At 67.5% G+C, this 111249-nt stretch carries 112 protein-coding genes (2 of these 112 only partly in view); 28 read left to right on the top strand and 84 right to left on the bottom strand.

What is annotated here, in order from left to right; all coding sequences use genetic code 11:
- The 7 genes from ACFVTM_RS15905 to ACFVTM_RS15875 all read right to left on the bottom strand — a co-directional run.
- Window positions 1-47 carry the 5' end (the start) of an SseB family protein gene (locus ACFVTM_RS15905; protein ID WP_390204528.1) on the bottom strand. It extends 910 nt beyond the left edge of the window, so the window shows 47 of its 957 coding nt (coding positions 1-47); its start codon is at window positions 45-47; the stop codon falls past the left edge of the window.
- A 13-nt stretch (window positions 48-60) separates the two neighbouring features.
- The gene (priA, locus tag ACFVTM_RS15900) at window positions 61-807 is read right to left on the bottom strand and encodes a bifunctional 1-(5-phosphoribosyl)-5-((5-phosphoribosylamino)methylideneamino)imidazole-4-carboxamide isomerase/phosphoribosylanthranilate isomerase PriA (RefSeq protein ID WP_390204527.1); all 747 of its coding nucleotides are present in this window, start codon (window positions 805-807) and stop codon (window positions 61-63) included.
- A 47-nt stretch (window positions 808-854) separates the two neighbouring features.
- Window positions 855-1013, bottom strand: a complete 159-nt coding sequence (locus tag ACFVTM_RS15895; RefSeq protein WP_208748425.1) for a hypothetical protein — start codon at window positions 1011-1013, stop codon at window positions 855-857.
- Window positions 1014-1763 (bottom strand): imidazole glycerol phosphate synthase subunit HisH, encoded by a 750-nt coding sequence (gene hisH, locus ACFVTM_RS15890; RefSeq protein ID WP_390204525.1) that lies wholly within the window; start codon window positions 1761-1763, stop codon window positions 1014-1016.
- Window positions 1760-2386 (bottom strand): imidazoleglycerol-phosphate dehydratase HisB, encoded by a 627-nt coding sequence (hisB, locus tag ACFVTM_RS15885; RefSeq protein WP_390204524.1) that lies wholly within the window; start codon window positions 2384-2386, stop codon window positions 1760-1762. Before hisB ends, hisH begins: the two co-directional genes overlap by 4 nt.
- Before the next feature lie 70 nt (window positions 2387-2456).
- The gene (locus tag ACFVTM_RS15880; protein ID WP_390204523.1) at window positions 2457-3575 is read right to left on the bottom strand and encodes a histidinol-phosphate transaminase; all 1119 of its coding nucleotides are present in this window, start codon (window positions 3573-3575) and stop codon (window positions 2457-2459) included.
- Window positions 3576-3668: 93 nt separating this feature from the next.
- Window positions 3669-4046 carry a LysM peptidoglycan-binding domain-containing protein gene (locus ACFVTM_RS15875; RefSeq protein WP_390204522.1) on the bottom strand — a complete coding sequence of 126 codons (378 nt, stop codon included), beginning with the start codon at window positions 4044-4046 and terminating at the stop codon, window positions 3669-3671.
- Between the two features lie 386 nt (window positions 4047-4432).
- On the opposite strand from ACFVTM_RS15875, the gene lexA reads away from it, so the two are divergent.
- Complete coding sequence (gene lexA / locus ACFVTM_RS15870; RefSeq protein ID WP_390204521.1) at window positions 4433-5182, top strand: transcriptional repressor LexA; 750 nt, start codon at window positions 4433-4435, stop codon at window positions 5180-5182.
- Window positions 5183-5289: 107 nt separating this feature from the next.
- Here the strand turns inward: lexA and ACFVTM_RS15865 are convergent, their stop codons facing one another.
- On the bottom strand, window positions 5290-7374 hold the full coding sequence (locus ACFVTM_RS15865) for an ATP-dependent DNA helicase (protein ID WP_390204606.1): 2085 nt from the start codon (window positions 7372-7374) through the stop codon (window positions 5290-5292).
- A gap of 136 nt (window positions 7375-7510) precedes the next feature.
- Entirely contained in the window at window positions 7511-9115 is a 1605-nt protein-coding gene (gene hflX, locus ACFVTM_RS15860) for a GTPase HflX (protein WP_390204520.1), read from the bottom strand.
- A 557-nt stretch (window positions 9116-9672) separates the two neighbouring features.
- Between hflX and ACFVTM_RS15855 the strand changes: the two genes are divergently transcribed.
- Window positions 9673-10287, top strand: coding sequence for a class I SAM-dependent methyltransferase (locus tag ACFVTM_RS15855; RefSeq protein WP_390204519.1), 615 nt, complete (start codon window positions 9673-9675; stop codon window positions 10285-10287).
- Here the strand turns inward: ACFVTM_RS15855 and dapF are convergent.
- The 6 genes from dapF to ACFVTM_RS15825 form a co-directional block, all read right to left on the bottom strand.
- Window positions 10268-11221 (bottom strand): diaminopimelate epimerase, encoded by a 954-nt coding sequence (gene dapF, locus ACFVTM_RS15850; RefSeq protein ID WP_390204518.1) that lies wholly within the window; start codon window positions 11219-11221, stop codon window positions 10268-10270. The two genes, ACFVTM_RS15855 and dapF, sit on opposite strands and share 20 nt — an antisense overlap.
- Window positions 11222-11406: 185 nt before the next feature.
- Entirely contained in the window at window positions 11407-12303 is an 897-nt protein-coding gene (gene miaA, locus ACFVTM_RS15845) for a tRNA (adenosine(37)-N6)-dimethylallyltransferase MiaA (protein ID WP_390204605.1), read from the bottom strand.
- Window positions 12304-12379: 76 nt separating this feature from the next.
- Window positions 12380-13978 carry a tRNA (N6-isopentenyl adenosine(37)-C2)-methylthiotransferase MiaB gene (gene miaB, locus ACFVTM_RS15840; protein WP_390204516.1) on the bottom strand — a complete coding sequence of 533 codons (1599 nt, stop codon included), beginning with the start codon at window positions 13976-13978 and terminating at the stop codon, window positions 12380-12382.
- A gap of 54 nt (window positions 13979-14032) precedes the next feature.
- On the bottom strand, window positions 14033-14518 hold the full coding sequence (locus ACFVTM_RS15835; protein WP_390204514.1) for a regulatory protein RecX: 486 nt from the start codon (window positions 14516-14518) through the stop codon (window positions 14033-14035).
- Between the two features lie 136 nt (window positions 14519-14654).
- Window positions 14655-15707, bottom strand: coding sequence for a recombinase RecA (gene recA, locus ACFVTM_RS15830; RefSeq protein ID WP_390204512.1), 1053 nt, complete (start codon window positions 15705-15707; stop codon window positions 14655-14657).
- A gap of 223 nt (window positions 15708-15930) precedes the next feature.
- On the bottom strand, window positions 15931-16167 hold the full coding sequence (locus ACFVTM_RS15825) for a DUF3046 domain-containing protein (RefSeq protein ID WP_390204511.1): 237 nt from the start codon (window positions 16165-16167) through the stop codon (window positions 15931-15933).
- Between the two features lie 41 nt (window positions 16168-16208).
- On the opposite strand from ACFVTM_RS15825, the gene ACFVTM_RS15820 reads away from it, so the two are divergent.
- Window positions 16209-16718, top strand: a complete 510-nt coding sequence (locus ACFVTM_RS15820; protein ID WP_390204509.1) for a MarR family winged helix-turn-helix transcriptional regulator — start codon at window positions 16209-16211, stop codon at window positions 16716-16718.
- A 92-nt stretch (window positions 16719-16810) separates the two neighbouring features.
- On the opposite strand, the gene ACFVTM_RS15815 is transcribed toward ACFVTM_RS15820, so the two are convergent.
- The 8 genes from ACFVTM_RS15815 to ACFVTM_RS15780 all read right to left on the bottom strand — a co-directional run bounded on the left by ACFVTM_RS15815 (window position 16811) and on the right by ACFVTM_RS15780 (window position 25781).
- Entirely contained in the window at window positions 16811-17263 is a 453-nt protein-coding gene (locus tag ACFVTM_RS15815; protein WP_066434909.1) for a helix-turn-helix domain-containing protein, read from the bottom strand.
- A 139-nt stretch (window positions 17264-17402) separates the two neighbouring features.
- Window positions 17403-17945: a CinA family protein gene (locus ACFVTM_RS15810; RefSeq protein ID WP_390204508.1), complete on the bottom strand. Its 543-nt coding sequence runs from the start codon at window positions 17943-17945 to the stop codon at window positions 17403-17405.
- Entirely contained in the window at window positions 17942-18514 is a 573-nt protein-coding gene (pgsA, locus tag ACFVTM_RS15805; protein ID WP_390204603.1) for a CDP-diacylglycerol--glycerol-3-phosphate 3-phosphatidyltransferase, read from the bottom strand. Before pgsA ends, ACFVTM_RS15810 begins: the two co-directional genes overlap by 4 nt.
- Window positions 18515-18605: 91 nt before the next feature.
- Entirely contained in the window at window positions 18606-21557 is a 2952-nt protein-coding gene (locus ACFVTM_RS15800) for a DNA translocase FtsK (protein WP_390204506.1), read from the bottom strand.
- Between the two features lie 270 nt (window positions 21558-21827).
- The gene (locus ACFVTM_RS15795; protein WP_390204504.1) at window positions 21828-23519 is read right to left on the bottom strand and encodes a ribonuclease J; all 1692 of its coding nucleotides are present in this window, start codon (window positions 23517-23519) and stop codon (window positions 21828-21830) included.
- 60 nt (window positions 23520-23579) lie between these two features.
- A complete protein-coding gene (gene dapA / locus ACFVTM_RS15790) occupies window positions 23580-24488 on the bottom strand; it encodes a 4-hydroxy-tetrahydrodipicolinate synthase (RefSeq protein WP_390204502.1) in 909 nt (302 codons plus the stop codon).
- 105 nt (window positions 24489-24593) lie between these two features.
- Entirely contained in the window at window positions 24594-25358 is a 765-nt protein-coding gene (locus ACFVTM_RS15785; protein ID WP_390204500.1) for a carbon-nitrogen hydrolase family protein, read from the bottom strand.
- Window positions 25359-25469: 111 nt separating this feature from the next.
- Window positions 25470-25781, bottom strand: a complete 312-nt coding sequence (locus ACFVTM_RS15780; protein ID WP_390204499.1) for a hypothetical protein — start codon at window positions 25779-25781, stop codon at window positions 25470-25472.
- A gap of 227 nt (window positions 25782-26008) precedes the next feature.
- On the opposite strand from ACFVTM_RS15780, the gene ACFVTM_RS15775 reads away from it, so the two are divergent.
- A complete protein-coding gene (locus ACFVTM_RS15775; RefSeq protein ID WP_390204498.1) occupies window positions 26009-27262 on the top strand; it encodes a heparan-alpha-glucosaminide N-acetyltransferase domain-containing protein in 1254 nt (417 codons plus the stop codon).
- A 12-nt stretch (window positions 27263-27274) separates the two neighbouring features.
- Here ACFVTM_RS15775 and ACFVTM_RS15770 read toward each other — a convergent pair whose 3' ends face one another.
- Window positions 27275-27757 (bottom strand): hypothetical protein, encoded by a 483-nt coding sequence (locus tag ACFVTM_RS15770; RefSeq protein ID WP_390204497.1) that lies wholly within the window; start codon window positions 27755-27757, stop codon window positions 27275-27277.
- Between the two features lie 5 nt (window positions 27758-27762).
- Window positions 27763-28521, bottom strand: coding sequence for a 4-hydroxy-tetrahydrodipicolinate reductase (gene dapB, locus ACFVTM_RS15765; protein ID WP_390204496.1), 759 nt, complete (start codon window positions 28519-28521; stop codon window positions 27763-27765).
- Window positions 28522-28877: 356 nt separating this feature from the next.
- Here dapB and ACFVTM_RS15760 point away from each other — a divergent pair, with 356 nt between their 5' ends.
- A complete protein-coding gene (locus tag ACFVTM_RS15760) occupies window positions 28878-29336 on the top strand; it encodes a Clp protease N-terminal domain-containing protein (protein ID WP_390204495.1) in 459 nt (152 codons plus the stop codon).
- 66 nt (window positions 29337-29402) lie between these two features.
- On the opposite strand, the gene ACFVTM_RS15755 is transcribed toward ACFVTM_RS15760, so the two are convergent.
- From ACFVTM_RS15755 to ACFVTM_RS15725, 7 genes are all read right to left on the bottom strand, one after another.
- Complete coding sequence (locus ACFVTM_RS15755) at window positions 29403-29927, bottom strand: molybdenum cofactor biosynthesis protein MoaE (RefSeq protein ID WP_390204494.1); 525 nt, start codon at window positions 29925-29927, stop codon at window positions 29403-29405.
- Window positions 29917-30429 carry a MogA/MoaB family molybdenum cofactor biosynthesis protein gene (locus ACFVTM_RS15750; RefSeq protein WP_390204492.1) on the bottom strand — a complete coding sequence of 171 codons (513 nt, stop codon included), beginning with the start codon at window positions 30427-30429 and terminating at the stop codon, window positions 29917-29919. The genes ACFVTM_RS15755 and ACFVTM_RS15750 overlap by 11 nt, the downstream gene beginning before the upstream one ends.
- A complete protein-coding gene (gene moaC, locus ACFVTM_RS15745) occupies window positions 30426-30947 on the bottom strand; it encodes a cyclic pyranopterin monophosphate synthase MoaC (RefSeq protein ID WP_390204490.1) in 522 nt (173 codons plus the stop codon). The genes ACFVTM_RS15750 and moaC overlap by 4 nt, the downstream gene beginning before the upstream one ends.
- Entirely contained in the window at window positions 30935-32158 is a 1224-nt protein-coding gene (glp, locus tag ACFVTM_RS15740; RefSeq protein ID WP_390204488.1) for a gephyrin-like molybdotransferase Glp, read from the bottom strand. Before glp ends, moaC begins: the two co-directional genes overlap by 13 nt.
- A gap of 26 nt (window positions 32159-32184) precedes the next feature.
- The gene (locus ACFVTM_RS15735; protein WP_390204601.1) at window positions 32185-33864 is read right to left on the bottom strand and encodes a molybdopterin-dependent oxidoreductase; all 1680 of its coding nucleotides are present in this window, start codon (window positions 33862-33864) and stop codon (window positions 32185-32187) included.
- A 155-nt stretch (window positions 33865-34019) separates the two neighbouring features.
- Complete coding sequence (locus ACFVTM_RS15730; protein WP_390204487.1) at window positions 34020-35381, bottom strand: sensor histidine kinase; 1362 nt, start codon at window positions 35379-35381, stop codon at window positions 34020-34022.
- Window positions 35368-36174 (bottom strand): response regulator transcription factor, encoded by an 807-nt coding sequence (locus ACFVTM_RS15725; protein ID WP_390204486.1) that lies wholly within the window; start codon window positions 36172-36174, stop codon window positions 35368-35370. Before ACFVTM_RS15725 ends, ACFVTM_RS15730 begins: the two co-directional genes overlap by 14 nt.
- A gap of 132 nt (window positions 36175-36306) precedes the next feature.
- On the opposite strand from ACFVTM_RS15725, the gene moaA reads away from it, so the two are divergent.
- The 3 genes from moaA to ACFVTM_RS15710 all read left to right on the top strand — a co-directional run bounded on the left by moaA (window position 36307) and on the right by ACFVTM_RS15710 (window position 38128).
- On the top strand, window positions 36307-37446 hold the full coding sequence (moaA, locus tag ACFVTM_RS15720; RefSeq protein WP_390204485.1) for a GTP 3',8-cyclase MoaA: 1140 nt from the start codon (window positions 36307-36309) through the stop codon (window positions 37444-37446).
- A 7-nt stretch (window positions 37447-37453) separates the two neighbouring features.
- Window positions 37454-37720 carry a MoaD/ThiS family protein gene (locus ACFVTM_RS15715; RefSeq protein WP_390204483.1) on the top strand — a complete coding sequence of 89 codons (267 nt, stop codon included), beginning with the start codon at window positions 37454-37456 and terminating at the stop codon, window positions 37718-37720.
- Between the two features lie 126 nt (window positions 37721-37846).
- Window positions 37847-38128 carry a hypothetical protein gene (locus tag ACFVTM_RS15710; protein WP_390204481.1) on the top strand — a complete coding sequence of 94 codons (282 nt, stop codon included), beginning with the start codon at window positions 37847-37849 and terminating at the stop codon, window positions 38126-38128.
- A gap of 27 nt (window positions 38129-38155) precedes the next feature.
- Here the strand turns inward: ACFVTM_RS15710 and ACFVTM_RS15705 are convergent, their stop codons facing one another.
- The 7 genes from ACFVTM_RS15705 to ACFVTM_RS15675 form a co-directional block, all read right to left on the bottom strand.
- The gene (locus ACFVTM_RS15705) at window positions 38156-38653 is read right to left on the bottom strand and encodes a DUF1579 domain-containing protein (RefSeq protein ID WP_390204479.1); all 498 of its coding nucleotides are present in this window, start codon (window positions 38651-38653) and stop codon (window positions 38156-38158) included.
- Between the two features lie 89 nt (window positions 38654-38742).
- Window positions 38743-40086 (bottom strand): M16 family metallopeptidase, encoded by a 1344-nt coding sequence (locus tag ACFVTM_RS15700; protein ID WP_390204478.1) that lies wholly within the window; start codon window positions 40084-40086, stop codon window positions 38743-38745.
- A 183-nt stretch (window positions 40087-40269) separates the two neighbouring features.
- Entirely contained in the window at window positions 40270-42528 is a 2259-nt protein-coding gene (locus ACFVTM_RS15695) for a polyribonucleotide nucleotidyltransferase (RefSeq protein ID WP_390204600.1), read from the bottom strand.
- A gap of 245 nt (window positions 42529-42773) precedes the next feature.
- On the bottom strand, window positions 42774-43043 hold the full coding sequence (gene rpsO / locus ACFVTM_RS15690) for a 30S ribosomal protein S15 (RefSeq protein WP_390204476.1): 270 nt from the start codon (window positions 43041-43043) through the stop codon (window positions 42774-42776).
- Window positions 43044-43235: 192 nt separating this feature from the next.
- A complete protein-coding gene (gene kynU / locus ACFVTM_RS15685) occupies window positions 43236-44495 on the bottom strand; it encodes a kynureninase (protein WP_390204598.1) in 1260 nt (419 codons plus the stop codon).
- Between the two features lie 44 nt (window positions 44496-44539).
- Complete coding sequence (gene kynA / locus ACFVTM_RS15680) at window positions 44540-45394, bottom strand: tryptophan 2,3-dioxygenase (protein WP_390204474.1); 855 nt, start codon at window positions 45392-45394, stop codon at window positions 44540-44542.
- A gap of 101 nt (window positions 45395-45495) precedes the next feature.
- The gene (locus tag ACFVTM_RS15675; RefSeq protein ID WP_390204473.1) at window positions 45496-46479 is read right to left on the bottom strand and encodes a bifunctional riboflavin kinase/FAD synthetase; all 984 of its coding nucleotides are present in this window, start codon (window positions 46477-46479) and stop codon (window positions 45496-45498) included.
- Window positions 46480-46713: 234 nt separating this feature from the next.
- On the opposite strand from ACFVTM_RS15675, the gene ACFVTM_RS15670 reads away from it, so the two are divergent.
- On the top strand, window positions 46714-47340 hold the full coding sequence (locus ACFVTM_RS15670) for a DUF937 domain-containing protein (protein WP_390204472.1): 627 nt from the start codon (window positions 46714-46716) through the stop codon (window positions 47338-47340).
- A 37-nt stretch (window positions 47341-47377) separates the two neighbouring features.
- On the opposite strand, the gene ACFVTM_RS15665 is transcribed toward ACFVTM_RS15670, so the two are convergent.
- From ACFVTM_RS15665 to ACFVTM_RS15655, 3 genes are all read right to left on the bottom strand, one after another.
- Window positions 47378-47761, bottom strand: coding sequence for a hypothetical protein (locus ACFVTM_RS15665; RefSeq protein ID WP_390204471.1), 384 nt, complete (start codon window positions 47759-47761; stop codon window positions 47378-47380).
- 295 nt (window positions 47762-48056) lie between these two features.
- Window positions 48057-48857, bottom strand: a complete 801-nt coding sequence (locus ACFVTM_RS15660) for a DUF222 domain-containing protein (RefSeq protein ID WP_390204470.1) — start codon at window positions 48855-48857, stop codon at window positions 48057-48059.
- Complete coding sequence (locus ACFVTM_RS15655; protein WP_390204468.1) at window positions 48784-49842, bottom strand: DUF222 domain-containing protein; 1059 nt, start codon at window positions 49840-49842, stop codon at window positions 48784-48786. The genes ACFVTM_RS15660 and ACFVTM_RS15655 overlap by 74 nt, the downstream gene beginning before the upstream one ends.
- Before the next feature lie 207 nt (window positions 49843-50049).
- Between ACFVTM_RS15655 and ACFVTM_RS15650 the strand changes: the two genes are divergently transcribed.
- Window positions 50050-50604, top strand: a complete 555-nt coding sequence (locus ACFVTM_RS15650) for an NUDIX domain-containing protein (RefSeq protein WP_390204467.1) — start codon at window positions 50050-50052, stop codon at window positions 50602-50604.
- 23 nt (window positions 50605-50627) lie between these two features.
- Here ACFVTM_RS15650 and ACFVTM_RS15645 read toward each other — a convergent pair whose 3' ends face one another.
- The 3 genes from ACFVTM_RS15645 to truB are packed head-to-tail and all read right to left on the bottom strand — an operon-like array spanning window position 50628 to window position 52487.
- Window positions 50628-51152, bottom strand: coding sequence for a hypothetical protein (locus ACFVTM_RS15645; protein WP_390204466.1), 525 nt, complete (start codon window positions 51150-51152; stop codon window positions 50628-50630).
- A 1-nt stretch (window position 51153) separates the two neighbouring features.
- Window positions 51154-51507 (bottom strand): hypothetical protein, encoded by a 354-nt coding sequence (locus tag ACFVTM_RS15640; protein ID WP_390204464.1) that lies wholly within the window; start codon window positions 51505-51507, stop codon window positions 51154-51156.
- Complete coding sequence (gene truB / locus ACFVTM_RS15635; protein WP_390204463.1) at window positions 51507-52487, bottom strand: tRNA pseudouridine(55) synthase TruB; 981 nt, start codon at window positions 52485-52487, stop codon at window positions 51507-51509. The genes ACFVTM_RS15640 and truB overlap by 1 nt, the downstream gene beginning before the upstream one ends.
- A 94-nt stretch (window positions 52488-52581) precedes the next feature.
- Here truB and ACFVTM_RS15630 point away from each other — a divergent pair, with 94 nt between their 5' ends.
- Complete coding sequence (locus ACFVTM_RS15630; protein WP_390204462.1) at window positions 52582-53796, top strand: pyridoxal phosphate-dependent aminotransferase; 1215 nt, start codon at window positions 52582-52584, stop codon at window positions 53794-53796.
- A gap of 91 nt (window positions 53797-53887) precedes the next feature.
- A complete protein-coding gene (locus ACFVTM_RS15625) occupies window positions 53888-54091 on the top strand; it encodes a hypothetical protein (RefSeq protein ID WP_390204461.1) in 204 nt (67 codons plus the stop codon).
- A gap of 5 nt (window positions 54092-54096) precedes the next feature.
- Here the strand turns inward: ACFVTM_RS15625 and trxA are convergent, their stop codons facing one another.
- The 6 genes from trxA to rimP all read right to left on the bottom strand — a co-directional run bounded on the left by trxA (window position 54097) and on the right by rimP (window position 60679).
- Window positions 54097-54534, bottom strand: coding sequence for a thioredoxin (gene trxA / locus ACFVTM_RS15620; RefSeq protein ID WP_390204460.1), 438 nt, complete (start codon window positions 54532-54534; stop codon window positions 54097-54099).
- Window positions 54535-54691: 157 nt separating this feature from the next.
- Window positions 54692-55201: a 30S ribosome-binding factor RbfA gene (gene rbfA / locus ACFVTM_RS15615; RefSeq protein WP_390204458.1), complete on the bottom strand. Its 510-nt coding sequence runs from the start codon at window positions 55199-55201 to the stop codon at window positions 54692-54694.
- Window positions 55202-55425: 224 nt separating this feature from the next.
- A complete protein-coding gene (gene infB / locus ACFVTM_RS15610) occupies window positions 55426-58329 on the bottom strand; it encodes a translation initiation factor IF-2 (RefSeq protein ID WP_390204457.1) in 2904 nt (967 codons plus the stop codon).
- A 152-nt stretch (window positions 58330-58481) separates the two neighbouring features.
- Window positions 58482-58880 (bottom strand): YlxR family protein, encoded by a 399-nt coding sequence (locus ACFVTM_RS15605; RefSeq protein WP_390204456.1) that lies wholly within the window; start codon window positions 58878-58880, stop codon window positions 58482-58484.
- 204 nt (window positions 58881-59084) lie between these two features.
- Window positions 59085-60065, bottom strand: a complete 981-nt coding sequence (gene nusA / locus ACFVTM_RS15600; RefSeq protein WP_390204455.1) for a transcription termination factor NusA — start codon at window positions 60063-60065, stop codon at window positions 59085-59087.
- Entirely contained in the window at window positions 60065-60679 is a 615-nt protein-coding gene (gene rimP, locus ACFVTM_RS15595; protein WP_390204453.1) for a ribosome maturation factor RimP, read from the bottom strand. The genes nusA and rimP overlap by 1 nt, the downstream gene beginning before the upstream one ends.
- A 106-nt stretch (window positions 60680-60785) precedes the next feature.
- Between rimP and ACFVTM_RS15590 the strand changes: the two genes are divergently transcribed.
- From ACFVTM_RS15590 to ACFVTM_RS15580, 3 genes are all read left to right on the top strand, one after another.
- On the top strand, window positions 60786-62009 hold the full coding sequence (locus tag ACFVTM_RS15590) for a DUF4439 domain-containing protein (RefSeq protein WP_390204451.1): 1224 nt from the start codon (window positions 60786-60788) through the stop codon (window positions 62007-62009).
- Window positions 62010-62101: 92 nt separating this feature from the next.
- Complete coding sequence (locus ACFVTM_RS15585; RefSeq protein ID WP_390204449.1) at window positions 62102-62830, top strand: VIT family protein; 729 nt, start codon at window positions 62102-62104, stop codon at window positions 62828-62830.
- A gap of 69 nt (window positions 62831-62899) precedes the next feature.
- A complete protein-coding gene (locus ACFVTM_RS15580) occupies window positions 62900-64120 on the top strand; it encodes an aminoglycoside phosphotransferase family protein (protein ID WP_390204448.1) in 1221 nt (406 codons plus the stop codon).
- On the opposite strand, the gene ACFVTM_RS15575 is transcribed toward ACFVTM_RS15580, so the two are convergent.
- From ACFVTM_RS15575 to dxr, 11 genes are all read right to left on the bottom strand, one after another.
- The gene (locus tag ACFVTM_RS15575) at window positions 64001-65410 is read right to left on the bottom strand and encodes a pyridoxal phosphate-dependent decarboxylase family protein (RefSeq protein WP_390204447.1); all 1410 of its coding nucleotides are present in this window, start codon (window positions 65408-65410) and stop codon (window positions 64001-64003) included. The two genes, ACFVTM_RS15580 and ACFVTM_RS15575, sit on opposite strands and share 120 nt — an antisense overlap.
- A gap of 56 nt (window positions 65411-65466) precedes the next feature.
- Window positions 65467-66267 carry a sulfite exporter TauE/SafE family protein gene (locus ACFVTM_RS15570; protein ID WP_390204445.1) on the bottom strand — a complete coding sequence of 267 codons (801 nt, stop codon included), beginning with the start codon at window positions 66265-66267 and terminating at the stop codon, window positions 65467-65469.
- A gap of 13 nt (window positions 66268-66280) precedes the next feature.
- The gene (locus tag ACFVTM_RS15565) at window positions 66281-68092 is read right to left on the bottom strand and encodes a proline--tRNA ligase (protein WP_390204444.1); all 1812 of its coding nucleotides are present in this window, start codon (window positions 68090-68092) and stop codon (window positions 66281-66283) included.
- A gap of 445 nt (window positions 68093-68537) precedes the next feature.
- Window positions 68538-69308 (bottom strand): hypothetical protein, encoded by a 771-nt coding sequence (locus ACFVTM_RS15560; RefSeq protein WP_390204442.1) that lies wholly within the window; start codon window positions 69306-69308, stop codon window positions 68538-68540.
- 40 nt (window positions 69309-69348) lie between these two features.
- Window positions 69349-70236 carry a GNAT family N-acetyltransferase gene (locus tag ACFVTM_RS15555; protein ID WP_390204596.1) on the bottom strand — a complete coding sequence of 296 codons (888 nt, stop codon included), beginning with the start codon at window positions 70234-70236 and terminating at the stop codon, window positions 69349-69351.
- Window positions 70199-71365, bottom strand: a complete 1167-nt coding sequence (gene ispG, locus ACFVTM_RS15550; RefSeq protein WP_390204440.1) for a flavodoxin-dependent (E)-4-hydroxy-3-methylbut-2-enyl-diphosphate synthase — start codon at window positions 71363-71365, stop codon at window positions 70199-70201. Before ispG ends, ACFVTM_RS15555 begins: the two co-directional genes overlap by 38 nt.
- Window positions 71366-71413: 48 nt before the next feature.
- The gene (locus ACFVTM_RS15545) at window positions 71414-71704 is read right to left on the bottom strand and encodes a YciI family protein (protein ID WP_390204438.1); all 291 of its coding nucleotides are present in this window, start codon (window positions 71702-71704) and stop codon (window positions 71414-71416) included.
- Between the two features lie 58 nt (window positions 71705-71762).
- Window positions 71763-72323, bottom strand: coding sequence for a hypothetical protein (locus ACFVTM_RS15540; protein ID WP_390204437.1), 561 nt, complete (start codon window positions 72321-72323; stop codon window positions 71763-71765).
- Complete coding sequence (locus tag ACFVTM_RS15535) at window positions 72320-73066, bottom strand: MarR family transcriptional regulator (protein WP_390204435.1); 747 nt, start codon at window positions 73064-73066, stop codon at window positions 72320-72322. Before ACFVTM_RS15535 ends, ACFVTM_RS15540 begins: the two co-directional genes overlap by 4 nt.
- Window positions 73067-73190: 124 nt before the next feature.
- Window positions 73191-74522, bottom strand: coding sequence for a M50 family metallopeptidase (locus tag ACFVTM_RS15530; protein ID WP_390204433.1), 1332 nt, complete (start codon window positions 74520-74522; stop codon window positions 73191-73193).
- An 18-nt stretch (window positions 74523-74540) separates the two neighbouring features.
- Entirely contained in the window at window positions 74541-75725 is a 1185-nt protein-coding gene (gene dxr / locus ACFVTM_RS15525; RefSeq protein WP_390204432.1) for a 1-deoxy-D-xylulose-5-phosphate reductoisomerase, read from the bottom strand.
- Between the two features lie 55 nt (window positions 75726-75780).
- Here dxr and ACFVTM_RS15520 point away from each other — a divergent pair, with 55 nt between their 5' ends.
- The gene (locus ACFVTM_RS15520; protein WP_390204595.1) at window positions 75781-77256 is read left to right on the top strand and encodes a lipase maturation factor family protein; all 1476 of its coding nucleotides are present in this window, start codon (window positions 75781-75783) and stop codon (window positions 77254-77256) included.
- A 75-nt stretch (window positions 77257-77331) separates the two neighbouring features.
- On the opposite strand, the gene ACFVTM_RS15515 is transcribed toward ACFVTM_RS15520, so the two are convergent.
- The 3 genes from ACFVTM_RS15515 to ACFVTM_RS15505 are packed head-to-tail and all read right to left on the bottom strand — an operon-like array spanning window position 77332 to window position 80427.
- Window positions 77332-78864, bottom strand: coding sequence for a tripartite tricarboxylate transporter permease (locus tag ACFVTM_RS15515; RefSeq protein WP_390204430.1), 1533 nt, complete (start codon window positions 78862-78864; stop codon window positions 77332-77334).
- On the bottom strand, window positions 78857-79378 hold the full coding sequence (locus ACFVTM_RS15510) for a tripartite tricarboxylate transporter TctB family protein (protein WP_390204428.1): 522 nt from the start codon (window positions 79376-79378) through the stop codon (window positions 78857-78859). Before ACFVTM_RS15510 ends, ACFVTM_RS15515 begins: the two co-directional genes overlap by 8 nt.
- 2 nt (window positions 79379-79380) lie before the next feature.
- Window positions 79381-80427: a Bug family tripartite tricarboxylate transporter substrate binding protein gene (locus ACFVTM_RS15505; protein WP_390204427.1), complete on the bottom strand. Its 1047-nt coding sequence runs from the start codon at window positions 80425-80427 to the stop codon at window positions 79381-79383.
- A gap of 173 nt (window positions 80428-80600) precedes the next feature.
- Between ACFVTM_RS15505 and ACFVTM_RS15500 the strand changes: the two genes are divergently transcribed.
- Both ACFVTM_RS15500 and ACFVTM_RS15495 read left to right on the top strand, forming a co-directional pair.
- Window positions 80601-82181: an ATP-binding protein gene (locus tag ACFVTM_RS15500; protein WP_390204426.1), complete on the top strand. Its 1581-nt coding sequence runs from the start codon at window positions 80601-80603 to the stop codon at window positions 82179-82181.
- A complete protein-coding gene (locus ACFVTM_RS15495) occupies window positions 82178-82888 on the top strand; it encodes a response regulator (protein WP_390204425.1) in 711 nt (236 codons plus the stop codon). Before ACFVTM_RS15500 ends, ACFVTM_RS15495 begins: the two co-directional genes overlap by 4 nt.
- 160 nt (window positions 82889-83048) lie before the next feature.
- On the opposite strand, the gene ACFVTM_RS15490 is transcribed toward ACFVTM_RS15495, so the two are convergent.
- The 7 genes from ACFVTM_RS15490 to ACFVTM_RS15460 all read right to left on the bottom strand — a co-directional run bounded on the left by ACFVTM_RS15490 (window position 83049) and on the right by ACFVTM_RS15460 (window position 91142).
- Window positions 83049-83891 carry an HpcH/HpaI aldolase/citrate lyase family protein gene (locus ACFVTM_RS15490; RefSeq protein WP_390204424.1) on the bottom strand — a complete coding sequence of 281 codons (843 nt, stop codon included), beginning with the start codon at window positions 83889-83891 and terminating at the stop codon, window positions 83049-83051.
- The gene (locus ACFVTM_RS15485; RefSeq protein WP_390204423.1) at window positions 83888-84448 is read right to left on the bottom strand and encodes a MaoC family dehydratase; all 561 of its coding nucleotides are present in this window, start codon (window positions 84446-84448) and stop codon (window positions 83888-83890) included. The genes ACFVTM_RS15490 and ACFVTM_RS15485 overlap by 4 nt, the downstream gene beginning before the upstream one ends.
- Window positions 84445-85206, bottom strand: a complete 762-nt coding sequence (locus tag ACFVTM_RS15480) for a CoA transferase subunit B (protein WP_390204422.1) — start codon at window positions 85204-85206, stop codon at window positions 84445-84447. Before ACFVTM_RS15480 ends, ACFVTM_RS15485 begins: the two co-directional genes overlap by 4 nt.
- Before the next feature lie 2 nt (window positions 85207-85208).
- Window positions 85209-86018 carry a CoA transferase subunit A gene (locus tag ACFVTM_RS15475; protein ID WP_390204420.1) on the bottom strand — a complete coding sequence of 270 codons (810 nt, stop codon included), beginning with the start codon at window positions 86016-86018 and terminating at the stop codon, window positions 85209-85211.
- A gap of 19 nt (window positions 86019-86037) precedes the next feature.
- Window positions 86038-87201, bottom strand: a complete 1164-nt coding sequence (locus ACFVTM_RS15470) for an acyl-CoA dehydrogenase family protein (RefSeq protein WP_390204418.1) — start codon at window positions 87199-87201, stop codon at window positions 86038-86040.
- 118 nt (window positions 87202-87319) lie between these two features.
- On the bottom strand, window positions 87320-89527 hold the full coding sequence (locus ACFVTM_RS15465) for a biotin carboxylase N-terminal domain-containing protein (protein ID WP_390204416.1): 2208 nt from the start codon (window positions 89525-89527) through the stop codon (window positions 87320-87322).
- A 7-nt stretch (window positions 89528-89534) separates the two neighbouring features.
- Window positions 89535-91142 carry a carboxyl transferase domain-containing protein gene (locus tag ACFVTM_RS15460; RefSeq protein ID WP_390204415.1) on the bottom strand — a complete coding sequence of 536 codons (1608 nt, stop codon included), beginning with the start codon at window positions 91140-91142 and terminating at the stop codon, window positions 89535-89537.
- A gap of 171 nt (window positions 91143-91313) precedes the next feature.
- On the opposite strand from ACFVTM_RS15460, the gene ACFVTM_RS15455 reads away from it, so the two are divergent.
- Window positions 91314-92039 carry a TetR/AcrR family transcriptional regulator gene (locus ACFVTM_RS15455; RefSeq protein WP_390204414.1) on the top strand — a complete coding sequence of 242 codons (726 nt, stop codon included), beginning with the start codon at window positions 91314-91316 and terminating at the stop codon, window positions 92037-92039.
- A gap of 113 nt (window positions 92040-92152) precedes the next feature.
- Here ACFVTM_RS15455 and ACFVTM_RS15450 read toward each other — a convergent pair whose 3' ends face one another.
- The 3 genes from ACFVTM_RS15450 to pdhA are packed head-to-tail and all read right to left on the bottom strand — an operon-like array spanning window position 92153 to window position 95759.
- A complete protein-coding gene (locus ACFVTM_RS15450; RefSeq protein WP_390204412.1) occupies window positions 92153-93574 on the bottom strand; it encodes a dihydrolipoamide acetyltransferase family protein in 1422 nt (473 codons plus the stop codon).
- Window positions 93571-94581, bottom strand: a complete 1011-nt coding sequence (locus tag ACFVTM_RS15445) for an alpha-ketoacid dehydrogenase subunit beta (RefSeq protein WP_390204411.1) — start codon at window positions 94579-94581, stop codon at window positions 93571-93573. Before ACFVTM_RS15445 ends, ACFVTM_RS15450 begins: the two co-directional genes overlap by 4 nt.
- Window positions 94581-95759: a pyruvate dehydrogenase (acetyl-transferring) E1 component subunit alpha gene (pdhA, locus tag ACFVTM_RS15440; protein ID WP_390204409.1), complete on the bottom strand. Its 1179-nt coding sequence runs from the start codon at window positions 95757-95759 to the stop codon at window positions 94581-94583. The genes ACFVTM_RS15445 and pdhA overlap by 1 nt, the downstream gene beginning before the upstream one ends.
- A 195-nt stretch (window positions 95760-95954) precedes the next feature.
- Here pdhA and ACFVTM_RS15435 point away from each other — a divergent pair, with 195 nt between their 5' ends.
- The 4 genes from ACFVTM_RS15435 to ACFVTM_RS15420 all read left to right on the top strand — a co-directional run bounded on the left by ACFVTM_RS15435 (window position 95955) and on the right by ACFVTM_RS15420 (window position 98606).
- A complete protein-coding gene (locus ACFVTM_RS15435) occupies window positions 95955-96428 on the top strand; it encodes an Lrp/AsnC family transcriptional regulator (RefSeq protein WP_390204407.1) in 474 nt (157 codons plus the stop codon).
- Window positions 96429-96661: 233 nt separating this feature from the next.
- Window positions 96662-97384, top strand: coding sequence for a hypothetical protein (locus tag ACFVTM_RS15430; protein ID WP_390204406.1), 723 nt, complete (start codon window positions 96662-96664; stop codon window positions 97382-97384).
- A gap of 133 nt (window positions 97385-97517) precedes the next feature.
- Complete coding sequence (locus ACFVTM_RS15425; RefSeq protein ID WP_390204404.1) at window positions 97518-97928, top strand: DUF4383 domain-containing protein; 411 nt, start codon at window positions 97518-97520, stop codon at window positions 97926-97928.
- A 39-nt stretch (window positions 97929-97967) separates the two neighbouring features.
- Complete coding sequence (locus ACFVTM_RS15420; RefSeq protein WP_390204403.1) at window positions 97968-98606, top strand: hypothetical protein; 639 nt, start codon at window positions 97968-97970, stop codon at window positions 98604-98606.
- A 70-nt stretch (window positions 98607-98676) separates the two neighbouring features.
- Here ACFVTM_RS15420 and ACFVTM_RS15415 read toward each other — a convergent pair whose 3' ends face one another.
- Window positions 98677-100293 carry a cation acetate symporter gene (locus ACFVTM_RS15415; protein WP_390204402.1) on the bottom strand — a complete coding sequence of 539 codons (1617 nt, stop codon included), beginning with the start codon at window positions 100291-100293 and terminating at the stop codon, window positions 98677-98679.
- On the bottom strand, window positions 100290-100670 hold the full coding sequence (locus ACFVTM_RS15410; RefSeq protein WP_390204400.1) for a DUF485 domain-containing protein: 381 nt from the start codon (window positions 100668-100670) through the stop codon (window positions 100290-100292). Before ACFVTM_RS15410 ends, ACFVTM_RS15415 begins: the two co-directional genes overlap by 4 nt.
- 225 nt (window positions 100671-100895) lie before the next feature.
- On the opposite strand from ACFVTM_RS15410, the gene ACFVTM_RS15405 reads away from it, so the two are divergent.
- Genes ACFVTM_RS15405 through ACFVTM_RS15390 form a run of 4 tightly spaced genes read left to right on the top strand, consistent with a single transcriptional unit; the run spans window position 100896 to window position 104773 of the window.
- Window positions 100896-102113 carry a sensor histidine kinase gene (locus ACFVTM_RS15405; RefSeq protein ID WP_390204398.1) on the top strand — a complete coding sequence of 406 codons (1218 nt, stop codon included), beginning with the start codon at window positions 100896-100898 and terminating at the stop codon, window positions 102111-102113.
- A gap of 35 nt (window positions 102114-102148) precedes the next feature.
- Window positions 102149-102868 carry a LytR/AlgR family response regulator transcription factor gene (locus ACFVTM_RS15400; RefSeq protein ID WP_390204397.1) on the top strand — a complete coding sequence of 240 codons (720 nt, stop codon included), beginning with the start codon at window positions 102149-102151 and terminating at the stop codon, window positions 102866-102868.
- The gene (locus tag ACFVTM_RS15395) at window positions 102865-103272 is read left to right on the top strand and encodes a hypothetical protein (protein ID WP_390204395.1); all 408 of its coding nucleotides are present in this window, start codon (window positions 102865-102867) and stop codon (window positions 103270-103272) included. Before ACFVTM_RS15400 ends, ACFVTM_RS15395 begins: the two co-directional genes overlap by 4 nt.
- 25 nt (window positions 103273-103297) lie before the next feature.
- Window positions 103298-104773, top strand: coding sequence for a cation acetate symporter (locus ACFVTM_RS15390; RefSeq protein ID WP_390204394.1), 1476 nt, complete (start codon window positions 103298-103300; stop codon window positions 104771-104773).
- Window positions 104774-104856: 83 nt separating this feature from the next.
- Here ACFVTM_RS15390 and ACFVTM_RS15385 read toward each other — a convergent pair whose 3' ends face one another.
- The 6 genes from ACFVTM_RS15385 to rpsB all read right to left on the bottom strand — a co-directional run bounded on the left by ACFVTM_RS15385 (window position 104857) and on the right by rpsB (window position 109872).
- Window positions 104857-105483 (bottom strand): DivIVA domain-containing protein, encoded by a 627-nt coding sequence (locus tag ACFVTM_RS15385; RefSeq protein ID WP_390204392.1) that lies wholly within the window; start codon window positions 105481-105483, stop codon window positions 104857-104859.
- Between the two features lie 32 nt (window positions 105484-105515).
- Window positions 105516-106436, bottom strand: coding sequence for a phosphatidate cytidylyltransferase (locus tag ACFVTM_RS15380; RefSeq protein WP_390204390.1), 921 nt, complete (start codon window positions 106434-106436; stop codon window positions 105516-105518).
- The gene (frr, locus tag ACFVTM_RS15375; protein WP_390204389.1) at window positions 106436-106993 is read right to left on the bottom strand and encodes a ribosome recycling factor; all 558 of its coding nucleotides are present in this window, start codon (window positions 106991-106993) and stop codon (window positions 106436-106438) included. The genes ACFVTM_RS15380 and frr overlap by 1 nt, the downstream gene beginning before the upstream one ends.
- A gap of 112 nt (window positions 106994-107105) precedes the next feature.
- Complete coding sequence (gene pyrH, locus ACFVTM_RS15370; protein WP_390204387.1) at window positions 107106-107843, bottom strand: UMP kinase; 738 nt, start codon at window positions 107841-107843, stop codon at window positions 107106-107108.
- Window positions 107844-108020: 177 nt separating this feature from the next.
- The gene (gene tsf, locus ACFVTM_RS15365) at window positions 108021-108857 is read right to left on the bottom strand and encodes a translation elongation factor Ts (protein ID WP_390204385.1); all 837 of its coding nucleotides are present in this window, start codon (window positions 108855-108857) and stop codon (window positions 108021-108023) included.
- Between the two features lie 133 nt (window positions 108858-108990).
- The gene (gene rpsB / locus ACFVTM_RS15360) at window positions 108991-109872 is read right to left on the bottom strand and encodes a 30S ribosomal protein S2 (protein ID WP_390204383.1); all 882 of its coding nucleotides are present in this window, start codon (window positions 109870-109872) and stop codon (window positions 108991-108993) included.
- A gap of 624 nt (window positions 109873-110496) precedes the next feature.
- Here rpsB and ACFVTM_RS15355 point away from each other — a divergent pair.
- Entirely contained in the window at window positions 110497-111057 is a 561-nt protein-coding gene (locus tag ACFVTM_RS15355; RefSeq protein ID WP_390204381.1) for a M23 family metallopeptidase, read from the top strand.
- A 105-nt stretch (window positions 111058-111162) separates the two neighbouring features.
- On the opposite strand, the gene ACFVTM_RS15350 is transcribed toward ACFVTM_RS15355, so the two are convergent.
- Window positions 111163-111249, bottom strand: the end of a protein-coding gene (locus tag ACFVTM_RS15350; RefSeq protein WP_390204380.1) for an acyl-CoA dehydrogenase family protein. The gene runs 1104 nt beyond the window's last position; the window shows 87 of its 1191 coding nt (coding positions 1105-1191); the start codon falls outside the window, past its right edge; it ends in the stop codon at window positions 111163-111165.

Here is a 111249-nt window from a genome sequence, read left to right as displayed (position 1 = left end):
CCGTCGTGGGGCCCGGATGGCTCCTGGGACTCGTGGGGGTGCGTCATGAGCGGTGACCGCCTAGCGGCGGCCGGCGACGTCGAGGGCCTCGGGCAGCGTGAAGTTGCCGTTGTAGAGGGCCTTGCCGACGATGGCGCCCTCCACGCCGAGCGGCACCAGCGAACGCAGGACTTTCAGGTCCTCGAGGCTGGAGATGCCGCCGGAGGCAACTACGGGCTTCCCCGTCTTCTCGACCATCTGGCGCAGGAGTTCGACGTTGGGGCCCTGGAGCGTGCCGTCCTTGGTCACATCGGTGACGACGTACCGGGCGCAGCCGGCTTCCTCGAGGCGGCCGAGCACCTCCCAGAGGTCCCCGCCTTCCTTGGTCCAGCCGCGGCCGGCGAGGGTGGTGCCGCGGACGTCCAGGCCGACGGCGATCTTGTCGCCGAAGCGTTCGATCACCCGTCCGGTCCACTCCGGGTTCTCCAGTGCCGCGGTGCCGAGGTTTACCCGGGCGACGCCGAGGTCGAGGGCTTTTTCGAGGGATTCGTCGTCGCGCAGGCCGCCGGAGAGCTCGACCTTGATATCGAGGCGCCCCACGACCTCCCGCAGGAGCTCGGCGTTGGAGCCGCGGCCGAACGCGGCGTCCAGGTCGACCAGATGCACCCATTCGGCCCCCTGCTGCTGCCAGTTGAGCGCGGCCTCCAGCGGGGTGCCGTAGCTCGTCTCGCTGCCGGCCTCGCCCTGGACCAGCCGGACGGCCTGGCCGTTGACGACGTCGACGGCGGGCAGGAGCTCAAGTACGGGCAGCGGGGTTTCGGTGGTCATTGGAGTCCTCAGCTTGGGGATGGATATGTGGGAGCGCGGCGGAATCGTCAGGACGCCGGCAGGGTCAGGAGGTAGGCGGCCAGGAGCGACATGCCGGCGAGGATGTAGAAGACGATCTGCACCCAGCGCGGACTTTTCTGCTGCCGGAAGGAGATCGCGCCGCCGACCAGGAGGCCGGCGAGGCCCATCAGCACCAGGGACCACATCTAGGCGGTCCGTTCCGGGGCGGCCGCCTGTGCCGGAGCTGCGGGGTGCAGGCCCTGGACCCAGTTGCGCAGCAGCCGGGCGCCGGCGTCGCCGGATTTCTCCGGGTGGAACTGGGTGGCGCAGAGCGGGCCGTTTTCCACGGCCGCGATGAACGGGGCTCCGTGGTCGGACCAGGTCACCAGCGGCGCCGCCATCCGGGGCTGTATGACGTCGAAGTCCCAGTGCTGGACGCCGTAGGAGTGCACAAAGTAGAAGCGCTCGGCCTCAACACCGGCGAACAGCTTGGACCCTTCGGGGACGGAGACGGTGTTCCAGCCCATGTGGGGCACGACGTCGGCAGGCAGCAGTTCCACCTTGCCGGGCCACTCCCCCATGCCCTCGGCTTCCGTGCCGTGTTCGACGCCGGCTTCAAACAGCACCTGGAGTCCGACGCAGATGGCCAGCACAGGCCGGCCTCCGGCGACACGGCGGCCGATCATGCGGATGGCGTCAACGGCCTTGAGTTCGCGCATGACGGTTTCGAAGGCGCCGACGCCGGGCACAATCAGGCCGTCGGCGTTGAGGACATCCTCAGGCTTGGAGCTGAGGATGACGTCGGCACCGGCCCGTTCCAGCGCACGGACGGCAGACCGGACATTTCCGGAGCCGTAGTCCAGCACCGTAACGGTGGGCTTGCCTCCCGGGGACACCAGCCTGGTCCCGGCGGCGGGGTCGATGATGGCCCCGTCACGCAGTTCCGGGCCGGTCACAAGGCGCCCTTGGTGGACGGAATGCCCTCGACGCGGGGATCCGGCTCCACGGCTGCGCGCAGAGCCCGGGCGAAGGCCTTGAACTGTGCCTCGACGATGTGGTGGGGGTCGCGTCCGGCGGTGACGTTCATGTGCAGGCAGATCCCGGCGTGAAGCGTGATTGCCTCGAAGACGTGGCGGGTCAGGGAGCCCGTGAAATGGCCGCCGATCAGGTGGTATTCCTGGCCTGCCGGCTCCCCGGCGTGGACCAGGTAGGGACGGCCTGAGACGTCGACGACGGCCTGCGCGAGGGCCTCGTCCAGGGGAACGGTAGCCTCGCCAAACCGGCGGATCCCGGCCTTGTTGCCCAGGGCGGTCTTCAGCACTTCGCCGAAGGTGATGGCTACGTCCTCGACGGTGTGGTGGACATCGATGTGGGTGTCACCGGTGGCCTTGACGGTCATGTCAATCAGCGAGTGCTTGCTGAGGGCCGTCAGCATGTGGTCGTAAAACGGGACCGACGTGCTGATGTCCGAGACGCCGGCGCCGTCCAGGTTGATCTCGACCAGGACCGAGGACTCACTGGTGGTCCGTTCCATGCGTGCGGTCCGGCCCTCGGCGGCGGTGGATCCTGGGTTGCTCATGTAGATATGTCCTTTGGAAGAAGGCAGGGTGTTGGGCGGTCTGGCGGGGCGCTCGGGCTCCCCACCAAGTCTAGGCCTGCGGCTTTGCGGAGCTCGTCAGGATGCGTTCAAGGGCTTCGAGGAAGGCTGTGGTTTCTGTCTCAGTACCCGCGGTCACGCGAAGGTGCCCCGGAATGCCGACGTCGCGGATGAGGACACCGGCATCGAGCAAGCCCTTCCAGACTTCGTGGGGGTTCTCCAAGCCGCCGAAGAAAACGTAGTTGGAATCCGAGGCGGCCGGCCTAAGGCCCAGCCGGGTCAGTTCGGACACGATCCGGTCCCGCTGGCGCTTGATGTCCTCGACATCCGCCATGAGCGCCACCCGGTGGCGCAGGGCGGCCAGGGCGGTGGCCTGGGTGATGGCGGAAAGGTGGTACGGCAGACGGACCAGGCGCAGGGCGTCCGCGACTTCCGGGGCCGCGGCCATGTAGCCCAGGCGTGCACCGGCCAGGGCGAAGGCCTTGCTCATGGTGCGCGAGACGATGAGCCGCTCCCGGCCGGGCAGCAGTGCGAGGGCGCTGGGCGTGCCGTCGTGGGCGAACTCGTGGTAGGCCTCGTCGACGATCACAATGGTCTGGCTCGCCTCGCCGGCGTCGTAGACGGCTTCGACGACATCAAGCCCCAGCCCGGTACCGGTGGGGTTGTTCGGGGAGCACAGGAAAACGATGTTGGGCTGGAGCTGGCGGACCTGCCGGGCTGCCGATTCCGCGCTGAGCCCGTAGTCTGCCGCGCGGGCACCGACCAGGTACTCCGTGTCGGTGCCAGAGGCCAGCAGCGGGTACATCGAGTATGTCGGAGGGAACCCGAGGGCAGTGCGGCCGGGGCCGCCGAATGCCTGGAGGATCTGCTGAAGCACCTCGTTGGAGCCGTTCGCGGCCCAGATGTTCTCCGCGTCCAGGCCGTGGCCAAGGTATTCGGCGAGGGCAACACGCAGTTCGGTGAACTCGCGGTCCGGATAGCGGTTCAGCCCGGCGGCGGCGGCACTCACGGCCTCGCTAATGGCCTCGCGGACATCGGCCGGGACACCATGGGTGTTCTCGTTGACGTTGAGCAGGATGGGGACGTCCAGCTGGGGCGCGCCGTAGGGACGCAGGCCGCGCAGATTGGTTCGGAGGGGCAGTCGGTTGAGGCGCTCAAGCTGGTCAGTCACGTGACCAGTTTAAGTGGTAGCGGGACGGGCGCTGAAACTGTGACGCCTGCCGCGGCACTTGGGCGCTTCGTGGACGGCGTTACCTGGACTGAGTTACTTGGACGGGACGAACAGCTGCTGGCCCGGCATCACACGCGCGGCGTCCAGGTTGTTCAGCTGCACGATGTCGGCCACGACGTCGCGGGGGTCGCGCTCCGGGGCGACCGAGCCCGCGATGGCCCAGAGCGACTCGCCCGGCTGCACTGTCACCGAAACGGTGGGCGTCAGCGAGAGCTGGTCCGCTGAATCCGCCGCTTTCGCGGGGGCGTTGAGGAATCCGCTGAGCGACAGGATGAGCGCCACCAGCAGGATCAGCGGGACGCCAAAGAAGACGAAGCGTCCGCGCCGGGTGAGCCGCAGCGGCGGCTGCTTCGGCCGGTGATTCGTGACGTCATGAACCAAAGTGCCGTGATACGCGCTTGAAGCTGACATGAACTGAGCCCTCCTGGACCATACGGTGCCGCCCGGCGTACTCCACGTACTCGCCGCCAACCGACCGAACTTTCGAACATAGAACCGAACACTGCCTTCGACGCCTGAACCTCGAAATCGAACACATATTCGAACCTTGCTTGTTCTGTTTTAGCACTTACTAACGAACGATGTCGAGACTCGCTAGAACAAATGTTTGAAAAAGCCTTGCAGCTGGCCTATTTTTGAGGGACAGGACAACCGCTTGTGACTCGAACATCGCTAGTTGAACATCGCCAGTTGATTCGAACATTGGTAGTTGATCAGCAGGGTCTGACATTTCAGGCCGGAAGTTCCCGGTGACAGCAGCCACAGTGGCCGGGCGGAACGGAAAGGCATTGGCGAACATGGCAGCACAAGCCACCGGCGGCAGGGCCTCCTCTCGGAGCCAACAACCCGTACGGGCCCCCAAAAGCCTCACCGTCCGGCAGAAGAAAATTCTGGAAACCATCCAGCGCTCCGTTACGGACAACGGTTACCCGCCCTCCATGCGTGAGATCGGCGACACCGTCGGCCTGGCCAGCCTGTCGAGCGTGACCCATCAGCTCTCCCAGCTCGAAAAGCTCGGCTACCTGCGGCGCGACCCCAAGCGCCCCCGGGCCATGGAAGTGCTCATGCCGCTGACCTTGGACGAGGGGACCACGGCGATTTCGGGGGTCGAGAAGTCCAGCGGCCTGCGGGCTGTCGGCGGCCTTTCAGTCACGGAACTCGCCAGCGCCACTGACACGGCAATGGTGCCGTTCGTCGGACGCATCGCCGCCGGCGGGCCGATCCTCGCGGACCAGGTGGTGGAGGACGTCATGCCGCTGCCCCGCCAACTCGTGGGCCATGGCGAACTGTTCATGCTCAAGGTGGCCGGCGACTCGATGATCGATGCCGCCATTTGCGACGGTGACTGGGTGGTTGTCCGCCGGCAGGGCGATGCCGTGAATGGCGACATCGTTGCCGCGCTGCTGGACGACGAAGCCACGGTCAAGACCTTCCGCCAGCGGGACGGCCACACCTGGCTGCTGCCGCAGAACACCCAGTACGAACCCATCCTGGGCGACCACGCGGTCATCATGGGCAAAGTCGTCTCGGTGCTCCGCTCCCTGTAGCGGCTGCGGCCGGGTCATCCCTGACCACGTACACCCGAAGCCAAGGTCCCCGCCGGTAATCCGGACGGGGACCTTGGCGTTTCCTGGTCCCCTGGCTGCTCAGCTGCCTATGTGGGGGCCTGTGCCGATTCTTTGGCCAGGCGCTTCAGGGCAGCCATGGCAATCGAGGAATCCGTGGTCGGCCAGAACGGGGGCAGCGCCGCGCGGAGGAATCCGCCGTAGCGCTCCGTGGACAGCCGTGAATCCAGTACCGCCACCACGCCCTTGTCCGACGTCGAGCGGATCAGCCGGCCTGCCCCCTGCGCGAGGCGGATCGCGGCATGCGTGGCCGAGACGGTCATGAAGCCGTTGCCGCCGGCCTGGGCGACGGCCCGGGAACGCGCCGTCATCAGCGGATCGTCAGGCCGCGGAAAGGGAATCCGGTCAATGACCACCAGCCGGCAGGACACGCCGGGAACATCGACGCCCTGCCAGAGGGACATCGTGCCGAACAGACACGTGTCCGGTTCGTCGGCAAACTGACGCACGAGCGCCGTCATTGTCGACTCCCCCTGGCACAGGATGCTCATGCCCAGCCGGGGCCGCATCGCCTCGGCGGCGTCCTCGGCCGCCCGCCGCGAGGAAAACAGGCACAGGGCACCGCCGCCGGACGCGCGGATCAGCTTCTCGAGTTCGTCCAGTGCCTCCGGAGAAGTTCCGCGGCCGGGTTTGGGCAGGTGCCGGGCGACATAGAGGATGCCCTGCTTCGGATAGTCGAAGGGGGATCCGACGTCGACGCCGGTCCAGCTGGGGGCGCCGTTGCCGACCAGGCCCAGGCCTCCGGCCGCAGGCTCGAAGGCTGCGCCGATGGCCAGCGTGGCCGAGGTCAGGATGACTGTGTGGCCTTCGAACAAACCCTCACGCAAGCGACCCGCGACGCTCAGCGGGGCAACGTTGATCAACGCCGGTGCGCTGTCGTCGGGCTGGGAGAAGCCCTGTGCCGGGTCGAAGCTGCTGTTGCGGGAGAACCACACGACTTCGCGGTTTTCGCGCGCGGCCAGGAGGCGTTCACAGAGTTCCAGGATGACCATCAGGCGGGAGCGGGCCAGCTGGCGCCCTCCGTCGGCCGTTGTGGAACTGTCCCCCTTCGAATCGGACAGCGCGGCGCGGCAGGCGTCACGCAGCTGGTCGATGCAGTCCAGCTGTTCGGTGTTCAGGCCGTTGGGCATCAAGCCGCTGGGGACGCCGTCGATGGCCAGCTCAAGGTGGGCGGCGGCATTGTTCAGCGCGTCCACGGTGATGCCCGTGTGCTTCCGGGCACCGGATGCTGCGGCGTGCACCATCGCCACGGAGAGCTGGCCAGAGACCGCGCCCGTGACGCGGTCCTGAAGTTCGTGCGCCTCGTCCACCACCACGACGTCGTACTCGGGCAGCACCGCCAGGCCTTCGAAGGCGCTCACGGCGAGCATGGCGTGGTTGGTGACCACGACGTCGGCGTCGGCGGCATTGTGCCGCGCCAGTTCGCTGAAGCATTCGGCCGCGAGCGGGCATTTCTGTGCCCCGAGGCACTCCATGGAGGTAACCGAGACCTGACGCCAGGCCCGGTCGGTGACGCCGGGCATGAGCTCGTCGCGGTCCCCCGTGGCCGTCTCTTCGGCCCATTCGCGCAGGCGGACGACTTCCTTGCCCAACTGGGAGGAGGGCCCGCCCAGTGCTGCCGCGAAGTGCGGGACGCTGGTGTCCTCGCCGAGGGAAAACAGCTGCCCCTCGGACGGTTCCTCAGACGGGAAGCCGCCCTCAAGCTTGTGCCGGCACACATAGTTGGACCGGCCCTTCACCAGGGCGACCTTGACGGGCCGCTGCAGGGCGGGCGTGATGTTCTTGAGCAGCCTGGGGAGGTCCCGCCCGACAATCTGCGTCTGCAGCGCCAGGGTGGCGGTGGAGACCAGCGTGGGCTTGTTGCTGGTCAGCGAATGGGCGATCAGCGGAATCAGGTAAGCCAGCGACTTGCCGGTGCCGGTACCGGCCTGGACCAGCAGGTGGTCGCCACTGTCAATCGCGCGCACCACCTGCCGGGCCATTTCATGCTGGCCATCGCGGCTCTGGCCGCCCATGCCGGACACGGCACGGTCGAGCAGTTTGATGACAAACTCCTCGCCGGCCGCGCCGTCAGTCGCATGGGCGTCGTCCACTGCGTCAGCAGCGTCGTCCATTGCCTCAGCAGCGTCGTCCATTGCCTCAGCGGCGTCGTCCGCTGCGTCAGCAGCGTCGGACACCGCCTCGCCGGCGGAACCGGCGTCGGCAGGTGCAGCGTCGGCAGGTTCAGCGTCAGCTTTAGTCACCGCAGCCTCAGTCATTGGTGATGAAGGGATCCAGTTCAGCGGCGAGTCCTTCGCGCACCATCACCACGGCACGGGTCCCGGTTTCTTCGTGGTCCAGGCTGAGGATCTCGGCGTCGGTCTCGTGGAGCTTGTTGAGCAGGTCCCCGCGGTTGTACGGGATCAGCAGTTCAAGCTTCACGCTGGGCCGCGGGATGCCGTCACTGATGGCCTTGAGCAGCTCGGGGATGCCTTCGCCGGTGCGGGCCGAGACCACCACGTGGCGCGGTTCGCGCTGCTTGAGCCGCTCCACCACGAACGGGTCCGCGGCGTCGGCCTTGTTCAGCACGATGATCTCCGGAACCTTCCGCGCGTCAACCTCGCTGAAGACGCTCCGGACAGCGGCGATCTGGCCCTCCGGGTCCGGGTGCGATACGTCCACGACGTGCAGGATCAGGTCCGAGTCGGCCACTTCTTCCAGGGTGGAGCGGAATGCCTCCACGAGCTGGGTGGGCAGGGAACGGACAAATCCCACGGTGTCCGCCAGGGTGTATCCGAGCCCGTCGGCGGTTTCGGCCTTGCGGACGGTGGGGTCCAGGGTGGCGAACAGGGCGTTTTCCACCAGCACTCCGGCGTCGGTCAGCCGGTTCAGCAGCGAGGACTTCCCGGCGTTGGTGTACCCGGCGATCGCCACTGACGGCACGGCATTACGACGGCGGTTGGCCCGCTTCGTTTCCCGGGCCGGCTTCATGGCGGCGATTTCACGCCGCAACTTGGCCATCCGGGTGCGGATCCGGCGGCGGTCCAGTTCGATCTTGGTTTCACCGGGACCACGCGAGCCCATGCCGGCACCGGCGCCACCCACCTGGCCACCGGCCTGGCGGGACATCGACTCGCCCCAGCCGCGCAGGCGCGGGAGCAGGTATTCCAGCTGGGCCAGTTCCACCTGCGCCTTGCCTTCACGGCTCTTCGCGTGCTGCGCGAAGATGTCCAGGATCAGCGCCGTGCGGTCAATGACCTTGACCTTGACGATGTCTTCCAGGCCACGCCGCTGGGACGGGGCCAATTCGGCGTCGACAACGACCGTGTCGGCGCCGGTGGACATCACGATGGCCTTCAGTTCCTGCGCTTTACCGGAGCCGAGGAAGGTTCCGGGATCGGGCTTGGCCCGCCGCTGGACGAGCCCGTCGAGGACCTCCGACCCGGCGGTCTCAGCGAGGGCCGCAAGTTCACGCAGGGAGTTCTCGGCGTCCGCGAGGGTACCTTCGGTCCAGAGGCCGGCGAGTACAACGCGCTCAAGGCGCAACTGCCGGTATTCGACCTCGGTGACATCCTCGAGTTCGGTGGACAGGCCCGCCTTTCGGCGCAGCGCGTGGCGTTCCTCGAGATCCTGCTGGTCGCCGTCGAAGCTGGTGTACGCCTCGTCCAGGCGGGAGATGGCCTGTGCTTTGCCGAGCGCCGACTTCAGGCCACTGACACTCGCACCGCCTGCTTCGCTGGCGGCGGCTCCGGAGCCACGGCCTGCACCAGGGGCGGGGGTGTCCTTGGAAAGGATCCGGTCGATAACAGCCTGAATCTCCTCAGGACTCATGTCCTGGGCTGCTGAATCGGGTCCGGTGTTGGGGTGGCTGGTCATGGTCTCCTTTAAGGGTTCGGCACTTTCAGAATAGTGCTGATTGTTGCTCTGTGGGGCGGTATTCGCGCTGGGCTGACGGCGAGGGGTCATACGGGCCTCCTGGAATGCCCGCGGCAATGGTGCCGGCGGGCAGGGCTGGCTCCGTGTGGAGCGGTGGCTGGGTTGGGAAATGGGCGGCACAAATGCGCCTGGCTTCGGGGAGCGGCTGTGGGGAACGGCTGCGGGAAATACAGTTTTGTGAACACAGCGAGGTAGTTGCCGTCCGCTGGGCGGCCCCGTAACGGGCCAAGGAGGTCAGCGGGCCACAGGAGCACAGTGTCAGCGAAACACGGCGTCTGGGACAGCGGCTGGATTCCAAGTGGTTCGGGCACCGGCGGTGAGAAAGCTCACCCTTGCGTTGGCGCACTCAGCGGAAGGCAATTACCTGCGTCGCTCCGGAGACGGGCTAAGGCCCGTGCCGGCTACTTGGAGATCAAGATCATGTTTTTAGCCTAGCAGACGCCGTCGCTCCCCTTCGGTTTCCCATTCGGGCGGGCCGCCAACTAATCTGGCCCATTATGGAGTCTGCACACTATTTCAGCGCCCAGCCGGCCGGGCCTTTCACCCGCAAGCCGCTCACCGTGGAGCTTGCCGGTGAAACGCGCCGGCTGCAGACCTCCTCAGGGATCTTCAGCCCGGACGGGATCGACAAGGGGACAGCAGTGCTGCTCGCCGACGCCCCGGCTCCGGCGCCGCAGGGCAATCTGCTGGATATCGGCTGTGGCTGGGGACCGATCGCCCTCACCATGGCCCTGCGCGCACCGCACGCGCACGTCTATGCAGTGGATGTAAACGAACGCTGCGTGACCCTGACCAACGAAAACGCCGCGCTGTTGGGGTTGAGCAACGTCACCGCCAGCACGCCGGACGCCGTGGACCCCGAGGTGCGCTTCGCCACCATCTGGTCCAACCCGCCGATCCGGATCGGCAAGGATGAGCTTCATGCCCTCCTGCGCCTGTGGATTCCCAGGCTGGCTCCGGGTGGATCGGCCTGGCTGGTGGTACAGAAGAACCTCGGCTCGGACTCTTTGCAGCGCTGGCTGGCGGCCGAGCTCGATCCCAGCTTCAGCGTGACCCGGGAGAGCACCTCCAAGTCGTTCCGGATCCTCCGGGTCAGGAAAGCGTCCCACTAGCGACGATCACGGCCGGGCCGCTGAGTTCGACGTGTTCGTGCCCTTCCGGGCCGACGAAGAACTTCACCCCGACGACGCCGCCGGGAACGTGGACGTTCCACGTGTCCGGTGCGCCCTGGCCGGCCCAGTGACGGATGGCGACGGCGGCGGCGCAGGCGCCGGTGCCGCATGACTGGGTCTCCCCCACTCCGCGCTCGTGGACCCGCATGGTGATGGTGCCGGTGCCCTCGTGGACCAGGGGTTCGGACGGCACCACGAATTCGACGTTGGTGCCGTGCGGCGGCGTCGGGTCCACCCGGGGGGCGGTGAACAGTTGTGTGGCCTCGAGTTCGGCGGTTTCGGCCAAGGCCACCACGGTGTGGGGGTTGCCCATGCTGACCGAAAGGGCGGGGCGTGCGACTTCGAGCCCGTCGGCGCTGACCAGCGAATCCATGGCCCGTGCGGTCGCCTCACCGGGGAAAATGAACTCCCAGGGACCCATGTCCACGGCGTAGCCAGCGGCTGTCCGGACGATCGTCTTCGCGCCGCCCCGGGTTCCGATGACGAGGGACTCGCCGGCGGGAAGGTCCACGAGGCCTTCGGCGATGAGGAAGTGCACAAAAACGCGGACGCCGTTGCCGCACATCTCAGAGAGCGAGCCGTCGCCGTTGCGGTAGTCCATGAACCACTCGGCGTCCGGGTGCGAGGTCAGCAATTCCTGTCCCTCGGCCAGGAGCCGCGAAGGGACGGCACGGATCAGGCCGTCGCCGCCGATGCCGCGGTGCCGGTCGCAGAGCGCCGCGACGTGCTCGGGGCCAAGCGACAGTGCCCCGTTGGGGTCAGCGATCAGGACAAAGTCGTTGCCCGTTCCGTGGCCTTTTGAAAACTTCAGTCCGCTCAGGGCTGCGGCATCGCCGGCAGTACGGTCAGCGGCCACGACTTGGGATTCGTCCATGCTCCAAGGTTACAGTTCCGCCCTCCCAGCCCCGGCACCCTGACCGGGACGCTACGCCGACGGCGGAACAGGCGCGGCGGCCCGACGTGCGGCCCAGCGTCGTTCAACATTCAACACTGCGCCGTTCAACACAGCGTTCTTCAGCACAGCGTTCTTCGACACAGCGTTCTTCGAAACAGCGTTCTTCAACACAGCGCGGCGGCGTCTGCCACCAGATCGGGATCCTGCCAGCCCAGCCAGGTCACGCGGGGATCGGCACGGAACCAGGTCAGCTGGCGGCGCGCGAACTGCCGGGTGGCGATGATGGTTTCGTCCGCGGCCTGCTCCACGCTGGAGGCACCGTCGAGCACCCGGAGGAACTGGGCATAGCCGAGGGCCCGGGGCGCGGTCCTGCCGTTGCGGAGCCCCGCGGCGTCCAGTCGCCGCACTTCTTCCAGGAGCCCCCGGTCCACCATGGCGTGGACCCGGTGCGCGAGCCGCTCCCGGAGCAGTTCCCGGTCCACGTCGAGTCCGATCTGGACGGCGGGCTGGAAATACTCCCGGGCGGGCATGAAGGAACTGAACGGTCGCCCGGTGAGTTCGAAGACTTCCAGGGCGCGGATGACCCGTCTGGCGTCGCCGAGCCGGCCGGCCGACACTGGGTCCACTGCTTCCAGGCGTTCCCGCAGCGGCCCGGGTCCCGTCGTGGCCAGTTCCGCCTCGAGCCGGTGGCGGATGTCCGGATCCGTGCCGGGGAATTCCAGGACGTCGAGGGCGGCCCGGACGTAGAGCCCGGAACCGCCGGCCAGGATGGCCCGTTTCCCCCGGCCGTGGATGTCCGCGATCAATTCGCGGGCCTGCTGCTGGAAGTCCGAGACGCTCGCTTCCTCGGTCACGTCCAGAATGTCCAGGAGGTGATGGGGCACGCCCCGGCGTTCGGCGTCGGTGATCTTGGCGGTGCCGATGTCCATGCCGCGGTAGAACTGCATGGAATCGGCGTTGATGACCTCCCCGTCGAGCTCGAGGGCGAGCGAGACGGCCAGGTCTGACTTGCCGGACCCCGTGGGCCCGACGACGGCGATCACCGGCGGCGCGGCCGGCACGTTGGCTTGGGCGGTGTCCTCCAGGACGGCGGCCGGGGCTGCGGCCCGTGCGGTTCCCTGCTGGCCCGGCACGGCGCTAACGGCCGCGGACCGGGAGGCTGGGCATGCCCAGCGACACGCCGGACCTGCCCGAGGAGCCGGTTTGGCCCGCCGGGCCGGCAGGGGCGCCGCAGGAGTCCGCCTGGGAACGGTCCCAGGCGTCACCGGCACGGGACCGGCGGAGGCTGTAGTCCGCTGCCGAGGCGGGGTCGGAGATGAGGTGGAACGCTGCCGCTTCCGTGATGGTGACGGTCACCAGATCGCCGGGCCGTGGCACTTCGGCGCCAGCGGGCACGGAAAAGTGCACCAGCCGCTGGTCCGGGGAACGGCCGGAGAGGCGGTGGGTTTCCTCGGCTTTGCGGCCCGACTGGGCTGTCACCATGACCTCGACGCGGCGGCCGAGCTGACGGGCGTTTTCCTCTGCCGCAATCCGGTCCTGCAGGGCCGTGAGGCGCTCAAAGCGTTCCTGGACCACGGCCTTGGGCAGCTGGTCGGGCAGGTCCGCGGCGGGGGTGCCGGGGCGCTTGGAGTACTGGAAGGTGAAGGCGGTGGCGAACCGGGACTTCTCCACGACGTCGAGCGTGGCCTGGAAGTCCTCCTCGGTCTCGCCGGGGAATCCGACGATGATGTCGGTGGAGATGGCGGCGTGGGGGATCTTCTCGCGGACCTTGTCCAGGATGCCGAGGAACTTGGTGGAGCGGTAGGACCGCTTCATGTCCTTGAGGACCTTGTCCGAGCCGGACTGCAGGGGCATGTGCAGCTGAGGCATGACGTTGTGCGTTTCCGCCATGGCGTCGATGACGTCGTCGGTGAAAGCCGCGGGATGGGGGCTGGTGAAGCGGACGCGCTCCAGACCCGGGATTTCCCCGCACGCGCGCAGGAGCTTCGAGAATGCCTGGCGGTCGCCGAATTCGACGCCATAGGAATTCACGTTCTGTCCCAGCAGGGTCACCTCGATGGCGCCGTCGTCCACGAGAGCCTGGATTTCGGCCAGGATCTCCCCCGGGCGGCGGTCCTTTTCCTTGCCGCGCAGGGCGGGGACGATGCAGAACGTGCACGTGTTGTTGCATCCAACCGAAATGGACACCCAGCCCGAATAGACGGAGTCCCGCTTGGTCGGGAGGGTCGAGGGGAAAACGTCCAGCGATTCGAGGATCTCCAGCTGGGCCTCGTTGTTGTGCCGCGCCCGGTCCAGCAACGCCGGCAGCGCACCGACGTTGTGGGTGCCGAACACGGCGTCCACCCACGGCGCCTTCTTGAGGATGGTCTCCCGGTCCTTCTGCGCGAGGCATCCGCCGACGGCGATCTGCATCCCGGGGTTGGCTGCCTTGACCGGGGCGAGGATGCCGAGGTTTCCGTAGAGCTTGTTATCGGCGTTCTCCCGGACCGCGCAGGTGTTGAAGACCACGACGTCGGCCAGTTCACCGGCGGACGGAACGTACCCTGCGGCCTCCAGCATTCCGGCCATCCGCTCGGAATCGTGCACGTTCATTTGGCAGCCGAACGTGCGCACCTGGTAGGTGCGGGGCTGTGCCGAACCGGAATGGTCCTCTGCGGCAGCTGCGTCGGCACTGGATGTCGCAGGCGCTGCTGGAGAAGGTGTATCGGCCGCCGGGGAGGGAATCGTAAAACTCACCTGTTAAGGGTAACGGGTCGGCACGGGCTTGCGCTGACTCCGGATCGGCGGCCTTTAGTCCCCGGCCCCGTCGCGGCTGGCGACGGAATCCAGAACCTCTCCCACAATCCGGAAGGCTAGCGCGGGCTGGTATCCCTTGCGGGCCAGCATGGAGGCGAGGCGGCGGGTGATCTTGTCGCGCTCCGCACGGTCCTCGCCGCCGGTGAATCCCCGCAGCTTGCGCTCCACGAGTTCACGGGCGGCTGCCTCTTCGTCGGCGTCGCTGAGTTGGTCCAGCGCCCCGGCAGCGGTCTCCGGGTCGATGCCCTTGTCCGCAAGTTCGCGCCGCAGTGCCCCCTTGGCGAGTTTGCGCGTTTGGGACCTGCTGCGGACCCACATGTCGGCAAACTCCGCGTCGTCGACCAGGCGCACTTCCTCGAAGCGGTCCAGTACGGCCTCTGCGACGTCCTCTGGAACGTTGCGCTCAGCCAGCTTGCGCGAGAGCTGCAGCCGGCTCTTGGGTGAATTCGTCAGCTGCCGCAGCACGATGGCGCGTGCCACCGCCGCGGGGTCTGCGTCCCGGTCCTGCTCGGCAGGCGTACCCGCGCCCGGCGCGCCATCTACGGGCTGGTCGCGGCCGCCAAAGCCAGGGGCAGAATTCCGTGATGGGAATCCTGCCCCTCTGCGTCGCCGGCCGTTAGAAGCCGTCAACGGCCTTCAGCTTCGGTGATTCTTCGCCCTCGGCCGGGGCCTTCACGCCGACGCCGAGCTTTTCCTTGATCAGGCGCTCGAGTTCGGCCGCCAGCTCCGGGTTGTCGCGCAGGAAGCGGCGCGAGTTCTCCATGCCCTGGCCCAGCTGATCACCGTCGTAGGTGAACCAGGAGCCCGACTTCTTGATCAGGCCGTGCTCGACACCCATGTCGATGATGCCGCCCTCACGGGAAATGCCCTGGCCGTAGATGATGTCGAATTCGGCGATCTTGAAGGGCGGGGCCATCTTGTTCTTGACGATCTTGGCCTTGGTCCGGTTGCCGACGGAGTCCGCGCCCTCCTTGAGGGTCTGGATGCGGCGGACGTCGATGCGGACCGAGGCGTAGAACTTCAGCGCCTTACCGCCGGTGGTGGTTTCGGGCGAGCCGAAGAACACGCCAATCTTCTCGCGCAGCTGGTTGATGAAGATGGCCGTGGTCTTGGTCTGGCTCAGGCGGCCGGTGATCTTACGCAGCGCCTGGCTCATGAGCCGGGCCTGCAGGCCAACGTGGCTGTCGCCCATGTCGCCTTCGATTTCCGCGCGCGGAACCAGGGCGGCCACGGAGTCGATGACGATGACGTCGAGGGAGCCGGAACCGATGAGCATGTCCATGATTTCCAGGGCCTGCTCGCCGGTGTCCGGCTGGGAGACGAGCAGGGCGTCGGTGTCGACGCCGAGCTTCGCGGCGTATTCGGGGTCCAGGGCGTGTTCGGCGTCAATGAACGCCGCAATGCCGCCGTTGCGCTGTGCGTTGGCGACGGCGTGAAGCGCCACCGTGGTCTTACCGGACGATTCCGGCCCGTAGATTTCGACGATGCGGCCGCGGGGCAGGCCGCCAATTCCCAGGGCGACGTCCAGCGCGATGGAGCCGGTCGGAATGACCTCGATGGGCGCACGGACTTCGTCGCCGAGGCGCATGACCGAGCCTTTGCCGAACTGCTTGTCAATCTGGGCAAGCGCTGCGTCGAGCGCCTTCTGGCGATCCGGGGCTGCGGCCATGGTTCACACCTCTAATACTTTCTCGCTGTGGAGTGGCCTTGAAGGCCCTTCGTCTGTCATCACTGACGCTACTGGCACCCTCCGACAAAGTTGTCGACGAGCCCACGTATGTGGAAAACGCGTGAGTGAAACGCTCTGAAAAAAGCATATCCCCATCCGAACAGATATTCGAACAAGTGTGCGGCGTGTCAGGCGTTAGCCATGCCGGCGGCGTGTCGGGGCGTCAGCGGGGTCCGGCGTTGTCGCGGGGTTTGACGTCCCGGCCGAGGCGGCGCTCCTGCGGGACGTCTTGGACGTCGCACATGGCAAGCCAGACCTGGCGGGGCGGGACGCCGGCGCTGAGCGCCTGGTCCGCTGTGCGTCCCCCGACGCCGGCCAGGACCAGCGAGCTGCTCAGGACGTGGGAGTAGCCCGCGCCGAACTCGTCGTCCATTAGCCGCCAAAAGTCACTGATTCGCACGAGTAAAGTCTCTCACGGCGCGGGACTCTAGAATGGTTGCCATGAGCAACCCAACTGAGGCCGCGGGAGATTCGCATCCCGGAAACGCCGGCACGGACGCCGCCCTGGACGCCGTCGAGAACCAGCTGAGCCTGCTCTGGCGCCGGGGCCGGTCGATTTCCCATCAGCTCTCGCGCCAGGTCCACCCGGACATGGAGCCGGCCGCCTACGGGCTGCTCAGCGTGATCCGCAAGCAGGGCCCCATCAGGCTGACCGACCTCGCATCGTGCATCGGCGTCGGCAAGCCTTCGGTGAGCCGGCAGATCGCCTTCCTCGAGGGTCTCGGCCTGGTATCGAAGGAGGCGGACCCGTTGGACGGGCGTGCGCAGGCCATCCGCCTGACGCCCGAAGGCGAGGAACGGATGCACCAGGTCCAGGACGCCAGGCGCGAGGTGTTTCGGGAACGCCTTGCAGAATGGCCTGCCGAGGACCTGCAGGCTCTCGCCATGTACATGGCGAAGCTCAATGCCACCTACGAACGCGATGGCTTCCCCCGGGACGAGCCCGCCTGACCTGCCCACCCCGGAACCACGCCGGGGACACGGCAAAGGACCCCCGGCCTGGGCCGGAGGTCCTTATTCTTACGTCTTAGGTGGGGTGGCGGCTAGCGTGCTCCGGAAAGGAGGCCCTTCGCCAGCTCGTCGTTGAGGTCGGAGTTGAGCTCTCGGTCGAGGTCGCGGCCATAGCGCTGCGCGAACTCCTGCGGAACGGTGTCCGGAACGGCGACACCTTCAGCGACCGCAACGCGGTCGCTGACTTCGCGGAGCATGCTCGAAAGCGGAACATCGAGGGCCGAGCAGATCGAGGACAGCAACTCCGAGGAGGCTTCCTTCTGGCCGCGTTCCACTTCACTCAGGTAGCCCAGGGAAACACGGGCACTGTGCGAGACTTCGCGGAGCGTACGGCCTTGGCGCTGGCGGACATCGCGCAGGACATCACCGATTTCGTGACGAAGTACAACCATCTTGCGCTCCTTCTGTTCGCTCTTTGCCTGATCGGCGAGGCCCACATCCTTCCAGCGGACAACGCCGTTTACGGATACGGGCTGCTTTACCATCTGTATCGCCTTGCTCCTCGTACTGTCGAGTCCGCCGGTGGGGGCGGACTCTGCTGATGATTTCATCCTAGGCGCCTCCCTTATTTGGAAGCGACACAATGTAACAACTATTCGGAATCAACTTTTGTTCCCGGCAACTTTACGCCGGGTAGCCTCCGGAAGATAGAGCTTCCAGCAGACGCTCCAGGGCCGCACCGCACGCGAGGGCCCGGATCTCGGCGCGGCTCCCCTCAAACGAATAGGGGTACGACGTCGATCCTCCCGCCGTGGCGACGCCGACAAAGACCGTGCCGACGGCTTTGCCGTCGTGCGGTTCGGGCCCGGCCACGCCCGTGGTGGACACACCGATGTCGGCCCGGCAGATGCGGCGCGCACCGTCGGCCATGGCCGCGGCAACTTGCCCGTCCACGGAGCCGACGGCGTCGAGCAGTTCGCCGGGGACGCCCAGGACATCGGATTTGACCGCGTTGGAGTAGGACACCACGCCGCCCTGCAGCATCCCGGAGGCGCCGGGGGTGTCGGCCAGCACGGCCGCGACCATGCCGGCGGTGAGGGATTCGGCGGTGGCGGCCGTCATTCCGCGGTCGATGGCGCCGGTGACGGCCTGCTCCGCCAGACGGTGCAGGTTGGGGTGCAGATTGGGGTGCAGGTTGGGGTTCACCTGGGCGTTCGGATGGTTCATGGTTTGTTCTCCCCGACCCGTTCTTTCGCTGCCCTGATGCCGGAGGCCCGCAGCTTGAGGGCCTCGATAACGTATTCGCCGCCTGTCCACAGTGTGATGGCCAGGGCCGCCATCATCACGACGAACGCCACCACGCCCAGCCACGGCGCCAGTGAGGCCAGCGGAAGGACATAGAGGAAGATGGCCACCGTCTGCACCACCGTTTTGAGCTTGCCGCCGCGCGAGGCCGGGATGACGCCGTAGCGGATCACGAAGAAGCGCAGCGCGGTGATGCCCCACTCCCGAACCAGGATCAGGATGGTGACCCACCACGGGAGTTCCCCGAGCAGAGAGAGCATGACCAGGGCGGAGCCGATCAGGAGCTTGTCCGCGATCGGATCGGCAATCTTGCCAAAGTCGGTGACGAGGCCGCGGGAGCGGGCGATGTCGCCGTCGAGCTTGTCCGTGTAGATAGCGACCGCGAAAACGAGGGCGGCAGCCCAGCGCCAGACGCCGTTCTGGGCCTGCAGTCCCGGCGCGTCCAGGATGAGGAACCAGACGAAGAATGGCACCAGCACTATCCGCAGCATCGTCAGGACGTTCGGCAGGTTCCAGATTCGCGAGGCGGACCCGGCGTTGGCTTCGGCGCTATTCACCTTTCTAGGCTACCGTCTTCCCAGGCTAGCGTCCGGTGAGTGACCAGGCGTCCTCCGAACCGTCCTCGTCGGAGCCGCCGTCGGCGCCGTCGTGATAGTCAATCGCCTGGGTGCGGTTCTCCAGGTCAGCCGCCACGAGGTCCTCCGCGTAACCGCCCTGAGCGATGTTCGCGTTGGCGTTATCGCTCAGGGCCGCCGTCTGGGAGTCCGCGGAGGCAGGCGCGTCGAGCCCCTTCATCGCGGCCAGCACGGCGGCGAGGTCGTCCGGCTTGACCAGCACGTCGCGCGCCTTGGATCCTTCGGAGGGGCCCACCACTCCCCTGGACTCGAGGAGGTCCATGAGGCGGCCGGCCTTGGCGAAGCCGACACGGAGCTTGCGCTGCAGCATCGAGGTGGAGCCGAACTGCGTGGTGACCACGAGCTCGGTGGCCTGCAGCAGCACCTCGAGGTCGTCCCCGATGTCGTCGTCGATCTGCTTCTTCTGCGCCTCGGGCGCGACGTCGTCACGGTAGACGGCCTTGAGCTGGCCCTTGACGTGCTCAACCACCTTGTGGATCTCGGACTCGGTGACCCAGGCGCCCTGGACGCGCATCGCCTTGGAGGCGCCCATCGGCAGGAACAGGGCATCGCCCTGGCCGATGAGTTTTTCGGCGCCCGGCTGGTCCAGGACCACGCGGGAGTCGGTGACGGAGGACGTGGCGAAGGCCATGCGGGAGGGCACGTTTGCCTTGATCAGGCCGGTCACAACGTCGACCGACGGGCGCTGGGTCGCGAGGACCAGGTGGATACCGGCCGCACGGGCCAGCTGGGTGATGCGGACAATCGAGTCTTCGACGTCGCGCGGGGCCACCATCATGAGGTCGGCAAGTTCGTCCACGATCACCAGCAGGTACGGGTAGGGCTTGATGACGCGCTTGGAGTCGACCGGCGGGTGGACCTTGCCGGCCCGGACGGCCTTGTTGAAGTCATCGATGTGCTTGAAGCCGTAATTGGCGAGGTCGTCGTAGCGGGCGTCCATCTCTCGGACCACCCACTGCAGGGCCTCGGCTGCCTTCTTGGGGTTGGTGATGATCGGCGTGATGAGGTGCGGGACCCCCTCGTAGGCCGTGAGTTCCACGCGCTTGGGGTCCACCATGACCATGCGGACCTCGTCCGGGGTGGCCCGCATCAGGATCGAGGTGATCATCGAGTTCACGAACGAGGACTTGCCCGCTCCGGTGGCACCGGCCACCAGCAAGTGCGGCATCTTGGCGAGGTTGGCCACGACGTAGCCGCCCTCGACGTCCTTGCCGACCCCCATGACCATGGGGTGGTCGGTGCGGCGGGCGTTCTGGCTGCGCAGCACGTCGCCCAGGGACACGGTCTCGCGGTCCGTGTTGGGGATCTCGATGCCGATGGCGGACTTGCCCGGGATGGGGCTCAGGATCCGCACGTCGGAACTGGCGACGGCGTAGGAGATGTTCTTGGACAAGGCGGTGACGCGTTCCACCTTGGTGCCCGGGGACAGCTCGATTTCATACCGGGTCACGGTGGGGCCGCGGCTGAAGCCGGTGACCTGCGCCTCCACGTTGAACTGGTTGAGGGTCTCGGTGAGCGAGGCGACAATCGCGTCGTTGGCCTCGGTGCGTTCCTTGGGGATGGACCCGGGGGTCAACACGTCCGACGCCGGCAGCGTGTAGGTGACGTCGCCGGCCAGGGAGAGCTGTTCGGTGCGCTGCGGAATCGGGGTGGGCAGGGGTGCCGGCGCGACCGGGTTCGCCGGAACAGCCGCGGCCGCCGCAGCGGCATTGACCGAACCGGCGGCCACTATCCCGGGGGTGACCAGCGGAATGGCTTCGGTGGCGCCCTCGCCAACGGACCCCGCTGCACCGGCGGCGGATGCTGCCGCGCCCAGGCCCTGGGCGGCCTTGATCTTTTCGACGGCGATCTCTGCCTGGGTGGGGCGTCGAACGCCGGGGGCGACATCGGGCTGGCCGGACGGCGCCTTGCCGCCCTTCGTACCCTTGGCGGGCGGCGCGTCGCCTGCTTCCTCATCCTCGATGAGCGCCCGCTCGAACGCTTCGTCACCGACGTAGCCTTCCAGGCCGGACTCGTCCTCCTGGTCCTTGCCGAAGAGGCGCTTGCGCCTCTTCTTGGGGGCGGCCGGGGCGTCGTTCTCGTACAGGTAGCTGCGGTCGTGGCGGTCGTCGGCGTCCTCATCCTGCAGGTCGATGCCCATCAGGTGTTCGTATGCGTCCCGCAGCCGGCCCGGGATGGCGCCGAAAGGTGTCGCGGTGACGATCAGCAGCGAGGTGAAGGCCAGCAGGCCGTACACCGCCACGGGGACGGCGGGGTGCAGGGCCGCCAGCGGGGCGGCGGCGAGGTAGCCGAGCATGCCGCCGGCCCTGCGGAGGCCGTCGAAGCCGTCGGCTACCGTCGGCTGGCCGCCGATGATGTGGGCCAGGCCGGTCCCGGCGAAGGTCATGATGAGGAAGCCGATGCCGATCCGGTTGTTGCCGCGACCGTCGTCGGGTTGGCGGAACAGGCGGAAGGCGCACACGAACAGCATCAGGGGCAGGAGCAGGGCCATCCAGCCAAACGTGCCGTTGACGATCGCGAAGATGAGGTCCGGGAGCCAGCCCTGGAACCCCCACCACGCGAAGGTGGCGACGAAGACGGCCAAGGCCAGGTTGAACAGGGCGGCGCCGTCGCGGCGGTCCTCCGGTGCGAGGTCGCTGACGTCGTGGCCGACCCGCCGGATGCCGGCGCCGATGACGTGGCCGATGCCCAGCCAGGCGCCGGCCAGCACGCGCACCGCCCAGGGCTGGCGCGGCTCAACGGCGGCCAACTGCCGGGTCCGCGCCGTTGCTGTGGTCCTGCCTGCGGTGGCCCGCGGCCGGGCGGATTTGGATGCGGCGGGACTGGACCCCCGGCCGGGAGAACTGCCTGATTTGCCGCTTGAGTTTCCTCTAGGCGCGGAAGAAGTACGAGTCGCCATACCCGCCACGGTACCGGATGCCAACCAGAAAACCCCGAATTTCCGGGGCGGTCGGGATCATGTTGCCGCCCGCCCCAACGGGAAACGGCCTCCCCCGCCTACCGCAGCCCTGAGGCTGCGGCTGGCCGGGAAGGCCGTTCGCCAGGCATGCGCCCGGGACGTGTGCGGGCTTACGCCCGGTGAACCAACTGAGGCTTACGCCCGGTGAACCAACTGAGGCTTACGCCTCAAGGACCACCTGAGGCTTACGCCCGGTGAACCACCTGAGGCTTACGCCTCAAGGACCACCGGGATGATCATGGGCTTGCGGCGCAGTTTGCGGTTGACCCACGTGCCCACGACGCGTCGGACGACCTGCTGGAGCTGGTGGGTTGTGTGGTCCGTGCGGTTCTGCACGGCTTCCTCGAGGGCCTCGTTGATCTTGGGGATGATCTCGTCAAAGACGGAATCATCTTCCGCCACGCCCCGGGCGTGGATCTCCGGTCCGGACACCACTTTGCCGGTGGCGCGGTGGATGACGGTGATGATCGAGATGAAGCCTTCGTCGCCGAGGGTCTGGCGGTCCTTGAGGTCAGCTTCCGTGACTTCGCCCACGCTGGAGCCGTCGACGTAGACGAACCCGACCTCGACCTGGCCGACGATGTCTGCCTGGTGGTCGCGCAGGTCGATCACGGTGCCGTTGTCCGCGAGCAGGATGCTTTCCTCGGGCACGCCGGATTCGAGGGCGATCTTGCCGTTGGCGATGAGGTGGCGGGTTTCGCCGTGCACGGGCATGGCGTTGAGCGGCTCAAGGATGTTGTAGCAGTAGAGCAGTTCGCCGGCGGCGGCGTGCCCGGAGACGTGCACCTTGGCGTTGCCCTTGTGGATGACGTCGGCGCCGAGCTTCAGCAGGCCGTTGATGATGCGGAAGACGGCGTTTTCGTTGCCCGGGATAAGGCTCGAGGCGAGGATGACGGTGTCGCCCTCGCCGACGACGACGCGGTGGTCGCCGTTGGCCATGCGGGACAGGGCCGCCATGGGCTCGCCCTGGGAACCGGTGGACATCAGGACCACGCGGTTGTCCGGCAGGTTGTCGATGTTCTTGATGTCGACCAGGATCCCGGCCGGCACCTCGAGGTAGCCCAGCTTCGCGGCGATGGCCATGTTCCGGACCATGGAGCGGCCGACGAAGGCGACCTTGCGGTTGTGGTTGGCGGCGGCGTCGAGGACCTGCTGGACGCGGTGCACGTGCGAGGAGAAGGAGGCGACGATGATGCGCTTGGAGGCCTGCCCGAACAGCCGGTCCAGGGTGGGGCCGATTTCCTTCTCGGCGGTGGTGAAGCCCGGGACGTCGGCGTTGGTCGAGTCCGACATAAACAGGTCCACCCCCTCTTCGCCCAGCTTGGCGAAGTGGCGGAGGTCGGTGATGCGGCCATCGAGCGGCAGCTGGTCCATCTTGAAGTCACCGGTGTGCAGAACGGTGCCGCCCGCGGTGCGCAGGAACACGGCGAGGGCGTCCGGGATGGAGTGGTTGACGGCGACGAATTCGCATTCGAAGGGGCCGTACTTCTCGACCTGGCCCTCGACGACGATCTTCGTGTTGGGCTTGATCCGGTGTTCCTGCAGCTTGGCCTCGATGAGGGCCAGGGTGAGCTGCGATCCGACAATGGGGATGTCGGCGCGCAGGCGCAGGAGGTAGGGGACGGCGCCGATGTGGTCTTCGTGACCGTGGGTCAGGACGACCGCGAGGATGTCCTGGAGACGGTTCTCGATGTAGGAGAAATCCGGCAGGATCAGGTCGACACCGGGCTGGGTCTCTTCGGGGAAGAGCACGCCGCAGTCAACGATGAGGAGTTTGCCGTCGATCTCGAAGACGGTCATGTTGCGACCGATTTCCCCAAGTCCGCCGAGCGGCACGATCCGCAGGGTGTTCTTCGGGAGGCGGGGCGGCGTGACAAGGCCGGGAAGGGCGGTTTGGGTCATAGTGCACTACTTTCCAGGCGGATGCCGGGCTGGTTCTTAACGATCAGGAGTGGCTCCGGATCAGGAAAAGACCATCCCCGCTTCCGCCAAATCCTCGCGGATGATTGCGATCTCGGCCTCGCCCGGCTCCACGAGGGGCAAACGGACAACCGAGTTGGGCAGGACTCCCTGCCACTTAAGAACCTGCTTGGCAGCGACAGCACCCTGAATGTGGGTCATCACTGCGCGGACCACGGGGTCCAGTTCGAAATGTATGGTGCGGGCGGTGGCAAAATCGCCTGCAAGTGCGGCATCGATCAGCGCGCGGAACTGCCGCGACGCGACGTGCGCGGAGACGCTGACCAGCCCGACGGCGCCGGCGGCCATCCACGGCAGGGTAAGGCCGTCATCGCCGGAGTAGACATCAAGATCGGTGTTTGCCAGGACGCGTGTGACGGCGGCGAAATCGGCCTTCGCGTCCTTCAGGGCGACGATCTTGGGGTGGTCGGCGAGCCGAATCATGGTCTCCGGCTCGATCGGCACACCGGCGCGGCCGGGGATGTCGTAGACCATGACGGGGAGGTCGGCGGCGTCTGTCACGGCCTCGACGTGCGCCTGGATGCCGGCCTGACTTGGCTTGTTGTAATACGGCGTGACGATCAGCTGGCCGTGGGCTCCCGCCTTGGCGGCGCGCTTGGCCATCTCGATCGAGTGCGAGGTGTGGTTGGTGCCGGTACCGGCAATCACTTTGGCGCGGTCGCCGACGGCCTCGACAATGACGCGGAAGAGCTTCTCTTTTTCGTCGTCTTCAAGCGTGGAGGTCTCGCCAGTGGTGCCGGAGATGACGAGGGCATCGTTGCCGTCGTCGACGAGCTTACTCGCCAGTTCCGCCGACTGCTTGTAGTCGACCTCACCGTCCGAGGTGAAAGGAGTGACCATGGCAGTCACGAGGGTCCCGAACGTGTAAGAGCGAATATCAGAGTCAGCCATATGAAAAACGTTACCTTGTCCGCGGCATGTTAGGACAATGGTGACGGTGTGACGAACGTCAAACTCGCCCGCCTACACGTCACTTTTCCGCCGTTCGTCTCCGACTCAGGGCCGCCGAAACCGTGCCAGGACAGTGTGCTGGAGGCTCGCCGTCAAGACCTCGGTGCCGGTGCCGGACGACTGCCGGAACGAAAGCCCGTCCGGGCCCCAGAACCCGCTCAGGCCGCAGGAGGGTCCGAGCGGCGTTACGCCGGCCAGGTTGGCCAGGACGGAAAACATCCGGTTGTCCATGGCGCGGGCGCCAAGATGCAGTCCCAGCCGGTTGTCTTCGCCGGCCGTGTAGAGAGCCGACACGGCATAGATGTCCGCACCGGCGCCCGCCGCCCATTCTGCGTGGCCGGGGCGGGCTGCGTCGAAGCAGATCGCCAAGGCGACCTTCCAGCCGTCAATCTCCAGGACCGCGGCATGGCGCCCGGCAACAAAGAGATCCTGCTCCGTACCGTGCAGGCGCGTCTTGAAGCTGGCCTCGATGACGCCCGTGGGGTGGACGGCGAGGGAGGCCAGCCGCGGCGTGCCATCCTCCTCCTTGAACGCCGCTCCGACCACGGCGGTGATTCCGGTGCGCCGGCAGATTTCCCGAATGCCGTCCAGCCGCGCGTCAGCAGCACTCACCCAGTCCTGCGGTCCTTCCAGCAGGTCCAGCCGGTATCCGGTCAGGGAGAGTTCGGGAAAGATGACCAGCCGGGCACCGTGCGACTCCGCGTCTTCCATCAGCCGGATGTGTTCGGCTACGTTGGCGGCAACGCCGCCATCCAGGGCTGCGTATTGGACGGCAGAGAGTGTCAGGTCGGTGATTGAGCCAGTGGTCACCCTGCCATCCTAGGCACCTCCTCTTCCGATGATCAGCAACGGCGCCCCAGTTCACACCGGCAACGCACGCCGGCCGGCCACGCCACCGACGAGCACCGGCACCTCGCGCCGCTACCTTGGGCCTGCGCCTCCGGTTGCGGCGGCAGCCCCGCCGGAGGGTGCCGCAGGAGCCGAGCAGTAGCGCCCGACGGCGGTTTCCCGCAGGCCCTCCGCCCACGCGGCAAGGCGTTGGGCCGCCCGCACGTAGTGGAACAACTCCGTTGGAGTGAGGGCATCCAGGTCTGTCTCGGCCAGCCGCCGCGCCAGTTCCGCTCCCGGCGGCTGCATGTCCAGAGCCGTGCCTTCGTTTCGCCACTGGACATCTTCTGCAGGCTCGCCGGCAACCAATCGGCGGAACAGGAAGTCCACCACGCCCGGGCTCATGGCCTTGAGGACTCCCGACCCGGCCTGGCCTGTTGCTGCTCGGCCTGTTGATTCCCGGCCTGAAGTACCCCGGCCTGTTGATTCTCGGCCTGAAGATTTCGGGTTCAGGAATGCGGGCTCTGAGGCGTTGTTCATGCGCCCACTTTATTCGAACATATATTCGAACACAAGGCTTTCCCGGGAACGAATTGGAGCTGCGGTCCGGCCGGACGTGAGACGATCAGACGATGGCCACGCGCGGAACAACCACTGCTTCCCGGACCGTCAGGGGCACGTCCTCCGGCGCCCGGCTGGTCGGCATTGACGCCGCACGCGGGCTGGCATTGCTGGCCATGATGGCCACCCACGTGCTGGCAACCTTTGAGTCGGACCCGCAACTCACGCCCACCTGGATCGGGCTCGCGTTTTCCGGGCGGGCAGCTGCCTTGTTCGCGGTGCTGGCCGGCGTGGGGCTCGCCTTATCGACCGGGAAGCAGCAACCGCTGCAGGGCCCCGAGCTGCGGGCGGCACGCCGCGGCATCGCCCTCAGGGCGCTCGTGATCGGCGCCGTCGGGCTCTCCCTGGGCGGCCTGGAAGTCAACATTGCCATTATCTTGGTCCACTACGCCGTCCTGTTCCTGTGCGTGCTGCCCTTCATCGGGCTCGGCGTGAAACGCCTGCTCGCATTCGCTGCCGCCTGGATCCTGTCCACCCCTGCCCTGGCGTACCTGCTGCGGCCCTGGCTGCTGTCCGCCGACCCGCCCCTGCGGCTGGGGCACAATCCGGGCTGGGAGGACCTGGCCACACCGGCACGACTGCTCGGCGACCTCTTCCTCACCGGCTATTACCCCGTCCTGCAGTGGGTCGCTTATCTCCTGGTGGGGCTGGCGATCGGCCGGCTGGCCCTGTCGAAAGCAGCCGTGCCGTTCCTGCTGGTGGCTGCCGGGACCGTGGTGGCCGTCAGTTCCAAGTGGCTGGGGATAGCCATGATGGAGGACTGGGGCGGCGGGCGCGCACTGGAGGCGCAGATCGGGGACCCCGCCTACCCGCTGGAGAGCCTGCTGCAGGTCAACCTTGCCGGCGTCGATCAGTCAGGCTCCGTGTGGTGGCTGGCCACCAGCGCACCGCACGCGGGCACCACGCTGGATCTGTTGCACACGTCGGGGGTGGCCGCCGCCGTGATCGGCGTGTGTCTCCTGCTGGGCAGGCTGGGCGAATGGGTGGAGCTTGACCTGTTGCTCCCGATCCGGGGAATCGGGGCCATGACGCTGAGCCTGTACACGGCCCATCTGTGCATCATGGCGGCCCTGCACAATCAGCCGCTGGCGCCCGGATGGACAGTGGATGGCGTGTACTGGGCGCAGGCGCTCGGCATGCTGCTGATCGGCGGAGTGTTCGCGGCCCTGGCCTGGCGCGGGCCACTGGAGTGGGTGACCCATGCAGCCAACCAGATCGGCCGCTACCAGCCGGCCCCAGTCCGCCAGGCGTCCCGCTTCCGCTAGGTCCGGGTTCCGCTACGGCTTCTGGACCCCAGCGCGGAACATCCGCACGGCGTCGCGCATTGAGGCGCGGGCCCTTTTGCGGTCTCCGGCGGCGTCGTAGGCACAGCTGAGCCGGAACCAGGAGCGCCAGTCCCCGGGGGCGGCTTCCGCTTCGGCACGGTACTTCTCAAATTCGAGGTCCGCGGCTTCTCGGATGATCCGGCCGGCGGGCGTGCGCGGCAGCGTGTCCTCCGGCAGGCCCCCCTCGGCTTCGAGGATCTTCGCCAACCGCTCGGTGCGGGCGCCAAACAGCAGCTCCCGGATCAGGGCCCAGGCTCCGATGACCGGCAGCACCAGGTAAGCGACGCCGATCGCCTTCGCCACGAGGCTGGGGTCTGTCATCAGGAGCACGGAACGCTGAAGGGACACCACCAGGTAGAACACGAGCAGCAGGGTGACGGCACCCACCCAGATCTTGGTGCGGTTTGCTTTCAGGGCAGTCAAAGCAGCGGACACGGGACTCAGATCCCCAGGTCCAGGTAGCCGTCGAGCCCCAGGGTGAGACCGGGGTGCGCGGTGACGTTTCGGATCCCGAGCAGCACCCCAGGCATGAATGAGGCCCGGTCGAAGGAGTCGTGGCGGAAGGTCAGCTGCTCCCCCGGCCCGCCCAGCAGGACTTCCTGGTGCGCGACGAGGCCGCGGAGCCGGACGCTGTGGACCCGGACGCCGTCGACGTCGCAACCCCGGGCACCCGCGAGCTCCGTGGTGGTGGCGTCCGGACTGGAGGGCACCCCGGCGGCGGTCCGCTCAGCCGAGATCAGCTGCGCCGTGCGCACGGCCGTGCCGGAGGGGGCGTCCACCTTGTCGGGGTGGTGCAGTTCAATGATTTCAACGGAGTCGAAGTACTTGGACGCCTTGGCGGCGAAGGCCGAGGCCAGGACCGAGCCGACGGCGAAATTCGGGGCGATGAGGACGCCGACGCCGGGCTTGCCGGCGAGGAGCTTCTCCAGCCCCGCGAGCCGGTCGGCATCCCAGCCTGTCGTGCCGACGACGGCGTGCATGCCGTGCTCAACGGCGAACCGGACGTTCGCCTCGGTGCTTTCGGGGACGGTCAGGTCCACCACGATCTGCGCGCCGGAGCTGACGAGCGTGTCCAGGGAGTCGTTGCGGCCAAGGGCTGCGACGAGCGTCAGGTCCGCGGCGGCGTCGATGGCTTTCACGGCTTCGGCGCCCATGCGCCCGCTGGCGCCCAGCACGGCGACTGAGAGTTGTTCGGTCATGCCATCAACCCTACCGCCGGCGCCGTTGCCTTCCTGAACCGGCGCCCGTGGGTTACAGGCCCTCCCGACTCCGGCGCTGGTCGACTCCAACAAAGCTGTCAGGCTGGATTGACGACCCTTCGTTGTCAATCTAAACTGACAGGCATGGAACCTGACGATCTGTCCGCGCACATTCATTCGCTTGACCCCGCGGTCGGTCTACGCGCGGTCGGCGCCCTTCATCGCCTGGCGGAACAGGTCGAGGCAGCGCAGGTAAGGGCAGCTCGAGAACAGGGGTGGACCTGGGAGCAGATCGGTGACGCCCTGGGCGTCTCACGGCAGTCCGTCCACGCAAAATACCGAGAGTGAGATCAACGATGTTTGAACGATTCGCCGACGACACCCGCAGGATTGTTGGCTTTGCAATGGAAGAGGCACGCTCCAGCGGCGACAAGCGGCTGGGTACGGATCATCTGCTCCTGGGCGCGCTTCACGATCCGGGTCCGGCTGGCATTCTTGGTGTCACGCTGGATGAGGCAAGGGCAGCGTCGGCGGCGCTGGACCAGACCGCACTCGCGTCAATCGGAATAGACGCCAAAGGATTTCAACGCGCCACCATGCCCAGCCGGGGGAAGAAGCCGCCCTTCAGCTCAGGGGCCCGGTCGGTAATGGAGGGCATGCTTCGCTACGCCATTGCCCAGAAGTCACGACAGATCACCACCGCGAATCTTCTGCTGTCCCTGCTGGACCGGGACGAACACGATCCGGCGGCTTCGCTCCTGAACGAGCTGGGGGTCGACCGCGCGGAGGTCCGGCGCAGGGTCCTTTCCTCCTGACCGCCTGCCACCGCGACCCACCGCGACCCACCGCGGGTCCCGGGGCGAACGAACGCTGCCGCGTGCCTACTCCCCGGCGCCGACCCATTCGACGGTGCCGTCTGTGAAGAACTGTTCCTTCCAGATCGGCACCTGGGCCTTGATCCGGTCCACGAGTTCGGCACACACCGCGAAGGCCTGGCCGCGGTGGGCTGCGGAGACGGCGCAGACCAGGGCCGGGTCGCCGATCTCCAGCATGCCGATCCTGTGGGCTGCCCAGATCCGCACCGGCTGCTGCTGCGGGTGTTCGCCGGAGCCGTCGGAGCCATTGGCGCCGACGTCGGACGCGGGCTCGCTGGCGGGGACCGCCGGGGCCGAGTGTTCCGCCACGAGCCCGGCGACGACGTCGGCCATCACCTGGTGCGCGGTCGGGTGGGCGCTGTAGCTGAGCCGGGAAACCTGTTTGCCGCCGTCGTGGTTGCGGACGACGCCGCTGAAGCTGACCACCGCTCCTGCGGTGTCCGACTCGACCGCCGCGATGGCCTGCTCCACGGAAATGGGCTCGGCGCTCAGCACGGCATGAACGATTTCAAATCCAGTGTCAGTGCCCATGGCTTCCTTCCAGCTGGTCGCAGAGGTGTCCAACAATGGGGTCCAGCACGCTCAGGCCATCCATCACGCCCTTTGGGGATCCGGGCAGGTTCACGATGAACGTTTGCCCGGCCGCGCCCGCGTGGCCCCGGCTGAGCATGGCCATCGGCGTCTTGGCCATGCCTGCCGTCCTGATGCCCTCCATGATGCCCGGGATTTCCCGGTCCAGCAGGGGCAGGGTCTGCTCAGGGGTAGCGTCCGTGGGGCTCAGGCCTGTCCCGCCGCTGGTGATGATGACGGCCGGCTGCTGGCTGAGCAGGGCACGGAGCGCGGCCCCCACGGGCGCGCCGTCCGGGACCACCATGGCCGGATAGGGTTCAAAGCCGTGTTCGGTCAGCCAATCCACGATGACCGGACCCGTGAGGTCCTCATAGACACCGGCGGCCGCCCGGGTGGAGGCGATCACGACGCCGGCCTTCCGCCCGGTGGCTTCGCCGTGGCGGTGCGGTTCGGGCATGTTCATAGGGTCCAGTCCCCGCTCTTGCCGCCGCTTTTGGCGAGCACCTTGATGTCAGTCAGAACCGCGTGTTTGTCCACGGCCTTGATCATGTCGTACACGCTCAGTGCCGCGACCGACGCCGCCGTCAGTGCCTCCATCTCGACCCCGGTGACACCGCGGGTCTTGACCGTGGCAAACACCGTCACGGAGTCGGCGTCGAGCTCAAAGTCGATGGTGACCTTGGCGATCGGCAGCGGGTGGCACAGCGGGATGAGGTCCGGCGTTTTCTTGGCCGCCATGATCCCGGCGATGCGGGCCACCGCCAGGGCGTCGCCCTTGGGCAGCTCGCCGCCGCCGAGGAGGGAAAGGACCTCGGCCGTGCTGCGGACGGTCGCGGTTGCCGTTGCTTCCCGGGTGGACTGCGCCTTGTTGGACACATCCACCATCTGGGCCGTGCCGTCGTGACGGAGGTGGGTCAGGCCAGGATTATTCGCCGGTGCGGCATCCGCGTCAGCGTTTTCTGCTTCATTCACAGGATCCATACTTCCACTTCATCGCCCGCGGAGAGCATCCCTGTCCCCTCGGGAACGTGGACCAACGCGTTGGAACGGGCCAGGGCATGGACCAGGTGCGAACCCGCGCCGCCCTCCAGCCGGACCGTGCCGTCGGGAGCCAGCGTGCCGCGCCTCACCTGGTGCTTGCCCGGCGGGGACGTCAGCGGCTCGGCGAGACGGGCGCGGACGGAGGGCCGGAGCGCCGGTGCGCCGATCAGCTCCGTGAGGACGGGGCGCAGGAACATTTCGAAGGACACGAGGCAGCTCACCGGATTGCCGGGGAACCCCAGCACAGGGACACCGTCGAAGCTGCCGATTCCCTGCGGGCCGCCGGGCTGCATCGCCACTGCGCCGAACTCGACGTCGTGTCCCGCCATTGCCTGCCGGACCACCTCGTAGGCGCCTTTGCTGACGCCGCCGGTTGTGACGATCAGGTCCACGGCTGGGCCATGGCGGCGCAGCAGATCGGCGAGCTCGTCCGGCTGGTCCGCGGAGACGCCGGTCCGGGTGACCTGGAGCCCGGCCTGGCGCATGGAGGACTCGAGCAGCGTGCTGTTGGAGTCAAAGATCTTGCCCGGTCCCAGCGGGCTGCCCGGTTCCACCACTTCGTCGCCGGTAGTGACCAGGAGAACCCGAAGGGACGGGCGGACCGGCACCTCCGTGTAGCCCATTGCCGCCAGCAGTCCAAGCTGGGCCGGCCCGAGGAAGGTCCCGGCGCCGAGTGCGAGCTCGCCGGAGCGGATGTCGCTGCCGGCGTCGCGCACAAATGTTCCGGCTGCCGCCGCCGGCAGCCGGACCGTGGCGGGCTCTCCGGGTGCGGGGAAGGAATCGGGCACTGCCTGTTCGATGGGAACGACGGCGTCGGCCCCGGCCGGCATCATCGCGCCAGTCATGATCGGGGCTGCCGTGCCGGCGGCAAGCTCCGCCGGTGAGGCACCGGCGGGGACGGGCGCGACGACGCGCAGTTCCGCGCCGCCGTCGGGCACGTCGGCGCTGCGGATCGCAAAGCCGTCCATCTGCGAGTTGGCAAAGGGGGGAAGATCCAGCGGCGCCACGATGTCGGCGGCCAGTCCCCGGCCCAGGGCATCGAGCAGCGGGAGCCGCTCCACCCGTGCCTCGGTGCGGAGCGGGGCCAGCAGGGCGCGCACCTTGTCCCGGTGTGCTTCCACGCTGACGTGCATTGTCTCGGTGCTGTGCATGCGTTTCCTGACCTTTGCTCGGCTCGCTAGGACTTCACGTCAACTCTAACCGTGTGGTAACCGGTGGCCCCGTTCGGCGCGACCGGCGCAGACTCCTCCACTTGTGGCACACCGTCCAGTGCGGTGGCCCGGACCTGGACCTCGTACCGGCCCGGCGTCAGCGGAAGCGCCAGCTTCCACTGGTACCACGTGTCCTTGGAGATGCCCGGGGCGAGCTCGGCCTGGCGCCAATCGCCACGGTTGACGCGCAATTCCACCTTGCCGATGCCCGTGTGCTGGGCCCACGCGACGCCGCCGAACACGACGGTGCCGGCCTGCACGCTTGCCCCGTCGCGCGGCACGTCAATGCGGGACGATGTCTTGATGGGCCCCCGTTCGCTCCAGCCGCGCGGCGTCCAGTAGGCGACGTCGTACGCGTAGCGGGTCACCTTCAGCTCGGTGACCCACTTCGTGGCCGAGACATAGCCGTACAGCCCGGGCACGATCATACGGACCGGGAACCCGTGCTCGAGCGGGAGCGGCTCGCCGTTCATTCCCACGACCAGCAGGGCGTCCCGGCCATCGGTGAGGGCCTCGAGCGGAGTGCCCGCCGTCCAGCCGTCCGTGCTGCGGGACAGCACCATGTCCGCCCCGGCTTTGGGGCCGGCCATGGCGAGAAGTTCGCGAACCGGCCAGCCGAGCCAGCGGGCATTGCCGATCAGGTCCCCGCCCACCTCGTTGGAGACGCAGGCAATGGTCACGTGGCGTTCTGTCATGGGTTTGGCCAGGAGGGTGGCAAAGTCGAGCTCGATCTCGCGTTCCACCAGGCCCGTGACCTTCAGCGTCCATGTATCCGGGTCCACCAGCGGGACGCGCAGGGCGGTGTCGATTCTGTAAAATTCCCTGTTCGGCGTCACGAGCGGGCTCAGGCCGGCCAGCCGGATCTCGGCACCGGCCGGTACGGGCGGCTCCGGAGCAGCGGGCGCCGGGAGGACCAGCTTGCTGCGCACGTCGCTGACGACGGCGGCCGCTCCCCGGAGGGTGGAGGCGAGCACGCCGGCGACGGCGGCAACCGCGGCGGTCCCGCCGAGGGCCACCAGGAAACGGCGCCGGGCAGGCCCGGTTTCATTAGCTGCGTCCTCCGCCGGGGGCGTGGGTGCCTGCGGCGTGGTTCCACGCCCCATACCCTCCTCGGCGGGCGCCGCCGGGGCTGTGGCCTCCGGTGGTTGCCACTCCAACAGCTTCCGGATGAGCCACCGCAGCAGCGCGATTCCCACGAGCGCCACGAGCACCGGGACTGGGATGGCGTTCGCGGTCAGGTCGGCCCGGCTCAACACAGCCACAAGGCCCACCGCACCAAACACCGCGATGAGAATCACCCCGGCGAAACGGCGCCGCACTTCAAGGACCCCGGACAGGGCCGCGAGGGCGGCGATGACCAGCGCCATCCCGCCCAGGAGTGCCAGTTTGTCAGCCGTGCCGAACACGGAGATAACCCATTCTTTGACGCCCGGCGGAACGGTATCGATCACGGCCCCGCCAACGGCGGTCACCGGGGAAACCGTGGGGCTCACCAGGCTGGCCGCGAGCTCACCGAGCACCACCGCGGTCCCCACAGCCACCAGCCCGGCCGCGGCGGCCCACAGGTCGCGCCGTCGCCCGGCCTGCCGTTGCCGGGCTTCCCATTGCTGGGGGCTCGGTTCGAGGGTTCGCAGTGCGGGGGCCATCGATTCCGGGTTCGCCGATTCCGGGGTCGCCGATTCGGGAGTACGGGGTTGCCCGGTCGCTGCCCCCTGCGCCTGCGATCCCGTCCGTGGCTGTTCGTTGCCAGCGAGTGTCTCGTCCATTTCATGTCCCTGCCCGTCAAACCCAACGCCGCTGTTCACTGTGTCCGTCCTGCCCGCATGTTTTCGTCCACCGGGCCACGCGAAATCCTGCCCGGCACTCCCCCGGTTGCCGGCACGTCGGAAGATTGTCCAGCTGCCAGGTGCTCAGCGGATCCCTGTTCGTCGGAGCTCTGCTCCGCTGACACCTGGCCGGGGAGCAACAGCGAGAACCTGCATCCGCCGTCGACGTTTTCCACTGTGACGGTGCCCTGATGGGCACTGACGATTCCGGCGACAATGCTCAGGCCCAGCCCGGCCCCGCTGTAGCGCATGGCGCCAGCAGGCTCATCCGGCCCGGGCACCCCAGATCTGTCCGGCCCAGTCCCGCCAACCCCAATCCCGCCGTCCGGGGCGGCCCAACGCCCGGCCCGCCTCCGGGCCGGGTCCTTCTGCCAGCCGGTCTCGAACACATGCGGGAGGTCCGCTTCCGGGATTCCGCCGCAGCCGTCGGTGACCGCGACGACCGCCCGGTCCCCTTCCCGGCCGACTTCCACCGTGACATGGGAGCCGGGTGCGCTGTGGACAATGGCGTTGAGCACCACATTCCGGATGGCGCGCCCCATCGAGGGACCATCTGCGAGGGCCAGGCTTTCCCGCCGCCCGCCGCCGTCGAGCGTAATGCCGTGCTGCTCCGCCAGCGCGGCGAGGTCGGCAATGGCGTCACTGGCGAGGTCGTACAGGTCCAGCGGCTCGGCCTTGAGCCGCATCGTTCCGGCATGGATTTTCGAGAGCTCCAGGAGGTCATTGACCATGCCGGCCATCAGGTCGGTCTGCGCGATGATCTTGCGGTAATAGCCGGGAACATCCGCCGCCATGCCGTCTTCCAGGGCCTCGGCCATGGCGCGCATGCTCGCCAGCGGAGTCCGGAGGTCGTGCGAAATCCAGCTGACGAGTTCGCGGCGGGCGTTCTCGACGGCGGCCTCCCGTTGCCGGGAGGCCTCCAGCATTCTGCTGCTGGATTCGAGCTCGGCGGCGAGGGCGGCAAGTTCGTGGCTCATCACCGTGGACTGGATGCCGGGGCTCTCGCCGCGGCCGATGCTCCGGGCGGCCTCGGCCAGTTCCTTGGCGTTGCGCGACACCCGCGATCCCAGCACCAGGGCGATGGCCACAGCCACCGCCGAGGCCACAGCCAGAATGTACCACATCACTTCGAGATCCCGGGCCGATATGAACATGGCGTTGAATGCGCTGACCATTCCGGCCGTCAGGACCGCCACTGCGGCAAGCACCACCACGCAGATCTGGACCGCGAAGGATGCCCTGCGCAGCGGTTTCAGGACCAGCAGTGACGCGGCCCCGATCACGGCTCCCCAGGCCACGGCCCAGCCGATGATGGTCAGCAGTTCAGAGGTCTGCACCGGCGGACCCTTCCTCGTCTCTGGGGTCGCTGGGGTTGCTGCCCCCGCTGGATTCGCTGGGGTCGCTGGGGCCGCTGGGGCCGCTGGGGTCCAGCCGGTAGCCCACTCCCCAGACCGTTTTCAGGACGGCGGGGCGGGTGGGGTCGTCCTCGATCTTCTCCCGCAGCCGGCGCACATGGACCGTGACCGTGGACAGGTCACCGTAGTCCCAGCCCCAGACGGCCTTCATCAGTTCTTCGCGGCTGAAGACCTGCCGGGGCCGGCGGAGCATGAAGGCCAGCAGATCGAACTCACGGGCCGTCAGGGCCAGCGGCCTGCCATTGCGTGAAACCGTGCGCGCGGCCGGGCTGAGGTCAAAGCCGCCCACCTCGACCGAGGGCTCCGGGCTGAATTCCGGGACGCTCCTGCGCAGGACCGAGCGGACCCGCAGGACCAGCTCGCGGGGCGAGAACGGCTTGGTGACGTAGTCGTCCGCACCGGCTTCAAGGCCCAGGATCCGGTCGTCCTCCGTTCCGAGAGCCGTCAGCATGATGACCGGGACGCTGCGCGTCGCCCGGAGCCGGCGGCAGACTTCCACGCCGTCCAGGCCCGGCAACATCCGGTCCAGGAGCACCAGGTCCGGCTGGCGTTCGGCTGCGAGGCGCAGGGCCGTGAAGCCGTCGGCGGCGAGGTCCACCTGGAAGCCCGCCTGGACGAGGTAGTCGCGGACCACTCCGGCGATGGTCGGCTCGTCCTCGACGAGCAGGATGCGCCGGTGATCCGTTGCGTCCGGGGCCGGCTGGGTCTTGTTCACAATTCCAGCATAGGTTCGCGGTCCCGCCGCGGGCAGGCCTCCGAACCCCCGTGGGACATCCGTCCCAAATACGTAATATCCCCGCCGTCATGCGGCTGTGAAGTCGGCGGTGACGTGGCGTAGCCTGACACTATGACAGTTCAACTGGGTATGCCCCAGCCCCGCACGGCAGGCAGTCCCGGAACGGGCGAAGCTGCGGCGGCCGCACTGTCCGGGCGCCCCGAGGGCCTGCCCGCCGGGCTGATCGATCGGTACGGCCGCCGTGCCACGGACATGCGCCTTTCTCTGACGGACAAGTGCAATCTGCGCTGCACGTACTGCATGCCGGCCGAGGGCCTGGAATGGCTGTCGAAGCAGGCAGTCATGTCCGCGGAGGAGATCGTGCGGATCGTGCGGATCGGCGTCGACATGCTCGGCGTGCGTGAACTGCGGCTGACCGGCGGCGAGCCGCTGGTGCGCGCGGACTTGCTGGACATCATCGCCGCGCTCCGCCAGGCCCACCCGGAGCTGCCGATCTCGATGACCACCAACGGCGTCGGGCTGGACAAGAAGGCCGCCGGACTCAAAGCCGCGGGCTTGACCAGGATCAACGTCTCGCTGGACTCCCTGCATGAGGAAACCTTCGCGAAGCTGACCCGCCGCCCCTTCCTGGACAAGGTCCTCGCCGGCGTCGACGCCGCATGGGCTGCGGGCCTGGGCCCGGTCAAGCTCAACGCTGTGCTCATGCGCGGGATCAACGACGCCGAGTCCCCGGCCCTGCTGGCTTGGGCCCTGGACCGCGGCTATGAATTGCGCTTCATCGAGCAAATGCCGCTCGACGCGGACCACGGCTGGACCCGACGGAACATGATCACCGCCGCGGAGATCCGCGAACTGCTCTCCGCTGACTATGTGCTCAGTTCCGACTCGCGGGACCGCGACGGCGCCCCCGCGGAACGGTTCGAAGTCCGGGCCCGCGTTCCCGGCACCGGCCGGACCACCGGCCCCGTTCTCGGCACCGTGGGCATCATTGCTTCCGTTACGGAGCCGTTCTGCTCGGACTGTCGCCGGACGCGCATCACGGCCGAAGGCAAGATCATGAGCTGCCTGTTCTCGCATGAGGAAGTGGACCTGCTGGGCCTGCTGCGCGAGGGCGCAAACGACGAACAGCTCGCCGAACGCTGGCAGGATGCCATGTGGATCAAGCCCAAGGCCCACGGCATGGACCACGTGGGACTCGACGCCCCGGACTTCGTCCAGCCGGACCGCAGCATGAGCGCCATCGGAGGCTGACTTTTTCGTGAACGTACGCTACTTCGCTGCCGCGCGCGCTGCTGCCGGCGTGGATGAAGAACGCTTCGACCTCGACGACGGCGACACGCTCGCCTCGCTGCTCGAGGCGATCCTCGCCGTCGAGCGCCCCGAACCGCCGGCCGGCACGCCGCCGCTGGCCCGCATCCTGTCCCGCTCCAGCTTCCTGCTCAACGAAGTCGCCGTGCACGACCACGCCGCGGCGCTCAAGCCGGCCGACGTCGTGGACGTGCTGCCGCCGTTCGCCGGCGGGTAGGCGCAGCCCGGGGGTGTGAATCGAGGACGGCGGTTCCCGGGCTCCTGGGCTATCGCGTGGGCCAGACCGGTCCTAGAGTGTGGAACATCCCCGCGACGTGCGACAAACATCAATGAGGAGAGCGGCATGTTCACACTGCAGATCGAGCATGGGATCAAGGACTTCGGCATGTGGAAAGCGGCCTTCGACCGCGACCCGGTGAACCGCGCGGCGTCCGGGGTCACGGCGTACCGGATCAGCCGCCCGGTGGACGACCCGCTCTATGTAGTGGTCGAGTTGGATTTCGAACAGCGCGGGCAGGCGGAAGCCCTATTGGCCAATCTCCAGGCGAAGGTCTGGAATTCCGCCGATGTCGCCCCGGCGCTTCAAGGGGCTCCGAAGACCCGGATCCTCGAGGCCGAAACCTGAGGGCGCGGGCTTAGGCCGGGCGCGGGCTTAAGCCGGGATGGAGGCGCCCTCGGCCACCCGCCGGCACACGCTGGTCATGAAGGGCGTGAAGTCGCTCGCCTTGCCCAGGCGAAGACCGGCCGCGTGTGTCAGTTCGCCGTCGTCCACCCGGAAAGTGTGCCGTGCCGTGCCGCGGTCGCTGCGCCGTTCCACGGTCAGCGTTCCACCCTCCAGGCTGGCGCGCGCTGGAGCCTCGGGCGGCAGTCCCATGCTGTTGACGTGATACCACATGGTGTCCGGGTGGTCCGGGTCCATGGTGAAGGCACCGTGGCCTTCGGAACGGGTCCCGTCCGCATCCGTGTTCCGGTAGCTGTGGGTGACGGCCAGCCCGGCTGCGGCCCGGGAAAAGATGATCTCAGTGTCCGCGCTGCGCGCAGGACCCCACGCGGTTGCCTCCCAGTGCGTGGTCCCCGTCCACCGGCCCAGAAAAACTTCAAGCGCCTCGACTGCACTGCCCGGCAGTGGCCGGTCCACAGTTCCTCCCATGCGGAGTTCCTCCCGAGTGACCCCGCCCTTATCATCACGCCGCGCGTGCCGCGCTGTAAAGATGCGGTGAAAACCGGCCCGGGAATTACCTAGAGCCCAAAGGTCTCGGTTTCCTCGAAGGGGCCGACCACCGTGATGGTCCGAGGGGCTGCCGCGAGCTCACGGGCGAGCTGCTGGACCTCCGAGGTGGTGACGGCCTTGATCTGGCGCAGGGTTTCGTCGATGTCCTGGTACTCGCCGGACACCAGCTCCGCGCGGCCCAGCCGGGACATCCGTGAACCGGTGTCCTCAAGCGCCAGTACGATTCCGCCACACAGCTGCCCCTCGGCCTTGCGGAGCTCCTCGTCGGAGATGCCGTCCGCGGCCAGCTTGTCCAGTTCGGCGCCCAGCAGCCCGATGACCTGCCGGACCTTCGATGGCGTGCAGCCGGCGTACATGCCGAAGTAGCCTGCGTCGGCGTAGGAAGAGGCGAAGGAGTAGGTCGAGTAGACCAGGCCGCGCTTCTCGCGGACCTCCTGGAAGAGCCGCGAAGACATGCCGCCGCCGAGGACGGCGTTGAGCACGCTCATGACAAAGCGGCGGTCGTCGGTTGCGACCAGCGATGGGCAGCCCATGATGATGTTGGCCTGCTCCACCGGGCGTTTCACTACATGCAGGCCGGCCGTGCCGGTGATCGAGGCACGGTCGGTGGATCGGCGCTGCACGGGCGCGGCAGCGGGCTCAAGGTTCCACCCCGCGGTGTGCAGGGCATCCACCACAAGCCCGCAGACGACGTCGTGGTCCAGGCCGCCGGCTGCGGTGACCACGAGTTCGTCGGGACGGTAGTAGCGGCGGTAGTGGTCCCACACGGAGTCGCGCGCCACGGCCCGGATGGCGGCCGGCGTGCCGCCGATGGGGCGGCCGAGGGGGTGAGAGCCCAGGACGGCGGACACAAAGTGTTCATGCGCGACATCGGTGGGGTCGTCGCTGTCCATCGCGATCTCTTCGAGGATGACGTCGCGTTCCTGCTCCATCTCCTGCGGGTCCAGGACGGCGCCGGTGATCATGTCCGCGATGACGTCGATCGCCATGGGAAGATCGCTGTCCAGCACGCGGGCGAAGTAGCAGGTGCTCTCCTTCGCGGTGGCCGCGTTCGATTCCCCGCCCACCTCGTCGAAGGCCGAGGCGATTTCCAGGGCGGTACGGCGCTTGGTGCCCTTGAACAGCAGGTGTTCCAGGAAGTGGGTGGAGCCGTGCTGCCCGGGGGCCTCGTCTCGCGAACCCACTCCGACCCAAAAACCGATTGTTGCCGACCGCTGGCCGGGCATGGCCTCGGTCAACACACGGACGCCACCGGGAAGGACCGAGCGGCGAACCTCGGAACCGCCGTCGGCTCCGTGGATCAGGGTGTCTGCGTGCTGATTCTGCTCAAGCGGCAGGGGGACGACTGTCATCAAGGCCTTTCCATAAAACCGTCAAAAAACGCATCAAATCTGCCTGCCATCGTACCAGCGGGCCACTGCCCCGGCGGATGCCGGCAGGGCATCCGCCGGGCGCTAACCAGGCGCTAACCGGGCGTTAACCAAGGGCGGGGCCGGTGGATGATCCACCGGCCCCGCCGTTTGACTCAGGAGAGACTACTCTGCGGCGTCCGCGGAGACCTCAGCCTTGTCGACGGACTCCGTGTTTTCCGCGCCGGCCTCGTCAGCCACTACGGGAGAGAGGGAAAGCTTTCCGCGGTCGTCGATCTTGGTGATTTCCACCTGGATCTTCTGGCCCACGGAGACGACGTCATCGACGTTGTCCACGCGCTTGCCGCCGGCGATCTTGCGCAGCTCAGAGATGTGCAGGAGGCCGTCCTTGCCCGGGGTCAGGGAAACGAAGGCACCGAAGGTGGTGGTCTTGACGACCGTGCCCAGGTAGCGCTCGCCGATTTCCGGGACCTGCGGGTTGGCGATGGCGTTGATCGCGGACCGTGCTGCGTCGGCAGACGGGCCGTTGGTGGCGCCGATGTAGACCGTGCCGTCGTCCTCGATCGAGATGTCGGCTCCGGTGTCTTCCTGGATCTGGTTGATCATCTTGCCCTTCGGGCCGATGACCTCACCGATCTTGTCAACCGGGATCTTGACCGCGATGACGCGCGGCGCGAACTCGGAGAGCTCGTCCGGGGTGTCAATGGCGGAGTTCAGGACGTCCAGGATGTGCAGGCGGGCTTCGCGGGCCTGCTTCAGTGCGGCAGCCAGGACCGAGGCGGGGATGCCGTCGAGCTTGGTGTCCAGCTGGATAGCCGTGACGAACTCGGACGTGCCGGCGACCTTGAAGTCCATGTCGCCGAAGGCATCTTCGGCGCCGAGGATGTCGGTCAGGGCGGCGTAGCGGGTCTGGCCGTCAACCTGGTCGGAGACCAGGCCCATGGCGATACCGGCAACAGCGGCCTTCAGCGGCACACCTGCGTTGAACAGGGACAGCGTGGAGGCGCAGACGGAACCCATCGACGTCGAACCGTTGGAGCTGAGAGCCTCAGACACCTGGCGGATCGCGTAGGGGAATTCCTCGCGGGAGGGCAGCACCGGCATGATGGCGCGCTCTGCGAGGGCACCATGGCCGATTTCGCGGCGCTTCGGGGAACCGACGCGGCCGGTCTCGCCGGTGGAGTACGGCGGGAAGTTGTAGTTGTGCATGTAACGCTTGCGCGTCACGGGAGACAGCGAGTCGATCTGCTGTTCCATCTTGAGCATGTTCAGCGTGGTGACACCCATGATCTGGGTCTCGCCGCGTTCGAAGATGGCCGAGCCGTGGACGCGGGGCAGAACCTCAACCTCGGCGGTGAGCTGGCGGATGTCCGTCAGGCCGCGGCCGTCGATGCGGATCTGGTCCTTGAGGATGCGCTGGCGCACAACCTGCTTGGTGACGGAGCGGAACGCTGCGGACAGCTCCTTCTCGCGGCCTTCGAACTGGCCGGCCAGGGAAGAGGTGACCTCGTCCTTGAGCTCGTCCGAAGCGGTGTCGCGCTCCTGCTTGTCGGCGATCTGGAAGACAGCGGCCAGCTTCTCGGCGGCAGCGGACTCCACAGCGGAGTAGACGTCGTCCTGGTAGTCCAGGAAGACCGGGAACTCGACGGTCGGCTTGGCAGCGCGTGAGGCCAGGTCGGACTGTGCTTCGCAGAGGGCCTTGATGAACGGCTTGGCAGCCTCGAGGCCTTCGGAGACAACCTCTTCGGTCGGGGCGGTGGCGCCCTGTTCCTTGATGAGGTTCCAGGAGTTGTCGGTGGCTTCGGCTTCAACCATCATGATGGCGACGTCGTCACCGGCGATGCGGCCGGCAACGACCATGTTGAAGACGGCGTTCTCGAGCTGGGAGTGCTTCGGGAACGCAACCCACTGCGAGCCGTTCTCGTCGGCGACGAGGGCAACGCGGACGCCGCCGATCGGGCCGGAGAAGGGCAGGCCGGAGAGCTGGGTGGACATGGAGGAAGCGTTGATCGCCACGACGTCGTAGAGCTCGTCCGGGTTGATGGACAGCACGGTGACGACAATCTGGACCTCGTTGCGCAGGCCCTTGACGAACGCGGGGCGCAGCGGGCGGTCCATGAGGCGGCAGGCCAGGATGGCTTCCGTGGACGGGCGGCCTTCGCGGCGGAAGAACGAGCCCGGGATGCGGCCGGCAGCGTACATGCGCTCTTCGACGTCGACCGTCAGCGGGAAGAAGTCGAAGCCTTCGCGCGGGTGCTTGCCGGCGGTGGTGGCGGACAGCAGCGCGGTCTCTTCATCGATGTAGACCATGGCTGCGCCGGCGGCCTGCTTGGCGAGGCGGCCGGTTTCGAAGCGGATTACACGCTTGCCGAAGCGGCCATTGTCAATGACTGCTTCTGAGAACTGGATTTCGGGACCCTCCAAGAGAGTCACCTCCGTTTCATGGTTCACGGAGTCCAGCCGCATCAACCCAGTCCAGCATCTGTCTACTGGCCTGCACTGCACCCGGTCATCGATCGAGACCCACGGGCCGGGCTTCAATCCTTGAAGCCGTTCCCGGGAATCACTACCGAGGACCGCGAATGCGTGATGCGGTTGATCCTCCTGTTTAGTTTTTCCTGAAGAAGGCGGCCCTTTCCGGTCCGGAAGGGGCCGCCCCTTAAAGCTGACTAGCGACGCAGGCCGAGGCGCTCGATGAGCTGACGGTAGCGGGTGATGTCAGTGTTCTTGAGGTAGGTGAGCATGCGCTTGCGACGACCAACCATGGCCAGCAGACCGCGCTGGGTGTGGTAGTCGTGCTTGTGCTCCTTCATGTGCTCAGTGAGATCCTTGATCCGCTGAGTCAGGACCGCAACCTGGACCTCCGGCGAACCGGTGTCGCCCTCGGACGTTGCGTATTCCTTGATGATGGACTGCTTTACAGCGGCTTCAAGTGCCACAATAACTCCTAGAGATGTGCCGTGAGGCCCGAGTCAGTAATTCACTGCCGGGGGTGCTGTCCCGGAATCCCCCGCCGAAGCCGGGCATCCCGTACACAACAGGAACCAGCCGCCACGGACTGCAGCCGGATCCAACGTCCAGTTTAGTGGCACGTCCGCGATCTTGTCGAAACCGCCGGCCGCGCCCGCCGGCTAAGCGGCCCCGCCGTCCTGGGCCACAAGCAGCTCGCGGACCGCGGCGACGCCCCGGTACACCTCCGCAAACGAGGTACTCAGCGGCGACAGCCCGATTCTGATGCCCTGCGGGGCACGGAAATCGGGAATCACATCCTGATCCCAAAGGGTGGCCGTCATTTCGCGGAAGGCAGGGTGGTCGATCGTCACGTGGCTGCCGCGCAGTGCCGGATCCCGCGGGGTGGACAGCTGCACGCCGGCCGGAGCCAGCCACGCGTCAAAGAGTTCCAGGGCAAAGCCCGTGAGCAGCCGTGACTTCTCCCGAAGCGCGGCCATCCCCGCTGCCTCGATCAGGTCCAGCGTGCCGCGCATGGCAAGCATCCCGAAGATGGCCGGAGTGCCGCTGAGGAAGCCCCGGATGCCGGGAGCGGCCTCGTAGCCGGGACCCATTTCGAACGCGTCCTTGCGTCCCATCCAGCCCCAGATGGGCTGCTGCAGTCCGGCCAGGTGGCGGGCGTTGACGTACGCGAACGCCGGCGAGCCCGGTCCCCCGTTCAGGTATTTGTAGGTGCAGCCCGCGGCGAAGTCGACGCCGGCGTCGTCCAAAGCGATCTCGACAGACCCGGCGGAGTGGCAAAGGTCCCACACCACCAGGGCGCCGGCGTCGTGCACCGCGGCCGTGATGGCCGGCAGATCCGCGAGGAAGCCGGACCGATAGGCGATCTGGCTCAGGACCACGACGGCGGTGGCCGGGCCGGTGGCGGCCCGCACCTGCTCGACGGTGACACCGGAGGCGGGATCGGCGTCGATCCAGCGCAGGGTCAAGCCTTCCTCGCGGGCGATTCCCTCCACCAGGTAGCGGTCAGTGGGGAAATTGTCCGTGTCCAGGACGATTTCGGTCCGGGCCGGATCCGTGACCGCTGCCAGGGCGGCGCGGATGAGCTTGTACAGCACAACCGTGGTGGAATCGGCGATGATCGTCTGTCCGGGACCCGCACCGAGCACCGAACGGCCGAGCTGGTCGCCGATCGCCTGGGGCAGGTCGAGCCATTCCTCGTCCCAGCCCCGGATCAGGCGGCCGCCCCAGCTGTCCTGGATGAAGTTGCTGATGTCGGTGACGGTCCGTTTGAGCGGCCTGCCCAGGGAGTTGCCGTCAAGGTAGGACAGCTCGGTGTCCGTGCCGACGAAGTGGTCGCGGTAACCGGCCAGCGGATCGGCGGCGTCGAGCTCCAGGGCGCGCTGCCACAGCGCGTCCGTTGCTGCCGTGCTGGCGGGGATGTTGCTGGCAGGGACGTTGCTGGCGGGGATGTTCACGGGCTGGCTCACTGGCCGATCTCCGTCCGCACGGCGAAGAGCTCGGGGAAGAAGGTCAGCTCGAGGGCCTTCTGCAGGAACGCGGCACCGCTGGATCCGCCGGTGCCGGATTTCATGCCGATGGTGCGCTGGACCGTGCGCAGGTGGCGGAAGCGCCACAGCTGGAAATTGTCCTCGAGGTCCACAAGTTCCTCGCAGGCCTCGTACGCGCCCCAGTTGTCCGCGGCGTTTTCGTAGATGTACTTGAACACCGGGACCAGTTCCGGGCAGAACTCGTGGGCCTTGGTGACGTCGCGCTCCAGCACCGACGCCGGGACGTCAAAGCCCTGGCGTTTGAGATAGGCGAGGAAATCGTCGTAGATGCTGGGTGCTTCGAGCAGATCGCGCAACATCTCGTGGGCCTCGGGGTCTGAGTCGAAGACCGGAAGCATCTTGGCGTTCTTGTTGCCGAGGAGGAATTCGACCGCACGGTACTGGCTGGACTGGAATCCGGAGGAGTTGCCGAGGAACCCGCGGAACTGGGAGTACTCGGTAGGCGTCAGGGTGGCCAGCACGGACCATTGCTCGGTGAGCGTTTTCTGGATGTGCTTGACACGGGCGATCGCCTTCAGGGCAGACCCGAGGTCGTCCGAACGCAGCCACGCGGCAGCGCTGCGAAGCTCATGCAGTACCAGCTTCAACCACAGCTCCGTGGTCTGGTGCTGGATGATGAACAGCATCTCGTCGTGGTGTTCCGGGGCGCTGACGGGCTGCTGGGCGCTTAGCAAGGTGGGCAACTGCAGGTAGGACGAGTAGCTCATCCGCGCGCTGAAGTCCCGGACAATGTCCTGATCCAGCTCCCTGGTGTTCTTCTCGATGGTCACGTCTTTTGCCTTCCTTGCCGAATGGTTGCGAATCAGCGCGCGGCTCCAGTGAGTCGGAACGCCGTCAGCGCGGGGGTCGACGCCGGTCCGGCCCCGTTTTTTTAGCGGGCGAACAGGATGTCATGGGCCTGGACGACGTCAAGGCGCATCTGCTCCACCAAAGCCTCAGGCCCACGGTACGCCACCATGCCGCGGAGCCTGGAGACAAATTCCACAACTACTGTCTGGTCGTACAGATCGAAGTCATCGACGGACTCCTCGGGGCGGTCGATCACGTGGGCCTCGACCTGACGGCTCACGCCGTAGAACGTGGGGTTCGAGCCCACGGAGATGGCGGCGGGCCAGCGGGTGCCGGCCTGGTCCACCAGCCAGCCGGCGTAGATCCCGTCCGCGGGGATGTACCCGGTGGCTGTCGAGGCGAGGTTTGCCGTGGGGAATCCGAGGTCGCGGCCGCGTGCGGCACCGTGCACCACCTCGCCGCGCATCCGGTGTGGCCTCCCGAGTACCGCAGCGGCGGTGGCAACGTCGCCCTCACGGAGAGCCTCACGGACCCACGTGGACGAGCAGCGGCGGTCCGTTCCGTCGTCGTCGTGGATGGGAAAGCCTTCCGAGCCGAACTCGCTGATGACCAGCACCTCGAAGCCGAGCTTGCGGCCCAGCTCCTGCATGGTGGCGAGGTCGCCGGAATTGCCGCGGCCGAACCGGGCGTCGTGGCCGATCACCACGTGGCTCGCCTTCAGGCCGTCCACCAGGACCGTGCCGACAAATTCTTCGGGGGTCAGGCTGGCGAGCTCCAGCGAGTACTTCATCACCAGCACGGCGTCGAGGCCGAGCTCGCCCAGGGCTACGAGCTTGTCCTCCAGGCCCATGATCAGCTCGGGCGCCGACTCTGGGCGATGCACTTGCGCGGGGTGCGGATCGAAGGTGATCGCGACGGCGCGGGCGTGGTTCAAGCGGGCGGTGCGGATGAGCTGCGACAGCACCTGCTGGTGGCCGCGGTGTACGCCGTCGAAGTTGCCGAAAGTGACAACCGAAGGACCAAAGTCCGCCGGGACCTCGGACAGATCGTTCCAGATGTGGACCATCAACCTCGCCTTTTGCTGCCTGCCATGAACTCCTCCGGAGCGACCGTGCCGGCTCCGGAACTCTCTAAGATTACCCGCAATCCGGGCTGCTCCCGGACGGTCCGCCGGGCTCCGGAGTGGGCCTTCCACGGCCTGATCTGCGGGACTACGATTCAAAGGCACTGGTTCGGCGGCGCCCAGGCAGGCGCCGTTTCCCGCGATGCCCGCTGCCACGCGAGGCTGAAGGAGTACGACATGACTGAGCTCCAAGACATCATCGGCCAGATCCCGATGGGCCAGATCGCCGGCCTGCTAGGCACCGACGAACCCACAGCCCGTGCCGCGGTGGAAGCCGCGGTCCCTACGCTCCTCGCCGGAATGCATAACAACGCGCAGGCCCCGGACGGTGCTGCGTCACTCGAATCGGCACTGGGCCAGCACCGGGATGGACTGATCGACGGCGGCGTCGACGTCGCCCAGGTGGACACGGCCGACGGCGAGAAGATCGTCAATCACGTCTTCGGCGGGCAGCAGGATCGTGTGGCCAGCCAGCTCGCCGGGACGGGACAACTGGGCGACGCCGGGAGCGACCTGGTCCGGAAACTGCTGCCCATCCTGGCGCCGATCGTCATGTCCTATCTCGCGAAGAAATTCCTGGGCGGAAGCCAAGCCGGGGCTGGTTCCCAAGGGGGATCCGGCACCCCGGCCGATTCCGGTCAGGGCGGCGGCCTGGACCTCGGCGGCGTGCTGGGCGGAATCCTCGGTGGAATGGTGGGCGGCCAGGGCGGACAGGGTGGCGCCGCGGGACAGGGAAGCCCGGGCGGACAAGACGGTTTCGGCGGCCTGGGCGATATCCTTGGCGGGCTGTTCGGGAAGAAGTAGTCGGTCTGCCCCCGGGGCCGGCGATGGGAACAGCTCGCTATCTCCCGAGCAGTAGCCTCCGCTGGCTGTCCCGCACAGCGTTGTTGCGCCAGACCCGCCAGTGCAGAAGCACGGCGGCGAGGAGGAGTGGGACGTGTATCGCGGGCAGGTTTCTAGCGAACCAATGCGGCAGATAGATGTCCGTGACGGAGCCCTGGACGTCGCCGAGATTCTGCGCGACGGCTGTCAGCGGACAGTGGAAGCCATTTGCGGCAAAGATCACCGTCTCGCCGGCAACGACGACGGCGGCTGCGCCGGTCTTGCGGTCACTTCGACCCCTGACGCCGGTGTAGAGGATGTAGGCCATGCAAGCCTCGATGGTGAACCAGGCGGCAGTGTGGAGCGACTTGATGGCACGCAGCAGCAGACGGCGGTGGTCCATGCCTCCAGAGTAGGCCAGCAGGAGGACCGTCGCGCTTTCTGCTCTGGACCGCGTCCGTCCCGAGCGCTAGTTTCTGAACATGCGGAGGTCTGTGCAGCTCGCGTGTGTGGGGTCGGTCCTTTGCATGCTGGTTGCAGGGTGCGGCTTGCTGCCCGTCTCGACGGGTGACGTCTGCGCCGACTGGGTCATTTTCGAGACACCCCAGGACCAGCAGGCGGCCTTGGTTGTGATCGGAGACATTGGCAAGGCGGAACCCTGGCAATTGCGCCGACTGATCATGGAGCAAAGTCGGAGGTCATTCGAAGCGGAAGTACATGTTCCTGCGGGGCGTTCGGCCTGGATCCACGTGCGGCGGCGGGATGAACCAGGGAATGCCACTGCGCATCTGGATGGTCCACTGTTCCTTGTGGATCAGGTGATGATGGTGCGAGCACAGCAGCGTTCCATTGTCTGTTCCGGTACTGCCGCCCCGGGACCAGTAGGTGACGTGGTGGACTTCGCACCACGGCGCGGGAATGGTGCATTGCGGGAAGGCGCAGCCTTGGTCCCGGGCCGTTATGGCCTTGCGGACGTGCGGCGGGAAGACTCTGGAGGAGCGTCCGACGTCGAGGATCTGGCCCTCCCCGCCAAGCAGAACCGGGATGATGTCGGCGTCGCAGGCGATCTTGCGGACGGTCGACGCCGTCACTGGCCCGCTGAACAGCAAGGATCCGGCCGAGCCTTTGCTGTAACTTCCCGCGGTGCCGGAAGATCCGCTGACCCCGTGTGCATTGGCCCCGTGTGTGTTGGCGAGCGGTTCGTTGGCGCCGAGCTGTTCAACGAGGTCGTGGTAGTTGATCGTTGCCATGATCTGGGGGCGCAGACCGCCTGCGGCCGGCAGGCCCCCTGCGGCGAGGGCGGCTTTGCAGGCACCGACGAGTCCGTCGAGGAGTTTCTGCGGCCGTGTTCGGGTGTCCAGACGTGCATCAGCCGGGTCGGTTCCGTTCCAGACGGCGGCGGGGCCGGAGGCGAGGGAGGCCGCATTAGCTGCGGCAGCCTCGTGGTCGCCGGCGCCGCCCGCGTTGGCTGCGGCAGCCAGGCGTGGATTGGTGGCCACATTCATCACTGTGACCAACTGTTCGAACTGGTCTGTGGTGGAGAAGATTTCCAGATGGTGCAGGCCGTGCCGGGGTTTCCGGATGAAAACGCCCTGGAGCCGGCGCAGCGCCGCCTCGGATGGCTCGGCTCCGTCCTGGTCCAGGGCATCGGTCCATCGCCGGGCCATGCGGCAGGAAATCGGGGTCGTTCCCGACCGCCGTCATGGTCAGGGCATGCTCCATGGCGTCAACAGACTCCGGAGAGGCCACGTGCCCCACCCGGTCCAAGGACATGGCGATGAGCGTGGCGGTGCGGGAGGCGACGATGCCTTCGGAGACGGCTGCGGCGAGTACGGGCCGCGCCGGCGGCAGGGTCCGGCCCGCAAGGCCGGTCCGGGGCAGTAGCTCGGTGCCAAGCCTCAGCCGGCGCTTGGCCTCGGACGCGCCGATCCTCAGCCGCGCCTGCAGGAACTCCGCCGCGTTCCGGCATCCGTCGTCCGCCACCATGGCCGCTGCCGCAGCCAGGTTTCCGCCGGGGTCTGCCCCGGCTTCCGACCCGACGCCGTGCACGCCCTCGGATTCGTCCTCGGGTTTCGTATCAACCGTCTCGACTTCACTGGGTTCCTGGTTCCACCCCGTCAGCCAGCCACCGGCCGATCCAGCTTCCGCTTCCGAGCCCCACCCGCCGGGCGCCTTCGCCGCCAAGGCCGCCTCGCGGCGGGTGCGGTCTACCCGGGCGGCACCGATGATCTGTAGATATTCAACGATGCGGGACAGGTCCTCCACGCCTGCGGCGAAGTCCGAAGCCTGAAAGAAGTCGAACCGGGCGACGTCCTCTACCGCAGCTTCGGTGGACGCGCGAAGCAACTCCAGGGCTGCGGCTACGCTGCCGTCCACGGAACCACCTGCGGCATCGGGAACGGCCGCCGACTGCGGAAGTCGGAGGGGCATCGCGGACCCCGGCCGGTCGGCCTGATCCTCGATGAATCCTCCAACAACTTCCATGGCTTCACTCTTCCAGAGGGGTACGACAGAACTAGCGACCTTGGTTCGGCCGCGGCCTGACCCCGGTACGACGACGCCCTGGCAGGGGTTGGGGCGGGGATCTTGGTCGAGGAGATTGGGTGGGCCGCAGCACCCAGCCGCGCACCGCCCGTAACACTTCGTACGTTGCCCGCCCTTCTAAGGACGGGCGCGTGGCAAGCTGTAGGGATGGACATCGCAGCCACACCAAAGGCCGGGGAATCACCATTCGCACAGCCGGCGCCGGGCGATCCGCGCCGCCCTCTGGGTCCACGCGATCCCGGTGACGCCTGGGTCGAGGGCGACCGCGGACGGTTCTGGGGACGGTTCGGGTCGGCCGGGCTCTTGGTCCACGACCCCGCAAAGGGCATCCTGCTCCAACACCGCGCGTTGTGGAGCCATCAGGGCGGCACATGGGGGCTTCCCGGCGGCGCCCTGCACCACGGCGAGGAGGCTATCCAGGGTGCGTTGCGGGAAGCAAAGGAAGAAGCGGCTGTTCCTCCGGAGAACGTCCGCGTCCTGTTCACGTCGGTGTTCGACGTCGGCTATTGGACGTACACCACGGTGGTTGCCGAAGCACTGCAACCGTTCGAGGCCGCGATTAGCGATCAGGAAAGCCTCGAACTGCAATGGGTGGGGATTGACGACGTCGGCAGCAAGGAACTGCACCCGGGTTTCGCCGCGTCGTGGCCCGGGCTGCGCAGCAGGCTCACCGAAGACGGGCGCGCCGCCAGTCGCGCGTAGCCCCACAGTGTGGCCAGCCGGGCCTAGCCGTGCTGGGCCGCGGGCCGCCGGCGATACAGCCAGATGAGTCCCAGAATGGGCAGCAGGAGTGGGATGAATCCGTAGCCGCGGCCGAACAAGGACCATACGGTCTCGTGCGGGAAGTTGACCGAGTCGAACACGCTCAGTGCCCCCACAACGAGGACGCCCACCAGCTCCACCAGGACTGCAGACACGGAAACCTTGAACGCGGTGCGGCCGGGCTTCGCAAGGGAAACCGTGGCCACGACGTAGACCACTGCGGCGAAGGCTGACAAGAGGTATGCCAGCGGCGCCTCGGAAAACTTCGTCAGAATCTGGTAGCCGGCCCGCGCGGTTGCCGAGATCGCGAACACGGCGTAGACCGCAATGAGCAGCCGTCCTGGCCCGGTGTTGCGGGTATTGGTCGCCGCCGGCGCGGTACCAGCCGTTCCGTTGTCCGTTTGCCCAGCGATCCGGGAGGCCGACTCCGCCGGGTTGCCCGTGCCGTCCTGCGACGATTTTGCGCTCACGTTTTCTGCCTCTTCCATCTCAATACCAGATCTGGTTCATTCGGGCCGCCATCACCAGGGCGGTGACGCCGACTGCGGCCAGGACGAAGTTGCTCCAGCGGGTCCGCTCCAGGATGGCCCAGTACACGGCGCCGAACGGGAGCAGCAGCGCCGTCGCCAGATAGCCCCAGAACTCCCACGGCTCCCCTGCCATCTGCTCCCCGCTGGCCACCCGGATAATCGAGCCGACCAGATAGACCAGGAGGGCAAGTTCGACGGCGGCCACCGACAGTATCGTCGTGTCGTTGGGTGCCTTCTTCAGGATCCCTGCTGCGATGCAGATGATGCTGGAGAGCAGGCCCACCACAAGAATGATGTAAAAATACGCGTCCACTACTGGCCGGCCAGCTTTTCATCGCCGTGCACTGCATTGCCGTGCTTCTCGGTGCCGCGCTTCTCGTTGTCGGGCGCGAAGACCAGCACAGGCTTGGCGTAGTTTCCCGCGTCGGCCAGGAGCGCCACCAACGTACCGTCCGGCGCGAACGCCGCAGCGGGCTTGTCCGCGGTTGCCGCCTCCGGCGTGCCGGCGGTGGCTCCTGCAGCGATCCTGCGGCCGAAGGATATCTCGGTGGTCTCCGCCTCGCTGAGTTCACGGTTGGGCATCAGCGCCCGCGCCGCGTCCGAGATCTCGAGGACGTCCAGCTTCTCGGCCAACTGTTCAAGCGTGTGCGCCTGGTCAAGCGTGTACGGACCCACTTGGGTCCTGCGCAACGCCGTCAGATGACCGCCGACGCCGAGAGACTCCCCGAGGTCGCGGGCCAGGGCACGGATGTACGTGCCGGAAGAGCACTCGACCGTGACATCTACATCCACGGCCTCGCGGCCTGCGTCACCTTCAGTTCCGCGGCGGATCTGGTGGACCTCAAAGCGGTGGATCGTCACGGGCCGGGCCGCGAGCTTGACCTCTTCACCGGACCGGACCCGGGCGTAGGCGCGTTCGCCGTTGACCTTGATGGCGCTGACACTGCTGGGAACCTGTTCGATGTCCCCGGTCAGAGCGGCGACGCCGGCACTGATGGCATCTTCGGTGACCCCGACGGCACTGCGGGTGGCAGTGACCTCGCCTTCGGCGTCGTCCGTCACGGTGGATTCGCCGAGCCTGATGGTGGCGGTGTAGGTCTTGGACGTGCCCACGATGTAAGTCAGCAGCCGGGTGGCTTTGTTGATGCCCACCACGAGAACACCGGTGGCCATGGGATCCAGCGTCCCGGCGTGGCCGACCTTTCGGGTACCGGCGATCCGCCGCATCCGTCCAACCACATCGTGGCTGGTCCATCCTTGCGGCTTGTCCACTATCACCAGTCCAGAAAGCACGCCTCCCAGTATATGCGGGCCAGCAGTGCCCCACCGCCCACGGCACCGGCGGTCGACGCCCACCCCGCGGGCGCCGGGCATTAGGATGGCACACATGCCCGAGCTTGCCGCACATGTCCGCGACGTCCCGATCAACCAGATCCGCGAGATCACCGAAGCCGCCTGGGGAACGCCGGGTGCGATCGTGCTGAGCATCGGTGAGCCCGGCTTCGCCGTCCCCCGCCATGTCCTCGAGGCCGGGATGGCCTGCCTGGACCGCGACGAGACCAACTACACCCCAAACGCCGGGATTCCCGCACTGCGGGAGGCCTTCGCGGCCCGTTTCCGTGAACACAACGCGACGCCGGTCGGCGCCGACCGGGTCTACGTGGTGGACGGCGCCCAGCAGGGCCTGCACTTCGCCATGAGCCTGCTGCTCTCCCCCGGGGACGAGATCCTCATTCCCAACCCCGGCTACCCCACCTTCGCGATGACGAGCAGCCTGTTGCACGCCGTCCCCGTCCGCTACCCGCTGTATCCGGAGCACGATTTCCAGCCTCGGATCGAAGACGTCGAAGCGCTCATCACGCCGCGGACCAAGGTGCTGATCCTGAACTCTCCGTCCAACCCGCTTGGCGCCGTCCTGGGCGAGGACCTGACGCGCCGTCTTGTGGAGCTGGCAAGGCGGCACGATCTGTGGATCATCTCCGACGAATGCTACGAGGCCTTCACCTACAATGTCCCGCACGTCAGCCCGGCCCGCTTCGACAGTGACGTTGCGGGAGAAGCGCGGGTGTTCACTTCGCTCACGCTCTCCAAGACCTACGGGCTGACGGGACTGCGCATCGGCGCGCTGATCTGCCCGCCGGGGCTGGAGCAGAGGATGAACAACGTCATGGAGTCGATCGTGTCCTGCGTGGCGTCGCCGTCGCAGCACGCCGCGCTGGCGGCGCTGACCGGCCCGCAGGACTACGTCAGCCACGCCCACGCCCATTACCGGGCCAACCGCGACGCGGCCTCCGCGGTGCTGCGCTCCCACGGCATCCCCTATCTCGCGGCCCAAGGCGCGTTCTACCTGTGGGCGGACGTCTCGCATGCCAGCGGCGGGGATGTCCGGGCCTGGACACGCCGCTTCCTGGCGGACTCCGGCGTGGCCTTCGCTCCCGGCACGGCGTTCGGGTCCATCGGTGAGGGCTGGATCCGCATTGCGCTCTGCGGCACCCAGGCCGATCTTGTGGAGGGCCTTGGCCGCCTCCCTGCCCGCGAGCCGGCGGCTGACCGCGCCGGGACCACCGGCCCTGTTGCCGGCGCTTCTGGAGCCATAACTTAAACACACGGTGCTCCCAGCCGACCCGGTCATCCTGACTTCGGGCTGTCCTGGCTCGTCCGGGCGCCATGGATTCCGGCCAAGGGAGCACATTATGTGGTGGCAAGACCTGCTATGGGGTTTCTGGAATGGGCTGACGGCATGGATCGTCCTGATCGCCCATGTCTTCGGCTTCTGGAGTGAGTTTCCCTTCTACAACTCCGCGCGTGCGGGCAACTGGTACGACTTCGGTTTCCTCCTGGGCGCGGGATCACCTGTGCTCGGCGGCCTGGGCGTGGGGCGCTCCAGGCGCCGCTAGGGCAGTTACCTCGGTGCTGCCGACAAAGCCTCATCCAGCCAGCTGCGGAGGGCCGCGGCCGGCGGAGCTCCAGCCTGGCGGGCAGCCACGGTCCCGTGCTTGATGACAAGCAACGTTGGGATGGCCTGGATGTCGAAGCGCCGGGACAGCCCCGGGGAGGTGTCGACGTCGACTTTCACGAGCTTGACCTTCCCGGGCCGCTCCTGCGCAAGCTTGTCCAGCACCGGGCTGACCATTCGGCACGGCCCGCACCACGCCGCCCAGAAGTCCACGAGGACCGGGACGGAGGACTGCTCGGCGACAACCGGGAAGTCGGTGTCTCCGGCGGACACGATCCAGGGAAGGTCCTGGCAGCAATTGCCGCAGCGCGGGTGCCCGGCAGCGGCCGCAGGAATCCGGTTGGTCTTCCCGCAGCGAGTGCACTTGGTCAGGCTCGATTCCACGGCACCCCGGCGCCTTTCCGCATCCGTGCAGTCATGGCTCCATGAGACTCCCCGGTCATTGAAGGGCCTAGAGCCGAAGGTCCCCCAGAAACAGCAGGGGCCGGACCCGTTACCGGATCCGGCCCCTGCTGGTGAAGGCACTGCCATAAAGGCACTGTTACTTGTTGCGGTCCTCGTCGATCGCTTCGTTGTCGATGAGGTCCAGGTCCTCTTCGTCGAAGTCGTCCTCGTCGAGCTCCACGTCCTGCGGCGTGTCGCTCTTGTAGGGATCGGCGTCGCCGGCATGCGTGGCACTTTCGGCCAAGGCTGCCACCTCGGCGTCGCGCTTCTTCGCCGCGCGGAGCAGTTCCTCAAGGTTCGAGGCGTTCACGGGGATCTGGTCGGCCACGAATTCGAGGGTGGGAGTCAGGCGCACGGTGATGTTCCGGCCGACTTCCTGCCGCAGCACGCCCTTGGCCTTCTCCAGGCCCTTGGCGGCATCGGCCTGGGCCACTTCGTCACCGAACACGGTGTAGTAAACGGTTGCGTGCTGCAGGTCATTGGTCACCCGCGAGTCGGTCACGGTAACGCCCTCAAGCCGGGGATCCTTAACCCTCCGGCCCAGAGCCTCCGCAACAACAACCTTAATCCGCTGCGCCAACTTGGCAGCCCGTGCGGGATCAGCCATGACATCCTCCTGGAATGTAGAAAATTTTGGGGAGCGCCGGTGACTTAATCACCTTAGCGCGAAGCGGTTGAGGGGGCCCGGGAGTGGCTTCGGGCCTGCCGAAGCTGGGCGGCCGACGTCGTCAGACGTTGGCCGCCCAGCGAAGGGGCGGGGCCCCCTCAACCGCGCAGGGCGGGGCCGCCGGGAAAAACCCAACGGCCCCGCACCTGTAACGCTAGGACAACCTAGACGCGCGGCTTCTCGCGCATCTCGAAGGTCTCGATGATGTCACCCTCGGTGATGTCGTTGAACGAGCCAAGACCGATACCACACTCGAAGTCCGTGCGGACCTCGGTGACGTCGTCCTTGAAGCGCTTGAGCGTCTCAACGGTGAGGTTGTCGCCGATGATCTTGCCGTCGCGGCTGACGCGGGCCTTGGCGTTGCGTCGGATAACACCCGAGCGCACGATCGAGCCTGCAATGTTGCCGAACTTGGAAGAACGGAACACTTCGCGGACCTCGGCGGTGCCAAGCTGGACCTCTTCGTACTCCGGCTTGAGCATGCCCTTGAGGGCTGCCTCGATGTCATCGATTGCTGCGTAGATGACGGAGTAGAAGCGCATGTCCACGCCTTCGCGGTCTGCCAGTTCGGCAACACGCTCGGCGGGCTTGACGTTGAAACCGATGATGACTGCGCTGTCGACCGTTGCCAGGTTGACGTCGTTCTGCGTGATCGCACCGACACCGCGGTGGATGACGCGGAGCTGGACACCCTCGCCGACGTCGATCTTGAGCAGCGCGTCTTCGAGGGCTTCCACGGCACCGGACACGTCACCCTTGAGGATGAGGTTGAGGGTGTCGATCTTGCCATCGGCGACGGCCTGGTCGAAGTCTTCCAGGCTGATCCGCTTGCGGCGCTTGGCCAGTGCGGCGTTGCGGTCTGCGGCTTCACGCTTCTCGGCGATCTGGCGGGCGGTGCGCTCGTCAGCGGTCACGAAGAAAGTGTCACCGGCACGCGGGACGTTGGACAGACCCAGCACCTGCACGGGGCGGGACGGGCCGGCCTCGGTCAGGGCGCTGCCGTCGTCGTCGAACATCGCACGGACGCGGCCGTGGGCCGTGCCTGCCACGATGGTGTCGCCGACGTGCAGGGTACCGGACTGCACCAGGACGGTGGCCACGGAACCGCGGCCCTTGTCCAGGTTGGCTTCGATCGCGATACCGCGGGCGTCCTTGTTCGGGTTGGCGCGCATGTCCAGGGCAGCGTCTGCGGTGAGCAGGACGGCGCCGAGGAGCTCTTCGATGTTGAGGTTCTGGCGGGCCGAGACCTCCACGAACATGGTGTCGCCACCGTATTCTTCCGGAACCAGGCCGTACTCGGTCAGCTGGCCGCGGACCTTGTCCGGGTTGGCGCCTTCCTTGTCGATCTTGTTCACGGCCACGACGATCGGCACGTTGGCCGCCTGGGCGTGGTTGAGGGCTTCAACGGTCTGCGGCATGACGCCGTCGTCCGCTGCGACCACCAGGATGGCGATGTCGGTGACCTTCGCACCACGGGCACGCATGGCGGTAAACGCCTCGTGGCCCGGAGTATCGATGAAGGTGATCTTGCGATCGTCGCCTTCGTGGTTGTGCGTGACCTGGTAGGCACCGATGTGCTGCGTGATGCCGCCGTGTTCGCCCGCCATGACGTCGGACTTGCGGATGGCATCGAGCAGGCGGGTCTTACCGTGGTCAACGTGGCCCATGACGGTGACTACCGGAGGACGGGCCTCCAGGTCTTCGTCGCCTTCGGCTTCGAGCTCGGCTTCGAAGTCGATGTCGAAGGTGGAGAGCAGCTCGCGCTCCTCGTCCTCCGGGGAAACAACCTGCAGCTTGTATCCCAGTTCCTCGCCGAGCAGGGCAAAGGTCTCTTCATCCAGCGACTGCGTGGCCGTGGCCATTTCGCCGAGGTGGAAGAGGACCGTCACCAGCGCTGCGGGGTTCGCCTCGATCTTGTCGGCAAAGTCCGTGATGGACGAGCCACGGCGAAGCCGGACTACGGTGTTGCCGTCGCCGCGGGGTACGCTCACGCCACCCAGCGACGGGGCACTCATCTGCTCGAGTTCCTGACGCTTGGCACGCTTCGACTTGCGCTGCTTGCCACGGCCTGCGCCGCCCTTACCGAAGGCACCCTGGGTGCCACCGCGACCGCGTCCACCCTTGCCGAAGCCACCGCCGGCCGGAGCGCCGCCACCGGCACCGGGAGCACCGGTACCCGGAGCGCCACCCGGACGTCCCGGACCACGGCCTCCGCCGCCGGGACGGCCGGCACCAGCGGGTGCGGGACGTTCGGTGCGGTTGGGCATCATGCCCGGAGTCGGGCGGTTGCCGCCGGCTCCTGCCGGACGACCAGCGCCGGGGGCACCGGCCGGACGCGGAGCGCCGGGGCGGGGGCCGCCTGCGCCTGCTGCCGGACGGGGACCACCCGGACGGGGGCCGCCTGCGCCTGCTGCGGGGCGCGGACCACCGGGGCGTTCACCCTCGGTGCGGCTTCCGCCCGGACGGGGCATGCCCTGCGACGGAGCGAACGGGTTGTTGCCCGGACGCGAGGGGCGTTCGTTGTCGCCGCCGCGGCCGCGGGGCATGCCCTGGGACGTGGCGAACGGGTTGTTGCCGGGACGGGGACCGCCCGGACGGGGTGCAGAACCGCCCTGGCGTGCCGGAGCAGCCGGGGTTTCCGCCTTGGGGGCGGGACGCGCGCCGGGCTTCACGCCCGTCGAGGGAGCAGCCGGGGCCTGGGCAGCGGGGGCTGCCGGAGCCTGGGCGGCGGGGGCAGCCGGAGCGGCGGCAGGTGCCGCAGCGGCCGGAGCCGGAGCTTCAGCCTTGGGCACTGCAGCCGCCGGCGCTGCGGGCGCAGCGGGGCCGGGCGCGGGCGCCGGACGGGTCGCTGCCGGGCTGGCAGATGCCTGGGGGGCGGACGCCGGAGCTTCGGACTTCGAGGCTGCGGGGGCGTCGGGGTATGCGTTGCGCAGTTTCCGCACAACGGGGGCCTCAATGGTTGACGAGGCGGAGCGAACGAATTCGCCCAGTTCCTGCAGTTTGGTTACTGCATCTTTGGAAGTAATACCGAGCTCTTTAGCAAGCTCATGTACGCGGACCTTGGCCACATTTCTCCTGTCTCGGTCCGCACCGAGCCAGGCACGAACCGTCTACTTCTTACTGCGGGCCTCCGCCGCGAATGCAGCTGAAAGGCCCATTGCAGAGCGCAACAAAGTTGTCATCGTTGCGCACTCATCGCTGGGAACTCATCGGGTTTCCATCAGTTTTCTGACCCGCTTTCAGGTTGGACGGTTGTTGCTGCGGCCACCGGGGTGCCCACGGCTTCCGTGCCGGCAGTGATCCGGCGTTCCACATCGGCTGTACCGGCTGCGCCGTTGAGGGCGCGACCGAACGCTCGACGTTTGACCGCCAGTGCCAGGCACTTTTCGCTGGGGTGCAGCCATGCTCCCCGGCCAGCCATCCGGCGTCGTTCATCCACCACGACGGCGGACGAACCGCCGGCGCCGGCGACGAGCCGGAGTAACTCCGACCGCGATCCCTTTTGTCGGCATCCGATACAAGTGCGCTGCGGCTGATTCCCGAGGTGTTGCACATGTGCCACGTTCGAGTTTCTTCCTGCCAGTTCAACTGCTTGGTGTATCACCGCGTCCCCGGCCATCGGGGAAAATCCCAGACGCGCCAAAGACACACGGATACCGGCCGTTAGGCGCGGTCATGTCTATTCTAGCCCCTCCGGCGCCCGGGTCCCGAACCCAGGCATACCGTTCAGCTGGTACATCACGCCAGACCCGCGAGTGCGGGCATGCGCAGCGGGCCGTGACGGCGGCCCGCTGCACCCGTGCGTGCGTTTCCGCGCTCCGGGCTATTTGCCGCTGTTGACGGCGGCGTCGGAGACGATATCGATTCGCCATCCCGTGAGCTTGGCGGCGAGGCGGGCGTTCTGGCCCTCCTTGCCGATGGCCAGGGAGAGCTGGTAGTCGGGAACGACCACCCGTGCGGAGCGGGTCGCCTCGTCGGTGATGGTGACCGAATTCACGCGCGACGGCGACAGTGCGCTCGCGATGAAGGTCGCCGGGTCGTCGCTGAAGTCGACGATGTCGATCTTTTCGTCGTTCAGTTCGGTCATGACCGCCCGGACACGCGAACCCATTTCGCCGATGCAGGCACCCTTGGCATTGACGCCGGGGGTGTTTGCCTTGACGGCGATCTTGGTCCGGTGGCCGGCTTCGCGGGCCAGCGCCACGATTTCGACCGAACGGTCCGCGATCTCGGGAACTTCGAGTTCGAAGAGCTTCCGGACGAGCCCGGGGTGGGAGCGGGACAGCGTGATGGAGGGGCCCTTGGTACCGCGGTGGACGTCGATCACGAAGGCGCGGAGCCGGTTGCCGTGGATGTACTTCTCGCCGGGAACCTGCTCGGGAGGCGGCAGCAGTGCCTCCACGGTGCCCAGGTTCACCTGGATCATGTGCGGGTTGTTGCCCTGCTGGATGGTGCCAGCCACGAGTTCACCTTCGCGGCCCTTGAACTGGCCCAGCACGTTGTCATCCTCGGCGTCCCGGAGGCGCTGCAGAATGATCTGACGTGCGGTGCTCGCAGCGATGCGTCCGAAGCCCGCGGGGGTGTCCTCGAACTCGCCGATCGGGGCGCCGTCGTCGTCGATCTCGGTGGCCCAGATGGTCACGTGGCCGCTCTTGCGGTCGAGCTCGGCCCTGGCCTTTTCGAAGGCGCCGGGGGTCTTGTGATAGGCCACCAGCAGTGCCTGCTCGATCGTTGGAATCAGGAGATCCAGCGGGATTTCACGCTCACGCTCCAGGAGTCTCAGCGCGCTCATGTCAATATCCATTAGGCCTCCTCAGAAGGTCCATTGTGTTCTTTTTCCAGACCGGCCTCTTCGAGGCGGCTGAACTCTATCTCGACTTTTCCGCTGCGGATCCTGTCGAAAGGAAACTTGACGGGCTCACCCTGCTTGGGCTTCATGCCCTTCTTGGCAGCAATTTCCGGGACGAGGGTGACTCCCCCAGCATCCACGGACTGGACCCTGCCGGTGACGTTGTCGCCCTGGATCACGTTGACGTTGACCATCCGGCCGCGGGCGCGGTGCCAGTGCCGTTCTTCGGTCAGTGGGCGTCCGACGCCGGGTGAAGATACCTCGAGCTCATAGGGGCGGGCGTCCATGCTGGGATCGTTGTCCAGGGTGTCCGAAAGGGTCTTGGAGATCTCCGCGATGACGTCGAGCCCGACGCCGCCGGTTTCCTCCTGCGGCAGGTCCACCACTACGTGGACCACGCGGTTGGCGCCGGCAACATGGATGGATACGTCCTCCAGGTACAGCCGGTTCGCAAGCACGGCGGGTTCCAGGAGTGCATACAGGCGCTCGGCCTCGACGTTAACGGATGCGGCTTCAGCCTTCCCCGTCCCGGTCCGGTCTGTTGAAGTCGTGGCTTCTGCGTTGGTCATGATGCCGGCCGCCTCCCGCTAGATGATGTTGTGTGTACTAGCCTAGCGATTTTCCGGGCGACGTGGTGCACTTCAGTTCCGGGCCGGCATGACAACATGGTCTGTTGTGAACGACGACACCAGGGAAAAGCGATGGCAGGATCACTTTCCCCGGCGGCTCCCCCGTTACGCGCTTCTGGCGTGCCTTGCCCTGGTGGTGGTGAGCCTGGGGGTGGCCCTTTTGCCGGCACGGCAGCCGGAACCCGCGGAACCGCCCTTCTCCGAGCAGGCACGTGCCGCCGCACTGGCCGAAACCCTGCAGCTGTTGGCCGCCGGCAACCAGCTCGGCACTGCTGCTGGCGGCAGTCCGGCGGACAATTCAGCCGACCATGCAGAGAATTCGGAACCCCCGGCGGGTGCCGGGAATCCTGCCGTCGAGCGGACTGTGACCTTGCTGACAACCCAGGCGCGAGCGCTGCTGGCGCCGGGCGAAAGCCTTCCGGGTCCATCCGGCGCGGCGGCCACGGACTCCGGCCGGGCAACGCCTCCGGGCTCCGCAACATCTTCCGCCACTCCAGCGCCATCGGCCGAGCCATCCTCCGGATCGACGACCGAACCGTCCGCAGCAGCGTCCGCCGCACCCGTGCCGGCGACCGCCGCCGGACTGGTGGCGGCTATCGCGGAGAGCGGCAACCAGCGCCTAGCGGACGCGGCCGTGGCCGACGGCGGCATGGCAAGGCTGTTGGCCGCCGTCGGCACCGGGCAACTGCTGCAGGCGTCCGCCCTCGCGGCCGGCACCGGAATCACGACGCCACCTGCCGACGCAGCCTCCCCGCAGTTGTCCGGCACATGCCCGTCCGGATCCGCTGCCGGGCAGTCCGCTGAGGAACAGTCCTCGGCCGGGCAGTCCGCAGCCATATCCGGTGTCGGGGATGCCCTGGCGGCGGTGGTCCGGACCGAGGCGCAGACTATCTACGGCTACCAGGTGGCGCTCCCCCGGCTGGGCGGCGACGCGGCGGAATCCGCGGCCGAGCAACTGGCGCGCCACGGTGTTCTCCTCAGCGGCGCGGAAAGGCTCAGCGAGCTGCACTGCGCCACTGTTCCGCCGCGCGAGGCGGGCTATGCGCTTGGCCAGTCCTTCCTGGCCTCCCCCGCGGCTGGCCTCGGCGGCCTGGAGGCCGCCGCACTGCCCGTGTACGGCGACCTCGTGGCCCTCAGCGATGGCGAGACCCGGCAGTGGGCCATCGCAGCCCTGCTCGGCACGGGAAAGCGGGCCGTGCTGTGGGGCGCGGATCCCGGCGCCCTGCCGGGCCTGGACCGCGCGGCACTGGAATCGCTGCCGGCAGGCTGAGGCGGCAGGCTGAGGTCCGGGGCAAGCCTCGGCTAAATTTGGTAAGCCTTGGAATACTGGCAAGGCTCCGGCCCGGGTGATTTGCTGTAGGCATGGACACGACCGGCGGTGCAACACTTCACGAGAACGAGCCCCACAACAACGACATCGCGCAACGCCTCAATTGGCTCCGCGCGGGCGTCCTCGGGGCCAATGACGGCATCGTCTCTGTCGCCGCGATCGTGGTCGGCGTCGCCGGCGCCACTTCCGATACCGGCCCGATCCTGCTCGCCGGCGCGGCGGGGGTCGTGGGCGGCGCGATCTCGATGGCCTTGGGCGAATATGTCTCGGTCAGCAGCCAGAAGGACAGCCAGCACGCCTTGATCGAGAAGGAGCGCCAGGAACTGGCGGAACAGCCGGAGGAAGAGCTCGAGGAGCTCGCGGCGATCTACCAGGGCAAGGGCCTCAGCCCCGCGACGGCGAGAACGGTGGCCAAGGAACTCACGGCCCATGATGCCCTCGGCGCCCATCTCTCCGCCGAACTCAACATTGACGAGGGCGACATCGTGAGTCCGTGGCACGCGGCGTTCGCTTCAGCCATCGCGTTCCTCTGCGGGGCGGTCCTGCCCATGCTGGCCATCCTGCTGCCGCCGGAAAACGTCAGGATCCCCCTGACCTTCGTGGCTGTGCTCGTGGCCCTGGCGGCCACAGGTGCCGTGGGCGCGTGGATCGGCGGCGGCTCGAAGCTCAAGGCAGCCATCCGCGTGGTGGTTGGCGGCGCTGCGGCGCTGGTGGCCACCTTCGCGATCGGCAGCGCGCTCGGCGCGAGCGGCATCGTTTAGGGCCGCCGGGCCCGCTCCCGGGCAGCCAAGCCGGCGGCATGCACTGCGTAAGCACCTACGATAGGTCCGGTGAGCCCCATTCAAGACGTCCCCATTCCACCTGATCTTTCCCGCCGCTACGGCCGGACACATGACGGACGTGCCTGGCTGGCGTCACTTCCCGGACTGATCGACCAATGCCTCGATCAATGGGAGCTGGTGCCGGATTTGGAGCCGGGTGCCTTGCCCTGGAACGGTCACGGCGGCGTCGTCCTCCCCGTGCGGCGCCGGGACGGCGATGGATCCCCGGGCGACGGCGACGGCAACGCCGCCGTGCTGAAGGTGGCGTTTCCGCATGAGGAAGCCACCCGTGAGCATCATGCCTTGGCCCTGTGGGGAGGCCACGGAGCGGTCAGGCTGCTGGCCGCCAACGCAGGATCCTGCGCGTTGCTCCTGGAGCGCCTCGACGCCTGCCGCTCCCTCCTGGATGTCCCCTTGGAGACGGCGGTGACCGTGTGGGGCGGCCTGGTCCGCCAGCTCAGCGTGGTCCCGGACGACCGGCCGGAATGGCAGGAAATGGACCACGTGGCAGCCAAGGCCGAACAGTGGAGCGATGATCTCCCCGCGACCTGGGAGCAGCTGGGGCGGCCGTTCCCGCGATGGTTGCTCGAGGCCGCGCTGGAGGTCTGCCAGACCCGCGGCGCCGTGGGCAGGCGGTCAGGCAAGGACGTCCTGGTCCATGCGGACCTGCACTACCTGAACGTCCTGGCCCGGCCCGGCGTGCCGGAGACTGGGAACGGGCAGCCGGCACCGGCGGGGCTGGCGTCGTACGCTGCGATTGATCCCCAGCCGCTGATCGGTGAGGCGGAGTTTGCCGTGGCCCCGTTGCTGTGGAACCGGGTCCGGGAATTGCCGCAGAGGGATCCAGGACGCGCCCTGCTCGCCCGCTGCGCGGATTTCAGTGCCGCGGCCGGCCTCGACGCCGAGACCGCCCGGCAGTGGAGCCTGGCGCGCGAGGTGGAGAACGCCCTCTCGTACGCTTCGCTGCGTCACCACGAGGGTGATCTGGCCCGTTCGCTGTGGGTGGCGAGCACGCTGGCGGGCCGGACCCTGCCGGGTCTGCCCGCCCCGCAGGAGCTTCCGGCGCCCGGTGAAGCCCCACGGCGACCCTCAATGGAACGCGGCCGGCGGCTAGCCCCGTACGGCCGCCAGCGCGTCGCGGACGGCGTCGACGGCGACTCTGACGTCGGCGTCGTCCGTGCTCCAGTTGCTCACAGATATCCGCAGGATGTCGCGCTCCTGCCAGCGTGAACCGGACATCCAGACCCGGCCGTCGCCGATGATCCGCTCCGTCACGGCGCGCGTCACGGCGTCGTCCCCGAACGCCAGGGAGACCTGGGTGTAGTCGACGTCGTTGAGCACCTCGACGCCGTCCAGTGCCGCGAGCTGTTCGGCCAACTGCGCGGCGCGCTGCACGAGCGTCCGGACCTGGCTGGCGACGCCGTCGCGGCCGAGGGATTTCAGCGCCGCCCACACCGGCACGCCACGTGCCCGTCGGGAGAGTTCGGGCACGCTCTCGAACGGGTCGCCGGCACCGTCCGCGGCCTGGATCAGGTAGCTGGTGTGCACGCCCATCGCCGAACGCAGGGCCTGGGCGTCGCGCACGATCACGATCCCGCAGTCGTAGGGCACGTTGAGGGTCTTGTGCGCATCAGTCCCCCACGAATCGGCCAGCCCGACTCCGGCGGTCAGGGCGGACAGCTCGGGCACAGCGGCTGCCCAGAGTCCGAACGCTCCGTCCACGTGCACCCAGGCGCCATGGGCCTTCGCGACGGCGATGGCCTCGGCAAAGGGGTCGAAGGCGCCCGAATGAAGGTTCCCGGCCTGCAGGCACACGAGCGTCGGGACCGGGCTCCCCTCCCCCGCGCTGAGCGCGAGGTCCAGGGCGCAATCCAGCTCGGCCGGATTGATGCGTCCCTGGCGGTCGGAGGGCACCACGGTGGGACGTCCGAGGCCCAGGTAGCGCAGGCCGAGGTCGATGGTGTCGTGGCGTTCCTGCCCCACGAAGCAGCGGATCCGGGGCGCGCCGGCGAGGCCGTCGCCGTCGAGGTCCCAGCCGGCATCGGCCATGAGGCGCCAGCGGGCGGCGGCGAGGCCGGTGAAGTTGGCCATGGTGGCCCCGGTGGCAAACCCGACGCCGGACTCTTCGGGGAGCCCGAGAAGCTCAAGGATCCACTTGCCGGCGGCTTCCTCGATCGCGGCGGTGGCGGGCGTGGCGAAGCGCAGCCCCGAGTTCTGGTCCCAGGCGCTGAGCAGCCAGTCCGCTGCCAGGGCGGCCGGCAGTGTCCCGCCGATGACCCAGCCGAAGAACCGTCCGGACGGCATGCCCATCAGCCCGGGTTCGGCCTTGGCAGCGAGATAGTCCACCACGTCGGCGGCCGGCATGCCGGTCTGGGGCAGCGGGCCGCCGAAGTCGGCAGCGAGCTCGGCGGCCGTGGCCCGTGGTCCGATGTGGCGTGTGCCCTGGCTCTCGAGCCACCGGCGTGCGTGCCGGGCCGCGGCTTCGAGGGCATCCCTGTAACGATCCTCGCCTGCTGACATAGCTGCATGCTACGCCCGGCGTCAGCGGACCGGGAGCCCCCTTGCGACGTACCGGGCTAAGCGAAGTTGTCCTGCCAGACGTCGGAGCCGAGCTTGATGATCAGCGCGGCCACGACCACCAGGAAGACGATGCGGATGAAGCGGCTGCCCTGCCGGACGGCGGTCCGGGCACCGATGTATCCGCCGGTCATATTTGCCGCCCCCAGCAGCAGCCCCAGGCCCCACAGCACCGCGCCGTGTGGCACGAAGAACAGCAGGGCGCCGGCGTTGGTGGCCACGTTCACGATCTTGGCCTTGGCGCTGGCCTCCAGGAAGGCGTAGCCCATGGCCGAGACGAGCGCGATGATCAGGAACGAGCCCGTTCCGGGTCCGATCAGGCCGTCATAGAAGCCGATCGCGCCCCCGATCAGGCAGGCCACCACATAGTGACGGTGCCCCTCATGGCGCAGCTTGGTCAGCTGGCCGACGCTGGGCTGGAAGGCGGTGAAGAGGGCGACGGCGATCAGCGCGGCCACGATGATCGGCTTGAACACGCTCGCCGGCAGGTTGGCGGCCAGCACCGCACCGCCGTAGCTGCCCGCCAACGCGATCGCCGCCATGGGCAGGGCGGTGCCCAGATCGGGCCGGACACGGCCGTAAAACGTGACCGCGCTCGTGGTGGTGCCGAAGATGGACCCCATCTTGTTGGTGGCCAGCGCCTGCACCGGGCTGATCCCCGGCACCAGGAGCATCGCCGGCAGCTGGATGAGCCCGCCGCCGCCGACGACGGCGTCGACCCAGCCCGCCGCCAGTCCCGCCACAATGACCAGGACGACGGTACCGAGCTGGATCGACTCGAGTCCGGAGACCGCTAGCAAGGACTGTGCAGCATCAGCTGTTGCGCACGGCGTTGACCACGTAGTCAACAGCCTTGTCAACGGCGACGTTCTCGGCGTCGCCGCTGCGGCGGTCCTTGATCTCCACGACGCCGTCCACGAGTCCGCGACCGACGGCCAGGATGGTGGGGACGCCGACGAGTTCGGCGTCGCCGAACTTCACGCCGGGGGAAACCTTGGGGCGGTCGTCATAGATGACGTCGAGGCCGGCCGCCTCGAGCTCCAGGGACAGCTTCTCGGCGGCCGCAAAAATCTCCTCGCCGCGGCCCACTGCCACAACGTGGACGTCGGCCGGCGCGACGGCGCGCGGCCAGACCAGGCCCTTGTCGTCGTGGTTGGACTCGGCCAGGGCAGCTACCGCGCGGGTGACCCCGACGCCGTAGGAACCCATGGTCACCACGACCTGCTTGCCGTTCTGGTCCAGGACCTTCAGGTCCAGTGCGGCGGCGTACTTCCGGCCCAGCTGGAAGATGTGGCCCATTTCGATGCCGCGGGCGGTTTCGAGCGGGCCGGAACCGTCCGGTGCCTCGTCGCCGGCGCGGACATCGGTGCACTCGATGACGCCGTCCCAGCCGAAGTCGCGTCCGGCGACGAGGCCGAAGACGTGCTTGCCGGCCTCGTTGGCGCCGGTGACCCAGGCGGAGCCGCTGACGACGCGGGGGTCCACGAGGTAGAGCAGCTTTGCGGCGCCTTCGGTGCCGAGCAGCGGTGCGTCCAGCGACATGCCGGGGCCGAGGTAACCCTTCACGATCAGGGGCTGCTTCTTCAGGTCGTCGTCGTTTGCGGCTTCGAGCGTGATTTCGCCGGCGATCGGCAGGAAGGACCCGATGTTCGCTTCGACGCGCTTGAGGTCAACGCCCCGGTCGCCCGGGAGGCCGATGACAACGAGCTGGCGTTCGCCGGTCGGCAGCGTCACGGCGAGCACGACGTTCTTGAGCGTGTCGGCGGCGGTCCAGGCACCGCCGTCGGCCTCTGTCCGCGGAACCAGGACGTTGGCGGCGTCGACGAGCGTTTCGATGGTGGGCGTGTCCGGGGTGTCCCGGACCTCGGCGGCCGGTGCGTTGCTGAAGTCGATGTCAGCCGGGACCACGGTGGTGACGGCCTCGACGTTGGCCGCGTAGCCTCCGGCGGAGCGCACGAAGGTGTCCTCGCCGATCTCGGTCGGGTGCAGGAATTCCTCGCTCTTGGACCCGCCCATGGCGCCGGCGGTGGCCGCAACCGGAATCACTTCAAGGCCCAGGCGTTCGAAGATCTTCAGGTACGCGCCGCGGTGGGCGGCGTAGCTGGCGTCCAGTCCGGCGTCGTCGACGTCGAAGGAGTAGGAATCCTTCATGATGAATTCGCGGCCGCGCAGCAGGCCTGCCCGGGGGCGTGCCTCGTCGCGGTACTTGTTCTGGATCTGGTAGATGCTCAGCGGCAGGTCCTTGTACGAGGAGTACAGGTCCTTGACCAGCAGGGTGAACATTTCCTCGTGCGTGGGTGCCAGGAGGTAGTCATTGCCCTTGCGGTCCTTGAGCCGGAAGATGCCCTCGCCGTATTCGGTCCAGCGGTTGGTGGCCTCGTAGGGCTCCTTGGGCAGCAGCGCCGGGAAGTGGACTTCCTGGGCTCCGATGGCAGTCATTTCCTCGCGGATAACCTGCTCCACCTTGCGCAGGACACTCAGTCCCAGCGGCAGCCAGGTGTAGATGCCCGGGGCGGCCCGGCGGATGTAGCCGGCGCGGACCAGGAGCCGGTGGCTGGCCACCTCGGCGTCGGCGGGATCTTCGCGCAGGGTGCGCAGGAACAGCTGGGAGAGTCGAAGGACCACAGGTGGGGTATCCGTTTCTGGGGAAGTGCGGGCATAGCCTAAGAAAAGCGTCTAGGTACTAATCTACCGTCCTGACGGCCCCCGCTTACCGCGACCCCCTGCCGTTGCCCAGCCGCTGACCGGCTGCTGACCGGCTGCGGCAGCGCCCATGGCACGGAAGAGCAGGAAAGAGCCACGCCATAACTGGTGGAAGCCCCTGGCCGTTTCCGGCTGGTCATCCCGTCATGGCGTGGCTCCCGTGGCCCCAGCACCCCCAGATCTCAGGCTGCGAGCTACTTGGTGTCGCCTCCAGGCGTCGCCTTCCCCGAAATCTGCACCGGGGAACGCTCGCGCCTTTGCGACACGGCTAGGTAGAACCTATGTGACACGGGGCCGGGAATCAAGAGTCTGCAACCGCATAATTTCAACAACCGCCCTGGAGGACCGGTCCGCGCTCCGAAAGGGTCTACTTTCCGACCAGCGCGGCGGCCTCGTCCAGCATCGTTCCGGCCCGGGTCACGGCGTCGGCTTCGCTGGCCCCGCCCGCCGCGATGACGGTGACGAGAACGCCATTTTGGAGCACCTGCCCGGTGATCGCGGACTGCTTCCGGCCGTCGGCAAGGGCGGTGTCCGTCCGGTACGCGATGGTGCCCGGGGTCGAGCCGAGTCCGTCCAGCTTGGTCAGCTTGAGGTCCACTTTGGTCCCGCCGGTGGTGAACGAAAGGGCCGAGCACTTGTTGAGGACCTCGCCCTGGGCCATTCCCTGCTCGAGGACCTTGGCGTCAGCGCGGAACGCCAGGGAGACCCCTGTGCTGGCGCCTGTCGCGGCGTCCTGGGCGACACCCGCCGCGACCGCCGTGCCTTCGGTCGACGCCGCCTGGCCGCCAAGGGCCAGCGGCGCGCACTCTGCCGGTTCCACCGAGATCGATGCCAGCACGGATTTTGCCTGGTCAATCGATTTCTGGAGGTCGGCGCCCGACATCATGGTGAGCGGCTTGCCCTGCCCGTCCTTCAGCTGCGCCACGAGGGCCGTCAGCTCCTCGCTGGTGTATGCCTTGGCCTGCGTCTGCGTGGGAGTCGGCGTGCTGGACTCGCTGCGCGCCGGGGCTCCGGCCTGGGTTTGCGTGCTCTTGGCTGTGTCCGGCGCGCCGCCGGGGGTGCCGCACGCGGACAGCCCCATGGCGCCCCAGGCGAGTAGTGCCGAGGCACCGGCAATGCGCAGCGCTGACGTCTTCATGTTTCCCCCAAGAACTGGACCGGTCGCCGGCAGCTGCCCGCTAGAAGAGCACTGTAGCGAACGTGCCCACCTGGCGGAAGCCCACCCGTTCGTAGGTGGCCCGCGCCCTGGCATTGAAGCCGTTGACGTACAGGCTGGTGACCGGCGCCAGGGTCTGCGCGAGGACGACGACGGCGGCCATGTAGCCCGCGCTCAGTCCCAGTCCGCGGAACTCGGGATTCATCCAGACGCCCTGGACCTGGGTCACTTCCGGCGTGACGGCGCCCAGCTCGGCCTTGAAGACGACGTCGCCGTTCGCGTTCAGGTGCACGAGTGAATGGCCCTGGCGGATGAGGCTCTTGACCCGCCGGCTGTAGTATTCCCTGCCGCCAAGGTAGGGCGAATAGCCCACTTCTTCCTCGAACATGGCGGCGCACGCCGGCAGGATCTTGTCGAAGTCGGCCAGCTGGCCAAAGCCGAGCGCGGGCTCGGGCCGGACGGCGGGCGGGCCCGAGATCGTCAGCAGGGGCTGGTGGTCCCGGACTTCATGGGCGCCCTGGCCGAGCTGCTCCAGGGCCGAGTGGATCGCCAGGACAGGCTCGGCGGGTCCGAAGATCGAGGCGTAGCGGCGCCCCGAGCGGTGCGCGGCCGTCGCAACGAGGCCGGCGAGGTCAGGGTCCAGCTCGATCGGCACCAGGTTGGCGCCGGCCCAGCAGGCGCCCAAGAGGGTGCCGCCGTCGAACACGCCAAAGATGCTGGCGCCCCCGGCAGTGGGGGACGCCGTGCCGGCGGCCTCCAGGTGCGAGAGGATGAAGACATTGGCGACGGCGTCCCGGTGCGCGAGCGCCAGCAGCGCTCCGGTGTCGGCGCCACCCAACGCCCTGACGACGACGCCGGGAGCGGCGTCGTCCTTACGAGACGCTAACCACGGGGCTACCCTTGACAGCATCTTCGCCATCGGCGTCCCCCATCTCTTCAGCGATTCGCATGGCTTCTTCGATCAGTGTCTCAACAATCTGATCCTCCGGGACAGTCTTGATGACCTCGCCCCGGACGAAAATCTGGCCCTTGCCGTTACCGGAGGCGACGCCGAGATCGGCCTCGCGGGCCTCACCCGGGCCGTTCACGACGCAGCCCATGACCGCCACGCGCAGCGGGACCTCCATGCCTTCCAGGCCCGCGGTGACCTGCTCGGCGAGGGTGTAGACGTCCACCTGGGCGCGTCCGCAGGACGGGCAGGAGACGATTTCCAGCTTGCGGGGGCGCAGGTTGAGCGACTGCAGGATCTGGTTGCCCACCTTGATTTCCTCGACCGGCGGGGCCGAGAGGGAGACCCGGATAGTGTCGCCGATTCCGCGGGAAAGCAGGGCGCCAAACGCCGTCGCAGACTTGATAGTGCCCTGGAAGGCCGGTCCGGCCTCGGTGACGCCAAGGTGCAACGGCCAGTCGCCCTTTTCAGCCAGCAGCTCGTAGGCGGCGACCATGATGACCGGGTCGTTGTGCTTGACCGAGATCTTGAAGTCGTGGAACCCGTGCTCTTCAAAGAGCGAGGCCTCCCAGACGGCGGATTCGACGAGGGCTTCCGGGGTGGCCTTGCCGTATTTCTTCATGATGCCCGGTTCCAGCGAGCCGGCATTGACGCCGATCCGGATCGAGGTGCCGTGGTCCTTTGCGGCCCGGGCGATTTCCTTGACCTGGTCATCGAACTTGCGGATGTTGCCCGGGTTCACGCGCACTGCCGCACAGCCGGCCTCGATCGCGGCGAAGACGTACTTCGGCTGGAAGTGGATGTCCGCGATCACCGGAATCTGGGACTTCTTGGCGATGATCGGCAGGGCCTCGGCGTCATCGGCGGACGGGCAGGCGACACGCACGATGTCGCAGCCGGAGGCCGTGAGCTCGGCGATCTGCTGCAAAGTGGCGTTGATGTCGGTGGTCGGCGTCGTGGTCATCGACTGGACACTAATGGGCGAATCGGAGCCGACGCCCACGGAACCGACCTTGATCTGGCGCGTCTTCCGGCGGGGGGCAAGGACGGGGGGCGGTGCTGACGGCATTCCCAGGCTGACCGAGGTCACGTGGACTCCCTTTTAGTAGCGATGTAGCGAAAGTGTGGGCGGAAAGGGCTAGGCGTGCTCGGCCAGGAGGCCGGTCACCGGCGCCCACGCAGTGGTACGTGTGCCGGAGATGGCACCGGCGGCCGCGAAGGGGTCCTGCCGCAACAGGTCATTCAGGGCCGCCTCGTCGGCCGCCTTGAAGATGAGCAGTGCACCCGCACCGTCGCCGTAGGGGCCGCTCGCCAGCAGGGCGCCCTCGCGGGCAAGTCCCGCCGTCCATTCACGGTGTGCCGGTCGGCTGGCATCGCGGACCTCGGAAGATTCGGCGTCGTACACGTACTCCACAGCAAAAACAGTCATACGGATACACTATCGCCCTGTTTGCCCGGTTCCCATCCGGGGACGCCGGGGCACGCGGTCAGCCGAGGAAGAGGACCTTGGTTACCGCCGCCACGCCGGCTGCCCACAGCATGGAGGTGAGGGTTCCGATGATGAACCGCTCGGCGGCCACCGGGGTCTCCTTCAACTCGGCAAACCGGCCCAGGCCCTTGATGGCCACGACGTAGGCGATCGCGACGGGCTGGCCGGCGAGGATGGCTAGGCACACCGCGAACCGTTCCAGGATGCCGATGATGGCGCCGCCCCGCAGGATCCGGGCGCTGCTGACGGTGTCGGCAGGCTGGGCCGCGTCGGGCGCCACTGCCTCGGGCGAAACCGCGCCCGGGACAGCGTCCGGGACCGACTCCTCGGCGGCCCGGATGTCGGGGTCGGTGGTGGAGTCGGCGGCGGGGTCCTCGGCCGTGTCCGCGCCGGGAGTGCCGCCGCTTTCACCCGCCCGGTCGTCGGCCCGGTCATCAATGGTCCGGTCATCAATGGTCCGGTCATCAATGGTGCGGGCGAGGCGGAACACCCCTGCGGTGACCGGCCAGCCGGCGAAACCTGCGGTGAGCAGGGCCAGCGTGATCCAGAGGGCGTTCACGTGTCTCCTTCGGTCGTGCCGGTCATCAGGCTGTCCGCGAGGGCCAGCAACATTTCTGCCGCCGGCCTCGCCGCCCATTCTTCCTGCCAGCCGGAGCGCATGACTGCGCGGCTCACCGATTGCTCCGTGATTCCGAGTTTCTGGGCCGCAATTTTTTGGGTCCCATGGGTGCCATTGGCGCCGTGCCGCACCGAGCGCAGCACGTCCACCACCTTCCATTGCGCCGCGGTCCGGTCCTGGACCAGGCGGCCAATCAGTCGGAGCACCGCCTCGGCATTGGCCGCCGCCTGGGACCTGGCAGTGCCGTTCGCGGACGCCGCGGCACCTGCTGCGCTTGCCGCCGTACCCGCCGCCGCATTTGACGCTGCACCTGCCGGTGTACTTGCCTTGCGGGTGCGGCCGCCGGCGACCACGGCGAGCGGCACATGGGCGGCCGCGGCTTTGGCCCGGTCGACGGCGGCCCGGGCTGCCACAAAGGCGGGTCCGGAGCCTTCCCGCGGGCTGGCGGGCAGCGGCAGATCCACCTCCCCCACCCCGATCCCGATGTACCAGCGGCCGCTGCGCAGGGCGTGCAGGGCGATGTCCACCACCTCATCGGCCCGTTCCACGACGCCCTGGACCTCGTCGCCGACCGAACGTTCAAAGCGCCCGCCGGTGGAAAGGCCCGCGAGCTCCTTCAGGAGGCCGGGAACACGGTCGACGTCTCCGGTGCTGCCTCGCTGGTCGATAGTCATGACGTACATGACCCCAGCCTAGGGAGGTGATTCTGAATAATCAATCACTTTCAACTGATTACTAAAAATCAGCCGAAATAAGCTTAGATATGAAAATCAGTGGAATCCGGCTGAAACGGCCTGTGTGGAGGCGCTACCCGAAGAGGTTGACCGGCTTGACGATGTCCGCGTAGATCAGCAACGCTCCCATGCCCATCAAGAGCACCGCCACCACGTAGGTCACCGGGAGCAGCCTGGCGATGTCGAAGGCGCCCGGATCCGGGCGGCCGAACAGCTTGGCGACCTGGCGGCGGGCTCCCTCGTACAGCGCGCCCGCCACGTGGCCGCCGTCGAGCGGCAGCAGCGGAATGAGGTTGAAGACGGCCAGGGCGAAGTTGAGTCCGGCCAGCAAACCGATCAGGGCGGCGAAGCGGGACTGCAGCGGGACCTGCTCCATGGCGGCGACCTCGCCGGCCACGCGGCCCACGCCAACCACGCTGATGGGGCCGTTGGGGTCCCGGGGTTCCTCGCTGAAGGCTGCCTTGGCCACGCCGGCCACGCGGGCGGGCAGGTTGACCACAACGCCGGCGACCTGCTGGATGTTCTCCCCCGCCATCGGCAGCACGGACGACGCCGGCTGCTGCACGAGCGCCGTCTGGGCACCGATGCCCAGGAAGCCGACGTCCTGGTACTGGAGGCTTCCGTCGGCGGCCTTGGCCTGCCGGCCGTCGGCGCCGATCACCGGCCGGGAGGAGAGCACGGGCGTGACCGTGGTGCTGACCGTGGCGCCGCCGCGCTCCACCGTGATGCTGACCTGCCTGCCCGCGGAGGCGCGGATCCAGCCGGTGAGTTCGTCCCAGCTGGTGACGGCCTTGCCGTCGAAGGAGGTGACGGTGTCGTTCGGCAACAGGCCCGCGGCCGCGGCGGGCGTGAACTTGCAGTCGGCGGAGTCCGGGTCCACGGTCTCGCCGGCCTTGACCTGGCATTTGGAGACATCGGCGATGGTGGTGGTCTGGCTGGCGATCCCGAACCCCATCAAGAGCACCGCAGTCAACACGACGCCGATCAGCAGGTTCATCACGGGCCCGCCGAGCATGATGATGATCTTCTTCCAGACCGGCAGCCGGTAGAAGACCCGGTTGCCGTCGTCGGGGCCGATTTCCTCATGGGCCAGGGAGCGGGCATCGGTTGCCAGCGACTGGAACATGCCGGTGCTGGACGGGCGGACGGTGCCGTCTTCCTTGTTCGGCGGGTACATCCCGATCATGGACACGTAGCCGCCCAGCGGGATGGCCTTGAGGCCGTACTCGGTCTCGCCCCGCTTCTTGGACCAGACAGTGGGTCCGAAGCCGATCATGTACTTGGTGACGCGGACTTTGAACAGCTTGGCCGGCAACAGGTGGCCGACTTCGTGCAGGGCAATGGACACGGCGATGCCGATCGCCACGAAGACGACACCGAGGATAAAGAGGAGGACGGGGCTCATGCTGTGATCTGCTGCTTCCTAGACGCTTCTGACGGCTAAACGTTCGTGGGTGCGGGCACGTGCCCATCTTTCAGCATCCAGTACGGACTCAACCGTCAGCCCGGAGGATCCTGTGTGTTCGCTGAGCACGGCGTCGATGGTGTCCACGATGTCGGTGAAGCGGATCTGCCCCGCGTGGAAGGCCATCACGGCTTCCTCGTTGGCGGCGTTGAACACGGCCGGGAAGGTGCTGCCCTGCCGGGCGGCGGCCTTGGCGAGGGCGACGGCGGGGAAGGCCGAGTCGTCAAGCGGCTCGAACGTCCAGCTGGTGGCCTTGCTCCAGTCGCAGGCGCTCGCGGACCCCGGGACGCGGTCCGGCCAGCCGAGGCCGAGGGCAATGGGCAGGCGCATGTCCGGCGGCGAGGCCTGGGCGATCGTGGAGCCGTCGACGAACTGGACCATGGAGTGCACCACGGACTGCGGGTGCACCACGACGTCGATCTTCTCCAGCGGGATGTCGAATAGCAGGTGCGCCTCGATCACCTCCAAGCCCTTGTTGACCAGGCTGGCGGAGTTGGTGGTGACCATGAGGCCCATGTCCCACGTGGGGTGCGCGAGGGCGTCCTGGGGCGAGACGTCATGCAGCTCGTCCCGGGTCTTGCCGCGGAACGGGCCGCCCGATGCCGTCAGGATCAGCCGGTCCACTTCGGCGGCGGAGCCGGAGCGCAGGCATTGGGCGATGGCCGAATGCTCCGAATCCACGGGGACGATCTGCCCGTCGCGTGCCGCGGCCTTGACCAGGGAACCGCCGACGATCAGGGATTCCTTGTTCGCCAGGGCCAGCGTGGCACCGGATTTGAGGGCGGCCAGCGTGGGGGCCAGGCCAATGGAGCCGGTGATGCCGTTGAGGACGACGTCGGCGCTGATTTCCGCGATCCGCGTGGAGGCATCCGGGCCGGTGATGATCTCGGGATGGTAGCCCGTCACGGAAGCCGCGCGGGCGGCGTCGTCGATCATGTTCCGGAGGGCGGTGGCGTCCCCGGTGGCGACGCCGACGGCCCAGGCGCGGGTGTGCACGGCCTGCCGGGCCAGGAGTTCGAGGTTGCCGCCGCCGGCGCTGAGCGCCACGACCTCAAACCGGTGCGGGGCGCCGTCGACGACGTCAATCGCCTGTGTGCCGATGGAACCGGTGGACCCGAGGAGGACGATTTTGCGCGGCTGCATGGTTCAAGTATCCCGCACGGCGACGCCCGTGCGGTTGAGGCGTAACGTGGAAAACGTGGAGTGGACCGCGTGGTTCGACGCGCCAGAGTACGAGTTCGCCCGGCAGGTGCTGCAGCGCGGCACCGCCACCCTCTACTTCGTGGGCTTCCTCTCCTCGCTCAACCAGTTCCCCGCCCTCCTCGGCGAGCGCGGCCTGCTGCCCGTGCCGGAGTATGTCGAGGGCTTCAACCGCCTGGGCCGGCCCAGCCTGTTCCGCTGGCGCTACTCGGACCGGCTGCTGCGGATGGTCTGCTGGAGCGGCATGGGGATTGCCGCCACGCTGGTTGCCGGGCTTCCCCAGCTCGGCCCGCCGTGGGTTCCGCTGCTCGCGTTCCTGGCCCTGTGGCTGCTGTACATGTCGATCGTGAACGTGGGGCAGACGTTTTACGGCTTCGGCTGGGAGATGCTGCTGCTGGAGGCCGGGTTCACGGTGGCCTTCCTCGGCTCGGACCAGACTCCCCCGCCCCGGACCATCCTGATTCTGCTGGCCTGGCTGGTGTTCCGGCTGGAGTTCGGCGCCGGGCTGATCAAGATCCGGGGCGGCTCCGAGTGGCGGGACCTGACGGCCCTGTACTACCACCACGAGACCCAGCCGATGCCGGGGCCGCTGAGCCGGCAGGCCCATCTGCTCCCCAAGGCCTGGCACCGGTTGGAGGTCCTGGGCAACCACTTCGCCCAACTCGTGGTCCCGTTCTTCCTCTTTGCCCCGCAGCCGCTGGCAAGCGCCGCCGCCGGGATCATCATCTTCACGCAGCTGTGGCTGGTGGCCAGCGGCAATTTCGCCTGGCTGAACTGGATGGCGATCATCCTGGCCTTCGCGGCAGTCAGCGATCCCGTGGCGCACGCCGTGATTCCGGCCATCCCGCTCGACTGGCACACCACGTCCGCAGCTGGCGCCGGACCTGATGCCGGAAGCCAGGCACCGGTCCCCTGGCTCGTGGTGGTGGTGATCGCCACCGTGTTCCTGGTGGTGCTGAGCTACCGGCCCATCCAGAACCTCTTCTCCCACCATCAGTTGATGAACGCCTCGTTCAACCGCTGGCAGCTGGTGAACACCTACGGCGCGTTCGGCACCGTCACGAAGCGGCGCATCGAAATCGTGGTGGAGGGGACCCTCGACGAGGACCCAGGGGACGACGCCGACTGGCGGGAGTACGGTTTCAAGGGCAAGCCGGGAGACGTCCGGCGCCTCCCGCGCCAGTACGCCCCGTACCACCTCCGGCTGGACTGGCTGATGTGGTTCCTGCCGCTGCGGACTGTGCACGAGGAGTGGTTCTACGCGTTCCTGGCCAAACTGCTGGAGGCGGACCGGCCCATGCTGCGGCTGCTGCGCCACGACCCGTTCGACGGCGAACGGCCCCGCTGGGTGCGTGCGAGCAGCTACCTCTACCGGTTCTCCACCCGGGCCGAATTCCGTGCGACGGGCCAGCGCTGGATCCGGACTCTCGTGTATGTCGCCATCCCGCCGTCGCGCCTGCCGCGCGACGGCTGAGACCCGTTTGCCGCAAATGGCCGGAATGGGGTTGCCGTTCCGGCCATTTGCGGCAAATTAGTGAACCACCCCGGCTTAGACGGACACCTCTTCCTTCGCCGGTGCGGTCTCCAGCGTGGCCTGGCGGCGGCGCAGCCACCACGAGGCGACGAAGATCAGCGCCATGGATACATAAACCACCAGGGCGAACGGAGAGGCGAACAGGGCCGTGGGGTCGTTCTGTGAAAGTTGCAGCGAGCGCCGCAGCTGCACCTCGAACATCGGGCCCAGGATCATCGCCACCACCATGGGCGCCACGGGATAGCCGTAGCGGCGCATGAAGTAGCCCAGGATGCCCACCACCAGCAGGATGCCGACGTCGCTCGGGGAGAAGTTCACCGAGAACGCGCCCAGGGCGGCGAACACCAGGATGCCCGCGTAGAGGTAGGGACGGGGGATCTGCAGGATCTTCACCCACAGGCCCACCAGAGGGAGGTTCAGCACCAGCAGCATGAGGTTGCCGACATACAGCGAGGCGATCAGGGTCCAGACCAGAGCCCCTTGGTTTTCGAACAGGAGCGGCCCGGGCTGGATCTGGTAGCGCTGGAACGCCGTGAGCATCATGGCCGCCGTCGCCGTCGTCGGGATGCCAAGGGTCAGCAGCGGCACCAGGACCCCGGCGGCCGCGGCGTTGTTCGCCGCTTCCGGCCCGGCGACGCCTTCGATGGCACCCTTGCCGAACTGCGCCTTGTTGGCGCCCTTGGCCAGCTTTCGCTCGGCCGCGTAGGACAGGAACGTGGAGACGTCCGCCCCGCCCGCCGGGACAGTGCCGATCGGGAACCCGATGAAGGTTCCGCGCAGCCACGGCTTCCAGGACCGCTGCCAGTCCTCCTTGGACAGCCAGGCGTTCTTACCCTTGCTGACCGGGATGAGCTCCACGGGGCCGTGTCGCAGCTTGGACGCAACATACAGCGCCTCGCCGAGCGCAAAGAGGCCCACGGCCACGAGGACCATGTCGATGCCGTCCACCAGGGTGGGGTTGTCGAACGTGAAGCGCTGCTGGGCCGTGCTGTCATCGATGCCGATCAGGCCGATGAACAGACCGAGGGCAAGGGATGCCAGGCCGCGCAAGACGGAGGCCCCCAACAGCGCACCGACGGTCAGGAAGGCCACCACCATGAGGGCGACATAGTCCACCGGGCCGAGGCCGACTGCGAAGTCGGCCACGACGGGCGCCAGGAAGGTCAGCAGGACCGTGGCTATGGTGCCGGCGATGAAGGACCCGATCGCCGCCGTCGCCAGGGCCGCCGCTCCCCTGCCGGCCTTGGCCATCTTGTTTCCCTCGAGCGCCGTGACGATCGAGGACGATTCGCCCGGCGTGTTCAGCAGGATGGAGGTGGTGGAACCGCCGTACATGCCGCCGTAGTAGATTCCGGCGAACACGATCAGCGCCGCGGCAGGATCCAGGGCATAGGTGATGGGCATGAGCAAGGCCACCGTCATGGCGGGACCAATGCCGGGGAGCACGCCGACGGCGGTGCCGACGAAGACCCCGCCCAGGGCGTAGAGCAGGTAGACCGGCTGCAGCGCGGTGGTGAATCCTTCGAGCAGGAGCATGAAGCTATCCATGGAGGAACGCCACCCCCTCGAGCAGCGGACCCGGCGGCAGGGACACGCCCAGCAGCCCGCCGAAGACGTACTGCAGCACCAGCGCCAGGACAATGGAAATGATGATCGCCTTCCAGAGGGGTTTGGCGTCCAGTGACCAGGCGGCACCGCTGAAGAGCACGGCGGCAGCCACAGGCCAGCCGGCCGGCTCGATCAGGAAGATGTGCAGCACCACGAAGCCCACGAGTTTGGCGAGGGCCACCCAATCGGTCTTGGCCGTCACGTCGAGGTCTTCGCTGTCCTCGGCCTGGCCGACTTTGCCGCGGAGGACCTGCAGGACCACCCCGGCGCCGCACAGCACCAGCATGCCGCACACGATGTAAGGGAAGGCGCGCGGACCGATGCCGGTCTCCGACGGCGGGATCGGAATGGATCCCGCCGTCAGCAGCCCCGCGGCGCCCACGCTGACGAACACGAGGGCGAAGAGGATCTCGCCCGTCGGCCGTTTGGCGGGCGTTGTTGCGTGAACGGACATTGTTACTTGACCAGGCCAATCTGGGTCAGCGTGGTCTTGACCTTGGCGATGTCCTCGGTCAGGAAGGTCTTGAAGCCGTCGCCGGCCAGGAACGCGTCGTCCCAGTTGTTCTTGGTCAGGGTGGACTTCCAGGCCTCGGACTCGTGCAGCTTGGTGACGACGTCGGTCAGCTTGGCGCGCTGGGCGTCGTCGATGGAGCCCGGCGCCACGACGCCGCGCCAGTTGGTCAGTACGACGTCGATCCCCTGGTCCTTGAGCGGCTTGACCCCGGGCAGCGCCGGCGCCTCCGCTTTGCCCGAGACCGCGAGCGCCCGGACCTTGCCGGCCTTGACCTGTTCGGCGTACTCGCCCACGCCGGAGATGCCGGCCTGGACCTTGTTGCCGAGCAGCGCGGCGATGGATTCGCCGCCGCCGGAGTAGCCGATGTAGTTCAGCTTGTCCGCCTCCACGCCCTGGGACTTGAGGATCTGCCCGGCCAGGATGTGGTCCGCGCCGCCGGCCGAGCCGCCGGTGATGGCCACGCCCTTGCCGTTGGCTTTGATGTCCGCCACGAGGTCGGCGACGGACTGGTACTTTGACGACGCCGGCACCACGAGGACCAGCGGCTCCTCGGTGAGACGCGCGATCGGCGTGGTGTCCTCGAGCCGGGTCTTGGCGCCATTGGTCTCGACGGCGCCCACCATGACGTAGCCCATCACCATGAGGGTGTTGACGTCCTTCTCGGTGGCAAGCTTGGCAAGCCCGTTGGTTCCGCCGCCACCGCCGATGTTGGTGACCTGGGCGGAGGAGACCAGTTTGTTGGTCTGCAGGTCCTGCTGCATGGCGCGTCCGGTCTGGTCCCAGCCGCCGCCCGGGTTGGCGGGGACGATGATGCTGAGCTTCTTGATCGGGTCGGCGCCCGCGGCCGTGCCGGCAGCCGCGCCGGTTCCGCTTCCTGCGCAGGCGGACATGGCCAGGACGACTCCGGCGGCTCCGGCGATGAGGGCGGCGCGGCGGGTGTAGGCGGACCGGGTGACGCTGGTCCGTGTGAATGAGGGCAGGGCAGACATGGTTTCTCCTTGGGCGAATGTGATGCACATCATTGGAATCACGTCACCGACCCTAAGAGCGCGCCGGGAAGGGCAACAGCATTTGGCCTTAGAGGTAATAGTGGTCATATTGGTCACAGTCCAGACCGGGCCTTTGGTCCGCAGCGGCACCGAACGGATGCGAAGCTTGTGACATGGTTCACAGGATTCCCCTACGGTTCCAGCTGGTCGCACTGCAGCTGGGCATCGTGCTGGCTGTACTCACGGTGGTGGGGGCCGTGACCATCCGGATGCAGGAGCAACAGCTCCGGGACGCCTACAAGGGCCGGCTGATCGGCGTCGCAGAAAGTGTCGCCCAGCTGCCCTCCGTCATCAACGCGTTCGGAACGCCCTCGCCGGCCCAGACCATCCAGCCGATCGCGGAGGTCATCCGGCAGGCCTCTAATGTCACGTACGTGGTGGTGACAGACCGGCACGGAGTCCGGCAGTCGCACCCCAACCCGGCGGAAATCGGCCGGCCGGTCTCCACGGATCCCTCCGTTCCCTTGTCCGGCGAGATCTACGTCGGCACCCAAACCGGCACCCTCGGCGAGTCCTGGCGGGTCAAGGTTCCCATCTTCGACGGGACCGGCACCGTGATCGGCTCCGCCTCCGTGGGCGTGCTGGAGAGTACCCTGGCCGCGGACCTCCATGATGACATGCCGCAGCTGTTCGCCTGGCTGCTCGGGGCAGCGCTCCTGAGTTCACTGGGCGCGATGTACGTCTCGAAGCTGGTCTGGCGGCGCATCTACAAGCTTGAGCCCGAGGACATCGCGGCCTTGCTGGAAACGCGCGACGCCATGCTCCACGGCCTGGGCGAGGGGCTCGTGGCAGTGGACGCCGACGGCCGGATCGCGCTGGTCAATGACGAGGCACGCCGCCTGCTCGCACTGTCGGCGGATATCACCGGGACGCCGGCCGCAGCCAGCCTGGAACCGGCGGTCCACCGCCTGCTCTCGGCCGGGTCCGCCACGGAGGAGCTCGTGCTCTCGGGAGAGCGGATCCTGCTGGGCAAGGTCAACGCTGCCACCGTCGACGACCGCGAAGTCGGCAAGGTGCTGATCCTGCGGGACCGCACGGAACTGCACACGGTCCTGCGTGACCGCGACGGCGCCGTGGACGTGACCCAGGCCCTCCGCGCTCAGGCGCACGAGTTCGCCAATAAACTGCACGTCATTTCCGGACTGCTGGAGCTCGGAAAGCAGGACAAGGCCATTGAATACCTGGGCCGCAGCCACAACGACGCCGTCTTCGCGAACCGGCCCCTGGCGCCCGGAATCACCGACCACGGGGTCCAGGCCCTGCTGATCGCCAAGTCCACAGTCTGCGCCGAGCGCGGCATCGACATTGTGGTCAGCCCGGATTCGGTCTGTTCGGCCGATGACTCGGGCGACGTCATCACGGTCCTGGGCAACCTGATCGACAACGCGGTGGACGCCGCGGGCTTCGACAGCACTGTTGCCATCCGGCTGGGCGAGAGCGCCGACGGCGAGCGCACCATCCTGGTGGAGGACGACGGGCCCGGCGTCCCCGCTGCGGAACGCGCTAAAGTGTTCGAGCCCGGTGTGACCAGCAAGGAGGCCGTGGGGATCAACAGCCGCGGGTTTGGGCTGGCCCTGGTCCAGCGGGTTGCCCTCCGGCGCGGAGGCCGGGCCGCAGTATCCTCATCGGCATTGGGCGGAGCCTGCTTCTTAGTGGTGCTCAGGACAAAAGAGGCGGAACTACAGAAGCAATGAGCGCCATACGCACCCTCATCATCGACGATGACGTAGCAGTGGCCGGGATCCATCACGGGTTCCTGCTGGCACGCGGCGGATTCGACGTCGTGGCCATGGCCCACACTGGCCAGCAGGGCATCGATCTGGCCGCAGAGCTGGCACCGGAGCTGGTGCTGCTGGATATTCATCTGCCGGACATGTCCGGCCTGGACGTCCTGCAGCGGCTGCGCGGGCACCGGCGGCCGGTGGATGTCCTGGTCATTACGGCGTCCCGGGAACTCGATACGGTCCGCGGCGCGATGGCCGGCGGGGTGCTGCACTACCTGGTCAAGCCCTTTTCCTCGCAGGCATTGAACGAACGGCTCGACGAGTACGTTCTGCTGCGGGACGAACTCGCCTCGGGCGCTGCCGGGCCGCTGGACCAGGCCAGCATTGACCGCCTGGTGGCCCCCACCCGCCGCTCGGCGCCGGCAGAAACCCCCGCCGGGCAGGCTGCGCTGCGGTTGCCCAAGGGACTTTCCCGCCCCACCCTGGACGCGGTCATCGAGGCGCTGAAGGGCAGTCCCGAGGACGTCTCCGCGGCCGGCCTCGCGCTGCAATTGGGCCTGTCGCGCGTCAGCGCCCGTCGCTACCTTGAGTACCTCGTGGTTCACGGCCATGCCCGGCTGACGCCCCGCTACGGAGCGGCGGGCCGGCCGGAGAACCGTTACCTGTGGCGCCGCTGAACCTGGGGTTGCGCGTCTCAGGGCACCGACTCGACGCAGATGGCCGCAATAGGACCAGCCAATCCGGCCATCTGTGGCGAATCGACGATGTTCGCACGGGAGAGCTTCACCGGGCACAAGTTGGTGGGCAGCTGGAGATCCTCCGCTTAGACCCCGGTGGTCAGGAGCCGACGCGGCCTGCGCGGCGCAGCGTGGACGCGGCGTGCTTGAGAATGGGTCCGTCGATCATCTTGCCCTTGAACGCGAACACACCCGAGCCTGCTGCGGACGCGGCATCGAGCAGTTCGGCGGCCGCCGAGACGTCGGCCTCTGTGGGTGCGTAGGCTTCGCGGACCACGGCCACCTGGTCCGGGTGGATGCAGGCTTTGGAAGAGAACCCGGACGCCACAGCGTCACGGGCTTCGAGGGCCAGCCCGGCCAGATCCGGGATGTTGACGTAGACGGCGTCGATCGCGTCCTTGCCGAAGGCGCCGGCGGCCAGGAGCACGCTGGAACGGGCGTGCAGCGCGACGGCGCGGTAGCTGCCGTCCTCGGACCGGCTGGAGGTTCCGCCGAGCGAGGCCAGCAGGTCCTCGGCGCCCCACATCAGGGCCACGACGTTGGGTTCCGCGGCGATGGCGGCGGCGTTGAGGACGCCCGCGGCCGTCTCGCAGAGGGCGATCACGCTGTAGCCCTGGAGTTCTTTGAGCTGCGCGGCGCTCTCGGCCTTGGCCAGCATGATGTGTCGGTAGGGCGTGTGTTTGAGGCAGTGCAGGTCCTTCTCGAACTCGTCCGTGCCGGCGGGGTTGACCCTGATGATGGTGCGGCTCGGATCCAGTTCGGGGACGTCGCCGGTGGCGCCGAGCTGGGCGAGGATGGCGCCGCGGGCCCGCTGCTTGTCGGCGGGCGCGACGGCGTCCTCGAGGTCCACGATCACAGTATCGGCGCGCTCGGCGGCTTTCTGGTACCGCTCGGGGCGGTCGGCGGGGCAGAACAGCAGGGCAGGACCCATCAGGAAACTCATGTTTCTATTGTCCCCTTTTGTGCCGCTTCCAGCTCGGCAGCCGCGTGGGCCTCGCGTGTCCACATCAGGCAGCTGCGGGCGGCCAGTGCCACCACATCGCCGTGCTGGTTGCGTCCGGTGTGCTGCATGGTCACGATGCCCTGGCCGGGGCGGGACGCGGACAGTCTTTTCCCGGTGACCACGGTCTCCGTGTACAGGGTGTCCCCGTGGTACAGCGGCCGCGGGAAGGACACGTCCGTCAGGCCCAGCTGGGCGATGATGGTGCCCTGGGTCAGCTGCGGCACCGACTGGCCCACCACGGTGGCGAGGGTGAACATCGAGTTCATCAGCCGCTGGCCGAACGGCTGTCCGGCGCTCCAGGCCGCGTCCAGGTGCAGTGCCTGGGTGTTCATGGTCATGGTGGTGAACAGGACGTTGTCCGTCTCCGTGACGGTCCGGCCCGGCCGGTGGGCGTAGACCACGCCCTCCTCCAGCTCGTCGAAGTAGAGGCCGCGCTGTTCAATCACCCGGGGGGTGCCGGCAGCGGGGCTTGGGGAGGGCCGGTCGGCGTCGCTCATACGGTGAGTTCCTGGTCTTCCTCAAAGAGTTCGGCTCCGGTGGCGGCAACCACGTCCTCAACGGTCACGTCGGGAGCCAGTTCCCGCAGCACCAGCCGGGACTGCCCGGCCTCGGTCACGACGTCGATCACGGCGAGGTCGGTGATGATCCGGTCCACGCAGCCCTTCCCGGTCAGCGGCAGTGTGCAGGTGTCGACGATTTTCGGCTTGCCGTTGCGGTCCACGTGATCCATCATCACGATCACCTTCTTGGCACCGAACACGAGGTCCATTGCGCCGCCCATGCCCTTGACCATCTTGCCCGGGATCATCCAGTTGGCGAGGTCGCCGTTGGCGGCGACCTCCATGGCACCCAGCACGGCCACATCGACGTGCCCGCCCCGGATCATGCCGAAGGAGGCGGCGGAGTCGAAGAACGCGGCACCCTTGTTGACCGTGACCGTTTCCTTGCCGGCATTGATCAGGTCCGGATCGATCTCGTCCTCCGCCGGGTAGGGCCCCACGCCCAGGATGCCGTTTTCCGAGTGCAGCACCACCTCGACGCCGGCCGGAATGTAGTTGGGGATCAGCGTCGGCATGCCGATGCCAAGGTTGACGTACTGGCCGTTGTGCAGTTCCTGCGCCACCCGTGCGGCGAGTTCGTTGCGGGTCCAGCCCTTCGTTTCAATCCCGGCGGAGTGTTCGACGCCGGAGCGCCGGTATTCGTGGCGCACGGCCTCGGGACGGGGCGGCGCGCCCTGAGCGTTGTTCGTTTCCACGGCTATGCTCCTGCCTGCGCTGGTTCTGGTGCTCCGGTGGTGCCGGCGGCGCCGGAGGCAGCTGAAACTGCAACCGTCCGCTTCTCGATGCGTTTCTCGCCCTGCGGGGCCAGGACGACGCGCTGGACGAAGATCCCCGGAACGTGGACGTGCTCCGGGTCCAGCTCCCCGGGCTGCACGAGTTCCTCGACCTCGGCGATCGTGATCTTCCCGGCCATGGCGCACAGCGGGTTGAAATTCATGGCGGTGGCGTGGAAAACGAGGTTGCCGTGGCGGTCACCCTTCCAGGCGTGAACCAGGCCGAAGTCGGGCGTCAGCGATTCTTCCAGCACGAAGTCGGCGCCGTTGAAGCTGCGGACCTCCTTCGGGGCGGAGGCGATCGCGACGTTGCCTTCGGCGTCGTACTTCTGCGGCAGGCCGCCGTCGGACACCTGGGTTCCGACGCCGGCCGGCGTGTAGAAAGCGGGAATGCCTGCGCCGCCGGCGCGCAGCTTTTCGGCCAGCGTGCCCTGCGGGGTGAGGATCACCTCGAGCTCGCCGGCAAGGTACTGCCGCGCGAACTCCTTGTTCTCCCCGACGTAGGAGCTGATGGTGCGCCGGATCCGGCCGTCCTTGAGCAGGATCCCAAGTCCCCAGTCGTCCACGCCGCAGTTGTTGCTGACGGTTTCCAGATCCGTGGCGCCGCGCTGGTGCAGCGCCTCGATGAGGGTCACGGGGATGCCGCAGAGCCCGAACCCGCCCACGGCGAGGGAGGCGCCGTCGTGGATGTCCGCCACAGCCTCGGCCGCGCTGGCAACTACTTTGTTGATCATCAGTGATCCTTCCGGCCGGCTACAGTCCCAGTTCGCGGGCGATCAGCATCAGCTGGACTTCGGTGGTGCCTTCGCCGACTTCAAGGATCTTGGAGTCGCGGTAGTGGCGTGCCACGGTGAAGTCATTGATGAAGCCATAGCCGCCGAACACCTGGGTGGCGTCCCGCGCGTTGTCCATGGCTGCCTCGCCTGCGACCATCTTAGCGATGGCCGCCTGCGTCTTGAACGGCTTGCCGGCAAGCATCCGGGCGGCCGCGTCGTAGTACGCCAGGCGGGCCGTGTGGGCGCGTGCTTCCATCCGGGCAATCTTGAACGAGACGGCCTGGTACTTGCCGATGTTCTGCCCGAAGGCGCTGCGCTCCTTGGCGTATTTCACCGACTGGTCCACGCAGCCCTGGGCCGCCCCGACGGCCAGCGCGGCGATCGCGATCCGGCCTTCGTCCAGGATGGACAGGAAGTTGGCGTAGCCGCGGCCCCTGGTGCCGAGCAGGTTTGCTTCGGGGACGTGGACGTTGTCCAGCGTGAGCGGGTGGGTGTCCGAGGCGTTCCAGCCGACCTTGTTGTAGGCCTTTTCCGCCTTGAACCCGGGGGTGTTGGTGGGCACCAGGATGGTGGAGATTTCCTTCTTGATGCTGCCGTCCGGACGTTCCTCCTGCCCGGTGACGGCCGTGACGGTGACGAGCCTGGTGATGTCGGTGCCGGAGTTGGTGATGAACTCCTTGTTGCCGTTGATGACCCATTCACCGCCGCCCAGTTTGGCGGTGGTCTTGGTGCCGCCCGCGTCCGAGCCGGCCTCGGGCTCGGTCAGGCCGAAGCCTGCGAGCGCCTTGCCGGAAGCCAGCAGGGGCAGCCATTCCTCTTTTTGGGCGTCGTTGCCGAAGCGGTGGATCGGCATGGCGCCGAGGGAGACGCCGGCCTCGAGGGTGATGGCGACGGACTGGTCCACGCGGCCGAGCTGTTCCAGGGCAAGGGCCAGGGCGAAGTAGTCCCCGCCCATGCCGCCGAACTCTTCCGGGAACGGCAGGCCGAACAGGCCCATGTCCGCCATCTGGGAGACGATCTCGTAGGGGAAGCTGTGTTCCTCGTCGTGCTTGGCGGAGACCGGGGCCACTACTTCGTCGGCGAATTCGCGGACGGTGTTGCTGAGGTCCTGGTAGTCCTCGCTGAGCTCAAAATCTGCCATGGGGTGACTCCTTTGTCGGTGCTGCTGGTCTGTGTGTGGTGATGCTGTGTGGTGATGGTTGCTCGTTATGGTGTGTGTGCTGCTGCGGCTGAACGGCCGCCCGGTCAGAAAGCAGTCGTCAGTCGGCCGCGCCCATTGCGATGACGGCTTCCTCGATCGTGTCCTCGGCTGCGTTCTCCGCCGGCGGCGGCACGTCGACGGCGGGGTGGACAGTGGCGAGCACCTGGTCTGCCTTCACGAGGTCCCCGGACCCGACGCTGATATGGACGGTCCCCTCGAGCGGTGCCACGAGCTGGTGCTCCATCTTCATCGCTTCCACGGAGAGCAGCACCTGGCCGGCCTCCACCGTGTCGCCTTCGCTGACGGAGACGGAGACCACCGTTCCCGGCATCGGCGAGCGCACGGCCGGGTCTGCGGCACCTTCCTCGCGTTCGATCGCGGCCAGCACCCGGGCGAGCCGGGACTCGCGGGTGAGCACCTCCAGGCGGCAGGACCAACCCTCGTTGCCGAGGAGGAGCTCCTGCGGGTCACCGGAGGCCGGGCCGCTCTGGTTAGGGGCGCCCGGGCCCCCGTGCACCGACACCAGCGCGTACTCCCGGGCTTCACCATCGAGCGTCAGCTCCGCGTGGTTGGGCTTGGGGAAACGAAGTGATGCCGTGCGTTCCGGCCCGCCGTCGACGGTTATCGCCGCCGTACCGTGCCCTGCTGCGCCGGACACCGTTACCGTGGCGACGCCGCCGCCGGGGGTGCCCAGGCTGATCCGCCGCGGCGCCGGCGCACCGACGCGCCAACCGTCGCGTCGATTCCACGGGCCTCCCCCGGAGGTCTGTGCATCGTGCTCCTCCATGGCAGCGGCGAACACCGCAGCGGCAGCTACCTCGAAGTCGCCTACGCGCCGGAAAGCGAACTGCGGCATCTTGCGCTCGATCAGGCCGGTGTCGAGCCGGCCGGCGCGGACGTCGGCGTCGTTGATCAGCAGCCGCAGGTACTCAACGTTGGTATCGATGCCCAGCGCCGTGTACCCGGCGAGCGCCCGGTCGAGGGTGTCCAGGGCCTCGGTGCGGTCCCGGCCCCACGCGATGACCTTGGAGATCATCGGGTCGTAGCTGGAAGAGATCTCGAGCATCTCCAGCAGCGCCGAATCCACCCGGACTTTTCCGTCGGCGTCATCAGGTACTTCGTCCAGCAGCACCACCCGTCCCGTGGACGGCAGGAAGTTCCGTTCCGGGATTTCGGCGTAGACGCGGGCTTCCACTGAATGCCCGTTGAGCACGACGTCGTCCTGCTGGACGGTGAGCACCTCGCCGGCGGCGATCCGCACCTGCCATTCGACGAGGTCGACGCCGGTGACCATCTCGGTGACCGGGTGCTCGACCTGCAGGCGGGTGTTCATCTCCATGAAGAAGAACTCGTCCGGGGCGTTATCCGAGACGAGGAACTCCACCGTGCCCGCGCCGGAGTAATTAACGCTGCGCGCGGCGTTGCAGGCGGCCTCGCCGATCCGGGCGCGGATTTCCGCCCCGTCCGGCAGGGACTCCAGCAGCGGGGAGGGTGCCTCCTCGATGACCTTCTGGTGGCGGCGCTGCAGCGAGCACTCGCGCTCCCCCAGATGGATGACGTTGCCGTGGTTGTCGGCCAGGACCTGGACCTCGATGTGCCGGGGTGTGGGCACCAGCCGTTCCAGGAACAGGGTGTCGTCGCCGAAGGCACTCGCGGCAACCCGGCGTGCGGTTGCCAGGGTCGCTTCGAGGTCACCCGGGCGTTCCACGATATGCATGCCCTTGCCGCCGCCGCCGGCGGAGGGCTTGATCAGCAGCGGGAAGCCGACCCGCGCCGACGCCTCGATCAGCTGCTCGTCCGTCATCCCGGGTTCGGCGATGCCAGGAACCACCGGGACGTCGTAGCCGGCGACGTGGTTTTTGGAGCGGATCTTGTCGCCCATGACATTGAGGGATTCGACGCCGGGCCCAATGAAGGTGATCCCGGCTTCCGCCAGGGCGCGGGCGAAGTCGGCGTTCTCGCTGAGGAAGCCGTAGCCCGGGTGCACGGCCTCGGCCCCGGTGTCGCGGCAGGCCTTCAAAATGGCCTCGATCTTCAAGTAGCTCTCGGTGGCGGCGGCCGGGCCGATCCGCACCGCCACGTCGGCCTCGCGCACGTGCCGGGCACCGGCGTCGGCGTCGGAATAGACGGCCACCGAACGGATGCCCAGGGCGCGCAGGGTCCTGATGACCCGGCAGGCGATCTCGCCGCGGTTGGCAACCAGCACGGTGCCGAACAGGGGCTTATGGAGTGACGAGGGTGCGGTCGGCGAAGAAGTAATGGTCACAGCTGGCTCACATCCGGAACAGGCCGAAGGAGGTCTCCGGCAGCGGGGTGCGGGAGATGACGTCGAGCGCCAGTCCCAGGACGGTGCGGGTGTCCGCGGGGTCGATCACGCCGTCGTCCCAGAGGCGGGCGGTGGAGTAGTAGGGGCTGCCCTGGTCCTCGTACTGGGCCTTGATGGGGGCCTTGAAGGCTTCCTCGTCCGCCGCGGACCATTCCTCGCCGCGGGCCTCGTACTGGTCCCGCTTCACGGTGGCCAGCACGCTGGAGGCCTGGTTGCCGCCCATCACGGAGATCCGCGACGCCGGCCACATCCACAGGAAGCGCGGCGAGTAGGCCCGGCCGCACATGGAGTAGTTGCCGGCGCCGAAGGAGCCGCCGATCACGACCGTCAGCTTGGGGACCCTGGCGGTGGCGACGGCGGTGACCATCTTGGCGCCGTTCTTGGCGATGCCGCCCTGCTCGTAGTCCTTGCCGACCATGAAGCCGGAGAGGTTTTGCAGGAAGACCAGCGGGATGCCGCGCTGGTCGCACAGTTCGATGAAGTGCGCGCCCTTGAGCGAGGACTCACTGAACAGCACGCCGTTGTTGGCCACGATGCCCACGGGATGGCCGTGCAGCCTGGCGAAGCCCGTGACCAGGGTGGTGCCATAGTTCTTCTTGAACTCGTGGAACCGGCTGCCGTCCACCAGCCGGGCGATGACCTCGCGCACGTCGTACTGGGCGTTGACGTCCGTGGGAACGGCGCCGTAGAGCTCAGCCGGATCAGCTGCGGGTTCGACGGCGGTGTCCACCTCCCAGACGGGCGCGGCAGGCCGCGGCAGGGTGGCCACGATGTCCCGGACGATCTGGAGGGCATGCTCATCGTTCTCGGCCAGGTGGTCCGTGACCCCGGAGATCTTCGAGTGCACGTCACCGCCGCCAAGCTCCTCCGCCGTGACGATCTCGCCGATCGCGGCCTTCACCAGCGGCGGGCCGCCCAGGAAGATGGTGCCCTGGTTGCGGACGATCACCGTCTCGTCGCTCATCGCGGGGACATAGGCGCCGCCGGCGGTGCAGGAGCCCATGACGGAGGCGATCTGCGGGATCTTGGCCGCGGACATCTTCGCCTGGTTGAAGAAGATCCGGCCGAAATGTTCCTTGTCCGGGAAGACCTCGTCCTGTTTGGGCAGGAAGGCCCCGCCGGAGTCCACGAGGTAGATGCAGGGCAGCCGGTTCTCCAGGGCGATCTCCTGCGCCCGGAGGTGCTTTTTCACCGTCATCGGATAGTAGGTGCCGCCCTTGACGGTGGCGTCGTTGGAAATGACCAGCACCTGCCGGCCGTGCACGAGGCCGATCCCGGCGATGACGCCGGCACCGGGCGAGTCATCGTTGTACATGCCGTTGGCCGCGAGCGGCGCGATTTCCAGGAAGGGGCTGCCGTCGTCGAGCAGCCGGTCGATGCGTTCGCGCGGGAGGAGCTTGCCGCGGGCCACGTGGCGTTCGCGGGACTTTGCCGGCCCGCCCAGGGCTGCGGCGGCGAGCCGTTCCCTCAGTTCTCCGGCCAGGCCCAGCTGGGCCTCCCGGTTCGCGGCATAGGCGGCGCTTGATGCATCCACCTGGCTGGCGATTGTCTCCATTGACTGCTTCCGTTCCCTGACCTGCGTGCCGGTCCGGCAGCTTCAGCCGCCCCGGCTATTTCGGCTCGTTCCGCAAATATTTCGGTTAGTACCGCATAACTGAGATTTAGGTTAGTCTCTATTAACTGTGATGTCCAACACAGGGATCAATTGCAACGAGGGGATGCGCCGGTGACCGAGCCCAGCCAAACCGCCCAGCTGCCAGCCCAAGCAGCCTCCACCCCGGCCCCTTCTACACAGGCCACTTCTACCCCGACGGATTCTGCCCCGGCCCCTTCCACCCCGGCCCCTTCCACACAGCGCAGCCAGGCGAAGGCGAACAGGCGGCAGGCCCTGCTGTCCGCCGCCGCCGCGCTCTTCGCCCTGGAGGGCTTCAACCGCGTCTCCCTGGAGGATCTGGGAGCCGCGGCCGGCGTCAGCGGGCCGGCGGTCTACCGCCACTTCGCCGGCAAGCAGGCAGTCCTCGGCGCGCTGCTGCTCAGCGTCAGCCAGGACCTGCTCGACGGCGGCCGCAAGGTGGTGGCCGATTCCGAAGGCGCCCTGGCGGCGCTGGGCGGCCTGGTTGCCTTCCACGTCGACTTTGCCCTGAGCAATCCCGACGTCATCCGGGTCCAGGACCAGGATTTCAGCAACCTTGCAGGCGAGGACCAGGCCGAGGTCCGCACACTCCAGCGCAACTACGTTGAACTCTGGGTGGACGTGCTGGCCGGACTGCACGAGGGCACGGAGGCCGCCGAACTGCGGATGCGGGCCCATGCCACCTTCGGCCTGATCAACTCGACCCCGCACTCCGTGCGCAGCCACGGCCGCCGGGTGGGCGTCCGCCGCGCACGGCCGCTGCTGGAAAGCATGGCACTGGCCGCGCTCCTGGCACCTGCCGCGCCGCCGGAAGACTGACGCACACCCACCCGACTGACAGCTCCCGCTGCCCGGACTGAGACGACCCCGCACACAACACGGCTGCCGGCTGCCCCAAAAAGGAGCAGCCGGCAGCCATGGTGGGCCGGGGACTAGACCATCGCGAGGACCATGCCCGGATCGGCCAGCATGGCGCCGAGGTCCTGGAGGAACCGTGAGCCCTGCTCGCCGTCCACCAGGCGGTGGTCGAAGGAGAGGCTGAGCGTCATGACCTGGCGCAGCGCGACCTCGTCCTGGTACTCCCACGGCATCTTCCGGACCGCACCCAGGGCCAGGATGGCGGCCTCGCCCGGGTTCAGGATGGGCGTGCCGGCGTCAATGCCGAAGACGCCGATGTTGGTGATGGAGATGGTGCCGCCGGAGAGGGACTCAGGGCTTGTCTTCCCGGCCCGGGCCGTGTCCGTCAGTTCCGTCAGGGCGGTGGAGAGGTCCATGAGGGACATCCGGTCCGCGTCCTTGATGTTCGGGACGGTCAGCCCGCGCGGGGTCGCGGCCGCGATGCCCAGGTTCACGTAGTTGAACTGGACGATCTCCTGGTTGGCCTCGTCCCACCGGGCGTTGAGCGTCGGGTGGTTGCGCAGCGCGATCAGCACCGCCTTGGAGACGAGCGTCAGCGGCGTGAGCTTGTACCCGGCGAATGCGCGGCTGGCCTTCAGCCGTGCCAGCAGCTCCATCGTGGGCGTGACGTCAACGGTCAGGAACTCGGTGACGTGCGGCGCGGTGAAGGCGCTGGCCACCATGGCGGCCGCTGTGAACTTCCGCACGCCCTTGATCGGCGTGCGGGTCTCCCGCTCACCCCGGGCCTGGGGCGCAAGGGGCTGCGCCGGCGCGCCGGGAAGTTCCTGGACGGCCGCGGACAGGTCGCCGCCGCCGGCGAAGTTCTGGACGTCCTCGCGGGTAATGAGGCCGTGCTCGCCCGTGCCGGTCACGGCTTCGAGGTCGACGCCGAGATCCTTGGCCAGTTTGCGCACCGGCGGCGTGGACCGCGGACGCTCCCCCGGCGCAGAGGCGGCAGGCTTGGTCTCGACCGGCTCAGCCGCAAGGACCGGCGCAGCCGGCTCGGCTGCGTGGACCGGTGCCACGGATGCCGCAGGTTCGGCTGGAGCAGCCGGAGCTGCCACTGCAGCCGCGGCCGGGGCTGCGAACGTGCGGGCGCGGCGTGCCGGCCGGCCGGAGGCTTCGAGCACGGCCCCGTAGCCCACGAGGTTCGGCTCACGCTTGGCGGCCGCTGCGTCAGGCGCGGAACCTGCGGCGCCGTCGTCGCCCTCAATCTCGAAGGAGACGATCGGCTTCCCGACCTCAACCACGGTGCCGGGCTGTTCGTGCAGGGCCGCGACCACACCGGCGAACGGCGAGGGCAGCTCGACGACGGCCTTGGCCGTCTCGACCTCGGCGATGATCTGGTTGAGGGTGACGGTGTCCCCTACCGCGACCTTCCAGGCGACGATTTCCGATTCCGTCAGTCCTTCGCCGAGGTCCGGGAGCCTGAATTCCTTGATCATGGTGCCGCTCATCCTTCCAGCCCGCTGAGGGAGCTGGGGCGGCCCATGGCGCGGTCAACGCCGTCGAGAATCCTGTCGAGGCCCGGCAGGTGGTGCATTTCCAGCTTGGAGTAGGGGTACGGGACGTCAAAGCCGGTCACACGGACCGGGGCCGCTTCGAGGTGGTAGAAGCAGCGCTCGGTGACGCTCGCGGCGACTTCGGCGCCGAGGCCGCCGGACTGGCCGGCCTCGTGCGTGATGACCAGCCGGCCGGTCTTGCGGATGGAGGCCTCGAGGGTTTCGAAGTCCAGCGGAGCGAGCGAGCGGAGGTCGATGACCTCGACCGAGAGGCCTTCGTCCGCGGCCGCGAGGGCGGCGTCGCGGGCGGTCTTGACCAGCGGGCCGTAGGCCACGAGGGTGACGTCCTTGCCCTCGGTGACCACGCGGGCCTTCTCCATTGACAGGGCGCTGTTCAGGTCGGCGGACTCGTCGACCTCGCCCTTGTCGTGGTAGCGCCGCTTGGGCTCGAAATACAGCACGGGATCATCGGAGGCAATGGCCTGCTGGATCATTGTGTAGGCGTCCTGGGGGTTGGACACGCTGACCACGCGCAGCCCCGAGGTGTGGGTGAAGTAGGCCTCGGGCGACTCCGAGTGGTGCTCCGGAGAGCCGATGCCGCCGCCGAACGGGACGCGGATGGTGATGGGCATCTTGACCGCGCCCTGGGTGCGGTAGTGCATCTTGGCGACCTGGCTGACGATCTGGTCGAACGCCGGGTAGATGAATCCGTCGAACTGGATCTCCACCACCGGGCGGTAGCCGCGGTAGGCGAGGCCGACGGCGGTGCCCATGATGCCCGACTCTGCGAGCGGGGTGTCCACGACCCGGTGCTTTCCAAAGTCTTTCTGCAGGCCGTCGGTAACACGGAAGACACCGCCGAGTGCGCCGATGTCCTCCCCCATCAGGATCACCTTGGGATCGTTTTCGAGGGACTTGCGCAGGCCCGAATTGATGGCTCGGGCAAAGGTCATCTGCGTCATCAGCGTGCACCTTCTTCAGAAGTGGCTTCTGCGGGATCGCCGAAGGAAGCCAGGTAACGGGAGTAATGCTCCTGCTGGCGGTCCAGCCAGGAGTTGGGTGTGCTGTAAACGTGCTTGAAGATATCCAGCGGCTGCGGCTCGGGCATGTTGATGGTGCCGGCCCGGAGTTCCTTGGCCACGGCGTCGGCTTGCGCGGCGACGGCGGCCTCAAGGTCCGCGGTCAGCAGCCCCTTGCGGTCCAGCAGCGACTTCATCCGGCTGATCGGGTCCTTGGCGGCCCAGTCCTCGAGCTCGTTGGCATCCCGGTAACGGGTGGGGTCATCCGCCGTCGTGTGCGGGCCCATCCGGTAGGTCACGGCCTCGATAAAGGTGGGGCCGCCGCCGTGCCGGGCGCGGTCCAGGGCAATGCGGGTGGCCGCCATGACGGCGAGGACATCGTTGCCATCGACCCTCATGCTGGGGATGCCAAAGCCTGAGGCACGGTCCGCGAGCTGGATGTGGGACTGTAGCCGGACGGGCTCGGAGATGGCCCAGTGGTTGTTCTGGCAGATGAAGACCACGGGCGCCTGGAAGCTCGCGGCGAAGACCATGGCTTCGTTGACGTCGCCTTCGCTCGTGGCGCCGTCGCCGAAATAGGCCACGGCGACGCAGTCGGCGCCGTCGTTCTGGATGCCCATGGCATAACCGGTGGCGTGGAGGCTCTGTGAACCGATGATGATCTGCTGGGTGGCGACGTTGACCGTGAACGGGTCCCAACCGGCGGACGCGTTCCCCCGCCAGGCCCGGACCAGGTCCTCCGGTTTGACTCCCCGGCAGTAGGCAACACCGTTGTCACGGTAGCTGGGGAAGACAAAGTCGTCTTCGCGCAGTGCGCGGGCAGAACCGATCTGGGATGCTTCCTGGCCGAGCAGCGGCGGCCAGAGGGCCAGTTCGCCCTGCCGCTGGAGGGCCGTGGCTTCGGCATCGATCCGGCGGATGACCACCATGTCCTCATAGAGCGCGCACAGCTGCTCGTCGCTGACGTCCTGGAGCCAGGCATCGAACTCCGGATGGCTGATGCGTTCGCCCGCCGGTGTGATGAGCTGGACGAGATCCCCGCCCGTCCGCCTCGTTGAATTCTCACTGTTTCCGGGGCCCCCGGCGGAAATGCCGCCCTTGCCCGCGTCGTCGGTAAACACTGTTGTCCACACCTTCTGACGTCGTCTGACCGGTACTCGCAGGACTCGTGATCCCGCGGCGCGCCAGCCGCCCGGGCGCCGTTGCCCCGGATAATTGTGACCATACTCACAATGCTCATCAGGCACAACCACCCGTCAAGATCCTGAGCATTATGCACTGTTTGGCGCCACCAGACCGTGCTAATCTTGCGCATTATGCAACCCTTGGATGGCACCGACACCCGCCTGCTTTCGGCCATGGCGCGGGATCCGCGGCGGACCGTAGTTGCCCTCGCCCAAAAGCTCGGGCTCTCACGCAATACGGTTCAGGCCAGGATGGCCCAACTGGAGAAGAAGCACGTCTTCCTCTCCTTTGAGCGGCGCATCAATCCGGCGTCCTTGGGGTACCCGCTGATGGCTTTCATCTCCGTCCACGTCCAGCAACAGAAACTCGGCGCCCTCGCCGTGGAACTCGCCGGGATTCCGGAAATCCTTGAAGGCTACGGCCTCACCGGCTCCGCTGATCTGCTCCTGCGGGTGGTGGCGCTCGACGCCGAAGACCTGTTCCGGATCAACGGCAAGATCCTGGCCTGCGACGGCGTGGACCGGACCGATACCGCCCTGGCAATGAGCGAGCTGATCCCGTTCCGAATGCAACCCCTGCTGGAACGCGGATCCGCCGACACCTGAGCTGACTCCCAGGACCCGGAGCTTCGGTCCAGATCTGGGCTGGACACCTGGGCTCTACATCTGGCTCTACATCTGGGCTCTACATCTGGGCTCTGCACCTGTGCCCCACACCTGTGCTCAGGGCGGCCGCGGCGCTAGGCTGTGTCCGTTGGGTCCCCCTGAGTCCTTGGGGCCGCGCACGCGGCCCTGCGCAAAAGGCAGTGGCTGTCTGGACTGCCGGAAAGGCTTAAACCGTGAGCAGCCCCGAGGAACCGCACCGCCCAGTACCGCCGCAGCCCGGGCACGAGCCTGCGGCCGGCCACCCGGCGCCCGGACAGCCGCCCGTTCCTTACTACGCGGCCCCGCCCGGGCCGCCCGCCAATGGCGCCCCGCCCAACTATCCACCTCCGGCCAACGGCGCGCCACCCAACTACGGCGCGCCGCCCAACTACGGCCCGCCGCCCAACTACCAACCTCCCGCAAACGGCGCCCCGCCCAACTACGGCCCGCCGCCCCATTACGGGGGCCCGGGGCAGCCGCCCCCGAAAAAGAGCCGCAAAGCCTTGTGGATCGTGTTGGGGATCGTCGGCGGGGTCCTCTTGCTGGTGACAGTCGGCGTCGTCGTCCTCCTCAACGTGGTGGGCGGAGCCACCAACCAGGCCCGGGGTATCGCGGACGACTTCACCAAGCTGATCATCGCCGGCGATGTCAATAACGCCTATGAGAAGTACCTGGACCCGGCCCTCATGGAGAAGATTTCACGGGAGGAGTTCGCCTCCGGGGTGCAAAGCCTGGAGCTGGACGGCAGCTGCAAGCCAAACTTTTCAAGCCTCAATGTCAGCTCCAATAACGGCGCCAATTCGGCCGACGTCGCTGGATCCATTGACTGCGACACCAAGCATGTGGAGCTGGCCTACCGCTTCGAGGGCCGCGACGAGCTGAAGATGGTGAATATCCGGCTGCGGCCGCAGCGCTGACCTCGGAAAACTCTCTCCCAGCCGGCGCCCATCCACAGGCGCACATGGTCCGAATCGCCTTCAGAGAGTCCCGCCCGGGGCCCCGCTCCCTGGCCGATCATCAGGTCGGCTGCGATAGATAAGGATTCGGACCATGCGCACATCACCCAACCGTCTGATCGCCACCGTTTTCGGCGCCGTCTACCTGCTGGTTGGCCTCCTTGGCTTTGTGGTCACCTCCGGCGTGGGCTTCGCCGCGACCGAAGGCGCCAACCTGATCATCTTCGAGGTCAATCCGCTGCACAACGTCATCCACCTCGCCATCGGCGCCGCCCTGCTCTACGCCGGGTTGCAGGGTGTGGCCATGTCCAAGTCGATTAACACCGCTGTCGGAGCCGTGTATCTGCTGGTGGGCATCGTCGGGCTCTTCCTGCTCAGCTCGCCGCTGAACATCATCGCCCTCAACGGTCCAGACAACGTCCTGCACCTTGCCAGCGCCGTGCTGCTGCTGGGCGTCGGGCTGTCCATGGACAAGGCCGTTGCCCCTGCCCGCGCCCGCGTCTGAGGCAAGCGTTCTCCCCCACAACGCGAAAGGACGGGCGAGATGAGTTCGGTTCCGCTGAACGCCGGCGGCGCCACCAAAGCCGCAGCCGTCATGCTGTTCGCGGGCTTCGCCGGTTTCGGTGCCGGGGCGGTGAACCTGGCAATCGCAGCGAGCCTGCTGCTGGCGCCCGCCTCGGGCGCGGGCGCTGGCGCGGGCGCCCCGCCAGACACGGCCCTTTCCGCCGCCGCGGGAGCAGCCGCCGGAATCTGGGGGTGCGCCCTTCTTGGCTGGACCGTCCTCACACTCCGCAAGGGGCGCATGCCGTGGGCCGCCGGAACCATGGCAGTGCTCGTGGCGGCAGCCCTCGTGCACGCCGCCGCAGCTGCCGGGCCAGGGCTGAACGGGCAATCACTGAACGGGCAATCGCTGAACGGCCGATCACTGGTGATCAGCCATCTTGCCGCACTGCTGTTGACCCTGATGATCGCGGCAGCCGCGGGGTGGCTGCGCCGGCAGGGCACCGGCGCGGACACCGCCGGGCTCCGGCCCGGGCGGCTCCTGCTGTCGGCCTTTGGCTTCGCGGTCCTGGTGGCAGCAGTGGCCACGCCGGGCGTGGCCGCCTCCACGGCGGGCCAGTTCGCGGTGCCCCACGGCAGCCACGGGATCCCGGCCCCGGGCGGCCAACACCACGGCCACTAGGGCACACCGTCCAACGCAAAGGAGCTCCCGTGCCGCTGCACGGGAGCTCCTTTGCGTTGATGCGCCTGCCCTAGTGGCTTGTAGCCTTTTCGGCACCCACGCCGGTCAGGGAACGGACCTCCATTTCGGCCTGCTTCGTGGCATCTTCCTTCCGCTTGTCCAGGACCGTGCCGAGCCAGCCGAGGAAGAACGCCAGCGGGATCGAGACGATGCCCGGGTTGCTCAGCGGGAAGACGGCGAAGTTGGCGCCGGGGATCATGGACGTCTTGGCGCCCGATACCACCGGGGAGAGCGCAATCAGGATGATGGCCGCAGACAACCCGCCATACATGCTCCAGACGGCCCCCTGCGTGGTGAACCGGCGCCAGAACAGCGAGTAGAGGATGGTCGGAAGATTGGCCGAAGCTGCCACGGCGAAGGCGAGCGCCACGAGGAACGCCACGTTCTGTCCGTTGGCGAAGATGCCGCCGGCGATGGCCAGCAGGCCGATCACCACCACGGTGCGGCGGGCAACCTTGACCTCGGTGCCGGCGTCGGCCTTCTCCTTGGCCAACACATTGGCATAGATGTCGTGCGCGAAGGACGCCGCGGCGGTAATGGTCAGGCCCGCCACCACGGCGAGGATCGTGGCGAAGGCCACCGCGGAGATGAAGCCCAGCAACAACGGTCCGCCGAGGTGGAACGCCAGCAGCGGCGCGGCCGAGTTGACTCCGCCCGGGGCGGACTTGATGGTGTCGGCGCCGACGAGAGCTGCTGCGCCATAGCCGAGCACCAGCGTGAAGAGGTAGAAGATGCCGATCAGCCAGATGGACCACACCACGGACTTGCGGGCTTCCTTGGCCGTGGGCACCGTGTAGAAGCGCATCAGCACGTGGGGCAGGGCTGCGGTGCCGAGCACCAGGGCCAGGCCCAGGGACATGAAGTCGAGCTTGGAGGTATCGGACTTGCCGTACTGCAGGCCCGGGTTCAGGACAGCCGGGTTCTTCGCGGTTTCGGCGGCGCCGCCCAGCAGGTCAGAGAGGTTGAAGCCGTAGATCGCGAGGACCCAGAAGGTCATGACCGCGGCGCCGGCAATCAGGAGCATGGCCTTGATGATCTGGACCCAGGTGGTGCCTTTCATACCGCCGATCAGCACGTACATGATCATCAGGACGCCGACGACGATGATTACCAGGGCCTGTCCGCCCCAGTCGCTGATGCCCAGCAGCAGGGAGATGAGGCTGCCGGCACCGGCCATCTGGGCCAGGAGGTAGAAGAAGCAGACGGCCAGGGTGGAGATGGCGGCCGCGATGCGCACGGGGCGCTGCTTGAGCCGGAAGGACAGGACATCGGCCATGGTGAATTTGCCCGTGTTGCGGAGCAGTTCGGCCACGAGCAACAGGGCCACGAGCCAGGCCACGAGGAAGCCGATGGAGTACATGAAGCCGTCGTAGCCGTTGATGGCGATCGCCCCGGTGATGCCCAGGAAGGACGCCGCGGAGAGATAGTCGCCGGCGATCGCCGTGCCGTTTTGGGATCCGGAGAAGGAGCGCCCGGCGGCGTAGTAGTCGGCCGCGGTCTTGTTGTTGCGGCTGGCGCGGAACACGATCACCATGGTGACCGCCACGAACAGGGCGAAGATGCCCATGTTCAGCAGGGTGGTGTCTTTGAGGGCGGCAACATTGACCGCGGGGACCATGAGCGTCATTTTGCTGCCCCTCCCACTGGGTTGCCGTGCTTGTCGAATTCGTGCCCTTCGATTTCGTGGCGGATTTCGGAGGCGATGGGGTCAAGCCTGCGGTTCGAGTAGCTGACGTACCAACCGGTGATGGCGAACGTGGTTACGAACTGGAGCAGGCCCATGATCAGGCCAATGTTGATGTTGCCCCAGACTTTGGTGGACATGAAGTCCACGGCGTAGTCGGCCAGCAGCACGTAGGCGAAGTACCAGAGCAGGAATGCAATGGCCATTGGAAAGACAAAGCTGCGGTGACGTTTGCGCAGCTCCTGGAACCGCTCCGTCGACTGGACTTCCTTGAAGTCCACGGCCGCCGTAGCGTCCGTTTCTTGGGCTTCGTGACCCATCGTTCCTCCTCATTGAGACTGGTCAGCCCACACCGGCTGCCGTGGTTTCCGCGGGACGCCGCAGACAACCCTCGCGCCAATGTGACTCCCATCACTGTGCATCCTCGCGTCCACTGCGTTCCAGAACCCGCGCGGTCTGCGTCGCTCAACGGTCCTTATGCTGCGCCAAACGGTGTCCCCAGGACGCCGAAAGAGCCCGCCGGGCCGCGACGGTAGGCTGGCACCATGCCGGACTCTCCCCTGTTCACCGCCGCCGCCGTCGCGGTGATCGCCCTGGCAATCGCGGTCGTCGTTGTCGTGGGGCTGAAGGTTCTCCGTTCCTTCCGTGACCTCGGCACCGATGCGGAGCGGGCCACCTACAAGACGCTGCATGCCGCGTCCCGCGCCGGCCAGTACCTGCGGACGGGCCTGAACCCGGCCGGGGCGGCCAAGGCCAGCAAGCAGCTACGCAGCCTCCTGGGCAGCGATGCCCTGGCCATCACCGACACCACCGGGGTGCTCGCGTGGGACGGCGCCGGCGAGGAACTCAAGCCTGCCCTGATGGGGCTCGCGTCAAAAGTGCTCGACGGCGGCCACCTCGCCGTGATTCCGGCGGGCGAACTCCAGCTGCGCGCCGTCGGCGAAGGCATCCCTACGCTGACGCAGGACGTGGAGCGCGCCGTCGTGATCGCCCCGATCAAAGCCGGCACACGGGTGGTGGGCGTGGTGGCGGCCCTCGCGCCGGCCGCCGGCGCCGGGCTGGTCCGCGCCACTGGCGAGGTGGCCGACTGGGTGGCCACGCAGGTGGAACTCGCAGAGCTCGACGCCTCCCGTACGCTGCTGATGGAGGCGGAAGTCCGGGCCCTGCGCGCCCAGATCAGCCCGCACTTCATCTACAACTCGCTCAACGCGATCGCGTCCTTCATCAACACCGATCCGGTACGCGCGCGGGAGCTCGTTGTGGAGTTCGCCGACTTCACCCGCTATTCCTTCCGCCGCCACGGCGACTTCACCACCCTTGCCGAGGAGCTGCGCTGCATCGACCGCTACCTGCTCCTGGAGCGGGCCCGGTTCGGGGACCGGGTCCAGGTGAGCCTGCGGATCGCCCCGGAGGTCCTCAGCACGGTGATCCCCTTCCTGAGCCTGCAGCCGCTGGTGGAAAACGCGGTCCGGCACGGCCTGGAGGCCAAGGAAGGGCCGGGCCACATCTCCATCGCGGCGAACGACTCCGGCGCGTTCGCGGAAGTGACGATCGAGGACGACGGCGTGGGCATGGACCCGGACCAGCTGCGCTCCGTCCTCGCCGGGCACAGTGACGGTGACCACGTGGGGTTGCGCAACGTCGACGCCCGCCTGCGGCAGGTCTACGGCGACGACAACGGTCTGGTGATCGAGACGGCGCCGGGCGAAGGCACCCTGATCACGATGCGCGTCCCCAAGTCCCAGCCCCGGCACGACGCCTGAGCCGGTGAAAATGCCCGCCGCAGTAGGCTAGAGCCATGATTAATGTCCTCGTCGCCGACGACGAGCTCCCCGCCGTAGAGGAACTGGCTTTCCTGCTGGGCAAGGATGACCGGATCGGCGCCATCCACCGCGCCTCTTCCGGCGCCGAGGCCCTCCGGGCGCTCGAAGCCGAGACGCTCGACGCCGTCTTCCTCGACATCCACATGCCGGCGCTGTCGGGGCTGGACATTGCCCGGGTCATCGCCCGCAGCGCCCACCCTCCCGCCGTGGTCTTCGTGACCGCGGACGAGGACTGCGCGCTGGAGGCCTTCGAGCTCGCGGCTGTGGACTACCTCCTGAAGCCCGTGCGCGCCGAACGGCTGGCGAAATCGATCGGCCGCATCAGCGAACTGCTCAAGGACGGCGCACCGGCCCCCGAAATGATCACCGTGGACCTGGGCGGGACCACCAAGATGATCCGGCGCGAAGACGTCACGTATGTCCAGGCGCAGGGCGACTACGCACGGCTGCACACCGCGGAGGCAAGCTACCTGATCAGGGTTCCGCTGGCCGACCTGGAACAGCAGTGGGCCGACGCCGGGTTCCTGCGCATCCACCGCTCCTACCTGATCGCGCTGAGCCACGTCAGCCACATGAAGCTGGCCGCGGCGCGGCCCAGCGTCACGTCGGCCGGGGCCGAACTGCCCATCAGCCGCCGGCACCTTCCGGCGGTCCGGGAAAAGCTCGAAGCAAGCCGTATCCGGCCGCAGGCATGACGCGGGTCCGGGTCACGGCCCCGCGCAGCGCCACATCGGGCAGCGCCACAGCAGGCAGTGTCACATCAGGCAGTACCGCCCTGAACGGCGGGCCCTCTGCGGCGGCCTCGCGCGAGGCGGCGGAGGAATCCGACGCCGGCCAGCTGTTCGTCCGCTCCCTCATCAGCTCCCAGCTCCGGTTGAGCCTCGTGGTGGGCCTGGGCTTCCTGCTGATCCTGCTCGCCTTCCCGCTCATGCTGGGGCTGGTCCCGGGACTGGCCGGATCCACGATTGCCGGCCTTCCCTTTGACTGGGTCCTGCTGGGCGCCGGAATCTATCCCGTGATCGGCCTGAGCGCGTGGCTGTACGTGCGGACCGCCGCCAGGAACGAGGCCCGCTACCGGGACCTCGCTGGCGAGAAGTGAGAGGCAGGGGCCGGGTGAGCGGAACGTGAACCCCGTCGTCGGGGTGGCGGCGTTCGCTGCCGTCTCGCTCGCCACGGCCGTCATCGGTTTCTACGGCTTGCGGGTCTCGCGCACCACCGGGGACTTCTACGTGGCCTCCCGGACAGTCAAGCCGTGGTGGAATGCCTCGGCGATCGGTGGCGAGTATCTCTCCGCCGCGAGCTTCCTCGGTGTCGCCGGGCTGATCCTGCTCTCCGGCACGGATGCGCTGTGGTATCCGGTGGGCTACACGGCCGGCTACCTGATGCTGCTCCTGTTCGTAGCCGCTCCCCTGCGCCGCTCGGGCGCGTACACGATTCCGGATTTCACCGAGGCGCGCCTCGATTCGCGGGCCGTCCGCCGCGTCACCAGCTTGGTGGTGGTCCTGGTCGGCTGGCTCTACATCGTCCCGCAGCTGCACGGCGCCGCCCTGGCCATCCGGATCACCACCGGCCTGCCCGCCTGGGTGGGCCCGGTGGCCGTGGTCGGGGTTGTGTGCATCACCGTGGCGGCCGGCGGGATGCGCTCCATTACCTTTGTCCAGGCGTTCCAGTACTGGCTCAAGCTGACCGCGCTGGCGGTGCCGTTCGTGTTCCTGCTGTTTGTGCTGGGCGACAGCAACCCGGCCGCGGCGGAGTCGCCGTCGTCCAGCACAGCCAACCCGACGGCGCTGGCCCCGGCGGGCCCGTACCAGATCATTTCGCTGCTGGTGGCCCTGCTCTTTGGGACGCTCGGGCTGCCGCACGTCCTGGTGCGTTTCTACACCAATCCGGACGGGCAGTCCGCCCGGCGGACCACCCTGATTGTCCTGGGCCTGCTGTCGGTCTTCTACCTGTTCCCGACGGCGTACGGCATGCTGGGCCGGTTGTTCGCCCCCGACCTTGCCCTGAGCGGACAGTCGGACGCCCTGGTGCTGCTGCTGCCGGGCCGGATGGTCGGCGGGCTGGCAGGGGACCTGCTGACGGCGCTCGTGGTTGCCGGGGCGTTCGCGGCGTTCCTGTCGACGACGTCCGGCCTGGTGGTCTCGCTGGCGGGCGTGATCAGCCAGGACGTGTTCGGCGGCAGTGTCCGGGGATTCCGGCTGGCCGCACTGATCTCGGCCGTCGTCCCGCTGGGGATCGCGTCGATGACCGAATCGCTGGCGCTGGCCGGAAGCGTGGGGCTTGTCTTTGCCTTCACCGCGTCCACGATCTGCCCGGTGCTGCTGCTGGGCATCTGGTGGCGGGGGCTGACGGACGCCGGGGCGATCGCCGGCATGTCGACCGGCGGTGTGCTCTGCGGCAGCGCCATGGTGGCCGGCTCCGTGCTGGGCGCTGCGCAGACGCCGTCGTGGCTGGCCCAGCCCGCCGCGTGGACGGTCCCCGCCGCCTTCGCCGTCACCATCCTGGTTTCCCGGGCCACGCAGGCCCGCGTTCCACGGACCCTGACGCGCATCATGACCCGGCTGCACACCCCGGAACGGCCGCTCGCGACGGAGCGGTGACCCGGCGTCGGGCGCTGAGTCGAGTTACGGAGCGGTGATCCGGCGTCGGGTGATCCGGCGTCGGGCGGGATCCGTCGAGGTGCCTAGTCGATGGCCGCCATGAGCTCGACGGCGCGCTCCAGGAACGCGTCCACCTGGCTTTCCTCGTAGCCTTCCCGGCCCACTGCGGGGCGGAACACGGCCCGCCGGACGTTGTCCACGCTCAGCGGCCGGTCCTCTTCAAGGTAGCCGATCAGGTCGTGGCACAAGTCGTCGACGTCGGTGGTGTTGTAGCTGCGGGCCTTGGCCTTGGAGGGGCGGCGGAAGCGCTGGCCGTCCGGGCGGTGCAGGCGGCCGCGCAGGATGCCCGCGAGCCGGCCGATTTCACGCAGCCAGGCATCCTCGCCGCGTTCGGCGACCAGTTCATCACGCTCCCGGCGGGCGAGGGCGTCTTCGAGCCGGTCCAGCGCGGCATCGACGCCGGCTGCGGCGTAGCCGCCCTTCACCGGATCGAAGGACACGGCGCGGACGTCGGCGCTCTTGATGGCGCGGGCGGCCGGGGACGGAGTTTCGAATGACACCCGTGCGCGCTGCAGGAAATCGTCGACCTGCCTGGCGTTGTAGCCATACTGGTTCCGCTGCACGCGGTCAAAAGACGCAGGAATCTGCCGTTGAATGTCCACTGTTACTTTGTTCCTTTGATGCCGTTCGGCTGGTTTGCTCGGCACCATTCTAGGCGCCGGAGGTGCTGGTCCGGATGCTGCTAGGTGCCAGCGACGGCCGAGAACAGGATGAACGCCGCCGGCGAGGCGAACACAATCGAGTCCAGGCGGTCCATGACGCCTCCGTGACCGGGGAGGATGCTGCTCATGTCCTTGATGCCGAGCTCGCGTTTGACCATAGATTCGGCGAGGTCGCCGGCGGTGGCCGCCGCCACCATGCCCACGGCGAGCACGACGCCGAACCACCACGGCTTGCCCAGTACAAAGATCATGGCGAGCACGCCGACGATCATTGCCCCGGCAATCGAGCCGGCAAAGCCTTCCCAGGTCTTCTTCGGGCTGATCTTGGGCGCCATCGGGTGCTTGCCCAGGGATGCGCCCACGAGGTAGCCGAAGGTGTCGTTGGCCACCACGAGGAGGAGCAGCGTCGCGATCTGCCACGCACCGGGCGGGATCACCCCGTCCGGCCAGAGGCCGATGGGGGTCTCGCCGTCGGGGGTGTGCAGGAGAAGTGTCGCGAAGCTGATCAGGAACGGCACCCAGGACAGGGTGAAGACTCCTGCGAAGATGCTTCGCGCCGATCCGGCGGCGCCTTCGAGGGTCCGCCACAATAACACCGCCACGCTGCTGACGAGCATGGCAAACAGCAGGCTTTCGAGGCCGCCGAAGTAGGCGGCGATCGGCATGCCGACCGTGCCGACCATCACCGGGACGATGGGCAGTCGGGTGCCGGCGGCTTCGAGCGCGCGGTAGATTTCCCAGACGCCGAAGACTGCGAAGGTGGTGGTCACCAGGACGAAGCCGAGCGGGAGGAACAGCAGCCCGCCGAGGACACACACGAGCATGCCGACGCCCACCACGGTGGCGGCGGGCAGGTTCCGGCCAGCTTTGGGCGTCGGGTTCTCGCGCTGTTTCCCCCGCCTCCGGGCGCGTGGCCCGGAGGCCTCCTTTGCCTGATCCATCAGACCTCGAGCAGCTCAGCTTCCTTGCGCTTGAGCAGCTCGTCAATCCCGTCCACGTGCGCCTTGGTGATGGCGTCGAGTTCCTTTTCGCCGCGTGCGCCTTCGTCTTCGCCGGCTTCGCCGTCCTTGACGAGCTTGTCCAGCGTTTCCTTGGCCTTGCGGCGGATGTTGCGGATGGACACCTTCGCGTCCTCACCCTTGGACTTGACGATCTTGACGTATTCCTTGCGCCGCTCGCTGGTCAGCTCCGGAATGGTGATCCGGATGACGTTGCCGTCGTTGGAGGGGTTGGCGCCCACCTCCGAGTCGCTCAGGGCGCGTTCGATGTCGCGCAGGGCCGTCTTGTCGTACGGGGTGATGAGGATCGTCCGGGCATCCGGAACCGCAAAGGAAGCCAGTTGCTGCAGCGGCGTCGGCGTGCCGTAGTACTCAACGATGACCTTGTTGTACAGGCCAGGCGTCGCGCGGCCCGTCCGGATCGAGGCGAAGTCGTCCTTGGCTACCTCAATTGCCTTGTCCATCTTGTCCCCGGCTTCGAGCAAGGTTTCTTCGATCACGGTCTCTCCTCAGAAATTGGTGCGTCCCGGGGGCCGGGGCGCGGCACGTCTTCTTGTGCGCCTGTGTCTTCCGCTGGGCAGCGGAAAGGTCCTGAAAACATCCTAGCCGTTGCTACGGGGTGACGACGGTGCCCAGGTCCTCGCCGAGGATGGCGCGGGTGACGTTGCCCTCCCCTTCCATGCCAAAGACCACCATTGTCAGGTTGTTGTCCTTGCACATGGTCATCGCGGTCTGGTCCATCACGCGGATGTCGCGGCGCAGGGCGTCGTCGTAGCTGAGGTGGTGCAGCTTCTCCGCCGTCGGGTCCTTTTTCGGGTCGGCGGTGTAGACGCCGTCGACCCCGCTCTTGGCCATCAGGACGACGTCGGCGTGGACCTCCAGGGCTCGCTGGGCTGCGACGGTATCGGTGGAGAAGTACGGCAGGCCGGCGCCGGCGCCGAAGATGACAACCCGGCCCTTTTCCATGTGGCGGATGGCGCGGCGCGGAATGTACGCCTCGGCGACCTGGCCCATGGTGATGGCGCTCTGCACCCGCGTTTCCACCCCGGCCTGCTCCAGGAAGTCCTGGAGGGCAAGGCAGTTCATGACGGTTCCGAGCATGCCCATGTAGTCGGCGCGGGAGCGGTCCATGCCGCTCTGGGACAGTTCGGCGCCGCGGAAGAAGTTGCCTCCGCCGACGACGATTGCGACCTCGACGTCGGGAACTGCGGCGGCGATCTGCTTGGCCACGCCGCGGACGGTATCCGGGTCAACGCCAAGTTTTCCGCCGCCGAAGACCTCGCCGGAGAGCTTCAAGAGGACGCGGCGCCTGTTCTTCTTTGGCTGGGCTGAAGTGTTGACGGTTTCCATGGTGCCTTCCCGTTGGTGAATTCTGAGTTAGGTTATCGTGCTGGACGCCGAAGGCGGCATTCCGGCCGTGGCCGGAAATGGGCGCCTCGCGCGTGCATGCAAAAGGGGTGGCCACCGTGGTGACCACCCCCTTAGCGTGTCTGGCTGTTGCCTGACTGGTGTCTGACTAGCCGCTGACTAGGAACCGACGCGGAAGCGCGTGAATGCGGTGCCCTTGACGCCGGCCTCTTCGAGGACCTGCGCGACGGACTTCTTGGCGTCCTTGGCGAATGCCTGGTCGAGGAGAACCTCGCCCTTGTAGAAGCCGGTAACACGGCCTTCCACGATCTTGGTCATCGCAGCCTCGGGCTTGCCCTCGGCCTTGGCGGTTTCCTCGGCGATGCGGCGCTCGGACTCGACAAGCTCGGCCGGAACGTCCTCACGGGAGAGGTAGTTCGGGGACATCGCGGCGATGTGCACGGCGACGTCGTGAGCTGCGGTAGCAGCCGCTTCGCCTTCGCCGTCGACAGCGAACAGGACGCCGACCTGGGCCGGGAGGTCCTTGGAGGTCTTGTGCAGGTAAGCGTCGACCGTTCCGCCCTCGATGCGGGAGATGCGGCGGACAACAACCTTTTCGCCCAGGATGGCGCCCTCTTCGACGACAACCTCGGAGAGCGGCTTGCCGTCAACCTCGGTGGCCAGCAGGGTCTCGAGGTCGGCAGCGCCGGACTCGACGGCCACGGCCAGGACCTTGTCGGCCAGCTGGATGAACTTGTCAGCCTTGGCGACGAAGTCGGTCTCGCAGTTGACTTCGATCATCACGCCGACGCCGTTGGCGACCTTGGCAGCAACCAGGCCTTCGGCGGTGGAGCGACCTTCGCGCTTGGTGGCGCCCTTCAGGCCCTTGATGCGGATGATTTCGATGGCCTTCTCGGCGTCACCGTTGGCTTCGTCAAGAGCCTTCTTGACATCCATCATGCCGGCGCCGGTGCGCTCGCGCAGAGCCTTGATATCAGCGGCAGTGTAGTTCGCCATGTGAACCCCTCTGTCTAGAAATTTATGTGGTGTACGGACCGACAGGACGGCTGCTCACCAGGGTGAGCGGCCATCCTGTCGGTACCCCTATGCACCGAGGCGCATGTGGGGAGATCCAGATTTATTTGTCTGACTACTTGGCTTCGTCGGCGGCCGGTGCTTCTTCAGCAGCCGGAGCAGCCTCGGCAGCGGGAGCCTCTTCGGCTGCCGGTGCAGCTTCAGCGGCGGGCGCTGCAGCAGCTTCAGCCTTGTTGCCTTCGAGGAGCTCGCGCTCCCACTCGGCCAGCGGCTCTTCCGGAGCTTCCGTGGTGCCGGTGGCGCGCTGGTTACGGGCGATGAGGCCCTCAGCAACGGCGTCGGCGACAACGCGGGTCAGCAGGTTGACGGAGCGGATGGCGTCGTCGTTGCCCGGGATCGGGAAGTCGACTTCGTCAGGATCGCAGTTGGTGTCCAGGATGGCCACAACCGGGATGTTCAGCTTCTTGGCTTCGTCGACAGCAAGGTGTTCCTTCTTGGTGTCAACGATCCACAGAGCGGACGGCGCCTTGGTCAGGTTGCGGATACCACCGAGGTTGGTTTCCAGCTTGGTGAGTTCGCGGCGAAGGAGCAGCAGTTCCTTCTTGGTGTACGCGGAACCGGCGACGTCGTCGAAGTCGATCTCTTCGAGTTCCTTCATGCGCTGGATGCGCTTGGAGACCGTCTGGAAGTTGGTCAGCATACCGCCGAGCCAACGCTGGTTGACGTACGGCTGGCCAACGCGGGTGGCCTGCTCGGCGATGGATTCCTGCGCCTGCTTCTTGGTGCCGACGAAGAGAACGGTGCCGCCGTGTGCAACGGTGGCCTTCACGAACTCGTAGGCACGGTCGATGTAGGACAGCGACTGCTGCAGGTCAATGATGTAGATGCCGTTGCGCTCCGTGAAGATGAACCGCTTCATCTTCGGGTTCCAACGGCGGGTCTGGTGTCCAAAGTGGACGCCGCTGTCAAGCAGCTGGCGCATAGTTACGACGGGCATGCCGACGCTCCTTCCGGCAGGTCATTCATGAGAGAGCCCGTGGCTCTCTTACCCTGCCAATAGTTGACGGTTGTTTAGCTTTCGCCCGGGGCGGGCGTTGCTCCTGGCATCCACTGCGCTTCCCATCCGTGCCACAAGGAACGGACCGCAGGAGGCGCAGTCCTCCGCAGCGGAAGTTTTAGGCTTCTTTTGAGGAGGGCTGGATACGCGTAGTCAGCTGCTGCTCCCCCGCACCCCTGAATGAGGCGTGCCGGCTCGGACAATCTCGATTAACGCGATGAACTAGCGTGAGGGCACAGCAAACTGCTCCACCAAGTGTACTACAGCGACCCCGCCCCGAAGGACGGTTTTCGCCGGGCCGCGGGCCGGGGAAATGGGCCATGGCGGGGCGGTGGGCACGGGCTGGCGGGCGGCTCGCCGGCCGTGCTGGCGGATGCGGTGGCGGCTGTGCTGGCGGCTGTGTTGGCTGGGTCCGTACGAGCCGCTATCCACCCGTACTTTGATCCACCCGAGCATTGATCCACCTGTGCCCTTATCCACCCGAGCATTGATCCACCCGAGCCTTTATCCACATGGCCATCGTGGGCGATTCCGCCAGGCGTGCCGCCGCGGCAGGCTGGAGCCATGAAGATCCCCCTTGGCCTGGCGGCCGTGCTCCTGGTGCTGTCGCCCCTCCCCGCCGATTCCCCCGCCGCGGCTCCTGGACTTTCGATTTCGACGGTCCGCGGCTCCCCCGGGGCGCGGCCGGCTCCGGCGCCTGGCTGGAGTTGGCCGCTCAGCCCGCGGCCGGCAGTTCTGCGTGCCTTCGATCCCCCAGCCAGGCCGTGGCTCAGCGGTCACCGCGGCGTGGACCTGGCGGCGGCGCATGATGGCGCCCCTCTCATCTCCCCGGCCGCCGGGACCGTGAGCTTCGTCGGGGTCGTGGTGGACCGGCCGGTCATCACAATCGATCACGGCAACGGGCTGCGCAGCAGCTTCGAACCTGTGGCGAGCGCTCTCACGGCGGGGGCCGCCGTGGCGGCGGGCGACGTCCTGGGGCGGGTGCAGACTGGCCATTGCGGCCCGGCGCCACCTTGCCTCCATTGGGGCGTCCGCCGCGGCGAGGACTACGTCAATCCGCTGGCGTTTGTGATGGATCTCAGACCCTCGGTCCTGCTCCCGCCCCTTGGCGCCGTCCCGGGGTGAGTCCGGCCGCAGATGAACGCGCACCAGTGAACGCGCGGGCTACTCGGTCACAACGACCATGCGGCGGCCGCCGCGCGCATCCGACAATCGCGTTCGACGATCGCGTCAGACGATCGCGGAAATTCCCGTGATCGCCCGGCCCGTGACAAGGGTGTTGATTTCGTGCGTGCCCTCGTAGGAATAGATGGCTTC

The organism is Arthrobacter sp. NPDC058130, from assembly GCF_042884475.1.
In the GTDB taxonomy this organism is placed as follows: Bacteria; Actinomycetota; Actinomycetes; order Actinomycetales; family Micrococcaceae; genus Arthrobacter.
Note: the sequence above shows the minus strand (reverse complement) of the source record. Positions and strands in the feature narration are given on the sequence as shown.

Excerpts from the sequence above, each read along its gene's own strand:
- rpsB (WP_390204383.1), bottom strand. The coding sequence starts at position 109,872 with ATGCCCGTCGTAACTATGCGCCAGCTGCTTGACAGCGGCGTCCACTTT.
- ACFVTM_RS15490 (WP_390204424.1), bottom strand. The coding sequence starts at position 83,891 with ATGAGTTTCCTGATGGGTCCTGCCCTGCTGTTCTGCCCCGCCGACCGC.
- ACFVTM_RS15700 (WP_390204478.1), bottom strand. The coding sequence starts at position 40,086 with ATGACAGTCGTCCCCCTGCCGCTTGAGCAGAATCAGCACGCAGACACC.
- dapF (WP_390204518.1), bottom strand. The coding sequence starts at position 11,221 with ATGGACGAATCCCAAGTCGTGGCCGCTGACCGTACTGCCGGCGATGCC.
- ACFVTM_RS15855 (WP_390204519.1), top strand. The coding sequence starts at position 9,673 with ATGGAGTCTGCACACTATTTCAGCGCCCAGCCGGCCGGGCCTTTCACC.
- dapA (WP_390204502.1), bottom strand. The coding sequence starts at position 24,488 with ATGGCTGACTCTGATATTCGCTCTTACACGTTCGGGACCCTCGTGACT.
- ACFVTM_RS15820 (WP_390204509.1), top strand. The coding sequence starts at position 16,209 with ATGAGCAACCCAACTGAGGCCGCGGGAGATTCGCATCCCGGAAACGCC.
- ACFVTM_RS15505 (WP_390204427.1), bottom strand. The coding sequence starts at position 80,427 with ATGTCTGCCCTGCCCTCATTCACACGGACCAGCGTCACCCGGTCCGCC.
- ACFVTM_RS15625 (WP_390204461.1), top strand. The coding sequence starts at position 53,888 with ATGTGGTGGCAAGACCTGCTATGGGGTTTCTGGAATGGGCTGACGGCA.
- ACFVTM_RS15495 (WP_390204425.1), top strand. The coding sequence starts at position 82,178 with ATGAGCGCCATACGCACCCTCATCATCGACGATGACGTAGCAGTGGCC.
- ACFVTM_RS15760 (WP_390204495.1), top strand. The coding sequence starts at position 28,878 with ATGTTTGAACGATTCGCCGACGACACCCGCAGGATTGTTGGCTTTGCA.
- dapB (WP_390204496.1), bottom strand. The coding sequence starts at position 28,521 with ATGACCGAACAACTCTCAGTCGCCGTGCTGGGCGCCAGCGGGCGCATG.
- ACFVTM_RS15425 (WP_390204404.1), top strand. The coding sequence starts at position 97,518 with ATGCGCACATCACCCAACCGTCTGATCGCCACCGTTTTCGGCGCCGTC.
- ACFVTM_RS15395 (WP_390204395.1), top strand. The coding sequence starts at position 102,865 with ATGACGCGGGTCCGGGTCACGGCCCCGCGCAGCGCCACATCGGGCAGC.
- ACFVTM_RS15470 (WP_390204418.1), bottom strand. The coding sequence starts at position 87,201 with ATGGCAGATTTTGAGCTCAGCGAGGACTACCAGGACCTCAGCAACACC.
- ACFVTM_RS15750 (WP_390204492.1), bottom strand. The coding sequence starts at position 30,429 with ATGAACATGCCCGAACCGCACCGCCACGGCGAAGCCACCGGGCGGAAG.
- rimP (WP_390204453.1), bottom strand. The coding sequence starts at position 60,679 with ATGACCAACGCAGAAGCCACGACTTCAACAGACCGGACCGGGACGGGG.
- ACFVTM_RS15500 (WP_390204426.1), top strand. The coding sequence starts at position 80,601 with ATGGTTCACAGGATTCCCCTACGGTTCCAGCTGGTCGCACTGCAGCTG.
- ACFVTM_RS15385 (WP_390204392.1), bottom strand. The coding sequence starts at position 105,483 with ATGGTGCCGAGCAAACCAGCCGAACGGCATCAAAGGAACAAAGTAACA.
- ACFVTM_RS15865 (WP_390204606.1), bottom strand. The coding sequence starts at position 7,374 with ATGGACGACGCTGCTGACGCAGTGGACGACGCCCATGCGACTGACGGC.
- ACFVTM_RS15795 (WP_390204504.1), bottom strand. The coding sequence starts at position 23,519 with ATGACCCAAACCGCCCTTCCCGGCCTTGTCACGCCGCCCCGCCTCCCG.
- ACFVTM_RS15645 (WP_390204466.1), bottom strand. The coding sequence starts at position 51,152 with ATGGAAGAGGCAGAAAACGTGAGCGCAAAATCGTCGCAGGACGGCACG.
- ACFVTM_RS15400 (WP_390204397.1), top strand. The coding sequence starts at position 102,149 with ATGATTAATGTCCTCGTCGCCGACGACGAGCTCCCCGCCGTAGAGGAA.
- lexA (WP_390204521.1), top strand. The coding sequence starts at position 4,433 with ATGGCAGCACAAGCCACCGGCGGCAGGGCCTCCTCTCGGAGCCAACAA.
- ACFVTM_RS15515 (WP_390204430.1), bottom strand. The coding sequence starts at position 78,864 with ATGGATAGCTTCATGCTCCTGCTCGAAGGATTCACCACCGCGCTGCAG.
- ACFVTM_RS15475 (WP_390204420.1), bottom strand. The coding sequence starts at position 86,018 with ATGATCAACAAAGTAGTTGCCAGCGCGGCCGAGGCTGTGGCGGACATC.
- glp (WP_390204488.1), bottom strand. The coding sequence starts at position 32,158 with ATGCACAGCACCGAGACAATGCACGTCAGCGTGGAAGCACACCGGGAC.
- ACFVTM_RS15705 (WP_390204479.1), bottom strand. The coding sequence starts at position 38,653 with ATGGGAGGAACTGTGGACCGGCCACTGCCGGGCAGTGCAGTCGAGGCG.
- ACFVTM_RS15735 (WP_390204601.1), bottom strand. The coding sequence starts at position 33,864 with ATGGCCCCCGCACTGCGAACCCTCGAACCGAGCCCCCAGCAATGGGAA.
- ACFVTM_RS15410 (WP_390204400.1), bottom strand. The coding sequence starts at position 100,670 with ATGGGTCACGAAGCCCAAGAAACGGACGCTACGGCGGCCGTGGACTTC.
- ACFVTM_RS15630 (WP_390204462.1), top strand. The coding sequence starts at position 52,582 with ATGCCCGAGCTTGCCGCACATGTCCGCGACGTCCCGATCAACCAGATC.
- moaC (WP_390204490.1), bottom strand. The coding sequence starts at position 30,947 with ATGGATCCTGTGAATGAAGCAGAAAACGCTGACGCGGATGCCGCACCG.
- ACFVTM_RS15585 (WP_390204449.1), top strand. The coding sequence starts at position 62,102 with ATGGACACGACCGGCGGTGCAACACTTCACGAGAACGAGCCCCACAAC.
- nusA (WP_390204455.1), bottom strand. The coding sequence starts at position 60,065 with ATGGATATTGACATGAGCGCGCTGAGACTCCTGGAGCGTGAGCGTGAA.
- ACFVTM_RS15435 (WP_390204407.1), top strand. The coding sequence starts at position 95,955 with ATGCAACCCTTGGATGGCACCGACACCCGCCTGCTTTCGGCCATGGCG.
- ACFVTM_RS15450 (WP_390204412.1), bottom strand. The coding sequence starts at position 93,574 with ATGAGCGGCACCATGATCAAGGAATTCAGGCTCCCGGACCTCGGCGAA.
- ACFVTM_RS15420 (WP_390204403.1), top strand. The coding sequence starts at position 97,968 with ATGAGTTCGGTTCCGCTGAACGCCGGCGGCGCCACCAAAGCCGCAGCC.
- ACFVTM_RS15665 (WP_390204471.1), bottom strand. The coding sequence starts at position 47,761 with ATGGACCACCGCCGTCTGCTGCTGCGTGCCATCAAGTCGCTCCACACT.
- rbfA (WP_390204458.1), bottom strand. The coding sequence starts at position 55,201 with ATGGCTGATCCCGCACGGGCTGCCAAGTTGGCGCAGCGGATTAAGGTT.
- tsf (WP_390204385.1), bottom strand. The coding sequence starts at position 108,857 with ATGGCGAACTACACTGCCGCTGATATCAAGGCTCTGCGCGAGCGCACC.
- ACFVTM_RS15755 (WP_390204494.1), bottom strand. The coding sequence starts at position 29,927 with ATGGGCACTGACACTGGATTTGAAATCGTTCATGCCGTGCTGAGCGCC.
- ACFVTM_RS15415 (WP_390204402.1), bottom strand. The coding sequence starts at position 100,293 with ATGACGCTCATGGTCCCCGCGGTCAATGTTGCCGCCCTCAAAGACACC.
- ACFVTM_RS15355 (WP_390204381.1), top strand. The coding sequence starts at position 110,497 with ATGAAGATCCCCCTTGGCCTGGCGGCCGTGCTCCTGGTGCTGTCGCCC.
- priA (WP_390204527.1), bottom strand. The coding sequence starts at position 807 with ATGACCACCGAAACCCCGCTGCCCGTACTTGAGCTCCTGCCCGCCGTC.
- dxr (WP_390204432.1), bottom strand. The coding sequence starts at position 75,725 with ATGCAGCCGCGCAAAATCGTCCTCCTCGGGTCCACCGGTTCCATCGGC.
- ACFVTM_RS15555 (WP_390204596.1), bottom strand. The coding sequence starts at position 70,236 with ATGCTGTCAAGGGTAGCCCCGTGGTTAGCGTCTCGTAAGGACGACGCC.
- hflX (WP_390204520.1), bottom strand. The coding sequence starts at position 9,115 with ATGACCAGCCACCCCAACACCGGACCCGATTCAGCAGCCCAGGACATG.
- hisB (WP_390204524.1), bottom strand. The coding sequence starts at position 2,386 with ATGAGCAACCCAGGATCCACCGCCGCCGAGGGCCGGACCGCACGCATG.
- ACFVTM_RS15460 (WP_390204415.1), bottom strand. The coding sequence starts at position 91,142 with ATGGAGACAATCGCCAGCCAGGTGGATGCATCAAGCGCCGCCTATGCC.
- ACFVTM_RS15380 (WP_390204390.1), bottom strand. The coding sequence starts at position 106,436 with ATGGATCAGGCAAAGGAGGCCTCCGGGCCACGCGCCCGGAGGCGGGGG.
- ACFVTM_RS15710 (WP_390204481.1), top strand. The coding sequence starts at position 37,847 with ATGTTCACACTGCAGATCGAGCATGGGATCAAGGACTTCGGCATGTGG.
- ACFVTM_RS15605 (WP_390204456.1), bottom strand. The coding sequence starts at position 58,880 with ATGGCCGGGGACGCGGTGATACACCAAGCAGTTGAACTGGCAGGAAGA.
- ACFVTM_RS15780 (WP_390204499.1), bottom strand. The coding sequence starts at position 25,781 with ATGAGCCCGGGCGTGGTGGACTTCCTGTTCCGCCGATTGGTTGCCGGC.
- ACFVTM_RS15895 (WP_208748425.1), bottom strand. The coding sequence starts at position 1,013 with ATGTGGTCCCTGGTGCTGATGGGCCTCGCCGGCCTCCTGGTCGGCGGC.
- ACFVTM_RS15510 (WP_390204428.1), bottom strand. The coding sequence starts at position 79,378 with ATGTCCGTTCACGCAACAACGCCCGCCAAACGGCCGACGGGCGAGATC.
- ACFVTM_RS15655 (WP_390204468.1), bottom strand. The coding sequence starts at position 49,842 with ATGGAAGTTGTTGGAGGATTCATCGAGGATCAGGCCGACCGGCCGGGG.
- ACFVTM_RS15535 (WP_390204435.1), bottom strand. The coding sequence starts at position 73,066 with ATGTACGTCATGACTATCGACCAGCGAGGCAGCACCGGAGACGTCGAC.
- ACFVTM_RS15545 (WP_390204438.1), bottom strand. The coding sequence starts at position 71,704 with ATGACTGTTTTTGCTGTGGAGTACGTGTACGACGCCGAATCTTCCGAG.
- ACFVTM_RS15815 (WP_066434909.1), bottom strand. The coding sequence starts at position 17,263 with ATGGTAAAGCAGCCCGTATCCGTAAACGGCGTTGTCCGCTGGAAGGAT.
- ACFVTM_RS15810 (WP_390204508.1), bottom strand. The coding sequence starts at position 17,945 with ATGAACCATCCGAACGCCCAGGTGAACCCCAACCTGCACCCCAATCTG.
- ACFVTM_RS15530 (WP_390204433.1), bottom strand. The coding sequence starts at position 74,522 with ATGAGCCCCGTCCTCCTCTTTATCCTCGGTGTCGTCTTCGTGGCGATC.
- recA (WP_390204512.1), bottom strand. The coding sequence starts at position 15,707 with ATGGCCGCAGCCCCGGATCGCCAGAAGGCGCTCGACGCAGCGCTTGCC.
- ACFVTM_RS15670 (WP_390204472.1), top strand. The coding sequence starts at position 46,714 with ATGACTGAGCTCCAAGACATCATCGGCCAGATCCCGATGGGCCAGATC.
- ACFVTM_RS15675 (WP_390204473.1), bottom strand. The coding sequence starts at position 46,479 with ATGGTCCACATCTGGAACGATCTGTCCGAGGTCCCGGCGGACTTTGGT.
- ACFVTM_RS15800 (WP_390204506.1), bottom strand. The coding sequence starts at position 21,557 with ATGGCGACTCGTACTTCTTCCGCGCCTAGAGGAAACTCAAGCGGCAAA.
- pyrH (WP_390204387.1), bottom strand. The coding sequence starts at position 107,843 with ATGGAAACCGTCAACACTTCAGCCCAGCCAAAGAAGAACAGGCGCCGC.
- ACFVTM_RS15775 (WP_390204498.1), top strand. The coding sequence starts at position 26,009 with ATGGCCACGCGCGGAACAACCACTGCTTCCCGGACCGTCAGGGGCACG.
- ACFVTM_RS15650 (WP_390204467.1), top strand. The coding sequence starts at position 50,050 with ATGGACATCGCAGCCACACCAAAGGCCGGGGAATCACCATTCGCACAG.
- ACFVTM_RS15560 (WP_390204442.1), bottom strand. The coding sequence starts at position 69,308 with ATGAAGACGTCAGCGCTGCGCATTGCCGGTGCCTCGGCACTACTCGCC.
- ACFVTM_RS15875 (WP_390204522.1), bottom strand. The coding sequence starts at position 4,046 with ATGTCAGCTTCAAGCGCGTATCACGGCACTTTGGTTCATGACGTCACG.
- ACFVTM_RS15445 (WP_390204411.1), bottom strand. The coding sequence starts at position 94,581 with ATGACGCAGATGACCTTTGCCCGAGCCATCAATTCGGGCCTGCGCAAG.
- pgsA (WP_390204603.1), bottom strand. The coding sequence starts at position 18,514 with ATGCTGCGGATAGTGCTGGTGCCATTCTTCGTCTGGTTCCTCATCCTG.
- ACFVTM_RS15405 (WP_390204398.1), top strand. The coding sequence starts at position 100,896 with ATGCCGGACTCTCCCCTGTTCACCGCCGCCGCCGTCGCGGTGATCGCC.
- moaA (WP_390204485.1), top strand. The coding sequence starts at position 36,307 with ATGACAGTTCAACTGGGTATGCCCCAGCCCCGCACGGCAGGCAGTCCC.
- ACFVTM_RS15575 (WP_390204447.1), bottom strand. The coding sequence starts at position 65,410 with ATGTCAGCAGGCGAGGATCGTTACAGGGATGCCCTCGAAGCCGCGGCC.
- ACFVTM_RS15485 (WP_390204423.1), bottom strand. The coding sequence starts at position 84,448 with ATGAGCGACGCCGACCGGCCCTCCCCAAGCCCCGCTGCCGGCACCCCC.